The sequence below is a fragment of the Pseudomonas sp. B21-012 genome, from assembly GCF_024749305.1.
Taxonomy (GTDB): domain Bacteria; phylum Pseudomonadota; class Gammaproteobacteria; order Pseudomonadales; family Pseudomonadaceae; genus Aquipseudomonas.
This window is the reverse complement of the sequence record NZ_CP087197.1, coordinates 644,045-759,387: the sequence shown is the minus strand read 5'-3', so window position 1 is coordinate 759,387 and position 115,343 is coordinate 644,045. Positions and strand designations below refer to the sequence as shown.

General features: G+C 63.3%; 94 protein-coding genes, 2 tRNA genes, 3 rRNA genes and 2 pseudogenes (2 of these 101 running past the window's edge). 54 read left to right on the top strand and 47 right to left on the bottom strand.

From position 1 onward, the window contains the following. Together pcaG and pcaH are read right to left on the bottom strand one after the other, a co-directional pair. Nucleotides 1-181: the 5' end (the start) of a protocatechuate 3,4-dioxygenase subunit alpha gene (gene pcaG, locus LOY37_RS03350; RefSeq protein ID WP_258716302.1), read on the bottom strand. 425 nt of this gene lie to the left of the window's left edge; the window shows 181 of its 606 coding nt (coding positions 1-181); the start codon lies at nt 179-181; the stop codon falls past the left edge of the window. 11 nt (nt 182-192) lie between these two features. Next, nucleotides 193-912 carry a protocatechuate 3,4-dioxygenase subunit beta gene (gene pcaH, locus LOY37_RS03345; RefSeq protein WP_045195856.1) on the bottom strand — a complete coding sequence of 240 codons (720 nt, stop codon included), beginning with the start codon at nt 910-912 and terminating at the stop codon, nt 193-195. Nucleotides 913-1,112: 200 nt separating this feature from the next. On the opposite strand from pcaH, the gene LOY37_RS03340 reads away from it, so the two are divergent. The 3 genes and pseudogenes from LOY37_RS03340 (at nt 1,113) to LOY37_RS27480 (ending at nt 4,115) form a co-directional block, all read left to right on the top strand. Next, nucleotides 1,113-1,997, top strand: a complete 885-nt coding sequence (locus LOY37_RS03340) for a neutral zinc metallopeptidase (protein ID WP_093387823.1) — start codon at nt 1,113-1,115, stop codon at nt 1,995-1,997. Nucleotides 1,998-2,195: 198 nt separating this feature from the next. Further along, nucleotides 2,196-3,212, top strand: a pseudogene (locus LOY37_RS27485) (methyl-accepting chemotaxis protein); the annotation flags it as partial. Next, nucleotides 3,198-4,115, top strand: coding sequence for a methyl-accepting chemotaxis protein (locus LOY37_RS27480; RefSeq protein WP_408980719.1), 918 nt, complete (start codon nt 3,198-3,200; stop codon nt 4,113-4,115). The pseudogene LOY37_RS27485 and the gene LOY37_RS27480, both read left to right, overlap by 15 nt. Nucleotides 4,116-4,184: 69 nt before the next feature. On the opposite strand, the gene ggt is transcribed toward LOY37_RS27480, so the two are convergent. From ggt to LOY37_RS03320, 3 genes are all read right to left on the bottom strand, one after another. Continuing rightward, nucleotides 4,185-5,852: a gamma-glutamyltransferase gene (gene ggt, locus LOY37_RS03330; protein ID WP_258716301.1), complete on the bottom strand. Its 1,668-nt coding sequence runs from the start codon at nt 5,850-5,852 to the stop codon at nt 4,185-4,187. Nucleotides 5,853-5,969: 117 nt separating this feature from the next. Next, nucleotides 5,970-6,866 (bottom strand): LysR family transcriptional regulator, encoded by an 897-nt coding sequence (locus LOY37_RS03325; RefSeq protein WP_045195847.1) that lies wholly within the window; start codon nt 6,864-6,866, stop codon nt 5,970-5,972. A gap of 67 nt (nt 6,867-6,933) precedes the next feature. Further along, nucleotides 6,934-7,524 carry an NAD(P)H-dependent oxidoreductase gene (locus LOY37_RS03320; RefSeq protein ID WP_258716300.1) on the bottom strand — a complete coding sequence of 197 codons (591 nt, stop codon included), beginning with the start codon at nt 7,522-7,524 and terminating at the stop codon, nt 6,934-6,936. 191 nt (nt 7,525-7,715) lie between these two features. On the opposite strand from LOY37_RS03320, the gene LOY37_RS03315 reads away from it, so the two are divergent. Continuing rightward, a complete protein-coding gene (locus LOY37_RS03315; RefSeq protein ID WP_093387814.1) occupies nt 7,716-8,030 on the top strand; it encodes a putative quinol monooxygenase in 315 nt (104 codons plus the stop codon). On the opposite strand, the gene LOY37_RS03310 is transcribed toward LOY37_RS03315, so the two are convergent. Then, the gene (locus LOY37_RS03310; protein WP_258716299.1) at nt 8,020-8,784 is read right to left on the bottom strand and encodes a sulfite exporter TauE/SafE family protein; all 765 of its coding nucleotides are present in this window, start codon (nt 8,782-8,784) and stop codon (nt 8,020-8,022) included. The two genes, LOY37_RS03315 and LOY37_RS03310, sit on opposite strands and share 11 nt — an antisense overlap. Nucleotides 8,785-8,861: 77 nt before the next feature. On the opposite strand from LOY37_RS03310, the gene LOY37_RS03305 reads away from it, so the two are divergent. Genes LOY37_RS03305 through LOY37_RS03275 form a run of 7 tightly spaced genes read left to right on the top strand, consistent with a single transcriptional unit; the run spans nt 8,862 to nt 15,575 of the window. Continuing rightward, entirely contained in the window at nt 8,862-9,794 is a 933-nt protein-coding gene (locus tag LOY37_RS03305; protein WP_045195838.1) for a LysR substrate-binding domain-containing protein, read from the top strand. 47 nt (nt 9,795-9,841) lie between these two features. Further along, nucleotides 9,842-10,447 (top strand): CDP-alcohol phosphatidyltransferase family protein, encoded by a 606-nt coding sequence (locus LOY37_RS03300; RefSeq protein ID WP_045195837.1) that lies wholly within the window; start codon nt 9,842-9,844, stop codon nt 10,445-10,447. A 30-nt stretch (nt 10,448-10,477) separates the two neighbouring features. After that, a complete protein-coding gene (locus LOY37_RS03295) occupies nt 10,478-12,232 on the top strand; it encodes a bifunctional alpha/beta hydrolase/class I SAM-dependent methyltransferase (RefSeq protein ID WP_258716298.1) in 1,755 nt (584 codons plus the stop codon). Further along, nucleotides 12,232-13,551: a phosphatase PAP2/dual specificity phosphatase family protein gene (locus tag LOY37_RS03290; RefSeq protein WP_258716297.1), complete on the top strand. Its 1,320-nt coding sequence runs from the start codon at nt 12,232-12,234 to the stop codon at nt 13,549-13,551. The genes LOY37_RS03295 and LOY37_RS03290 overlap by 1 nt, the downstream gene beginning before the upstream one ends. Further along, nucleotides 13,548-14,006 carry a hypothetical protein gene (locus LOY37_RS03285; RefSeq protein WP_258716296.1) on the top strand — a complete coding sequence of 153 codons (459 nt, stop codon included), beginning with the start codon at nt 13,548-13,550 and terminating at the stop codon, nt 14,004-14,006. The genes LOY37_RS03290 and LOY37_RS03285 overlap by 4 nt, the downstream gene beginning before the upstream one ends. Nucleotides 14,007-14,017: 11 nt before the next feature. Next, nucleotides 14,018-14,641, top strand: a complete 624-nt coding sequence (locus LOY37_RS03280) for a 1-acyl-sn-glycerol-3-phosphate acyltransferase (protein ID WP_093387795.1) — start codon at nt 14,018-14,020, stop codon at nt 14,639-14,641. A 1-nt stretch (nt 14,642) separates the two neighbouring features. After that, entirely contained in the window at nt 14,643-15,575 is a 933-nt protein-coding gene (locus LOY37_RS03275; protein ID WP_045195828.1) for a phosphatidate cytidylyltransferase, read from the top strand. Between the two features lie 3 nt (nt 15,576-15,578). Here LOY37_RS03275 and LOY37_RS03270 read toward each other — a convergent pair whose 3' ends face one another. Next, the gene (locus tag LOY37_RS03270; protein ID WP_045196566.1) at nt 15,579-16,337 is read right to left on the bottom strand and encodes a TSUP family transporter; all 759 of its coding nucleotides are present in this window, start codon (nt 16,335-16,337) and stop codon (nt 15,579-15,581) included. Between the two features lie 102 nt (nt 16,338-16,439). Between LOY37_RS03270 and LOY37_RS03265 the strand changes: the two genes are divergently transcribed. Together LOY37_RS03265 and LOY37_RS03260 are read left to right on the top strand one after the other, a co-directional pair. Next, nucleotides 16,440-17,348, top strand: coding sequence for a LysR family transcriptional regulator (locus LOY37_RS03265; protein WP_258716295.1), 909 nt, complete (start codon nt 16,440-16,442; stop codon nt 17,346-17,348). A gap of 105 nt (nt 17,349-17,453) precedes the next feature. Then, on the top strand, nt 17,454-17,798 hold the full coding sequence (locus LOY37_RS03260) for a cupin domain-containing protein (protein WP_258716294.1): 345 nt from the start codon (nt 17,454-17,456) through the stop codon (nt 17,796-17,798). A gap of 101 nt (nt 17,799-17,899) precedes the next feature. Here the strand turns inward: LOY37_RS03260 and mmsB are convergent, their stop codons facing one another. Together mmsB and LOY37_RS03250 are read right to left on the bottom strand one after the other, a co-directional pair. Continuing rightward, nucleotides 17,900-18,787, bottom strand: a complete 888-nt coding sequence (gene mmsB / locus LOY37_RS03255) for a 3-hydroxyisobutyrate dehydrogenase (protein ID WP_045195822.1) — start codon at nt 18,785-18,787, stop codon at nt 17,900-17,902. Nucleotides 18,788-18,797: 10 nt separating this feature from the next. Continuing rightward, complete coding sequence (locus tag LOY37_RS03250) at nt 18,798-20,324, bottom strand: CoA-acylating methylmalonate-semialdehyde dehydrogenase (RefSeq protein WP_093387789.1); 1,527 nt, start codon at nt 20,322-20,324, stop codon at nt 18,798-18,800. Nucleotides 20,325-20,460: 136 nt separating this feature from the next. Between LOY37_RS03250 and LOY37_RS03245 the strand changes: the two genes are divergently transcribed. Beyond that, complete coding sequence (locus LOY37_RS03245; protein WP_258716293.1) at nt 20,461-21,408, top strand: LysR family transcriptional regulator; 948 nt, start codon at nt 20,461-20,463, stop codon at nt 21,406-21,408. Here the strand turns inward: LOY37_RS03245 and LOY37_RS03240 are convergent, their stop codons facing one another. From LOY37_RS03240 to LOY37_RS03180, 13 genes are all read right to left on the bottom strand, one after another. Then, nucleotides 21,409-21,900 (bottom strand): OmpA family protein, encoded by a 492-nt coding sequence (locus tag LOY37_RS03240; RefSeq protein WP_408980718.1) that lies wholly within the window; start codon nt 21,898-21,900, stop codon nt 21,409-21,411. 12 nt (nt 21,901-21,912) lie between these two features. Further along, nucleotides 21,913-23,184 carry a diguanylate cyclase domain-containing protein gene (locus LOY37_RS03235; protein WP_045195816.1) on the bottom strand — a complete coding sequence of 424 codons (1,272 nt, stop codon included), beginning with the start codon at nt 23,182-23,184 and terminating at the stop codon, nt 21,913-21,915. Beyond that, the gene (locus LOY37_RS03230) at nt 23,181-23,756 is read right to left on the bottom strand and encodes a YfiR family protein (protein ID WP_258716291.1); all 576 of its coding nucleotides are present in this window, start codon (nt 23,754-23,756) and stop codon (nt 23,181-23,183) included. The genes LOY37_RS03235 and LOY37_RS03230 overlap by 4 nt, the downstream gene beginning before the upstream one ends. Before the next feature lie 113 nt (nt 23,757-23,869). After that, the gene (gene recD / locus LOY37_RS03225; RefSeq protein ID WP_258716290.1) at nt 23,870-25,951 is read right to left on the bottom strand and encodes an exodeoxyribonuclease V subunit alpha; all 2,082 of its coding nucleotides are present in this window, start codon (nt 25,949-25,951) and stop codon (nt 23,870-23,872) included. Beyond that, nucleotides 25,948-29,637, bottom strand: coding sequence for an exodeoxyribonuclease V subunit beta (gene recB, locus LOY37_RS03220; protein ID WP_258716289.1), 3,690 nt, complete (start codon nt 29,635-29,637; stop codon nt 25,948-25,950). The genes recD and recB overlap by 4 nt, the downstream gene beginning before the upstream one ends. Next, a complete protein-coding gene (gene recC, locus LOY37_RS03215) occupies nt 29,634-33,113 on the bottom strand; it encodes an exodeoxyribonuclease V subunit gamma (protein ID WP_258716288.1) in 3,480 nt (1,159 codons plus the stop codon). Before recC ends, recB begins: the two co-directional genes overlap by 4 nt. Before the next feature lie 127 nt (nt 33,114-33,240). Further along, nucleotides 33,241-33,356: ribosomal RNA gene (rrf, locus tag LOY37_RS03210) — 5S ribosomal RNA — on the bottom strand. 136 nt (nt 33,357-33,492) lie between these two features. Then, nucleotides 33,493-36,383 (bottom strand): 23S ribosomal RNA (locus tag LOY37_RS03205). Between the two features lie 219 nt (nt 36,384-36,602). Next, nucleotides 36,603-36,678, bottom strand: a tRNA-Ala gene (locus tag LOY37_RS03200). Between the two features lie 10 nt (nt 36,679-36,688). Continuing rightward, nucleotides 36,689-36,765, bottom strand: a tRNA-Ile gene (locus LOY37_RS03195). A 124-nt stretch (nt 36,766-36,889) separates the two neighbouring features. After that, a 16S ribosomal RNA gene (locus LOY37_RS03190) occupies nt 36,890-38,426 on the bottom strand. Together the 16S, 23S and 5S rRNA genes with 2 tRNA genes alongside form the textbook arrangement of a ribosomal RNA operon. Nucleotides 38,427-39,045: 619 nt before the next feature. Beyond that, nucleotides 39,046-40,539 carry a CoA-acylating methylmalonate-semialdehyde dehydrogenase gene (locus tag LOY37_RS03185; RefSeq protein WP_045197105.1) on the bottom strand — a complete coding sequence of 498 codons (1,494 nt, stop codon included), beginning with the start codon at nt 40,537-40,539 and terminating at the stop codon, nt 39,046-39,048. 72 nt (nt 40,540-40,611) lie between these two features. Next, nucleotides 40,612-41,958 carry an aspartate aminotransferase family protein gene (locus LOY37_RS03180; RefSeq protein ID WP_093376384.1) on the bottom strand — a complete coding sequence of 449 codons (1,347 nt, stop codon included), beginning with the start codon at nt 41,956-41,958 and terminating at the stop codon, nt 40,612-40,614. 459 nt (nt 41,959-42,417) lie between these two features. Here LOY37_RS03180 and LOY37_RS03175 point away from each other — a divergent pair, with 459 nt between their 5' ends. From LOY37_RS03175 to LOY37_RS03140, 8 genes are all read left to right on the top strand, one after another. Beyond that, nucleotides 42,418-43,644, top strand: coding sequence for an acetyl-CoA carboxylase biotin carboxylase subunit family protein (locus LOY37_RS03175; protein WP_258716287.1), 1,227 nt, complete (start codon nt 42,418-42,420; stop codon nt 43,642-43,644). A gap of 178 nt (nt 43,645-43,822) precedes the next feature. Next, a complete protein-coding gene (locus LOY37_RS03170; RefSeq protein ID WP_258716286.1) occupies nt 43,823-45,187 on the top strand; it encodes an FAD/NAD(P)-binding protein in 1,365 nt (454 codons plus the stop codon). Nucleotides 45,188-45,191: 4 nt separating this feature from the next. Next, nucleotides 45,192-46,211, top strand: coding sequence for an AbrB family transcriptional regulator (locus LOY37_RS03165; RefSeq protein ID WP_258716285.1), 1,020 nt, complete (start codon nt 45,192-45,194; stop codon nt 46,209-46,211). A 48-nt stretch (nt 46,212-46,259) separates the two neighbouring features. Beyond that, entirely contained in the window at nt 46,260-47,174 is a 915-nt protein-coding gene (locus LOY37_RS03160; protein WP_093376392.1) for a LysR family transcriptional regulator, read from the top strand. Between the two features lie 62 nt (nt 47,175-47,236). After that, complete coding sequence (locus LOY37_RS03155) at nt 47,237-47,899, top strand: TetR/AcrR family transcriptional regulator (protein ID WP_093376396.1); 663 nt, start codon at nt 47,237-47,239, stop codon at nt 47,897-47,899. A gap of 9 nt (nt 47,900-47,908) precedes the next feature. Continuing rightward, complete coding sequence (locus LOY37_RS03150) at nt 47,909-48,493, top strand: YigZ family protein (protein WP_093376399.1); 585 nt, start codon at nt 47,909-47,911, stop codon at nt 48,491-48,493. Nucleotides 48,494-48,830: 337 nt separating this feature from the next. Next, entirely contained in the window at nt 48,831-49,511 is a 681-nt protein-coding gene (locus LOY37_RS03145) for an SDR family oxidoreductase (protein WP_258716284.1), read from the top strand. A gap of 115 nt (nt 49,512-49,626) precedes the next feature. Next, nucleotides 49,627-50,982 (top strand): 8-oxoguanine deaminase, encoded by a 1,356-nt coding sequence (locus tag LOY37_RS03140; protein ID WP_258716283.1) that lies wholly within the window; start codon nt 49,627-49,629, stop codon nt 50,980-50,982. A gap of 4 nt (nt 50,983-50,986) precedes the next feature. Here LOY37_RS03140 and LOY37_RS03135 read toward each other — a convergent pair whose 3' ends face one another. Then, nucleotides 50,987-52,075, bottom strand: coding sequence for a calcium:proton antiporter (locus tag LOY37_RS03135; RefSeq protein WP_258716282.1), 1,089 nt, complete (start codon nt 52,073-52,075; stop codon nt 50,987-50,989). 146 nt (nt 52,076-52,221) lie between these two features. On the opposite strand from LOY37_RS03135, the gene LOY37_RS03130 reads away from it, so the two are divergent. Continuing rightward, nucleotides 52,222-53,175: an adenosine deaminase gene (locus LOY37_RS03130; protein ID WP_195885618.1), complete on the top strand. Its 954-nt coding sequence runs from the start codon at nt 52,222-52,224 to the stop codon at nt 53,173-53,175. Nucleotides 53,176-53,384: 209 nt separating this feature from the next. Here LOY37_RS03130 and LOY37_RS03125 read toward each other — a convergent pair whose 3' ends face one another. Both LOY37_RS03125 and LOY37_RS03120 read right to left on the bottom strand, forming a co-directional pair. Next, nucleotides 53,385-54,101 (bottom strand): helix-turn-helix transcriptional regulator, encoded by a 717-nt coding sequence (locus LOY37_RS03125; RefSeq protein WP_045197087.1) that lies wholly within the window; start codon nt 54,099-54,101, stop codon nt 53,385-53,387. 432 nt (nt 54,102-54,533) lie between these two features. Next, nucleotides 54,534-55,451, bottom strand: coding sequence for a LysR family transcriptional regulator (locus tag LOY37_RS03120; RefSeq protein WP_045197085.1), 918 nt, complete (start codon nt 55,449-55,451; stop codon nt 54,534-54,536). A gap of 117 nt (nt 55,452-55,568) precedes the next feature. Between LOY37_RS03120 and LOY37_RS03115 the strand changes: the two genes are divergently transcribed. Both LOY37_RS03115 and LOY37_RS03110 read left to right on the top strand, forming a co-directional pair. Further along, nucleotides 55,569-56,582, top strand: coding sequence for a zinc-binding alcohol dehydrogenase family protein (locus LOY37_RS03115; protein WP_258716281.1), 1,014 nt, complete (start codon nt 55,569-55,571; stop codon nt 56,580-56,582). A 125-nt stretch (nt 56,583-56,707) separates the two neighbouring features. Then, nucleotides 56,708-56,872, top strand: a complete 165-nt coding sequence (locus tag LOY37_RS03110; protein ID WP_176794194.1) for a hypothetical protein — start codon at nt 56,708-56,710, stop codon at nt 56,870-56,872. Here LOY37_RS03110 and LOY37_RS03105 read toward each other — a convergent pair. Next, complete coding sequence (locus LOY37_RS03105; RefSeq protein ID WP_123565040.1) at nt 56,856-58,037, bottom strand: multidrug effflux MFS transporter; 1,182 nt, start codon at nt 58,035-58,037, stop codon at nt 56,856-56,858. The two genes, LOY37_RS03110 and LOY37_RS03105, sit on opposite strands and share 17 nt — an antisense overlap. 114 nt (nt 58,038-58,151) lie before the next feature. After that, nucleotides 58,152-58,349, bottom strand: coding sequence for a heavy-metal-associated domain-containing protein (locus LOY37_RS03100; RefSeq protein ID WP_045197079.1), 198 nt, complete (start codon nt 58,347-58,349; stop codon nt 58,152-58,154). Nucleotides 58,350-58,496: 147 nt separating this feature from the next. On the opposite strand from LOY37_RS03100, the gene LOY37_RS03095 reads away from it, so the two are divergent. From LOY37_RS03095 to cueR, 3 genes are read left to right on the top strand one after another with little or no spacing between them, the layout of a single operon-like run. Beyond that, complete coding sequence (locus LOY37_RS03095) at nt 58,497-58,883, top strand: hypothetical protein (RefSeq protein WP_258716280.1); 387 nt, start codon at nt 58,497-58,499, stop codon at nt 58,881-58,883. A gap of 54 nt (nt 58,884-58,937) precedes the next feature. Next, complete coding sequence (locus LOY37_RS03090; RefSeq protein ID WP_093376421.1) at nt 58,938-61,340, top strand: heavy metal translocating P-type ATPase; 2,403 nt, start codon at nt 58,938-58,940, stop codon at nt 61,338-61,340. Next, complete coding sequence (gene cueR / locus LOY37_RS03085) at nt 61,337-61,741, top strand: Cu(I)-responsive transcriptional regulator (RefSeq protein WP_010221738.1); 405 nt, start codon at nt 61,337-61,339, stop codon at nt 61,739-61,741. Before LOY37_RS03090 ends, cueR begins: the two co-directional genes overlap by 4 nt. Before the next feature lie 5 nt (nt 61,742-61,746). Here the strand turns inward: cueR and LOY37_RS03080 are convergent, their stop codons facing one another. Continuing rightward, on the bottom strand, nt 61,747-62,640 hold the full coding sequence (locus LOY37_RS03080; RefSeq protein WP_258716279.1) for a PA4780 family RIO1-like protein kinase: 894 nt from the start codon (nt 62,638-62,640) through the stop codon (nt 61,747-61,749). Nucleotides 62,641-62,920: 280 nt separating this feature from the next. Between LOY37_RS03080 and LOY37_RS27475 the strand changes: the two are divergent. Both LOY37_RS27475 and LOY37_RS27470 read left to right on the top strand, forming a co-directional pair. After that, nucleotides 62,921-64,009: pseudogene (locus LOY37_RS27475) on the top strand (cache domain-containing protein); the annotation flags it as partial. 90 nt (nt 64,010-64,099) lie between these two features. Beyond that, nucleotides 64,100-64,867, top strand: a complete 768-nt coding sequence (locus LOY37_RS27470; protein WP_404944413.1) for a methyl-accepting chemotaxis protein — start codon at nt 64,100-64,102, stop codon at nt 64,865-64,867. Between the two features lie 3 nt (nt 64,868-64,870). Here the strand turns inward: LOY37_RS27470 and LOY37_RS03070 are convergent, their stop codons facing one another. After that, entirely contained in the window at nt 64,871-65,659 is a 789-nt protein-coding gene (locus LOY37_RS03070; RefSeq protein ID WP_213602537.1) for a helix-turn-helix transcriptional regulator, read from the bottom strand. 87 nt (nt 65,660-65,746) lie between these two features. Here LOY37_RS03070 and LOY37_RS03065 point away from each other — a divergent pair, with 87 nt between their 5' ends. Next, nucleotides 65,747-66,775, top strand: coding sequence for a bile acid:sodium symporter family protein (locus tag LOY37_RS03065; RefSeq protein ID WP_258716278.1), 1,029 nt, complete (start codon nt 65,747-65,749; stop codon nt 66,773-66,775). Here the strand turns inward: LOY37_RS03065 and LOY37_RS03060 are convergent. Continuing rightward, complete coding sequence (locus LOY37_RS03060) at nt 66,762-68,039, bottom strand: acetyl-CoA C-acetyltransferase (protein ID WP_045197069.1); 1,278 nt, start codon at nt 68,037-68,039, stop codon at nt 66,762-66,764. The genes LOY37_RS03065 and LOY37_RS03060 overlap by 14 nt on opposite strands. A 116-nt stretch (nt 68,040-68,155) precedes the next feature. Between LOY37_RS03060 and LOY37_RS03055 the strand changes: the two genes are divergently transcribed. From LOY37_RS03055 to LOY37_RS03025, 7 genes are all read left to right on the top strand, one after another. Further along, a complete protein-coding gene (locus LOY37_RS03055; protein ID WP_093376441.1) occupies nt 68,156-69,508 on the top strand; it encodes a 3-oxoacyl-ACP reductase in 1,353 nt (450 codons plus the stop codon). A gap of 2 nt (nt 69,509-69,510) precedes the next feature. After that, entirely contained in the window at nt 69,511-70,365 is an 855-nt protein-coding gene (locus LOY37_RS03050) for a MaoC/PaaZ C-terminal domain-containing protein (protein ID WP_258716277.1), read from the top strand. 61 nt (nt 70,366-70,426) lie between these two features. After that, nucleotides 70,427-70,732 (top strand): MazG-like family protein, encoded by a 306-nt coding sequence (locus tag LOY37_RS03045; protein ID WP_045197063.1) that lies wholly within the window; start codon nt 70,427-70,429, stop codon nt 70,730-70,732. Next, entirely contained in the window at nt 70,729-71,478 is a 750-nt protein-coding gene (locus tag LOY37_RS03040; protein WP_045197061.1) for a methyltransferase domain-containing protein, read from the top strand. The genes LOY37_RS03045 and LOY37_RS03040 overlap by 4 nt, the downstream gene beginning before the upstream one ends. A gap of 23 nt (nt 71,479-71,501) precedes the next feature. After that, on the top strand, nt 71,502-72,137 hold the full coding sequence (locus LOY37_RS03035; protein WP_045197059.1) for a DUF4136 domain-containing protein: 636 nt from the start codon (nt 71,502-71,504) through the stop codon (nt 72,135-72,137). A gap of 19 nt (nt 72,138-72,156) precedes the next feature. Next, nucleotides 72,157-72,717 (top strand): DUF4136 domain-containing protein, encoded by a 561-nt coding sequence (locus LOY37_RS03030; protein ID WP_093376454.1) that lies wholly within the window; start codon nt 72,157-72,159, stop codon nt 72,715-72,717. A 103-nt stretch (nt 72,718-72,820) separates the two neighbouring features. Next, nucleotides 72,821-74,758, top strand: a complete 1,938-nt coding sequence (locus LOY37_RS03025) for a pilus assembly protein TadG-related protein (RefSeq protein WP_249744380.1) — start codon at nt 72,821-72,823, stop codon at nt 74,756-74,758. Here the strand turns inward: LOY37_RS03025 and LOY37_RS03020 are convergent. Both LOY37_RS03020 and LOY37_RS03015 read right to left on the bottom strand, forming a co-directional pair. Beyond that, nucleotides 74,743-77,442, bottom strand: coding sequence for an ATP-binding protein (locus tag LOY37_RS03020; RefSeq protein WP_258716276.1), 2,700 nt, complete (start codon nt 77,440-77,442; stop codon nt 74,743-74,745). The genes LOY37_RS03025 and LOY37_RS03020 overlap by 16 nt on opposite strands. Then, nucleotides 77,439-77,882 (bottom strand): TadE/TadG family type IV pilus assembly protein, encoded by a 444-nt coding sequence (locus LOY37_RS03015; protein WP_213602551.1) that lies wholly within the window; start codon nt 77,880-77,882, stop codon nt 77,439-77,441. Before LOY37_RS03015 ends, LOY37_RS03020 begins: the two co-directional genes overlap by 4 nt. Before the next feature lie 75 nt (nt 77,883-77,957). Here LOY37_RS03015 and LOY37_RS03010 point away from each other — a divergent pair, with 75 nt between their 5' ends. Further along, complete coding sequence (locus tag LOY37_RS03010) at nt 77,958-78,428, top strand: prepilin peptidase (protein WP_195885606.1); 471 nt, start codon at nt 77,958-77,960, stop codon at nt 78,426-78,428. 138 nt (nt 78,429-78,566) lie between these two features. After that, nucleotides 78,567-79,349 carry a response regulator transcription factor gene (locus LOY37_RS03005; protein WP_045197049.1) on the top strand — a complete coding sequence of 261 codons (783 nt, stop codon included), beginning with the start codon at nt 78,567-78,569 and terminating at the stop codon, nt 79,347-79,349. A gap of 19 nt (nt 79,350-79,368) precedes the next feature. Here the strand turns inward: LOY37_RS03005 and LOY37_RS03000 are convergent, their stop codons facing one another. Genes LOY37_RS03000 through cpaB form a run of 8 tightly spaced genes read right to left on the bottom strand, consistent with a single transcriptional unit; the run spans nt 79,369 to nt 86,790 of the window. Then, nucleotides 79,369-79,629 carry a DUF3613 domain-containing protein gene (locus tag LOY37_RS03000; protein WP_045197046.1) on the bottom strand — a complete coding sequence of 87 codons (261 nt, stop codon included), beginning with the start codon at nt 79,627-79,629 and terminating at the stop codon, nt 79,369-79,371. A 7-nt stretch (nt 79,630-79,636) separates the two neighbouring features. Beyond that, entirely contained in the window at nt 79,637-80,353 is a 717-nt protein-coding gene (locus tag LOY37_RS02995) for a tetratricopeptide repeat protein (RefSeq protein ID WP_258716275.1), read from the bottom strand. Between the two features lie 14 nt (nt 80,354-80,367). After that, nucleotides 80,368-81,255, bottom strand: a complete 888-nt coding sequence (locus LOY37_RS02990) for a type II secretion system F family protein (protein WP_213602555.1) — start codon at nt 81,253-81,255, stop codon at nt 80,368-80,370. Between the two features lies 1 nt (nt 81,256). Further along, nucleotides 81,257-82,138, bottom strand: coding sequence for a type II secretion system F family protein (locus LOY37_RS02985; RefSeq protein WP_258716274.1), 882 nt, complete (start codon nt 82,136-82,138; stop codon nt 81,257-81,259). Continuing rightward, complete coding sequence (locus LOY37_RS02980; protein ID WP_093376477.1) at nt 82,135-83,403, bottom strand: CpaF family protein; 1,269 nt, start codon at nt 83,401-83,403, stop codon at nt 82,135-82,137. Before LOY37_RS02980 ends, LOY37_RS02985 begins: the two co-directional genes overlap by 4 nt. Next, nucleotides 83,400-84,590 (bottom strand): pilus assembly protein, encoded by a 1,191-nt coding sequence (locus LOY37_RS02975; protein ID WP_045197038.1) that lies wholly within the window; start codon nt 84,588-84,590, stop codon nt 83,400-83,402. The genes LOY37_RS02980 and LOY37_RS02975 overlap by 4 nt, the downstream gene beginning before the upstream one ends. Next, on the bottom strand, nt 84,587-85,840 hold the full coding sequence (locus LOY37_RS02970; RefSeq protein ID WP_258716272.1) for a type II and III secretion system protein family protein: 1,254 nt from the start codon (nt 85,838-85,840) through the stop codon (nt 84,587-84,589). The genes LOY37_RS02975 and LOY37_RS02970 overlap by 4 nt, the downstream gene beginning before the upstream one ends. Before the next feature lie 20 nt (nt 85,841-85,860). Beyond that, nucleotides 85,861-86,790 (bottom strand): Flp pilus assembly protein CpaB, encoded by a 930-nt coding sequence (gene cpaB / locus LOY37_RS02965; RefSeq protein WP_258716271.1) that lies wholly within the window; start codon nt 86,788-86,790, stop codon nt 85,861-85,863. A 319-nt stretch (nt 86,791-87,109) separates the two neighbouring features. Between cpaB and LOY37_RS02960 the strand changes: the two genes are divergently transcribed. Together LOY37_RS02960 and LOY37_RS02955 are read left to right on the top strand one after the other, a co-directional pair. Beyond that, complete coding sequence (locus LOY37_RS02960) at nt 87,110-87,325, top strand: Flp family type IVb pilin (RefSeq protein WP_258716270.1); 216 nt, start codon at nt 87,110-87,112, stop codon at nt 87,323-87,325. 61 nt (nt 87,326-87,386) lie between these two features. Further along, a complete protein-coding gene (locus LOY37_RS02955) occupies nt 87,387-87,794 on the top strand; it encodes a response regulator (protein ID WP_045197030.1) in 408 nt (135 codons plus the stop codon). Between the two features lie 34 nt (nt 87,795-87,828). On the opposite strand, the gene LOY37_RS02950 is transcribed toward LOY37_RS02955, so the two are convergent. After that, the gene (locus tag LOY37_RS02950; protein ID WP_258716269.1) at nt 87,829-89,496 is read right to left on the bottom strand and encodes a ShlB/FhaC/HecB family hemolysin secretion/activation protein; all 1,668 of its coding nucleotides are present in this window, start codon (nt 89,494-89,496) and stop codon (nt 87,829-87,831) included. Between the two features lie 98 nt (nt 89,497-89,594). Then, nucleotides 89,595-91,949, bottom strand: coding sequence for a peptidoglycan glycosyltransferase PbpC (pbpC, locus tag LOY37_RS02945; RefSeq protein WP_408980685.1), 2,355 nt, complete (start codon nt 91,947-91,949; stop codon nt 89,595-89,597). 104 nt (nt 91,950-92,053) lie between these two features. Here pbpC and LOY37_RS02940 point away from each other — a divergent pair, with 104 nt between their 5' ends. Beyond that, nucleotides 92,054-92,347 carry a hypothetical protein gene (locus LOY37_RS02940; RefSeq protein WP_038997361.1) on the top strand — a complete coding sequence of 98 codons (294 nt, stop codon included), beginning with the start codon at nt 92,054-92,056 and terminating at the stop codon, nt 92,345-92,347. Nucleotides 92,348-92,397: 50 nt separating this feature from the next. Here LOY37_RS02940 and LOY37_RS02935 read toward each other — a convergent pair whose 3' ends face one another. After that, nucleotides 92,398-97,347, bottom strand: a complete 4,950-nt coding sequence (locus tag LOY37_RS02935; protein WP_258716268.1) for an alpha-2-macroglobulin — start codon at nt 97,345-97,347, stop codon at nt 92,398-92,400. Nucleotides 97,348-97,494: 147 nt separating this feature from the next. Here LOY37_RS02935 and LOY37_RS02930 point away from each other — a divergent pair, with 147 nt between their 5' ends. Then, nucleotides 97,495-98,838 (top strand): MATE family efflux transporter, encoded by a 1,344-nt coding sequence (locus LOY37_RS02930; protein ID WP_093376511.1) that lies wholly within the window; start codon nt 97,495-97,497, stop codon nt 98,836-98,838. A gap of 67 nt (nt 98,839-98,905) precedes the next feature. On the opposite strand, the gene speA is transcribed toward LOY37_RS02930, so the two are convergent. The 4 genes from speA to LOY37_RS02910 all read right to left on the bottom strand — a co-directional run bounded on the left by speA (nt 98,906) and on the right by LOY37_RS02910 (nt 103,152). Then, nucleotides 98,906-100,819, bottom strand: coding sequence for an arginine decarboxylase (speA, locus tag LOY37_RS02925; protein ID WP_045197019.1), 1,914 nt, complete (start codon nt 100,817-100,819; stop codon nt 98,906-98,908). A 153-nt stretch (nt 100,820-100,972) separates the two neighbouring features. Then, a complete protein-coding gene (locus LOY37_RS02920; protein ID WP_010221702.1) occupies nt 100,973-101,344 on the bottom strand; it encodes a translation initiation factor Sui1 in 372 nt (123 codons plus the stop codon). Nucleotides 101,345-101,538: 194 nt separating this feature from the next. Continuing rightward, nucleotides 101,539-102,075 (bottom strand): NUDIX hydrolase, encoded by a 537-nt coding sequence (locus LOY37_RS02915; protein WP_045197017.1) that lies wholly within the window; start codon nt 102,073-102,075, stop codon nt 101,539-101,541. A gap of 3 nt (nt 102,076-102,078) precedes the next feature. Beyond that, nucleotides 102,079-103,152 (bottom strand): DUF2333 family protein, encoded by a 1,074-nt coding sequence (locus LOY37_RS02910; RefSeq protein WP_045197016.1) that lies wholly within the window; start codon nt 103,150-103,152, stop codon nt 102,079-102,081. 283 nt (nt 103,153-103,435) lie between these two features. Here LOY37_RS02910 and LOY37_RS02905 point away from each other — a divergent pair, with 283 nt between their 5' ends. The 10 genes from LOY37_RS02905 to fis all read left to right on the top strand — a co-directional run. Next, entirely contained in the window at nt 103,436-105,052 is a 1,617-nt protein-coding gene (locus LOY37_RS02905) for a diguanylate cyclase (RefSeq protein WP_258716267.1), read from the top strand. 108 nt (nt 105,053-105,160) lie between these two features. Further along, on the top strand, nt 105,161-107,122 hold the full coding sequence (locus LOY37_RS02900) for a methyl-accepting chemotaxis protein (RefSeq protein ID WP_258716266.1): 1,962 nt from the start codon (nt 105,161-105,163) through the stop codon (nt 107,120-107,122). Between the two features lie 94 nt (nt 107,123-107,216). Beyond that, entirely contained in the window at nt 107,217-109,007 is a 1,791-nt protein-coding gene (locus tag LOY37_RS02895) for a protein-disulfide reductase DsbD (RefSeq protein WP_258717166.1), read from the top strand. A gap of 171 nt (nt 109,008-109,178) precedes the next feature. Beyond that, nucleotides 109,179-109,631 (top strand): type II 3-dehydroquinate dehydratase, encoded by a 453-nt coding sequence (gene aroQ, locus LOY37_RS02890; RefSeq protein WP_028945755.1) that lies wholly within the window; start codon nt 109,179-109,181, stop codon nt 109,629-109,631. Nucleotides 109,632-109,729: 98 nt separating this feature from the next. Then, on the top strand, nt 109,730-110,188 hold the full coding sequence (gene accB / locus LOY37_RS02885) for an acetyl-CoA carboxylase biotin carboxyl carrier protein (protein ID WP_093376528.1): 459 nt from the start codon (nt 109,730-109,732) through the stop codon (nt 110,186-110,188). A gap of 17 nt (nt 110,189-110,205) precedes the next feature. Then, nucleotides 110,206-111,561, top strand: coding sequence for an acetyl-CoA carboxylase biotin carboxylase subunit (gene accC / locus LOY37_RS02880; RefSeq protein ID WP_045197008.1), 1,356 nt, complete (start codon nt 110,206-110,208; stop codon nt 111,559-111,561). Nucleotides 111,562-111,714: 153 nt separating this feature from the next. Continuing rightward, nucleotides 111,715-112,593: a 50S ribosomal protein L11 methyltransferase gene (prmA, locus tag LOY37_RS02875; protein WP_093376532.1), complete on the top strand. Its 879-nt coding sequence runs from the start codon at nt 111,715-111,717 to the stop codon at nt 112,591-112,593. Between the two features lie 40 nt (nt 112,594-112,633). After that, entirely contained in the window at nt 112,634-113,899 is a 1,266-nt protein-coding gene (locus LOY37_RS02870; protein ID WP_093376537.1) for a DUF3426 domain-containing protein, read from the top strand. Between the two features lie 212 nt (nt 113,900-114,111). Continuing rightward, a complete protein-coding gene (gene dusB / locus LOY37_RS02865; protein WP_258716265.1) occupies nt 114,112-115,125 on the top strand; it encodes a tRNA dihydrouridine synthase DusB in 1,014 nt (337 codons plus the stop codon). After that, nucleotides 115,122-115,343, top strand: the 5' portion of a protein-coding gene (gene fis / locus LOY37_RS02860; protein ID WP_003186237.1) for a DNA-binding transcriptional regulator Fis. The gene runs 99 nt beyond the window's last position; only the first 222 of its 321 coding nucleotides appear in the window; the start codon lies at nt 115,122-115,124; its stop codon lies off the right edge, out of view. The genes dusB and fis overlap by 4 nt, the downstream gene beginning before the upstream one ends.

Genomic DNA, 115,343 nt, shown 5'->3' with positions numbered 1-115,343 from the left:
CGTTGCCGTCATAGACGTTGCCGAACACCAGGATGTGTTCGCCCGGCGCGTCGGCTTGCGCCATGCGGTTGCAGATTTCCTGGTCGCGGGTCGGGTTGCCGGCGGCCTCCAGGGCCAGGCCGATATGCACGTAGGGGCCGGCGGTCTGCGAAGGGGTTTCCGGCAGCAGTTCGATAGGCATGGGGCGCCTCCTCAGCAGTTTTCGAAGTGGGTCTTGCGCTGTCCGCGCAACACGATGTCAAAGCGATAGGCCAGGCAATCCATGGGGTTGGCATTGCTCATGTCCAGCCGCGCGATCAGGCTCTGCACCGCGTCAGGGTTGGCAATCGACTTGACGATCGGGCACATCGGGATCAACGGATCGCCTTCGAAATACAGCTGGGTGATCAGCCGCGTGGCAATCGACGGACCGCTGATCGACACATGGATATGCGCCGGGCGCCAGTCGTTGGGGCCATTGCGCCATGGGTACGGGCCCGGCTTGATGGTGCGGAAGCTGTAATAACCTTCACTGTCGGTCAGCGCACGGCCGACACCGCCGAAGTTGGGGTCCAGCGGCGCCAGGTAGCGGTCGTTCTTGTGCCGGTAGCGGCCACCGGCGTTGGCCTGCCAGATCTCTACCAGAGTGTGCGGGATTGGTTTGCCGTGCTGGTCGCAGACGCGCCCGGCAAGGACGATGCGCTCACCGATCGGCAGGCCGCCGTTATTGAAGTTGAGCAGCAGGTCATGATCGTTAGGGCCGAATTTCAGGTGGGAGAAATCCGGACCGGTGCTTTCGCTGATCGACTGCGGGATGCTCACCAGGGCCTGGCGCGGCGAGCGCGCGACGGAGGTCTTGTAATCTGGGGTCAAGGCTTTCGGGTGCCAGTTGCGATCACGGATAGCGAAGCGACTGTTGTCTTGTGCAGACATGCCGTTCTCCTGTCTTGGAATTATTGGAGGGCCTGGGCGTGGCAGGCGAGCTTGCAGTTTCCGGTATGCAGGGTCCGGCGAATACTGAAAAGAACAGCGCCATTCATAACCAAATGGTTATGTATAAATCAGGAATCTGACAGAGCCCCGCGCCGTGAACTAATCTTTGTCCTCATGTTTCCAAGCTCCGGAGAGCACTCATGCAATGGCGAAAAGGCAGGCGTAGCGACAATGTGGTCGATGCCCGTGGCGAGGGCGGTGGCGGCATGCGCTTCGGCGGTGGCAAGGGCCTGAGCATCGGCGCGATCCTGTTGATTGTCGGGATTGGCTGGATCACCGGCCAGGACCCACTGCAGATCCTCGGCCAGCTGGCCGGGCAGATGGGCCAGCAACAGACCGCGCCAGTGACCACCGGCACCGGCAAGGCACCACCGGCCAATGACGAGCAGGCGGAGTTCGTAAGGTCGGTGCTGGGCGACACCGAAGACACCTGGAAGGCCATCTTTGCCCAGGCCGGCCGCCAGTATAAAGACCCCAACCTGATCCTCTTCAGCGGCCAGATCAACTCAGCCTGCGGCTTTGCCTCTTCGGCAGTCGGGCCGTTCTACTGCCCGGCCGACCAGAAGGTCTACCTGGACATGAGCTTTTTCCGTGAAATGGAACAGCGCTTCTCGGCCGCCGGCGATTTTGCCCAGGCTTACGTGATCGCCCACGAAGTCGGCCACCATGTGCAAACCCTGCTGGGCGTTTCGGCCAAGGTCCAGGCCGCACGCCAGCGCGGTGAGCGCATGGAAGGCGACAACGGTTTGCTGGTACGCCAGGAACTGCAGGCCGACTGCCTGGCCGGGGTCTGGGCCTACCAGGCGCAAAAACGCCTGAACTGGCTGGAACCGGGCGATATCGAAGAAGCCCTGAACGCCGCCAACGCCATCGGTGACGACCGCCTGCAGCAGCAGGGCCAGGGCCGGGTAGTACCGGATTCGTTCACCCACGGCACCTCGCAACAGCGCCAGCGCTGGTTCAAGACCGGCTTCGCCAAGGGCGACATCAACCAGTGCGACACCTTCGGCGCACGCTCGCTCTGAGCCATTTTGCGGCCGCCTGAAGCCTCGGGCTGGCCGCAGAAATCCCCTGTTACCTACCGCTGATCATTTTTGCTGAAAAAGCGTTTCAGCTCCGGCGCAAGCCGCCGATAAACCCTGCTCAGAACATCGGCTGGCCATCAATAACAACAACCTTCCACCGATTCGGATCAAGAAGCACAACGTTCCTGGAGGGATTGCATGAATAGCTGGTTTGCCAACATCAGCGTCAACCTGAAACTCGGCCTGGGCTTTGGCCTGGTGCTGTTGCTGACCGGCCTGCTGGCCCTGACCGGCTGGAATAGCCTGGGCAGCCTGATCGATCGCAGCAACTGGATGAGCGACATTACCCAGCTCAACAGTGACCTGACCAACCTGCGCATCACCCGCCTGCAGTACATGCTGACCAATGGCGACGACGCCGCGGCCGGCAACGTCCAGGTCAAGCTCAATGCCTTCAGCGAGCAGCAGCAAAAACTGCTCAAGAGCTTCAAGAGCCCGGAGAACATCAAGCTGCTCCAGGAGCTGGGCCAGACCATCAGCGAATACCAGGTGTCGATCAACAAGATGCGCGCCGGTTACAAGACCAGCCTGGCCGCACGCGACTCGATGAACCAGGCCGCAGCCCGCGCTATCGAACTGATCGAAGCGATCAACCGCGACGTGCTGGCCCTGCCCGAGGGTGACGCCAGCCGCCTGGAGCAGTTCCGAACCATCACCCAGGCCAAGGAGCAACTGCTGCTGGTTCGCCTGGCCGTGCGCAGCTACATCGCCGACATCAGCAGCGAGACCGAGCAACTGGCCCTGCGTCAGCTCGATACCGCCCTGGCCGAAATCGCCGGCCTGAACCGCCAGATGCCAGGCGAAGCGACGCGCATCAAGCAGTTTGAATCCGCTGTGATGGCTTACCGTGACGCTGTACGCCAGTTCCGCGACGCCACTGCCGATATCGCCGTAGCGCGTCAGGAAATGACCGTTCAAGGCGCCGATATCGTCAAGACCAGCGACGCCCTGTACCAGATCCAGCTGGACCGCCGCGACAGCGAGAGCACCCAGGCCCGCTCCCTGCAACTGACGGCCACCTTGCTGGCACTGCTGGTCGGCATCCTGGCTGCGGTAATCATTACCCGTCAGATCACTCGCCCGTTGCGTGAAACCCTGGCCGTGGTCGAGAAGATCGCCGCCGGCGACCTGACCCATAACATGCGCGTCACCCGCCGTGACGAACTGGGCGTGTTGCAGCAAGGCATCCAGCGCATGGGCTCGACCCTGCGTGACCTGATCACCGGCATCCGCGACGGCGTCACGCAGATCGCCAGCGCTGCCGAAGAACTCTCGGCTGTTACCGAAGAGACCAGCGCCGGGGTCAACAGCCAGAAAGTTGAAACCGACCAGGTCGCCACCGCCATGCACGAAATGGCCGCCACCGTGCAGGAAGTTGCGCGCAATGCCGAGCATGCTTCCGAGGCTGCCACCGAAGCCGATGGCCAGGCCCGTGCCGGTGACCAGGTTGTCGCCGAAGCGATCAGCCAGATCGAACGCCTGGCCGAAGAGGTGCACCGCTCCACCGAGGCCATGGGCCTGCTGCAACAGGAAAGCCAGAAGATCGGCAGCGTCATGGACGTGATCAAGTCGGTGGCCGAGCAAACCAACCTGCTGGCCCTCAACGCGGCCATCGAAGCGGCCCGCGCCGGTGAAGCAGGGCGTGGTTTTGCCGTGGTCGCCGACGAAGTTCGCGGCCTGGCCCAGCGTACGCAGAAGTCCACCGAAGAGATCGAAGAGCTGGTCGCCGGCCTGCAGAGCGGTACCCAGCAGGTGGCCAATGTCATGCTTGGCAGCCGCAACCTGACCGACAGCAGCGTCGAGCTGACCCGCAAGGCCGGTGCTTCGCTGGAAAGCATCACGCGTACGGTGTCGAACATTCAGTCGATGAACCAGCAGATTGCGGCGGCGGCGGAGCAACAGAGCGCAGTGGCCGAACAAATCAGCCGCAGCATTCTCAATGTTCGCGATGTGTCCGAGCAGACCGCCGCGGCCAGTGACGAGACCGCGGCGTCGAGTGTTGAACTGGCGCGGCTGGGCAACCAGTTGCAGACCATGGTCAGCCACTTCCGCGTTTAAACGCATCGCGGGTCAAGCCCGCTCCTACAGGTTTGTAGGAGCGGGCTTGACCCGCGATCAACTCAACACCTATTTAACGATCTGCCCCACACCCCGCCCACGCGGATCGGAAGCGGTTTCCAGCGCCGTGCCATTAACCCGGATCGCCTGGATGTCGCCCATCTCCCAACCCTGATCTTCCAGGGTGTAGCCCATCTTCTTCAGCTCTTCAGCAACCTTGCCGTTAAGCGGTGCAAAAGCATCGAAATAAATCGTGTCCTTGGGCAGCAACTGGTGATGCACGCGCTGCGCAGCCACGGCTTTTTCCAGCGGCAGGTTGTAGTCATAGAGGTTGTTCAACACCTGGAAGATCGAGGTAAAAATCCGCGAACCACCGGGGGTACCCAGTACCAGGGTGACATTGCCATCGCGGGTCACCAGGCTCGGGCTCATCGACGACAGCATGCGCTTGCCCGGCTCGATCGCGTTGGCATCGCCACCGACCACCCCAAAGGCGTTGGCCACGCCCGGCTTGGAGCTGAAGTCGTCCATTTCGTCGTTGAGCAAAAAGCCTGCGCCCTTGACCACCACACCGCTGCCGTAGTCCCAGTTCAGGGTGTAGGTGTTGCTGACCGCATTACCGTCCTTGTCGACGATGGAGAAGTGCGTGGTCTGGTGCGGTTCAAGGCCCGGGCGGACTTTCTCGGTGTCCGAGATGGCCGTCGGGTTGACCTCCTGGGCGCGCTTGGCGATGTAGTCCTTGGCGATCAGTTGCTCGACCGGCACCTTGGAGAACGCCGGGTCACCGAGGTAGTCGGCGCGGTCGGCGAACACGCGTTTTTCGATCTCGGCCAGCAGGTGGATGTAGCGCGCCGAGTTCAGCTCGACGCCCTTGAAGTCGGCGGCGCGCGCTTCCTTGATGCCCAGCAGCTGGGCCAGGGCGATGCCACCCGAACTTGGCAGCGGCGCGGTATAGACCGTGTTGCCACGCCAGTCGATCTTCATTGGCTCACGCCAGACGGCTTTGTAGTCCTTGAGGTCGTCCTTGCTGATCAGGCCCTTGTCGGCCTGCATCTGCGCCACCAGCAGGTCGGCGGTCTTGCCCTGGTAAAACTCGCTGACACCCATGTCGGCAATGCGCTCCAGGGTTTGCGCCAGCTCCGGCTGCTTGAAAGTCTCGCCGACTTTCATGCTGCCGAAATAGTCGTTGAAGTTGGTGCTGTCCTTGAACAGGCCCAGGGCGTCTTCGCGGTACTGGTACTGTTTGGAGGCGACCTTGAAGCCGTTCTTGGCATAACCGACCGCTGGGGTCAGCAGTTCGGCCCACGGCAGCTTGCCGAATTTCTGATGCGCCTCCCACAGCCCCATCACCGTACCGGGCACGCCGGCAGCGCGGGAACCGACCAGGCTGAGGTTCTCGATGATCTCGCCCTTGTCGTCCAGGTACATGTTGCGGCTGGCGGCCTTCGGCGCGGTTTCGCGGTAGTCGAGGAAGTAGGCCTTGCCGTCGACATACAGGGTCATGAAACCACCACCACCGATGTTGCCCGCCTCGGGGTAGGTGACCGCCAGGGTGAAGGCGGTGGCCACGGCCGCATCCACCGCGTTGCCGCCTTTTTTCAGGATATCGGCGGCGACCTGTGCACCATATTGATCGGGTGCCGCAACTGCACCGCCCTCCAGGGTAACCGCGTAAGCCGCGTTACTGGCGAGGATCGCGGCGCCGAGGGCCAGGGATCGGAACATCACAACGCGCATGAGAGCTTCCTTAGTGTTGTTTTCGTTGAACAGCCATTAAGGCTGATGTCAGACGAGTTATCAAACACCGTAGGAGTTTTCGCCGCGCATAGGCAGAAGCTGTCGCAGATGGACGCTTCAGCAGGCGTAGATCGCCAGCTTGTTCTGAATGAAATCGAGAAAGCACTGGATGCGCAGCGCCAGCTGGGTGTTGCGGTAGTACACCGCATTGATCGGCTGGCGATAGCCGCTGTTGTGCTCGGCCAGGAGCACCTGCAGGCGCCCGCTGCGGATGTCTTCATGGGTCATGAAGTGCGACAGGCAGACGATGCCCTCACCGGCCAAGGCCAGTTCGCGCAGGGTTTCACCGCTGGAGGCCGACAGCGCCGGGCGGATCAGCAGGCGGTCGCCTTCAGCATGGCGCAGCGGCCAGTGGTTGAGGGTTTCGGTCTGGGTAAAGCCAAGCAGCGCGTGGCCTTGCAGGTCTTCAACCCGCTCGGGCGTGCCGTGGCGGGCCAGGTACTCGGGGCTGGCCAGCAGGTTCAACGGGCTGCAACCGAGGGCGCGGGCATGCAGGCTGGAGTCGGCCAGTTCGCCGATGCGAATGGCGACGTCGGTGCTCTGCTCGATCAGGTCGATGATCAGGTCGCTGGTGTTGAGCTCCAGTTGGATCTGCGGGTACAGCGCGCGAAACTCACCGACCCAGGGCACGATGGCGTGGAGCATGAACGGCAGCGCGGCGTTGATGCGCAAGCGCCCGGACGGCGTCTGGTGGTGCACCGACAGGTGCTCTTCGAGCTCGTCCATCTGCTGCAGGATCGACTTGGCCCGCTCGAAGAAAAACCGCCCTTCTTCGGTCAGGTCCATGCGCCGGGTGGTGCGGTTGATCAGGGTGGTGCCGAGTTTGGTTTCCAGGCGCGACAGGGTGCGGCTTATCGCCGACGGCGTCTGCCCGCCCTGCTCGGCGGCCGCGGAAATCGAGCCGCACTCGATCACCGAGACGAACACCTGCAATTCATCGGACCTGGCTTTCACGGCTGTACCCCGGGGTTGGCAACAGCCGTGATAGATAGCCGCTTGGCGCGGCTTGCGCAAGGCTTCATCAGGCCTGGGTCTGGAAAACCTCGGCCAGGTGCTGCTCGTAGGCGGCCACAGCGGCCTCGACGTTGGGGCGCTTCATCACATCCACCGCAAGGTAAGTCGGCAGGCCGCTCATGCCGAGGAACTGGTTGGCCTTGTGGAACGGGAAGTACACCGCGTCCACGCCCTTGCCTTCGAAGAAGTCGGCCGGGTCGTCAAACGCCTGCTGCGGTGCGTTCCAGGTCAGCGACAGCATGTACTGTTTGCCCTGGATCAGGCCACCGCTGCCGTACTTTTGCGACGCATCGGAACGGGTACGGCCGTCGTTGGCGTAGAGGCTGCCATGGCCAGCAGTGAAGACTTCGTCCAGGTACTGCTTGACGGTCCAGGGGGCGCCCATCCACCAGCCGGGCATCTGATAGATGATGACGTCGGCCCAGAGAAATTTCTGCACTTCTTCGGCGTTGTCGTAGCCGCCATCGATGTAGGTGGTTTTCACATCGAACCCTGCGCGGTCCAGGAAGGCCAGCGCGGCTTCGTGCAGGGTTTCGTTCAGGCGGCCATCGGAGTGGGCAAACTTCTTGCCACCGTTGAGCAACAGGATTTTTTTCATGGGGTGCCTCATCTATGTTCGATCAGGGGCAAAGAAGCCTGTGACCGAGTGAATTTGATGGCGGCAGATTAGAGGCAGGCCTCGCGGGGAAACAGCCGTGCCGGGGCAAAATACATTTGCCTAAAAAGCACGAATCAAACGCTTATTGTTGCCATAGAATCGTTTCACTTCTTCCATTCAGAGGCATCTCCATGAGCGAGCAGTACGGTTTCATCCTCAAAGCCAAGACCCGACCGCAAATGTCCGAAGCCTTCGAAACGCTGTTTCGCGCCTACGTCGAGCCCAGCCGCCAGGAGCCGGGCTGCATCGAATACCACATGCTGCGCGACCAGCAGGACCCAAGCCTGTTTGTGTTCTACGAGATCTGGGCCAGCAAGGCCGCACTGGATGTGCACTCGGCCCTGCCGCACATGGCGGCGTTCTTCGAAAAACGCATGGACTACCTGGAGCGCGACTTCGATATTCAGCTGATCGAGATGCTCAGCCCCTCCTCGGCTAGCCGTTGAGCAACAGGTGCGTGCCAAGCAGCGCCAGGCCGATAAAGAAGCAGCGCTTGAACAGCACCGCGCTGATGCGCTGACGCAGCCACTGCCCGCCCAGCATGCCTAGCAGCGCCGGCGCCAGCACCAGCATTGACGCGCCCAGGGCCCGGGCGCCGAGCGCATCCTGGCCGGCCAGGCCGATTGCCAGGGCCAGGGTCGAGACGCTGAATGACAGGCCCAGGGCCTGGACCATTTCCTCGCGACTCAGGCCCAGGCTTTGCAGATAAGGCACTGCGGGAATCACAAAGACTCCGGTGGCCGCCGTGATCACCCCGGTGATCAGCCCGCAAAACGGCCCGATCCAGGACTCATGCGCAGGCGCCAGGCTCAGCCCGTGGCCGAGCAGGCCGTACAACGCATACACCAGCAACGCCCCTCCCAAGGCATGTGCCGCCCAGGCGCCACTGTTGATGCCCAGCCAGGCGCTACCGAGCAAGGTGCCGATAAAGATCAGCGCCAGCATCGGCCACAGCCGTTTCAGCAAGGCGCGAAGGTGCCCGCCAAAGGCCAGTTGCCAGAGGTTGGTCAGGGTCGAAGGCACAATCAGCAAGGCCGCTGCCTGCGCCGGAGACATAGCCATGCCGAGCAGGCCCATGGCGATGGTCGGCAGGCCAAGGCCGATCACACCCTTGACCGCACCGGCCAGCACGAAGGTGACAATGACCAGCAGCGACAGCGCTGGGCCGATATCCTGATAGAAGCCAAAGAAGGTAGTCATGGCACTATCCTGCACCCTGCCACCCAGGCTGAAAATCTGCCATATACTCAGCCAGACTATTGCCCAGGAAGAGGCTGATGCATTTCGACCTGATTGACCTGCGCCTCTTCCAGCACACCCTGGAGTGCGGCAACATCACCGCCGGCGCCCAGCGCAGCCACCTGTCGCTGCCCGCCGCCAGCGCGCGCATCCGCGCCATGGAAAGTTCGCTGGGTACGCCGCTGCTTGAACGCAACCGTCGCGGGGTGCAGGCCACGCCTGCCGGGCAGGCGCTGCTGCAGCATGCGCGGCTGATCGCCCAGCAGGTCGAGCGCCTGCAGTTCGACCTCGGGCAATACGCCCAGGGCCTGCAGGGCCAGGTGCGGCTGTTGTGCAATACCGCAGCGCTGACCGAATACCTGCCGGAATTGCTCGCCGGGTTTCTCCGGCAATACCCGGCCATCGATATCGACATCCACGAACTGCCGAGCCTGCGCATCGTCCAGGCCATCACCCAGGGCGTGGCCGATATCGGCATCATCTCCAGCGCGGTGGCCAGCGAACACCTGCAAACCCTGGCGTTTCGCGACGACCCGCTGATGCTGATCATGCCGCCCGCCCACCCGCTGGCCGCCAACCCCAACCTGCGCTTTGCCGACACCCTCGGCCACGGCTACGTTGGCCTGCAAGCCGACAGCGCCCTGGCCCTGCACCTTGAAGAACAAGCCCTGCATCTGGGCCGGCGCCTGCAGGTGCGGGTGCGCGCCGAAGGGTTTGACGGGGTGATCCGCATGGTCGCCCACGGCGCTGGCCTGGGCATCGTGCCAATGGCCGCAGTGCAGCGCTGGCAGGGGCTATTGCCGTTGCACAGCCTGGCGCTGAACGAGCCCTGGGCAAAACGCCAGCTGCGCCTGTGCAGCCGGGATTTTGCCAGCCTGCCCGGGCATGCCCAGGCTTTGATCGACTGCCTGAGTGCCAGCGCTATTGCTCCGGCAGGGGCAATCCACCGACAATCGCCCCCGCGGACCTAGCTGTTGCTGCACTGATCGCCAACCGAGTCGTAAAAGGGAGTTTCACCGTGCCGTCGATCTACCAGCTCAAACCCCGCTTCCAGGCGCTGTTGCGCCCGACGGTCGAGCGCCTGTACCAACGCGGCGTCACTGCCAACCAGGTAACCCTGAGCGCCGCCGTGGTTTCCGTTCTGCTCGGCCTGTTGCTGGCCTGGCTGCCACACCTCACCTGGCTGTTCGCCCTGGTGCCGGTATGGATGCTGCTGCGCATGGCCCTCAATGCCATCGACGGCATGCTCGCCCGCGAATTCGGCCAGCAATCGAAGCTCGGCGCCTACTACAACGAACTCTGCGACCTGGTCGCCGACAGCGCCCTGTACCTGCCCTTCGCGCTGCTGCCGGGGGTGTCGTCGGCGCTGGTGGTGATCGTCGTGCTGGCGGCGCTGATCAGCGAATACGCCGGGGTCATGGGCCCGTTGGTCGGCGCTGAACGCCGCTACGACGGCCCGATGGGCAAAAGCGACCGGGCCTTTGCCTTCGGCGTGCTCGGCGCCGGCGTTGCCAGCGGCCTGTTGCCGGCCAGCTGGCTCAACGGCGTGCTGCTGGTGATCTTGCTGCTCTCGCTCTATACCCTCTACAACCGGGTCAGCCGCGGTCTGGCGCAAACCCGCTGAAGCACTTTGTGCCAGATAAGGATATTTGCCATGCGCAACGCGCAATCGCTGCACTTCACCACCCACGACGGCGTCGAACTGCATTACCGCCACTGGCCCGCCGACGTTGCTGACGACCAGCCACGGCGTGCCGTGGTGTTGTTCCACCGCGGCCACGAACACGGCGGGCGCATGGCCCATCTGGCCGATGAGCTGCAACTGCCCGACCACGACTTCTTCGCCTGGGACGCCCGTGGCCACGGCCAGTCGCCTGGCGCCCGTGGCGACAGCCCAAGCTTTGCCTGCAGCGTGCGCGACGTGCAGACCTTCATCGAGCACATCGCCCGCGAGCACGGCATCGCCGAAGAGGATATGGCGGTGCTGGCGCAAAGCGTCGGCGCCGTACTGATCGCCACCTGGGCCCACGACTACGCGCCCAAGGTACGCTGCCTGGTACTGGCCTCGCCGGCCTTCAAGGTCAAGCTCTACGTGCCTTTCGCCCGCCCGGGGCTGAAGCTGATGCGCGCCTGGCGCGGCAACTTCTTCGTCAACAGCTACGTCAAGCCGCGCCTGCTCAGCCACGACCCCGAGCGCATCGCCTCGTACGAAAGCGACCCGCTGATCAGCCGACCGATTTCGGTGACCATGCTGCTTGGCCTGTATGAAGCCGCCGACCGCGTGGTGGCCGATGCCCAGGCGATTCAGGTGCCGACCCAGCTGTTAATTTCCGGCGCCGATTTCGTGGTCAAGCGCAAACCCCAGGAGCAGTTCTTCGAACGCCTGGGCAGCGTGCACAAAGAGAAACACATCCTCCCCGGATTCTTCCACGACACCCTTGGCGAGCGTGACCGCAGCCATGCCCTGGCGCGGATCCGGCGGTTTATCGAGCACTGCTTCAGCCTGGCGCCGCAGCGCCCTTCGCTGCTCGCTGCCGACCAACTGGGCGCCAGCTGCGCCGAAGCCGAAAGCCTGGCCGCGCCGCTGCCGCGCAACTCGCCGGCCGATCTTTACTGGCGCGCCACCCGCGCCGGCCTGCGGCTGGGCAAGGGTTTGTCGGACGGGGTCAAGCTGGGCTTTGACACCGGTTTCGACTCGGGCAGCACGCTGGACTACATCTACCGCAACCAGCCCACCGGCAAGGGCGCGATCGGGCGCATGATCGACCAGAACTACCTCAACGCCATCGGCTGGCGCGGCATCCGCCAGCGCAAACTGCATGTCGAAGAGCTGCTGCGCCTGGCCATCGAACGCCTGCGCGAACAGGGCAAGCCGGTGGATATCGTCGATATCGCTGCCGGCCATGGCCGCTACATCCTCGAAGCGTTGCAGGGCCTGGAACGCAAGCCGGAGTCGATCCTGCTGCGCGACTATAGCGAGCTCAATGTCCAGCAGGGCAGCGCGCTGATCGCCGAAAAGGGCCTGGCCGACATTGCCCGCTTCGTCCGGGGTGACGCCTTCGATGCCCAGAGCCTGGCCAGCCTCGATCCACGCCCGACCCTGGCGGTGGTTTCGGGCCTGTATGAGCTGTTCGCCAGCAACCAGATGGTTGGCGACTCCCTGAGCGGCCTGGCCCAGGCGGTGGAGCCCGGTGGTTACCTGGTGTACACCGGCCAGCCCTGGCACCCGCAGCTGGAGATGATCGCCCGCGCCCTGACCAGCCACCGCGCCGGCCAGGCCTGGGTGATGCGCCGGCGCAGCCAGGTGGAAATGGACCAACTGGTCGAGGCGGCCGGCTTTCGCAAGATCTGCCAGCGTATTGATGAGTGGGGCATCTTCAGCGTCAGCCTGGCCCAGCGGGTCGTTTGATGAGCACGGCACGCGAGCCAGGCTTGATCAAGCGCGGGGTGCTCTGGCTGCTGTTGCTGGGGCCGTTGTTCTTTCTCAGCTACGGCCTGACCAACACCTACACCGCCGGGCGCAGCGACGTCGGCAGCCTGGTGTTCGCCTGGGAAGGCCATATCCCGCTGTGGCCCTGGACCATCATCCCCTACTGGTCGATCGACCTGCTTTACGGGCTGTCGTTCCTGTTGCCGCTAAGTCGCCTGGAGATGGACCGCCACGCCCTGCGCCTGCTCAGTGCGCAAGTCATCTGCATCCTCGGGTTTCTGCTCTGGCCGTTGCGTTTTACCGTCGAGCGGCCCGCGCTGGATGGCCTGTTCGGCTGGCTGTTCGATGTGCTGATGGGCTTTGACAAACCCTTCAACCAGGCGCCATCACTGCACATCGCCTTGCTGGTGATCATCTGGGCGATGTTTGCCCGGCATATCCACGCCAGGCTGCCGCGCTTGCTGGTGCATGGCTGGATGGCGTTGATCGGCGTGTCGGTGCTGACCACCTGGCAACACCACTTTATCGACCTGCCCAGCGGCGCGCTGGTGGGGGTGCTGTGTTGCTGGCTGTGGCCGGTTGCGGGTCCGCCGGTACTGCGCCCTATGCAACTTGCCCGTGATCCGCAGCGCTGGCGCCTGGCCTTGCGTTACTTCGCCGGCGCCGCCCTGCTGGGTGGTCTGGCGTTGTACCTTGCAGGCGTTGCCCTGTGGTTGTTGTGGCCGGCGGTGGCGCTGCTGGTGGTGGCACTCAACTACGCGCAACTGGGCGCCGAAGGTTTTCAGAAAGGCGCCGACGGCCAGCTGTCGTACGCCACGCGCTGGCTGCTGGCGCCCTACCTGATCGGCGCCTGGCTCAATTCGCGCTGGTGGACCCGGCGCCATCCGCAAGCGGATGAAGTTTGCGACGGCGTGTACCTGGGGCGGATTCCGGGCAAGGGGCAAGCGGCGCAGTTCGCCGCCATCGTCGACCTGTGCGCCGAACTACCCGCCTCGGTTGCCCCGGGCCAGGCTTATCGTGCGCTGCCCAGCCTCGACCTGGTGGTGCCCACGGCCGAGCGCTGCCGGGAAGCGGCGGCGGCCATCGAACAGCTGCGTGCCCAGGGCCCGGTGCTGGTCTGTTGCGCGCTCGGTTATTCGCGAAGCGCCAGCGCCGTAGCCGCCTGGCTGGTGCTCAGCGGCCGTTGCGCCGATGCCGGGCAAGCGCAACAGCGCATCAGCCAGGCTCGCCCTGGGGTGGTCCTGCACCCGCAGCACCTGCGGGTAATCGAACGCCTGCAAACGGAGCCTTGCCTGTGAGCGATGAAATCCACCTGGCTGTGGTTGCCAGCCTGCTCAAGCGCGGCCGCCAGGTCGAGCGCCTGGCCGACGGCATCAGCCTGCTGGCGGTGCTGCTTGGCCTGGCGGCGCTGCTGATCGGCTCGCCTGCCCCGGGATACTGCGCAGTACTGAGCGGCCTGTTGTTGCTGACAGGCTTGCTGCAAAAGTTCTTTGCCATGCGCGTCGCGCTGGACGCCGACCTGTTTGCGCACCTGGCCACGCGCAGCGATCAGCTTGGGCAACAGACCCAGGCGCTGGACCAGTCGTTGTTCAGCCTGGGCCTGAAAGCCAACCCGGCCGATAACCGCGACTGGCAGGCACGCGGCCTGGCGGCGCTGGGCCTGCTGCGCAAACAACTGCTGTGCTTTGCCGTACAGGCCGTGCTGGCGCTGATCGGCATTTTGCTTTTGCCCTTGCTTCATTTCGCCGGATAAGGACCTTGCCCATGCTTGCTGCCCTCACCGCCTTTGCCATCACCTCGGTCGCCCGCCTGATCACCGGCGCCCGCGCCTTGTGGCTGGGCTGCACGCCGCAACCGGTGCAACGGCTGTACTACGCCAACCACAGCAGCCACGGCGACTTCGTGCTGATCTGGGCCTCGCTGCCCCAGCCGCTGCGCCAGCACACGCGGCCGGTGGCCGGTGCCGATTACTGGCAAAAACCCGGCATTCGTCAATTCCTGATCAAGCGGGTGTTCAATGGCGTGCTGATCGATCGCCAGCACAACGACGCCCAAAGCAATCCCCTGCAACCTATCCAGGATGCGCTGGCCCAGGGCGATTCGCTGATCTTCTTCCCCGAAGGCACGCGCAACCTCAGCGACGAACCGTTGCTGGCGTTCAAGAGCGGCCTGTTTCACCTGGCCAGCGCCCACCCGCAGGTCGAGGTGATCCCGGTGTGGATCGCCAACCTCAACCGGGTCATGCCCAAGGGCCGCGCCCTGCCGCTGCCCTTGCTGTGCACCCTGAGCTTTGGTGAGCCGCTGCACCTGCAAGCGGACGAAAGCAAGCACGCGTTTCTCGACCGGGCCCGCCAGGCCCTGTTGGCCCTGGCCCCGAAGGAATCCTGAGATGGACAACAACACCCTTTCGCTGTTCGCCGGCATCGGCGGCCTGCTGCTGCTCGCCAGCCTGATCGGCCGCCTGCTCAAATGGCGCGCCGGCCCCGCCCCCCACGCGGTAATCGACAACCTCAACGCGCGGATCAACGCCTGGTGGGTGATGGTCCTGGTCATCGGCCTGGCGTTTCTGTTCGGCAAGCTGGGCGTGATCCTGCTGTTCTACTGTGTGTCGTTTTACGCCTTGCGTGAATTCCTCACCCTGACACCCACCCGGCGCAGCGACTACCCGGCACTGGTCGCGGCCTTTTACGTCGCCCTGCCGGTGCAGTACCTGCTGATCGCCATGGACTGGTACGGGCTGTTCAGCATTTTCATCCCGGTCTACCTGTTCCTGCTGCTGCCGATTCTCGCCAGCTTCGGCGGCGACACCACGCGCTTTCTCGAGCGTGCCTCGAAGGTGCAGTGGGGCTTGATGATCGCGGTCTACTGCCTGTCTTCGGTACCGGCCTTGATGACCCTGGACATCCCCGGATACGAAGGCCGCAACCTGCTGCTGATCGCCTGGCTGATCCTCGTGGTGCAGATCTCCGATGTGCTGCAGTACGTCTGCGGCAAGCTGTTCGGCAAGCACAAGGTGGCGCCGAAGCTGTCGCCGTCAAAGACCGTCGAAGGCCTGGTTGGCGGCGTGGCCCTGGCCACCCTGATTGGCGCCACCCTGTGCTGGATCACGCCGTTCAGCTTCTGGCAGGCGGCGCTGATGGCCTTGACCGTCAACCTCATGGGCTTTGCCGGCGGCCTGGTGATGTCGGCGATCAAGCGCGATCGCGGCGTCAAGGACTGGGGCCACATGATCGAAGGCCACGGCGGCATGCTCGACCGCATGGACTCGGTATGCTTCGCCGCGCCGGTGTTCTTCCACTTCGTGCGTTACTGGTGGGCGTAAGCGTTATACCAACAGATCGTAGGACAGCTTGCCGATCAGTATCAGCAGCAACACCAGGAACAGCGCGCGCACGAAGGGTACGCCCTTGCGCACTGCCAGCCAGGTGCCAGTCAGCGCGCCAAGGATGTTGAAGGCGGCCATGGGAATGGCGATCAGGTAGAGCACGTTGCCGGTGGGAATGAAGAACATCAGTGCGGCGACGTTGGTGGCGATGTTCACCAGTTTCGCCGACGCCGAGGCATGCAGGAAGTCGAAGGCGAAGCAGCGAATGAACAGGAAGATCAGAAAGCTGCCAGTGCCCGGTCCGAACAGGCCATCGTAAAAACCGATGGCGCCGCCGATGACGATCGCCAGCAATTTTTCGCGGGTGCCGATGCGCATCGGTTTGTGCAGGGCACCGAAGTCCTTTTTCCAGAAGGTGTAGATCGCCATCAGCACGATCAACACCAGTACCGCCGGGCGCATCAGCCCTTGCGGCACCAGCGATACCGTGGCGGCGCCGACGAAGGCCATGGCGAAGGCCGCACAGGCCGCCGGAACCACCAGCCCCCAGTCGATCACCACCTTGCGCACAAACGAGCGGGCGGCAAACGCCGTGCCGCAGGCCGAGGCAACCTTGTTGGTGCCCAGCAAGGCAGCCGGGGGCGATGCTGGCAGCACGTTGAACAGCGCCGGAATCTGGATCAACCCGCCACCACCGACTGCCGCATCGATCAGCCCGGCGGCAAAGGCAAACACGCAAAGCACAACGATATCGACCATGGGTTTCAGGCTCTGGCAGTCAAAGAAGGGCGCGCCAAGGTTAACCAACGGCCGGGTTTTGTGTTGCAATGCCATATTGCAAAAACTGCAACGAGGTAGTGCATGGCCCTGGATATGCTCGCGGAGCTGGAAGCCTTCGCAATGGTTGCCCGCAAGCGCAGCTTCGTCGCTGCGGCACGCGCCCTGGGGCGCTCGCCCAGTGCTGTAACCCGCGCTGTGCAGGCCCTTGAGGAAAACGCCGGGGCCAAGCTGTTCAACCGCTCGGCCAATGCCGTGAGCCTTACCGAGGCCGGCGAGCGCCTGCTGCCCTATGCCGACAAAATGCTTGATTTGCAACGCGAGGCCGATGAGGAGCTGGCCGGACTCAGCGGCCTGGCCTCCGGCTGGGTGCGGTTTTGCGCCCCCGAATCACTGGCGCCGGTGTTGCCCGGTTTGATTGCGCAATATGGCGAACGCTACCCGCAGGTGAACGTCGATGTGATCTTCAGCGACGAGCCGATCGACCCGGCCAAAAGCAAACTGGACTTCGCCATTCGTGGCGCCTTTGCCCAGGACAGCGAACTGATCGGTTATCCGCTGTGGCGCTACTCGCGCTCCTTGTATGCCAGCCCTGCCTACCTGCAAAAACACGGCATGCCCGCATCAATCGAGGCGCTGGAAACACACGCGCTGATCCTGCATACCGCGCCGCGGATCCTCAAGGAATGGCAGTTTCGCAGCGCCGGCCAGGCCGTCAGCCTGCGGGTGCATCCGAGGTTTCGCTTCAGCTCCGGGATCGCTGTATTCCAGGCCGCCCTGGCCGGCGTCGGCATCGCCCGCCTGGCCGACTGGCTGGCCGAACCCGAGGTGCAGGCCGGGCGCTTGCAGCGGGTCTGCGCCGAGTACCGGCTGACCGCCAGCAACGGCGACAGCCCGCAAATGCACGCGGTGTACCCGGCCGGCAGCTTGCCGCAGCGAGTCAAGGCGCTGCTGAAAGTGATCCGCGGCTTTGGTGACAGCCTCGAGCGCTAATCGCAGGTTTGCGCTCCCAGACAGCCAAAGGTCGAGACCAGACATCTGCCCGGCGCCGATCGCGCCTATGGTGATGGACCTTTGAGTCATCCTCTGGAGCCTGGAATGTCCGATTTCATCACCGTGCTGCGCGAGACCTGCCCTACCCCCGTGCTGGATGCGACCAAGTGGCAACGCATCGGCGGCGACCCGCACACCGTCAACCTCAACGCCTATATGTCGGCCGATGGCAGCAAGATCATGGGCACCTGGATCTGTACGCCGGGCAAGTTCCAGGTCAATTACGAGAAGTGGGAGTATTGCCACTTTCTCGACGGCTACTGCGTGATCACCCCGGAAGGTGAGCAGCCGGTACATTTGAAGGCCGGTGACGTGTTCGTCATCGAGCCGGGGATGAAAGGCACCTGGGAGGTGGTGGAGACGGTGCGCAAGTACTTCGTTTTTGCCTGACCGTTGGGGCTGCCTTGGCAGCCCATCGCTGGCAAGGCCAGCCCCCACAGAATGATGTGTGCGCAGTACCTGTGGGAGCCAGCCTTGCTGGCGATGCTCTTTTACTCGGGCTTGCGATAGCCTTCGACAATCGCCGAGAAATCCTTGCCACCCTCGCCGCGCAGGCTCATGGCCTGATACAGCTGCTGGGCCACTGCGCCGAGAATCACCGGCTGGTGTGCCTGACGCGCGGCTTCTGTCGCCAGGCCCAGGTCCTTGAGCATCAGCTCGGCACCAAAGCCACCGGTATAGCCGCGCGATGCCGGGGCCGTGTCGATGATGCCCGGCCACGGGTTGTAAGTGTCCGAACTCCAGCAACGGCCGGTCGAGCTGTTGATGATCCCGGCCAGGACTTTGGTGTCGATCCCCAACGCGTTGCCCAACGCCATGGCTTCGGAGACGCCGATCATCGAGATACCCAGTAGCAGGTTGTTGCAGATCTTGGCGATTTGCCCGGTGCCGACCTCACCGCAATGGACGATGTTGCGACCCATCTGCGCCAGCACCGGCTGCAGGGTGGCGAACAGCGTGTCGCTGGCACCGACCATGAAGGTCAGGGTGCCGGCTGCGGCACCGCCGGTACCACCGGACACCGGCGCATCGGCAAGGTCAACGCCCTGTTTGGCCGCTGCGGCCGCTACGTCACGGGCGGTCTGCGGGTCGATGGTGCTGCAGTCGACCACCGGGGTCCCGGCCTTTACCCCGGCCAGCACGCCATCTTCGTTGAGGTACACGCCGCGCACATGGGCGGCGGCCGGCAGCATGGTGATCACCAGTTCGCTCTGCTGCGCGGCATCGCGCGGCGAGCTGCTGATCTGCCCGCCGAGCTCGGCAAGCTCTGCCAGCACGGTCTTGTTCAGGTCGAACAGGTTCAGCTGATGCCCGGCCTTGATCAGGTTGCGGGCCATGGGCGCGCCCATGTTGCCAAGGCCGATGAATGCAATACGCATGATGAGCTCCTTAGCGCAGGCTGATGGTGGTGTTCACGCCATCGTTGACGCTGTCATCATCAAACCAGCGGCTGGTGACGGTCTTGGTCTGAGTGTAGAACTGCACCACTTGTTTGCCGTACGGGCCCAGATCGCCGAGCTTGGAGCCGCGCGAGCCGGTGAAGCTGAAGAACGGTACCGGCACCGGGATCGGGATGTTGATGCCGACCTGGCCGACGTCGATCTCGTTCTGGAACTTGCGCGCCGCCGCGCCGCTCTGGGTGAACAGGCCGGTGCCGTTGCCGAAGGGGTTGCGGTTGACCAGGGCGATGGCTTCGTCGAGGGTGTCGACTTCCAGCACCACCAGCACCGGGCCGAAGATTTCCTGGGTGTAGATCTGCATGTCGGTGGTCACCCCGGAGAACAGGGTCGGGCCGACGAAGTTGCCCTGCTCGTAGCCCGGCACGCTGACCTCGCGGCCGTCGAGCTCGAGCGTGGCGCCTTCCTTGATACCGCTTTCGATCAGGCCCAGCACCCGCTCCTTGGCGCGCTTGGAAATCAGCGGGCCGACATCGGTGCCCGGCTCGCTGCCAGCGTTGACCTTGAGTTTGCAAGCCAGCTCCTTGAGCTCCGGCAGCCACTCGCGGGCCTTGCCCACCAGCACCGCCACCGAGGTGGCCATGCAGCGCTGGCCAGCCGCGCCGAAACCGGCACCAACCAGGGCATTGAGGGTTTGCGTGCGATTGGCGTCCGGCAGCACCACGGCGTGGTTCTTGGCGCCCATCATCGATTGCACGCGCTTGCCGTGCTGCCCCGCCAGGTTATAGACGTGGGTGCCAACCTCGGTGGAGCCAACGAAAGAGATCGCCTTGATATCAGTATGGGTGCACAGCGCATCGACCACCTGCTTGCCACCATGGACGACGTTGAGCACGCCGGCCGGCACACCGGCTTCGACCGCCAGCTCCACCAGCAGCATGGTCGACAGCGGGTCCTGTTCGGACGGTTTGAGCACGAAGGTGTTGCCGCAGACGATGGCCATCGGGAACATCCACAGCGGGATCATCGCCGGGAAGTTGAACGGGGTAATACCGGCGCAGACGCCGATCGGCTGGCGCAGGGTGTAGGTGTCGACGCCACCGGCAACGTTTTCGGCGAACTCGCCCATCTGCAAGGTGCCGATGCTGCAGGCATGCTCGACCACTTCCAGGCCGCGGAAGATATCGCCTTCGGCGTCGGCAATGGTCTTACCCTGTTCAGCGCTGAGGACTACGGCGATGCGCTTGGAGTGTTCGCGGATCAGCGCCTGCAGCTTGAGCATGATGCGCATGCGCGCGCCGATCGGGGTGTCGCGCCAGGTCTTGAACGCACGCTGGCCGGCGGCGATGGCGGCGTCGACTTCTTCGGCGGTGGCGAAGGGGACGCGGGCCAGCACTTGCTGGGTGGCCGGGTTGACCACGTCGCGCCATTCGCTGGTTTTCGATTCGACCCATTGGCCGTCGATCAGCAGCTTGACCTGCTCGACCTTGGTCTGGCCGGGAGTAAGGGATGCGTTCATGTGCGTTCTCCTGAAATTGTTGTTAGGGAGAGATCGACGCCACCGGGTCAGCCACGGCGGGCGCTTGGGTCCAGGGCTTTTTTGGAGTATAGATGTGCAAACATCTAATAAGAACGCACATAAAAGCCGGACCAACATGCAAAAAAACATCACCTCCCTGGGGTCGCTGAACTGGGATGACCTGAAGTTTTTCCTTGAAGTGGCGCGTACCCGCAAGGCCAGTAGCGCGGCCAAACGCCTGGGCGTCGACTACACCACGGTGTCGCGGCGGATCAGTTCGCTGGAAGTGGCGCTGGGCACTCTGTTGTTCGAAAAGTCGCGGACCAACGGCTTTGTCCTCACCGCCGAAGGCCAGCGCCTGCTCAGCTATGCCGAATCCATCGAAAGCACCCTGCACATGGCTTGCGAGCAGGTTTCCGGCTCCGGCGTGGCGTTGTCGGGGCATGTACGCATGGGCTGCACCGAAGGATTTGGCAGCTTCTTCGTCACCCCGCAGCTGAGCCATTTCGTTGATGCCTACCCGGCGATCTCGGTGGACATCCTGCCGCTGCCGCACTTCATCAGCCTGTCCAAGCGCGAGGCCGACATCGTCATCGCCCTCGAGCGCCCGGAACACGGGCCCTACGTGTGCTGCAAGCTGTGCGATTACCGCCTGCGCCTGTACGCCACCCAGGAATATCTGGACAGCCACGAGCCGATCACCCGCAGCAGCGACCTGGCCCGCCATCAGTTCATCAGTTATGTCGACGACCTGGCTTTCAGTTCCGAGCTTCTGTACCTGGCCAACCTGATTCCGGCCGCCAGCGCCAACCTGCGCAGCACCAGCGTGATCGCCCAGTATGTAGCGGCGCAGCAGGGCCGTGGCCTGGCGATCCTGCCGTGTTTTCTGGCCGCACAAGACCCGCGCCTGGTGGCGATTCTGCCGCAGGAGGTAGAGATTACCCGGCAGTTCTGGATGTACTGCCGGGAGGATTTGAGGAAGTTGAAGCGGATCACCCTGTTGTGGGATTACATCCGCGATGTCACCGAGCGCAACACCCCGCTGCTGATGGGCGAGTCGCGCGCGATGAGCTTTGCCGACTGATCAGTCGGAGGCGACCACGATCGACACCCGGCGGTTTTCCAGGCGTCCGGCGCGGGTGTCGTTGCTGGCCACCGGCTCGCTGCTGCCCAGACCGCGGGTTGCGACGTTTTCCGGGCGCATGCCGACGCCAACCAGCACATTGGCCACGCTCTGCGCACGGCGCTTGGACAGTTGTTCGTTGTAGGCCGCGCGGCCCGAGGCATCGGTATGGCCGTCGACCCGCACGCGCTGGATGTTCACCGACAGCAGCGACTTGCCGATGCGCTCGACAATCGTCCGGCTCTGGGCGTTGAGGGTGTCGACATCGCTGCCGAACAGCACTTTGCTCGACAGGCCGAACTCCCAGCCTTCATCGGTGAGCTGAAAGCCCTCCTGCTTGAGCAGGGCAATCTGTTCGGCGGTCAACCCTTTGGGTGGCACGCTCTGGCAGCCGCCCAGGGCGAACAACGCCAGGGCCAGGCAGATAAAATGAAAACGTAGTCGTTGGCTCAAGTGAATCACGGTTCAGCTCCTGTTTTTTACATGATGAGCAGAGCGCTCCGGCTCTGCCATTTGCCCCTGGCCACGCAAGTTGCGCTTGGCCTGATACATCGCCGCATCAGCGGCATTGAGGAGGTCGGAAGGATTACCGCCGTCGTCGGGAAAATAGGCAATACCGATGCTCAGCGACGTGACGATGATCTGCCCTTCGCTCAGGCGAATTGGCAGTTTCATGCTGGCGGCAATCTTCTCGGCGATGCGCCGGGCGTCTTCGTGCGCGTGCAGTGGCGCCAGCAGCACGGCGAATTCGTCACCGCCCAGGCGAGCCACCAGATCATTTTCTCGAAGCTGCGCACGCACCCGGGTGGCCACGCTGATCAGCACTTCATCGCCAGCGGCGTGGCCAAAGTTGTCGTTGACCTCCTTGAAGTTGTCGCTGTCGAGAAACAGCAAGGCCAGGTGTTCATTGTGCTTTTGCGCATTGCGCAGAGTGCGGCTCAGGCGGCCTTCGAAAAACGCCCGGTTCGGCAAGCCGGTGAGGCTGTCGTGGCTGGCCTGATGGGCCAGGCTTTCGTTCTCGCTCTGCAAGTGGCTCTGCCACGACTCCAGCTCGTCAAGCAAGGCGTTGAAGTCGTTGCCCAGCTCGTTGAGCTCGGCGATCTGCGCCGGTGGCACGCGGCGGTCGAAACTGCGCTCGCGGCGCGCGGCGTGGGCGACATTGGCCAGGCTACGCAGCGGCCCGACAATGTCGCCGAACATGCGCCGCGACAGGTACAGCGCACTGAAAGCGCTAAGCGCCGTGCACAACAGGATCCCGGCCAGGCCGCTGAGCAGGAAGCGCACCAGGCTGCCGCCCTGCCCCACCAGTTCGATACGCCCGACCTGCTGGCCCTGGTGCAGCACCGGCAGAATGATCGGCTCTTCCAGCAGGCTGCGGGCGATCAGTTGCTCGGTCTGCGCCAGCAGGCCGCTGTCATTGCGCTGCCAGCGCGCCAGCAGCTCGCCATTGTCGTCGAACACCTTGACGTCGGCGACTTCTTCCGTGGTGGCAATCAACGCCAGCGCTTCGTTGGCCGCACCGGCGTCGTTGAATACCACTGCCGCTTCCACGGTGTAATTGATCGAACGGGCAATCAGGTGCAGGTTGTGATTGGCGTAAACGCGCAAGGCCAGCACGCCGAGCAGGGTCAGCGAGACCCCGGCAAGGCCGACGGCAAGCAGCGCCACGCTCAGGTGGCGGCGACCAAGCACGGCACGCAGGGTCGGGCGCTCGCGCCCCTTGCCAAAGCCGATCATGGTTGCGCCGCCCGCCGCCGCGAGAGCTGCAGCACGCTGGGGTGGATGCGCACGCCGCTGCGCGCCACCGAGTCGAGGTTGACGTCGAACGCTACCTGGCGATCGCCGACCCGCAGGCAGAACAGGCTGCCGACTGTGCACGGGTCATCGGCCTCGCTCATGCTCAGCACCGGATGACCGCTCAACGCCGTGAACAACCGGCTACGTTCGTCCTGGCTGAGCTTGCCGATATAGATCGCATCGCACTCATTGGCGATGCGCGGGTCGCTGGCCAGCAAGCGGCGCACCACCACCGGGCGACCGGTGGCCTGGGTGGTGCCTTTGACCAGATCGTCGGCATATTCGGTCGGGCCGATCAGGCACAGGCGCAGTTGTGCCGGCTCAACCGGCCAACGTGCGTAACTGAGGATACCCAGCACAACCTGGGTGACTGCCTTGGCTCGCTGCTCGGCCAGGTTCGACGTGACCTCAGCCTCGGCACCGGCCTGCGCGGCGAACAGCAACAGCATCGCGGCCAGCAGCGAACGCGTCAGGCTCGTCACACGTCCCGATGTCGGGGCGGCCACATTCATGAGGGAAATCTCTTAAAACCACGCAGGATGATGCCGCAACGATAGCACAGAGGCCGATTTTCCAGCGAGGGAGCACCTCCCGGGCGATCCGGTAATAGGCCGAATCGCCGTGCTTAAACCTGCTCCAGCATCAGCCCCGAGATACGTTTGACCTTGCGCCGCACCGCGTCTTCAAACACGCCCTGGCGCGGCTCGATCAAACTAAAACAGGTCTTGGCCCGGGTGATACCGGTGTAGATCAACTCCTTGGTCAAAACCGGGTTCAGGGCGTCTGGCAGCACCAGCGCGGTGTGGGTGAACTCCGAGCCCTGGGACTTGTGCACGGTCATGGCGAACACGGTTTCGACTTCATTGAGCCGGCTCGGCAAGACGAAACGCACGCCGCCGTGCCCGTCGTTGCGGGCAAAAGCCACGCGCAGTACCTGTTGCCCCTCATGCTGCTCATCGGGCAGGCGCAGGGCGATGCCGATATCACCGTTCATCAAACCCAGGCTGTAGTCGTTGCGGGTCATCAGTACCGGGCGGCCTTCATACCAGGGCTGCTCACTGTCGATCAGCCCCGCCGCGCCGAGCACCCGGCTGACCCGCTGGTTCAGGCCTTCGACACCCCAGGCCCCCTTGCGCACGGCACACAGCAACTGAAAGGTCTCGAAGCCCTGCAACACCTGCATGGCCCAGGTTTCCCAGCGTGGATCATCCACCGGCGTACCAGGTTGCGGGCGCTGCTGGCGAAGGGTTTGCAGGTAGCTGCGATAACCCTGGGGGCCATCACTGCCACGGCCCAGGCCTTCGAGCAGCAAGCGATCGAAGTTGCGGTCCTGCTCACCGCGCAGGGTCAGGGCAAACACATCGTCCTGTTTCTGGTTGAGCAGGGCCCGGGCCTGATCGGCCTCCTGGCGGTTGACCAGGCGTGCCAGCTGGCCAATGCCGCTGCCTTCGCCAAAGCGCCGCGAGTAGCGCAGCATCACCACTTGCTGCGCCAGCGGATACTGCCCGGCGCTGCCCGGCAGCAGTTCGCTGCCCGCCAGGGTTTCACCACTGACCTGCTCCAGCCAGGCCTGGGTCTCGGGGCTGTAGCGCCCGGCCTCGGCATCGCGGCACAGGTCGCCGAGTACCGCGCCGGCCTCCACCGAAGCAAGCTGGTCCTTGTCGCCCAGCAGCACCAGGCGCGCATGGGGCGGCAAAGCGCCAAGCAGGTTGGCCATCATCTCCAGGTCGATCATCGAGGCTTCGTCGACCACCAGCACATCCAGCGGCAGCGGGTTGCCGGCATGGTGCCGGAAATGCCGTGAGCCCGGGCGGCTGCCGAGCAGACGGTGAACAGTGGAGACGTCGGTGGGAATGTTGTCTCGGACCTCGACAGCCACCGCCAGGCGCTCGACCTGCTGGCCGATGGACTCGGTCAGACGCGCGGCGGCCTTGCCGGTGGGTGCCGCCAGGCGAATGCGCAGCGGTCGCCCCGCCTCCACCGCAGGCGCCTGCAACAGGGCCAGCAAACGCACCACCGTGGTGGTTTTACCGGTACCCGGGCCGCCGGTAATGATGCTGAAGGCGCTGCGGGTGGCCAGGGCACAGGCCAGCTTTTGCCAGTCCACCTGAGCGCCAGGAACGCCACCCTCGAACAGTTGCGCCAGCCGCGCAGAAAGGTCTGCCGGGGTTGGCTCGACCTGCTGCAGGCGCTCGCGCAAGGCGTTGTCGATACGCCGCTCGTAGGCCCAGTAACGGCGCAGGTACAGGCGCTGGCCATTGAGCACCAGCGGGCGGGCGCTGTCTTCGCTGTTGCTGCCATGGGCCACCAACCGGCTGCGGCCCAGTTGCTGCAGCCAGGTGTCGAGGGTCAGGCGCTCGAGCAGTTGCGAGGGCAACAGCAATGGCCCGGCCAGGGCGTCCCCCTCCGGCGGCAGCGACAGGGCAAAATCCGGCTCGGCCAAAGTTTCACCCAGGTCGAGGCAGACATGCCCGTGGCCCAGCTGATGACTGGCCAGGGCCGCCGCCAGCAGCACCAAGGGCTCGCCGCCAGGGTCGCGCTCACCGAGAAAACTCACAAAGGCCCGGTCCAGGGCACGCAACCAGCCACGCTCGACCCAGCGATCAAGCAAGGCCAGCAGGTCTGCGCCCTTGCTCAGCGGCTGCAGTGCCGCCAGGTGGCCGGCATCCAGCGGCGTCGGCAACAGGTCGTCGAGGCTACGGCTCATGGGGCGTCTCCGAAAAACAGGTCGTGTTGCTGCGGGGCGCTGACGCCGCGGAACAGCGCATCGAGCTGCTCGATCAGCTCACGCGGTGGCTTGACGAAATACAGGCCGCGAGAAGCCGAATCGACGCCACGCAGGAAGATGAACAGTGCCCCGCCGACATGCAGGTCGTAGTCATAACCCGGCAGCCGCGCGCGCAACTGGCGATGCAGGGCCAGCAGGTAGAGCACGTATTGCAGGTCATAGCGGTGGCTGAGGATCGCGCCTTCCATGGCCAGTTCGCTGTAGGCCAGGTCATCAGGCCCCAGCCAGTTGGATTTGTAGTCCGCCACGTAATAACGGCCGTCGTGTTCGAAGGCCAGGTCGATAAAACCCTTGAACATGCCATTGAGCAGCGCCGGTTGCGCAGCCAGGCGCGCGACGCCCTGATGGGTGTATTCGCACACCAGCTGGTCGAGCCGGCCGACATCGACCTTGTGGCTGGCGAACCAGAACTCCATTTCGATCTGGTACTGGCTTAGCTGGCTCAAGGACAACGGTGAGCTATCAGGTGCCAGGGCCATGGGCTGTGCGAGCAGTTGCTGCAACCACTGGCTGAGGGTCGGGATCCAGCCGGTCCAGTCGCGGCGGTTGCAGCGCTGGCCGACGGTGCGGGTCAATTGCTCGGGGTCGGCGCTGACCTGGGCGAACCCTTCGTGCCCGGCCCACTCAAGCAAGCCGTGGAGGAAGGTGCCGGGGTTCGGCCCGCGCGGGAAGCGGTGAATGTCGCCACTACCGGGCATCACTTCACGCAGCTGCTGCGCGTCAGGCCGCTCGTCATCGAGCAGTTGTTGCGCCTGAGAGCTGTCGGCTGCCAGGGTCATGGCCTCTTCGCCGATGCGCAAAGCACTGTAGGAGGCGATCCACCAGTTCTCCGCAGCCCGGCGCTTGGGCTGGCGTGCAGGCAGCAGTTCGGCCTGGTTGCGCGGGGCGCTGTAGGCCTGTTCATCCGGCGCTGGCAACTCGATACTGGCGATGGCCGGGCAGCCGGACTGCAAGGCCTGCAGCCAATCACCCAGTTGGGTCGAAGCCGCCAGGGGCGTGCCGCCACCCAACAGGTAACCCAGGGCCGAGCGATGCAGGGTCGAGGCCTTGCCGGTGCCGCGCTTGAGGTCGGCAACACCGAGCCAGCAAGCATGCTGGGCGCGGGTCAAGGCCACGTACAGCAGGCGCAGGTCTTCGGCCAGGCGCTCGTCGTCAGCCAGGGCGATCTGTTCGGCATCCGGGGTCAGGGTCAGGTGCGCCTGGCCTTCGCCGTCGTGCCAGGCCAGGGGCAAGCGCGAGCCATCGACCGGCTTGCTGGTGCAGATGAAGGGCAGGAACACCAGGGGGTATTCCAGGCCTTTGGATTTGTGGATGGTTACCACCTTGACCAGTTGTTCGTCGCTTTCCAGGCGCAGGATCTGCTCTTCGCCAGCCTGACCCGAGCTGGCCAGGTGCTCGCCCAGGTGGCGAATCAACGCCTGCTCGCCATCCAGCTCGGTGGCCGCCTGTTGCAGCAGTTCGGCCAGGTGCAGCAGGTTGGTCAGCACCCGCTCGCCATCACTGCGGGCCATCAACACTTGAGGCAAGTCGAAATCGTGCAGCAGGCGCCGCAGCATCGGCAGCACACCCTGGCTACGCCAGATCAGCCGGTACTGGCGAAACTGCATGACCCAGCGCTCCCACACCCGCTCATCCTGGTTCAATTGCGCCAGGGCGCTGAGCGGCAGGTTGAGGGTGATGCTGGCAAGTGCCGCCTTGAGCAGACGCTCGGCATCCGGCTCGGCGCAGGCCTTGAGCCAGGCCAGCAAGTCATGGGCCTCCTGGGCGGCGAATACCGAATCCTTGTCGGAGAGGTACACACTGCGCACATCGCGAGCCGCCAGTTCGCCGCGAATCAGCTGCGCCTCACGGCCATCGCGCACCAGGATGGCGATATCCGAAGGCAGGCAGCCACGCAGCGACTGATCGGCTTGCATGAAACCGCTGCGCCCCTGCTGTCCGCCATTGAGCAAGGCGACGATCTGGCTGGCACAGCTGGCAGCCTGCTGCTGCCGGTAAACGGCGCCGGAAACCGGTTCTTCACTGCTCAGTTGCCAGAGGTTGAGTGCTGGCACCGGCACGCCATCGACCTGCAATTGCTCGCTGCGGCCCTTGGCCTTGACCTCGAGAAACGGCACCGGGTTGTCATTGCCGTCACGGAACAAGAAGGCGCCACGGCCCGACTCACGCACTTCAGCCTGCATGAACACATGGTTGACCGCCGTGACCATGGCCTGGCTGGAGCGGTAGTTGGTATCCAGGCTGTGCAGGCGCCCGGCCGTGGCCCGGCGTGCCCCCAGGTAAGTGAAGATGTCGGCGCCGCGGAAGGCATAGATCGCCTGCTTGGGGTCGCCGATCAGGAACAGGCCGGTGTCGCGGACGTTCTCTTCAATCCGGTAGATGCGCTGGAAGATCCGGTACTGCACCGGGTCGGTGTCCTGGAATTCGTCGATCAGCGCCACCGGGAACTGCTCGCGGATCAGCCCGGCCAGGCGCTCGCCGGCATCACCGTGCAGCGCGTGGTCGAGGCGCAGGAGCATGTCGTCGAAGCCCATTTCGGCGCGGCGGCGCTTTTCCTGCTCGAAGCGGGCGCCAACCCAGGCGGCAGCATGTTCGAGCAGACAGGCATCAGGCGTGGGCAGGCCCTGAAGCTGGTCGCGCAGCGCCTCCATCGCCTGCAATGCCGGATGCACGGGCGGCTCGCCCTTCCAGGCTTCGGCCATGCCGGCGCGGGTAAAGCGACTGAAGCCGGTGCCAAGGTCCAGCTCCAGCGCCTGGTCGTCTTCGGCCCAGGCCTTGAGCTTCTCGCACCAGGGCTCGAAATAGCGTGCCTGCATCTTGCGCCCATCGACCTGCTTGGCAGCCAGACCGTCTCGACAGATCTGCAGCAACTCGCCAGACCATTGCGCCCAGGGCGCCTTGAGCGTGCGCAGCAGCTCGGTGCGCTGCTGCAGCACCGCTTCGATCAGGGCCTGGGGCTCTTCTTCATCGCTCTCGATGCGCTGCCGGCCGAACAGCGCGCGCACCCGTGGCAACAAGGCTTCGGGGCTGACCCAATGGGCTCGGACCCAGGCCAGCGCATCGCCTTGCATGCTGTAGCAGAAGCGCCGCCAGTAATCACGCATGACCTGGCCGAGCAGGTCGCTGTGGTCGGTTTCCAGGGTCTGGGTAAACAGGCTGCCGCTGTCGAAAGCGTGCTCGCGCAGCATGCGTTGGCACCAACTGTGGATGGTCGACACCGCGGCTTCGTCCATCCATTGCGCGGCCACGTCCAGGCGATTGGCGCACGCTGCCCACAGCGCCGGCTCATAGTCATCGCGCAGTTGCTCAAGCAAAGGGTCGGCTTCACTCAACTCGCCACGGAAATAGCGCGCAGCTTCTGCCAGGCGAGTACGAATGCGTTCGCGCAACTCCTTGGTGGCGGCGTCGGTAAAGGTCACGACAAGAATCTGCGGCGGCAGCAGCTCGCGGCCAAAGCCCTGCTCGCCGCCATGGCCGAGCACCAGGCGCAGGTATAGCGCCGAGATAGTGAAAGTCTTGCCGGTACCGGCGCTGGCTTCGATAAGCTGGCTGCCGTGCAGGGGAAAGGTCAGGGCCAGGGGGGCAGGGGCAACTCCAAGGCTCATCGAGCACTCTCCTCTTTGCCCAGCGTCTGCCAGGGCGCTTCGAACATGGGGCGGTACAGGGCCTCGCACCAGCCTTCGAATTCTTCACTGGCACTGAGTGCCGCAAAATCACTGAACTGCCGGGCCAGCGCGGTGCTTTCGCTGCGCTCGCCAAAGCTGTTCTGGCCATCGCCGTCGTAGGCCTTGGCCGCGGCGGCCAGGGCTTTGTCGGCATCGCTCTGGGCTAGCCAGGCAAAGGCCGTTTTCACCGCCACCGGCAGCGGTGCGTTCATGCCCGTTTGCCGGGCCAGTAACAGGTCGCCCAGCAGTTCAGCGGCACGGGCTTGTTCGAGCGGCGCCAACAATAGCGTAACGTCGGTGGCGACCACGGCGCTGTGCAGCTTCAGGCCCACCGCACAGGCGGCCAGGTGCATGACCCAGGTTGGCGTCAGCCGGTGCCACTTGAGGGTGCGGCCACTGCTGATGCCATTGGGCAAGGTGGTGATGCTTAGCAAGGACTCGTCTTCGCGCTGGTAGACCCGGCCCAACCAGCCTTCAAGCTTGAGCTGGCGATACTCGAAGCGGATCGGCACGGCGTTATCCACAGGCAACGGCCACTGCTGCAGCAGCTGTTGATAACGCTGCAGCAGGTCGGGCAACGGCTCGATCAGTTCGGCCTGCAGGCATTCACCGAAACCTGCCAGCGGCAGCAGCCCGTAGCCCTGCAGGCGCCTGGCCTGGGTGGTCAACGCCCGCTCGCTGTCTTGCGGGTCGGCCAGGGCTGCTGCCAGCAGGCTTTCACTCAGGCTGTAGCGCTGCAGGGCATCGAGCACGAATGGCTCTTCATCGGCCAGGGGCGCTTCCACCGACTCGAAGAACACCTTCAAACGCTGGCTGAAGAAGTGTCGTACCGGATGGCGGAGGAAGTCTTGCAGCAAGGTCAGGGTCAGCGGTTCATCGCTGCTGTAAGCCGGCAGCTCATCCTCAGGCTTGAGCTGTTGTTCGCCAGGCAGATGCAGGGAGCGCCACTCACGGGCATAGCTGAACAGGCTGCTGCCCTTGTGAAAGTAGCGGGCGCTGAACGGCTGCAACGGATGCTCCACGGTCAGCGCATGCAACAACTGCTCACCGGCGTTGAGCTTGCCGCCCACCTCGGCACCGGCCAGGCGCCAACCTGCCGCCAGATGATCACGCAACTGGCCGATCAGCACCGAGGCCGGGCGTTCGCTGTTGTCGCGAATGCTGCGCCCGACCCAACTGACGTACAACTGATCACGGGCCGACAGCAGCGCCTCGAGCAACAGGTAGCGATCGTCCTCGCGCCGCGAGCGATCACCTGGACGGTAGTCACTGCCCATCAGGTCAAAGTCCAGCGGCGGCTGCGCACGCGGATAGTCGCCATCGTTCATACCCAGCAGACAGACCACCTTGAACGGGATCGCGCGCATGGGCATCAAGGTGCAGAAGTTCACCGAACCTGCGAGAAAGCGCTGGGACAGCCGACCCTGGTCGAGCCCGGCCAACCAGGCTTCACGGACCACGGTGAGCGGCAGCAAGTCTTGCAGGCCGACCGACTCACAGGTCTGCAACCAGGTTTCGCGCAGGGTCTGCAGTTGCACCAGCAGGTAGTCGTCATGCTCGGTTTCGGCGAGGAAGAACACTTGCAGCAAGGCATGCAGGCGCTCGCCCCACTCGGCAGCCGTCGCCGCCTGGGAGAGCTGCTCGTGGGCAATTTCCAGGGCATCGAGCAGGGCCACCAACGGGCCGATCAAGGCGGCATCCAGGCCGCCAATCTCATCGAACGGCTCGATCCCGTCGCAGCCTTCGCCGACACCGACGGCGTAACCCAGCAGCATGCGTCGCAAGCCGAATCGCCAGCTGTTCTGTTCAAGGTCCGCCGGCAAACCGAGACCGGCGCGTTGCTCGGCGTTCAGCCCCCAGCGAATGCCCGCGCCTTCGATCCAACGGTGCAAGGTCGGCAGGTCGCTTTCCTTGATCGCGAAGCGCGCGCGCAAGGCCGGCACATCGAGCAGATCGAGGATCTCGCTGACGGCGAAACGGCTGTCGGGCAACTTCAGCAGGTGCTCCAGGGCGATCAGCAACGGGTCGCGGCCACGCTGGCCCTGGTCGGTCAGGGTGAAGGGGATGAAACGCGGGTCGTTGCGGTCGAGCTGGCCGAACACGGCGCGGATGTGCGGCGCGTAGGTGTTGATGTCCGGGAGCATGACGATGATGTCGCGGGGGCGCAGCGCCGGATCGGCGCTGAAGCGGGCGAGCAACTGGTCGTGGAGGATTTCCACTTCACGTTGCGGGCTGTGGCCGATATGAAAACGCACCGAGCGATCTTTGCCGGGGTCGACGTCAGGCCACAGCTCGCGGGTTTCGGCCAGCGGGCGCAACTCGAGAATGTCGTCCTGCAACTGGTTGAGCAGGGTCTTGGGCTCGCTTTCGCTGAACAGGTCGATACGCCCGTCGCTGAAGGCTGCGCGGTAACTGCCAGGGTCGTCGTAGCTGTCGAGCAGGTTGATGTAGTCGCGGCCCTGCTTGCCCCAGGCAGCCAGCAAGGGGTGGGCGTGCTGGTGCAGGGTTTCGGCGTCGATCAGGCTGGGCATGCCCTGCTTGCGTTGCTGGCGCTTGTACTGATGGCGCAACAGGTCCTTGTCGGCGACGATGTCGGCCCAATGGTGACGGCAGGGGTTGTGCACGCAGAGCAGCACCTGGCTGAAACGCGCCAGGCCGGCGAGGGCTTCCAGCGCCTGGGCAGGCAACGACGAAATACCAAAAACGATAACCCGGGACGGCAGGCCAGCGGGCGCCTGCTCCAGGCTGTTGATCCGTTCGATGAAGCGCTGGTGCACACCGGCGCGGCTCTGGGCCATACCCTCTTCGCCGACATCCAGCAACAAGGCGCGCCACAGCTCGGCCTGCCAGCAGTTGGCGGGCGGCAGCGGCCTGGATTCGCCACGGGCGGTATTGAGCACATGACGGCCAGCGGCCCAGTCCTTGAGCCAGTCGGCGCGATACACCTGGTACTGGTCGAACAGGTCGGCCAGGCGCTCGGCCAGCTGGTAGCGCTTGCGCAGGTCGCTGTCGTCGGTGAGAAAGCGCTGCAAGGGCTCGAAGTGCGGCTTGTCGATGACCTCTGGTAGCAGGCGCATCAAGCGCCAGGTCAGCGGCGCCTTGTCGAGCAGCGACACCTCGGGGATTTCTTCGCGGCCCAGCACCTTGCGGTACAGCTGCCACATGAAACTGCCGGGCAGCTGCACCTCGACCGCCGCAGCGATGCCGCAGCCGCCCTGGTCGTCATCCTCAGGATCTTCGGCCAGGGCCAGCTTCAACCACTGGGCGATGCCGTTGCTCTGCACCAGGGCGATTTCGTTTTCCAACGGTGCCAGCGGGTAACGCCGCATCCAGCTCACCACCAGGCTACGCAGTTCATCCAGGCGGTTGCCGTGAACCACCATGAAACCTGGTAGGAGTGGGTTTGTGTGCGGCATTGGGCATCCTTGAGGCTGTGCGGGCAGAGGGAAACCTTATCATGCTCGGCGAGCCTGACTGTGTTGTGCAACAGCCAGAAAGACAAAACCCCTACCTGCATATGCAGATAGGGGTTTCGGAATTTAATCTTGACGATGACCTACTCTCACATGGGGAAACCCCACACTACCATCGGCGATGCATCGTTTCACTGCTGAGTTCGGGATGGGATCAGGTGGTTCCAATGCTCTATGGTCGTCAAGAAATTCTGTTGCCAGAAGGTCTTGTTTAAGACACTCCAGCGAATCGGGTATGTGATGTTTGTGAGTTACAAATCTTCGGCTGTGCAGTCTTCACAACACCGCAATCTGGCTTTCGCTCAAATTGCTTGGGTGTTATATGGTCAAGCCTCACGGGCAATTAGTATTGGTTAGCTCAACGCCTCACAGCGCTTACACACCCAACCTATCAACGTCGTAGTCTTCGACGGCCCTTCAGGGAGCTCAAGGCTCCAGTGAGATCTCATCTTGAGGCAAGTTTCCCGCTTAGATGCTTTCAGCGGTTATCTCTTCCGAACATAGCTACCCGGCAATGCCACTGGCGTGACAACCGGAACACCAGAGGTTCGTCCACTCCGGTCCTCTCGTACTAGGAGCAGCCCCTCTCAAATCTCAAACGTCCACGGCAGATAGGGACCGAACTGTCTCACGACGTTCTAAACCCAGCTCGCGTACCACTTTAAATGGCGAACAGCCATACCCTTGGGACCGGCTTCAGCCCCAGGATGTGATGAGCCGACATCGAGGTGCCAAACACCGCCGTCGATATGAACTCTTGGGCGGTATCAGCCTGTTATCCCCGGAGTACCTTTTATCCGTTGAGCGATGGCCCTTCCATACAGAACCACCGGATCACTAAGACCTACTTTCGTACCTGCTCGACGTGTCTGTCTCGCAGTCAAGCGCGCTTTTGCCTTTATACTCTACGACCGATTTCCGACCGGTCTGAGCGCACCTTCGTACTCCTCCGTTACTCTTTAGGAGGAGACCGCCCCAGTCAAACTACCCACCATACACTGTCCTCGATCCGGATAACGGACCTGAGTTAGAACCTCAAAGTTGCCAGGGTGGTATTTCAAGGATGGCTCCACGCGAACTGGCGTCCACGCTTCAAAGCCTCCCACCTATCCTACACAAGCAAATTCAAAGTCCAGTGCAAAGCTATAGTAAAGGTTCACGGGGTCTTTCCGTCTAGCCGCGGATACACTGCATCTTCACAGCGATTTCAATTTCACTGAGTCTCGGGTGGAGACAGCGCCGCCATCGTTACGCCATTCGTGCAGGTCGGAACTTACCCGACAAGGAATTTCGCTACCTTAGGACCGTTATAGTTACGGCCGCCGTTTACCGGGGCTTCGATCAAGAGCTTCGCGTTAGCTAACCCCATCAATTAACCTTCCGGCACCGGGCAGGCGTCACACCCTATACGTCCACTTTCGTGTTTGCAGAGTGCTGTGTTTTTAATAAACAGTCGCAGCGGCCTGGTATCTTCGACCGGCATGGGCTTACGGAGCAAGTCCTTCACCCTCACCGGCGCACCTTCTCCCGAAGTTACGGTGCCATTTTGCCTAGTTCCTTCACCCGAGTTCTCTCAAGCGCCTTGGTATTCTCTACCCAACCACCTGTGTCGGTTTGGGGTACGGTTCCTGGTTATCTGAAGCTTAGAAGCTTTTCTTGGAAGCATGGCATCAACCACTTCGTCGCCTAATGGCAACTCGTCATCAGCTCTCGGCCTTAAGATCCCGGATTTACCTAAGATCTCAGCCTACCACCTTAAACTTGGACAACCAACGCCAAGCTGGCCTAGCCTTCTCCGTCCCTCCATCGCAATAACCAGAAGTACAGGAATATTAACCTGTTTTCCATCGACTACGCTTTTCAGCCTCGCCTTAGGGACCGACTAACCCTGCGTCGATTAACGTTGCGCAGGAAACCTTGGTCTTTCGGCGTGGGAGTTTTTCACTCCCATTGTCGTTACTCATGTCAGCATTCGCACTTCTGATACCTCCAGCAAGCTTCTCAACTCACCTTCACAGGCTTACAGAACGCTCCTCTACCGCATCACCTAAGTGATACCCGTAGCTTCGGTGTATGGTTTGAGCCCCGTTACATCTTCCGCGCAGGCCGACTCGACTAGTGAGCTATTACGCTTTCTTTAAAGGGTGGCTGCTTCTAAGCCAACCTCCTAGCTGTCTAAGCCTTCCCACATCGTTTCCCACTTAACCATAACTTTGGGACCTTAGCTGACGGTCTGGGTTGTTTCCCTTTTCACGACGGACGTTAGCACCCGCCGTGTGTCTCCCATGCTCGGCACTTGTAGGTATTCGGAGTTTGCATCGGTTTGGTAAGTCGGGATGACCCCCTAGCCGAAACAGTGCTCTACCCCCTACAGTGATACATGAGGCGCTACCTAAATAGCTTTCGAGGAGAACCAGCTATCTCCGAGCTTGATTAGCCTTTCACTCCGATCCACAGGTCATCCGCTAACTTTTCAACGGTAGTCGGTTCGGTCCTCCAGTCAGTGTTACCTAACCTTCAACCTGCCCATGGATAGATCGCCCGGTTTCGGGTCTATACCCAGCGACTAAACGCCCTATTAAGACTCGCTTTCGCTACGCCTCCCCTATTCGGTTAAGCTCGCCACTGAATATAAGTCGCTGACCCATTATACAAAAGGTACGCAGTCACCTAACAAAGTAGGCTCCCACTGCTTGTACGCATACGGTTTCAGGATCTATTTCACTCCCCTCTCCGGGGTTCTTTTCGCCTTTCCCTCACGGTACTGGTTCACTATCGGTCAGTCAGTAGTATTTAGCCTTGGAGGATGGTCCCCCCATATTCAGACAAAGTTTCTCGTGCTCCGTCCTACTCGATTTCATGACTAAGAGATTTTCGCGTACAGGGCTATCACCCACTATGGCCGCACTTTCCAGAGCGTTCCGCTAATCTCAAAGCCACTTAAGGGCTAGTCCCCGTTCGCTCGCCACTACTAAGGGAATCTCGGTTGATTTCTTTTCCTCAGGGTACTTAGATGTTTCAGTTCCCCTGGTTCGCCTCTTGCACCTATGTATTCAGTACAAGATACTCAGCTTATGCTGAGTGGGTTCCCCCATTCAGAGATCTCCGGATCAAAGTCTGTTTGCCGACTCCCCGAAGCTTATCGCAGGCTACCACGTCTTTCATCGCCTCTGACTGCCAAGGCATCCACCGTATGCGCTTCTTCACTTGACCATATAACCCCAAGCAATCTGGTTATACTGTGAAGACAACATTCGCCGAAAACTTGTAATTACTCACAAATTTTACCTTAGCCTGAACACACACCAGTGAAAGTGCTGTCCAGTCTATCTTTCTATCACATACCCAAATTTTTAAAGAACGATTCTGAAAAAGTTCAGAAATCAATATTCGACGCGAATATTCATTTCTAAGCTTTACGACGGTAGTAAGTGGTGGAGCCAAGCGGGATCGAACCGCTGACCTCCTGCGTGCAAGGCAGGCGCTCTCCCAGCTGAGCTATGGCCCCATAACAAAATTGGTGGGTCTGGGCAGATTCGAACTGCCGACCTCACCCTTATCAGGGGTGCGCTCTAACCAACTGAGCTACAGACCCAATTTCGAGCGCGTAACTGTTAGCTTGGAGCTATCAGCTTGGAGCTTAAAGCTGCTTCTATCGTCTTCTTCAATGAATCAAGCAATTCGTGTGGGAGCTCATAAGACAGCTGATGTCTGTCGATTAAGGAGGTGATCCAGCCGCAGGTTCCCCTACGGCTACCTTGTTACGACTTCACCCCAGTCATGAATCACACCGTGGTAACCGTCCTCCCGAAGGTTAGACTAGCTACTTCTGGTGCAACCCACTCCCATGGTGTGACGGGCGGTGTGTACAAGGCCCGGGAACGTATTCACCGCGACATTCTGATTCGCGATTACTAGCGATTCCGACTTCACGCAGTCGAGTTGCAGACTGCGATCCGGACTACGATCGGTTTTGTGAGATTAGCTCCACCTCGCGGCTTGGCAACCCTCTGTACCGACCATTGTAGCACGTGTGTAGCCCAGGCCGTAAGGGCCATGATGACTTGACGTCATCCCCACCTTCCTCCGGTTTGTCACCGGCAGTCTCCTTAGAGTGCCCACCATAACGTGCTGGTAACTAAGGACAAGGGTTGCGCTCGTTACGGGACTTAACCCAACATCTCACGACACGAGCTGACGACAGCCATGCAGCACCTGTGTCAGAGTTCCCGAAGGCACCAATCCATCTCTGGAAAGTTCTCTGCATGTCAAGGCCTGGTAAGGTTCTTCGCGTTGCTTCGAATTAAACCACATGCTCCACCGCTTGTGCGGGCCCCCGTCAATTCATTTGAGTTTTAACCTTGCGGCCGTACTCCCCAGGCGGTCAACTTAATGCGTTAGCTGCGCCACTAAAATCTCAAGGATTCCAACGGCTAGTTGACATCGTTTACGGCGTGGACTACCAGGGTATCTAATCCTGTTTGCTCCCCACGCTTTCGCACCTCAGTGTCAGTATGAGCCCAGGTGGTCGCCTTCGCCACTGGTGTTCCTTCCTATATCTACGCATTTCACCGCTACACAGGAAATTCCACCACCCTCTGCCCTACTCTAGCTCGCCAGTTTTGGATGCAGTTCCCAGGTTGAGCCCGGGGATTTCACATCCAACTTAACGAACCACCTACGCGCGCTTTACGCCCAGTAATTCCGATTAACGCTTGCACCCTCTGTATTACCGCGGCTGCTGGCACAGAGTTAGCCGGTGCTTATTCTGTCGGTAACGTCAAAATACTCACGTATTAGGTAAGTACCCTTCCTCCCAACTTAAAGTGCTTTACAATCCGAAGACCTTCTTCACACACGCGGCATGGCTGGATCAGGCTTTCGCCCATTGTCCAATATTCCCCACTGCTGCCTCCCGTAGGAGTCTGGACCGTGTCTCAGTTCCAGTGTGACTGATCATCCTCTCAGACCAGTTACGGATCGTCGCCTTGGTGAGCCATTACCTCACCAACTAGCTAATCCGACCTAGGCTCATCTGATAGCGCAAGGCCCGAAGGTCCCCTGCTTTCTCCCGTAGGACGTATGCGGTATTAGCGTTCCTTTCGAAACGTTGTCCCCCACTACCAGGCAGATTCCTAGGTATTACTCACCCGTCCGCCGCTGAATCGAAGAGCAAGCTCTTCTCATCCGCTCGACTTGCATGTGTTAGGCCTGCCGCCAGCGTTCAATCTGAGCCATGATCAAACTCTTCAGTTCAATACTGCTTGGGTTTTGAGAAAACCCTAAACTTGGCTCAGCAATCTCAAATGACTTACTTTCAAATCTTTCGATTTTCGTGTAGCCACTTGTGATGCTGATAATCTTTTTGACTATCAGTCTGAGCTCACAAGCACCCACACGAATTGCTTGATTCAGTTGTTAAAGAGCGGTTGGTTAAGAGCTTTTCGTCTCAACCGAGGCGCGCATTCTACGCTTTCCTCAGAGCCTGTCAAGCGTTTATTTTGAAGTTTTTCAGAATTTCTCTTTCAACTTCAACCACTTGACTCGCTGCGATCTCTCGTCAGCGGGAGGCGAATTCTACAGCGTTTCAAACCGCTGTCAACTGCCTTTTTCACCGCTGCCGATCTTTCGACCGAAGCCCTTCCGGATGACCCTGGAACCGCTAACTCTTTGAAACTCAAGGAGTTTTCAGTTCCGACTGCGCCGGAAGTGGGGCGTATTATAGACACATCCGCGGGGGCGTCAAGGACTTATTTCAACTTTGTTTCAGAAGGGGCGTTTTGGCTATAAGCCACAAGCTTCAAGCTGCAAGTAAAAGCGGCAGCACCGCTTTCAACTTGTAGCTTGCAGCTTGCAGCTAGTCGCTGCTAAAGCCTTAAAGGCTCGGGAAGGCAAACTGCGACGCTTCATGGCTGGCACGTTGCGGCCAGCGCTGGGTAATGGCTTTGCGGCGGGTGTAGAAACGAACGCCATCCGGGCCATAGGCATGCAGGTCGCCGAACAGCGAACGCTTCCAGCCGCCGAAGCTGTGGTAAGCCACCGGCACCGGCAGCGGGACGTTGACGCCGACCATGCCCACTTCGATCTCGTCGCAGAACAGGCGCGCCGCTTCACCGTCACGGGTAAAGATGCAGGTGCCGTTGCCGTATTCGTGTTCGTTGATCAGGCGCATGGCCTCTTCCAGGCTGTCGACGCGTACCACGCAGAGTACCGGCCCGAAGATCTCTTCTTTATAGATGCTCATCTCGGTCGTCACGCGGTCGAACAGGGTGCCGCCGACAAAGTAGCCGTCTTCATTACCGGCAACCCGGTAGCCACGACCGTCGACCACCAACTGCGCACCAGCGGCCACACCTTGGTCAATGTAGCCAACCACCTTGTCACGGGCGGCGGCGGTAACCAGCGGGCCCATGTCCAGGCCGCAGGAAGTACCGGCACCAATCTTCAACGCCTTGATCTGTGGTTCGAGCTTGGCGATCAGCGCATCGGCCACCTGATCGCCAACGCACACGGCCACCGAGATCGCCATGCAGCGCTCGCCGCAAGAACCGTAGGCTGCGCCCATCAGCGCGCTGACCGCGTTGTCCAGGTCGGCATCAGGCATCAGCACCGCGTGGTTCTTCGCCCCGCCCAGGGCCTGAACGCGCTTGCCGCGCTTGGTGCCTTCGGCATAGATGTACTCGGCGATCGGCGTCGAGCCAACGAAGCTCAGGGCCTTGACCTCTGGCGCCTCGATCAGCGCATCCACCGCTTCCTTGTCACCGTGCACAACGTTGAGCACGCCTTTAGGCAGGCCGGCTTCATGCAGCAGTTGGGCAATCAGCAGGGTCGAGCTCGGATCACGTTCCGATGGCTTGAGGATGAAGCAGTTACCACAGGCGATTGCCAGTGGGTACATCCACAGCGGCACCATGGCGGGGAAGTTGAACGGGGTAATACCGGCCACTACGCCCAGCGGCTGGAAGTCGGACCAGGCATCGATGTTCGGGCCAACGTTGCGGCTGTACTCGCCCTTGAGCACTTCCGGTGCGGCGCAGGCAAACTCGACGTTCTCGATACCGCGCTTGAGTTCACCGGCGGCGTCTTCCACGGTTTTGCCGTGCTCTTCGCTGATCAGCTGGGAGATACGCGCTTCATTCTGCTCCAGCAGTTGCTTGAAGCGGAACATTACCTGGGCGCGTTTGGCCGGCGGCGTGTTGCGCCAGGCCGGGAAGGCGGCCTTGGCCGAGTCGATGGCCTGCTGCACGGTTTGCTTGCTGGCCAGGGCAACCTTGTGGATGGCCTGGCCAGTGGACGGGTTGAAGACATCGGCGGTGCGCGTGTCGGCAGCAACCAGTTCGCCGTTGATCAGGTGTTGAACAGTGCTCATGCAGAACTCCAGAAAGAGGGTATGCCTGGACGCGAGATCACTCGCGCCCGCTGCTTATATATAGAGGGACAATCAATCGACCTGGTTGATGGCCTCGCCGACCGCATCGAACAGGCGGTCCAGTTCCTGCGGCTGGCTGTTGAAGGTTGGGCCGAACTGCAGGGTGTCGCCGCCGAAGCGTACATAGAAGCCGGCTTTCCACAGCTTCATGGCGATCTCGTATGGACGCACGATGGCGTCACCGTCGCGGGCGGCAATCTGGATGGCGCCGGCCAGGCCGTAGTTACGGATGTCGATGATGTTCTTCGCGCCCTTGACCCCGTGCAGCACCTTCTCGAAGTGCGGCGACAGTTCGGCGGCCGATTGCACCAGGTTTTCTTTCTCCAGCAGGTCCAGCGCGGCGAGACCGGCGGCGCAGGCGACCGGGTGCGCCGAGTAGGTGTAGCCGTGGGGGAATTCCACCGCGTATTCCGGGGTCGGCTGGTTCATGAAGGTCTGGTAGATCTCGCTGCTGGCGATCACCGCGCCCATCGGGATGGCGCCGTTGGTGACTTGCTTGGCGATGCACATCAGATCCGGGGTGACGCCGAAGGCATCAGCACCGAACATCGAGCCCATGCGGCCAAAGCCGGTGATGACTTCGTCGAAGATCAGCAGGATGTTGTGCTGGTCGCAGATTTCCCGCAGACGCTTCAGGTAGCCCTTCGGCGGAGGCAGTACACCTGCAGAACCGGCCAGCGGCTCGACAATCAGCGCGGCGATGTTCGAAGCATCGTGCAGCTCGATCAGCTTGAGCATTTCATCGGCCAGGGCGATACCGCCCTCCTCCGGCATGCCTTTGGTGAAGGCATTGCCCGGCAGCAGGGTGTGCGGAATGTGATCGACGTCGAGCAACTGGCCGAACAGCTTGCGGTTGCCGTTGACGCCACCCAGGCTGGTACCGGCGATATTCACCCCGTGATAGCCACGGGCACGGCCGATCAGCTTGGTCTTGGTGGCCTGGCCTTTCAGGCGCCAGTAGGCACGGACCATCTTCACCGCGGTGTCGGCGCACTCGGAACCGGAGTTGGTATAGAAGACGTGATTGAGGTTGCCCGGGGTCAGGTCGGTGATTTTCTCGGCCAGCTGAAACGACAGCGGGTGGCCGAACTGGAAAGCCGGGGAGTAATCGAGCACGCCCAATTGGCGCGATACTGCTTCCTGGATCTGCTTGCGGGTGTGACCGGCGCCGCAAGTCCACAAGCCGGACAGGGCGTCATAAATCTTGCGGCCCTTGTCGTCGGTCAGGTAGCTGCCTTCGGCGGCGACGATCAGCCGTGGATCGCGCTGAAAATTGCGGTTGGCGGTGTAGGGCATCCAGTGGGCGTCCAGCTTGAGCTGGCTGGCCAGACCGACAGGAGCGTTTTCAGGCAGATTCATCGGACAAGTCCTCGCAAGGCAATTGGGCAGCGACAAGTGTTGTTGTGCCTAAATTGGCATGGGCTTAAGGTTTGGAAAATCTGGCTTTCACGATCCTTAGTTTCAACTGTACTAAACATTAGACGCCTAGATTCACAATACCCGGCCTGCTGTCTGACCGACCTGAAAAATCCTCCGCCCCATCAGTAAGTTATGAAATTGCCCGCTGCCCAAATGTGGCTTTACCTACACCCGCAATAGATGCGTCTCACCTTAACCATCGCTAAACCCCTATTGTCCGAAGCCATCGCGCCTCCCAATATCTCCAAAGACTTACAGCACCCACGCCCAGGCCACTTCTGATAGCTCAACTACAGGAGCGCATGAACGCGCCCTTCTCCTGGACGCTGTAACCACAGGTGCACCAAGGCCCCCTTTGCGCATCTGCTACGACTTGAACCATCACGATAAGGAAATCCTTTGAACCCTGTAATCCTGTTCTCACCCGCAAAAATCCTCCTGCAGCACTGCGAACAAGAATGGTTGAACGTGCTGGGTAAAAATTCGCTGATTTATAGCGACTTGTCCGCCAAGGCAGCGCTGGATCAACAGTTCCCCCTCTTCCGCGAATGTTTCAGGCTTTACCCCAATTTCAATGATTCACCGCTGGTGGAACTCGACGCCCTGGCGGCAGCAAGAGTGCTAGGCACCCAAACCGTGGTTGCGCTGGCTGAGGTCGACCTGCTGCGCGTGGCCCGCATCAAGGACCGTCTAAATGGTTCGCGCACACGCTTTGAGGCCATGACGCTGCTGTACCGTGACAAGTTCCTCATGAAGCAAAAGCTCGCAGAGCACGGCATACGCATCAATCCGATGGCAAAGATCGGTTCCGCTTGCGAAATCAACGATTTCATCGAGCAGTACGGCTACCCGGTGGTGGTCAAACCTCGTGATGGTCGAGGCTCAGGAGGCGTACGGGTGCTTCGCGACGTCGACGGCTTGCGTAACTACCTGCAACAGCAGGACGGCACGACGCTACACAACCTGATGGTCGAGAAGTACCTGGATGCACCGTTGCTGAACGTCAATGGGCTCTACATAAACGGCAACCCGGTGATCATTTCCCCGGTCCGCTCGACGATTACCTGTCTGGACTTTCTTGACGGGCAAAGCCTCGGTTTCCAGATGCTGGCGCAAAGCAATCCGCTGCATGCGCAAAGCGTGGAACTGACCCGGCGCATCATCGAGCAGGCGCTGCCAAACCTCGGCACCCTGCTGTTCCATCTCGAGGTGTTTGTCGACGGCAACAACCTCATCGTCTGCGAAATCGCCTGCCGCCTTGGAGGCTGCAGCGTCAACCAGGAATTGACCGAAGCCTTCGGCTTGAATCCGCGTCTGACCCTGCTCGATGCAGAGCGTGGCGGCAAATCGGCGTCGTTAACGTCGTTGCTGCCACCGCGCCACTTGCTGGGTCAACTGAATATACCTCCGCGCACAGGCAAGCTGATCGACTTCCCGGCATCCATCGACTTGCCCTTCATTCGCCATTGCACGGTCACGGCGCAAAAGGGCACGGATTATTGCGCAATGAAAATGACCAATGGCGAAATCGTCTCGGCGATTGTCGAGGGCAACAGTGAGAAAGAGGTCAGCGATCACCTCGCGCAACTCGACAGTTGGGTCAGGGAAACCTTCGTTTGGGCGTAAGCCGACATCGCATTGCACGACGAAAACAGGCGGCGCCATCCAGCGCGTGCCTGTTATCGGACACCGGCTGAAGAACACCCCGACAGCCGGTCTTTGTCACCTGCCATGACCTGGCAGATCGGACACCAGGCAACGGGCGTTATCGAGCCCGAAGCAAAACCACATCTAAGGATTGGATATGGGCAAGGTAGCAGTCGTGGGGCTGGGCTATAGCGGTGCAATCATTCTTGAACGGTTGAAGCACCTGACACCGGCACTGAGTATCGATGTGTTCGATACAGCCGGTAGCAGCGGATCGGGCTTGGCGTATCAGCAGGATATTCTGAGCAACCTGGTCAATCGCCCCGCCAACCTGATGTATCTGCGCGAACACGGCGACTTCAAGCAGTGGCTGCAGACCCGCGGCATGGCCACGTGCAATGGCTATCAACCGCGTCCGGTGTTCGGCAAGTTCATCGAAGAGTCAGTGCAGGCGTCACTGCGCGAGCACACATCGATCAGCTTCTACCGTGAGCACATCACTGGCATGACGTCTTCCCGAGGGCGCTATGACCTGCACAGCGCATCAGGTGAGCGCCCGGGATACAAAGCCGTCGTCCTGGCAACCGGTAATCCCGAGCCAACCGACTTCTACCGGCTAAAGGGGGCCCCGGGATACATCAACAACCCCTACCCGACGACTCGCCTGGCCGAGATTCGCTCTGACAGTATCGGTGTGCTTGGCAATCAGCTGTCGGCCATCGATGTCGCCCTGACCCTGCTCGATGCCGATCCCGAAAACCATGTAACGATGTTGACCCGCAGCAGCAAGATTCCCAACTACAGCGAGAGTTATCAGCCGCGCGCACTCAAGGTTCTCAATGAACACACCATCAGGCATCGCCTGCGCTGCGGTGGCTCGGCCTTGAAAACAGTGCGCGCGCTATTCGACGAAGAACTGCAAGCGCAAGGCATCGACACCACCCTCGATAACCTCATGCGCGATCACAGTCAGGCCTCGGTGGCCCGCGAAGAGATCTACTCAGTGTTTTCTTCGACCAACTTGATCGTGCCGATGATCTGGAACCTGCTCTCCGAGCGCGAAAGGAAAGTATTCGTAGGGCGCTTCCGGGGTGCCTGGAGGCAACTGCGGGTTCCCATCCCCAAGGAAAACTGGATCAAGATTCACCAGCATATGCATTCCGGACGCCTGGTTTGCCTGACCGGACTGACCGATGTCAGCGTAACCGCGGGTGGTTTCCTGGCACGCGGGCGCAATTTCAATTGCCGCTTATCCAATGTCGTCAACGCTACCGGCGCTGGCGATGCAATGCAGGGTGCGCTGTACCAAAATCTGGCGGCTTGCGGTATCTGTAGTGAGCATCAGTACGGCGGGATCGATGTGGACTATGACGATTGTCGCGTCATCCATCGCCAGGGGCCGTCTAATATCTTTGCCATTGGCGCTCCCACCACGGGTGTGTTCTATGCCGTCAGCAATATCGACGTCCTGCAGATGCAGGCTGAAACCATCTATCGCAACCTTCGTGCATTGAGCACCTGAACCTATGAAAACCTTAGTGTGTTTACTGATTGCTGCGGTGACGGGGGCAAGCTTGCAATACGCAGGCGTTCCCCACGGCCTGTTGCTGGGCTCGATCGTAGCGACGGCAATTGTCGTCAGCAGGTTCAATGTTGCTCCCCGGCTACGCCTGGGCCTGATTTATGTGCAGATCGTCCTGGGCATTGCCACCGGCCTGATGTTCGAGGCCTGGGACAACCAGACTGTGGCTACCATGCTGCCGAGCCTCGGCTTGTTGATCCTATGCCTGGCGACGCAAATTGCCGTGGCTTCCCTGTGGCTGCAGAGAGTCTCGGCGTGGAACCGCAAGGATTCACTGCTGGCTGTCTACCCGGGCGCGTTGGCGGCAGTGTTCGATCTGCTTGAGTCGGAGCGTGCGTCGAGCAAAGTGATCGTTGTACACCTGGTGCGGCTGCTGTCGATCACATTGCTGGTGAGTCTATGCATACCGGCATCCGCCGCAGCGCCTGCAAGCGCAAACAGTCCGCTGACCTTCATGACAGTGCTTGCACTGCTTTCGCTGATCGCGCTGTGCATTGTGCTTGGCCGTCTGCTGTTGAAAGTCGGTGTGCCTGCCCCTTTCATGCTGACAGCGATCATAGCCTCCGGGATCTACGTAAAGTCGGGGCTGTTGCATGGCTTCCATATGCCGCAATGGAGCGTCGATTTTGCCGCGCTGATCCTCGGTGTGCTGATCGGCGCCAGGTTCAGGGAAATCAGCCTCAAGGAGCTGGTCCGTCACGGCGGCGCCGGGCTGATGTCGGTGGGCCTGATGCTGCTGGTCGCTGCCGTCTTTGCCGGGGTGGCCGCCAAGGTGCTGGGCAGTGATCCATTCACTTTGTGGCTGGCCTACATGCCCGGGGCCATCGAAACCATTGCCATCGTCGCCTTCAGCGGTGGGCTGAACGTGGTGCTGGTGCTGTCGCACCACCTGGTGCGCATGCTGCTGTTGCACTTTGCCCCGGCCCTGCTCGTCCAGGCGCGCCGCTGGCGCGAGAATGCCTGATCAGCGTATGTTGTCTGCCTTTCATGTTCCTCAACGCAAAGGCACCGCGTGAAACGTCCACAACCCCTGGCCCAGGTCAGCGATTTCGATATCCGCCTGCTGAAGATCTACCGCAGCGTGGTGGAGTGCGGCGGCTTTTCGGCCGCCGAGAACGTCCTGGGCATCGGCCGCTCGGCCATCAGCCAGCAGATGAGCGACCTTGAGCAGCGCCTGGGCCTGCGCCTGTGCCAGCGCGGCCGCGCCGGCTTTTCGCTGACCGAGGAAGGCCGCGAGGTGTATCAATCGGCGTTGCAATTGCTCAGCGCCCTGGAAAGCTTTCGCACCGAGGTCAACGGCCTGCACCAGCATTTGCGTGGCGAGCTGAACATCGGCCTGACCGACAACCTGGTGACCCTGCCGCACATGCGCATCACCCATGCCCTGGCCCAGCTCAAGGACCGCGGCCCGGACGTGCGTATCCAGATCCGCATGATCGCCCCCAGCCAGGTCGAGCAAGGCGTGCTCGATGGCAGCCTGCACGTTGGCGTGGTGCCGCAGACCAGCCCGCTGTCGGGCCTTGAGTACCAGCCGCTGTACAGCGAACGTTCACTGCTGTACTGCGCGGTCGGTCATCCGTTGTTTTACGCCGACGACCGGCAACTGGACGACGAGCGCCTCAACAGCCAGGACGCAATCGCCCCGACCTTCCGCCTGCCCGCCGATGTCCAGGCCCATTACCAGGCGCTCAACTGCACCGCCAGTGCCTCGGACCGCGAAGGCATGGCCTTCCTGATTTTGACCGGGCGCTACATCGGCTACCTGCCCGACCACTACGCGACCTTCTGGGTACAACAAGGCCGGCTGCGGGCACTCAAGCCCGCCGAGCGCTTTTATGACCTGAGCCTGTGCTGGGTAACGCGCAAGGGCCGGCGCCCGCACCTGGTCCTGGAAAGCTTCCTCGAAAGCCTGGCGGCTACTCGCTGAGGGCTAATGCTGGTAGGTTAGCCAGTCATAAGAGATACCCATTGCCTTGTCTGGAATCGTTCATGACCTTTGAAGTCCCTGCGCATCGCCTCCAAGCCTCGGGCAAGCCCGCCGGCCGCATTCGCCAGAAGAACGAGCAGGCCATCATCCAGGCCGCCGAGGACGAGTTCGCCCGCCACGGTTTCAAGGGCACCAGTATGAACACCATCGCCCTCAAGGCCGGGCTGCCCAAGGCCAACCTGCATTACTACTTCACCAACAAACTCGGCCTGTATGTGGCGGTGCTGAGCAACATCATCGAGTTGTGGGACAGCACCTTCAACGCCCTGACCGTCGACGACGACCCGGCCCTGGCCTTGAGCAGCTACATTCGCACCAAGATGGAATTCTCCCGGCGCAACCCGCAAGCCTCGCGGATCTTCGCCATGGAGATCATCAGCGGCGGTCAGTGCCTGAGCGACTATTTCAGCGAAGACTACCGTGCCTGGTTCAAGGGCCGTGCCGCGGTGTTCCAGGCCTGGATCGACGCCGGCAAGATGGACCCGGTCGACCCGGTGCACCTGATCTTCCTGCTCTGGGGCAGCACCCAGCACTATGCCGACTTCGCCACCCAGATCTGCCAGGTCACCGGCCGCAGCCGCCTGACCAAGCAGGACATGGAAGATGCCAGCAACAATCTTATCCAAATCATTCTTAAAGGCTGTGGCCTGACACCTCGCGACTGAACCTGCCTTATGCCTTTTACCCTGCTCGACACCTGCGAGTTTCGCGAAGAGATTCGCAAGAGCCGTTTCATCACCCTGGCTGCGCCAATCAGCAGCCCGGCCGAAGCCATGAGCTTCATCGAACGCCACAGCGACCTCGCCGCCACCCACAACTGCTGGGCCTGGAAACTGGGCGGGCAATACCGCAGCAGCGACGACGGCGAACCCGGCGGCACCGCCGGGCGGCCGATCCTGGCGGCCATCGAGGCGCAGGACTGCGACCAGGTGGTAGTCTTGGTGATCCGCTGGTACGGCGGCATTCAACTGGGCACCGGCGGCCTGGCCCGCGCTTACGGCGGCGGCGCCAACAAGTGCCTGCAGCAGGCAGAAAAGCGCTTGCTGGTCAGCCGCAGCGAACTGACCTGCAGTTGCAGCTTCAGCGAATTGGCACTGCTCAAATTGCGCGTGGCCGAGGCTGATGGCCTGGTGCTGGACGAACAGTTCACCGCCAATGGCGTCGACCTGCGCCTGGCCCTGGGCGAGGAACAGATCGAGGCGCTGCAACGCCAGCTGGCCGACCTCAGCCGTGGCCGCATCCTGCTGGAACGGGCCTGAACATTTGCCCACATTCACTGTGGGCCCGGCTGTGGATAAGCTCTGGGCATTCGCCTGCGAGCCTTTAACCACGGGGCCTGCAGAAGAACGATCATATTTTGATCAAGATTTCATGACAGCGCTTGAACTGGCGAAAAATCAGTAAGTTATCCCCAGTTATTGCGCATGCAAGCCACCACTACACGGCTTGTACCCAGCCTGCATGCTTGCACACAAATACTGTGGAGCAAGCTGTGGATAAGCCGTGCACCCCTGCGCCAACGGCTTGCCGGGCCACGGCTTGGCTAGACTGGTTATTCTTTGATCAACGTTTGATAACCCTCGAAAGGAGTTCTCCATGTCCACGAACAAAACCGCCCTGATCATCGGCGCCTCGCGCGGCCTGGGCCTTGGCCTGGTGCAACGCCTGCTGGAGGACGGCTGGAATGTGCTCGCTACCGTGCGCGACCCGGCCAGGGCCGATACCCTCAGCGCCCTGCCCGGCGTGCAGGTCGAAACCCTGGAAATGAACAGTGGCAGCCAACTGGATGCCCTCCAGCAACGTTTGCAGGGGCAGGTGTTTGACCTGCTGTTCGTCAATGCCGGGGTCATGGGCCCGGGTGACCAGAACCCTGAGCGCGCACAACTGGCCGATGTCGGCGAGCTGTTCCTGACCAATGCCGTATCGCCCATTCGCGTGGCCCAGCGCCTGGCCCCGCAACTGCGCGAAGACGGCGTGCTGGCGTTCATGAGTTCGATCCTTGGCAGCGTCGCCATTCCCGACGGCAGCGAGATGTGCCTGTACAAGGCCAGCAAGGCGGCCTTGAACTCGATGATCAACAGCTTCGTCACCTTGCAGCAACCGCAGCAAACCGTCCTGGCCATGCACCCGGGCTGGGTGAAAACCGACATGGGCGGCGAAAACGCCGAGATCGACGTGCTGACCAGCACCCGCGGCATGCTTGAGCAGATCAAGGCCAATGCCGGCAAAGGCGGCCTGCAATTCATCAACTACAAAGGCGAAAGCCTGATCTGGTGAAACCTCGCGCGGTGGGTGTAGACTCGACACCTCGCCCACCGCGGCGGACCTGGATCAGCAGACAGGGCAACACTGAGCTGGCTAACCTGAACCCACTTTCAGAGGAGCCGGCACCATGCCTGCGACCCGTATCTGGTTGAAAAACCCCCTGGCCATCTTCACTGCCAACACCCTCGACGCCCGTGGCGGCCTGGTAATCGAAGACGGCTGTATAAACGAAGTTCTCGGCCTAGGGCAAACCCCGGCCAGCCCCTGTGGACAAGTCTTCGACGCCCGCGAACACGTGGTGCTGCCGGGACTTATCAATACCCACCACCACTTCTACCAGACCCTGACCCGCGCCTGGGCGCCAGTGGTCAACCAGCCGCTGTTCCCCTGGCTGAAAACCCTGTACCCGGTCTGGGCCCGGCTGACCCCGGCCAAGCTTGAACTGGCGACCCGCGTGGCCCTGGCCGAGCTGTTACTGTCGGGCTGCACCACTGCCGCCGACCACCATTACCTGTTCCCCGATGGCCTGGAAAACGCCATCGACGTGCAAGTCGAAGCGGTGCGCAAACTGGGCATGCGCGCCATGCTCACCCGCGGCTCGATGAGCCTGGGCGAAGCCGACGGCGGCCTGCCGCCGCAACAGACAGTGCAGCAGGGCGAAGTGATCCTGGCCGACAGCCAGCGACTTATCCACAGCTACCACGAGCGTGGCGACGGTGCGCAGATCCAGATCGCCCTGGCACCCTGCTCGCCGTTCTCGGTCACCCCTGAGATCATGCGCGCCAGCGCTGACCTCGCCGCAGAGCTGGACGTGCGCCTGCACACCCACCTGGCCGAAACTCTCGACGAAGAGGACTTCTGCCTGCAGCGCTTCGGCCTGCGCACAGTCGATTACCTCGACAGCGTCGGCTGGCTCGGGCCGCGAACCTGGCTGGCCCATGGCATCCATTTCAATCCGGACGAGATCGCCCGCCTGGGCGCCGCCGGCACCGGCATCTGCCATTGCCCGAGTTCGAACATGCGCCTGGCCTCGGGCATCTGCCCGACCCTGGAACTGACCGGCGCCGGCGCGCCAGTGGGCTTGGGCGTGGACGGTTCGGCCTCCAACGACGCGTCGAACATGATTCTCGAAGCGCGCCAGGCCCTGTACCTGCAACGGCTTCGCTATGGCGCCGAAGCGATCACCCCGGAGCGGGTGCTGGGCTGGGCCACCCGCGGCTCGGCGCAGTTGCTCGGGCGTACCGACATCGGCGAACTGGCGGTGGGCAAACAGGCTGACCTGGCCTTGTTCAAACTCGATGAACTGCGCTTCTCCGGTAGCCACGATCCACTCTCGGCGCTGCTGCTGTGCGGCGCCGACCGCGCCGACCGGGTCATGGTCGGCGGCCAGTGGCGGGTGATCGATGGCCAGATCGAAGGCCTCGACGTGCAGAAACTGATCGCCGATCACCGTCAGGCCGCCGCCCAGTTGATCGCTGGCTGAAGGCTCAAAGGCCGAGCAATGCCAGCATGATGAAGGTGGCGAACAGCACGAAGTGGGTCATGCCCTCGATCGCGTTGGTTTCGCCATCGTTCAGGTTGATCGCGCTGACAATCAGGGTGATGAAGATCATCACCGTTTGCACCGGAGTCATGGCCATCTGGAACGGCTGGCCGGTGTAGAGCGCCATCGCCTCCATCAGCGGAACGGTCAATATCACCGTGGACAGCGACGCGCCCAGGGCGATATTGACCACCGACTGCATGCGGTTGGCCAATGCTGCGCGCAAGGCAGTGAGAATCTCCGGGGCGGCAGAAATGGCCGCCACCACAATTGCCATCAGCACCGGCGGCGCGCCGCTGCCTTCCAGGCCGTAGTCCAGGGTGTGCGACATGACTTCGGCAAGCAGGCCGATGATCACCACGCCGCTGACCAGGATGGCGATCGAGCGGACTTTATTCACCGGCGCCGGTGTACCGCCCTGCGGGTCGCGGCGCTTTTTCTGTGGATAGCTGTAACTGAAGAAGTAACTGTGCGGCCCGACCTGCATGCGCAGGAACAAGGCATAGAGCACCACCATCGCGGCGATGGTGAACCCCGAATAGAGCCTCCAGTCGGCCCGCGGAATGAACTCCGGCACTACCATCGACACGCCCATGGCAGTCATGATCATCACGCTGTAGGTGCGCGCCGAATCATCGTTGTACGACTGCTCGCCATGCTTGAGCCCGCCCATCAGCGCGGCCAGGCCGAGGATGCCATTGATGTCGAGCATCACCGCCGAATAGATGGTGTCCCGCACCAAGGTCGGCGACGCCTGGTTGCTCATCATGATCGCCAGGATCAGCACCTCGACCAGCACCGCCGACAGGGTCAGGATCATGGTGCCGTAAGGGTCGCCGACTTTTTCCGCAAGCAGCTCGGCGTGCTGGGCCACGCGCATCGAGGCACAGATGATCGCCGCCACCAGCACCGCGCCGGCAAACAGCGCCACGCCATGGCCATGTCCGAGCAGCTGGCCCTGCAGCGGCCAGGCCAGCGCGGCCAGCAACACTGCGAGCAGCAGCGGCTTTTCCTGATTAAGAAGTGCAAGCATCGGCGGCCCTGCGCAGGTGGGTACTGGCTAGTGACTGTAGTCACTGTAGAAGGTTTCCCCGGCCAACCGCCTGGTCAGCTTTCTCCGCGCGGGCAGCGCAAGCTCTGTAGAATGGCGGCAACCGCACCTGATGAGATTTCACCACTATGTACGACTGGCTTAACGCTCTGCCCAAGGCAGAATTGCACCTGCACCTGGAAGGATCGCTGGAGCCCGAGTTGCTGTTCGCCCTGGCCGAGCGCAACAAGATCGCCCTGCCCTGGAATGATGTCGAAGCCCTGCGCGGCGCCTACGCGTTCAACAACCTGCAAGAATTTCTCGACCTCTACTATCAGGGTGCCGATGTATTGCGCACCGAGCAGGACTTCTACGACCTGACCTGGGCCTATCTGCAGCGCTGCAAGGCGCAGAACGTGATTCACACCGAGCCGTTCTTCGACCCGCAGACCCACACCGACCGCGGTATCCCTTTCGAAGTGGTGCTCAACGGCATCAGCGGCGCACTCAAGGATGGCCAGCAACAACTGGGCATCAGCAGCGGCCTGATCCTCAGCTTCCTGCGCCACCTCAGTGAAGAAGAAGCGCACAAGACCCTCGACCAGGCCCTGCCGTTTCGCGATGCCTTCATCGCCGTCGGCCTCGACAGCTCGGAAATGGGCCATCCGCCGAGCAAGTTCCAGCGCGTGTTCGACCGTGCCCGCAGTGAAGGCTTCCTGACCGTTGCCCACGCCGGTGAAGAAGGCCCGCCCGAGTACATCTGGGAAGCGATCGACCTGCTCAAGATCCAGCGGATCGACCACGGCGTGCGCGCCATCGAGGACGAGCGGCTGATGCAGCGGATCATCGACGAGCAAATCCCGCTGACCGTCTGCCCACTGTCCAACACCAAGTTGTGCGTGTTCGACCATATGAGCCAGCACAACATCCTCGACATGCTCGAGCGTGGCGTGAAGGTCACGGTCAATTCCGATGACCCGGCGTACTTCGGTGGCTACGTCACCGAGAACTTCCAGGCCCTGCATGAACACCTGGGCATGACCCAGGAACAGGCACGGCGCCTGGCGCAGAACAGCCTGGATGCCCGCTTGGTCAAACCCTGACGGGCCGAAGGTGGGAACGGATTCGCCACGAAGGGTCGCACAGCGGCCCCAAAGACCGGACTGCGATGCAGTCCTTCGCGGCGATCCGACGTACCGGTGAATCTGCTCCCACTCCGTCCCCCGGAAGTTGTGCCAACCCCGAGTGTCACGGCATCTGCCTTCGGGCGCATTGTCAGCAGCGACCTCGCCAGACACCGTACCTCCTGGGTTCAGCCAGCAGTCTTCAACACGGCAACCTGGGCCATACGGTTGATGTGAGCCAGACCTGCGGCACTGATCTGCAGCATGCGCGAGGTTTCACTCTCGCGGATCCAGCCAGACTGCAAGAACAGCTTGAGCAGGCTGCTGCCCAGCGCGCCACCCAGATGCGGGCGGTGATCGCTCCACTCACTGCAACAGCGGCAACTGCTGAAGCTTCGACGTTGATGCTGGGCCAGCGCCTCGATGAAAATGCCGTAGGTGGCGAACTGGCTACGTCCATACTGGGTGACTTCGATGTGCTGCTCGCTGCCCTCCAGCCAGCCAGCATCGAACAGGCGCTGATAAAGGTCCGCCGCCAGCTCGCCCCCCAGGTGATCACCGCACAGCCTCGCCCGGCGCATGGACAACGGGATGCCGCCCACCTCTTGTTCGCGGCTGTCTTCGGGGGTTTTGACCTGAACACTGGCCAGCGCTTCGACAGCCGCGCCGACCTCCGGCGCGGCCAGCCTGAAATAACGTTTGCGCCCCCGCGGCTCCAGCTTCAACAAGCCACTGGCCGACAACCTGGCCAGGTGGGCACAGGCCGAAGAAGGCGTCAGCCCGGCCATGCTGGCAAGCTCATCGGAAGGACGGGCCATACCATCGATCAAGGCCCATAGCATTGCACTGCGTTTCGGGTCGGCCAACAAGCTGGCGATCTGGCTGATACTTGTTACTGGCTTCATATCTCAAACTCCCTGCGAGATCATGTCTGATATCGATTGATTAACCATGTCGGCAGCATTTACTGCGAGGTGTCCGATGCCAGAAAAGCAGGAAGTGGAAGTTATCAGAACGTCGTGTGAGAGGCGTCAGTTGCCGCCCTGGACATGGAAGTATCTCTCGCTGGAAATGACTGCTGGATCCATTATAAGCCGCGTTGCGCGAACTTAATCCGGCGGATCTCCATGGTATGGGCAACCTTGGCAGGGGCCGTCTTCAAAGGCTCTGCAGAGACGTTTGCACATCTGCAGCCCAAGCCCCACGTTACATATCTTGCCCGCAACTGGCGGATTATTCTTGACGTTATATCGCCAGATAAAACCTACAATAAATTTTACTGTAACTCACAAATGCTACCTGCTAACCACGTAGGAATGTGGGAAATTCAAATTACTTTAGCCTGTAATACCAGGCAACTTCTCAAACAATGCCTGACAACGAGCTCGAAGCATATTTCGCAACAACTGCACCGGCTTGCCCAGTTGCGCCCGGTGCGTGCACATCAGGTTCAACGGCGCGGCTTCACCATGCACGTGAGGCAACAGTAACCTCAAGCGCCCGGCCTGCACGTCATAAGCCACATCCAGCCAGGACTTGTAAGCGATGCCGACACCCGCCAGCGCCCAGCGCCGAACCACATCGGCATCGTCACAAAAGCGATCGCCGCTGACGCTCACGCCCACCTCATTGGCGCCCTCGCCAAAGCGCCAATGGTCATGCACGCGGTTGCCAAGCTGGTACAGCAGGCAATTGTGCTGGGCCAGATGCGCGACTTCCATCGGCGCGCCGTACCGGGCCAGGTAGGCGGGTGAGGCACACAGCACCCGACGGTTGTCCGCGCACACTGGCAAGGCCACCAGGCTTGAGTCTTCCGGGGCGCCATAGCGCAGGGCGATATCGGCCGGCTGGCGAAACAGGTCGGCATTGCGGTCGCCCAGCAACAGGCGCAGGTTCAGTTGCGGATGTTCGTGCTGCAGTTCATCGAGCCACGGCAACAGTACGTTGCGACCAAAATCGGACGGTGCCGACAACAGCAAGGTACCGCTGACTTGATCCTGCCCATGGGCCAGGATTCGCCGGCCCTCCTCCAGGCTCGCCAGGGCGGAACGGGCATGCTGCAAAAATCCCTCGCCCTCGGCGGTCAACCGCAGGTTGCGGGTCGAACGCGCCAGCAGGCGCACGCCCAATTGCTGCTCCAGACGCTTGAGCGAGGCGCTGGCCACCGCCGGTGACAAGTCGAGCAGGCGCGCCGCCGCCGACAGGCTGCCCAATTCGGCGGCACGAACGAACAACTGCAGATCATCGATACGCACCCAACACACCCGCCATTATCAAAATAATATTGAAAGTATCTGTAGTTTTAGCGGCTTTTAACCGCAAGTGAAAGCACCAATCATGGCCCGCATTGACTACCCCACCGAGGAATCTCCATGAAAGCCATTGCCTACTATCACTCCCTGCCCATCAGCGATGCAGCAGCCCTGCAGGACATCGAACTGCCAGCCCCGGAGCCTGGCCCACGCGACTTGCTGGTGGAGGTGCGGGCGATCTCGGTGAACCCGGTGGATACCAAGGTGCGCCAGAACGTGCAGCCAGAGGCTGGCGCCGCCAAGGTGCTGGGCTGGGACGTGGCCGGGGTGGTCAAGGCGGTGGGCAGCGAGGTCAGCCTGTTCCAGCCGGGTGACAAGGTTTACTACGCAGGCTCCATCGCCCGTGCCGGCGGCAACAGCGAGCTGCACGTGGTGGATGAGCGCATCGTCGGCCACATGCCGAAAACCCTCGGCTTTGCCGAAGCGGCGGCGCTGCCGTTGACCGCCATCACGGCCTGGGAGCTGCTGTTCGAACGCCTGCAAATCGCTGAAGGCCAGCAGGACCTGGGCCAGAGCCTGTTGATCGTCGGTGCCGCCGGCGGGGTCGGCTCGATCCTCACGCAACTGGCCAGCAAACTCACCGGCCTCAAGGTGATTGGCAGCGCCTCGCGCCCGCAAACCCAGGACTGGGTCCGTGAGCTAGGTGCCGATAACGTCGTCGATCACAGCCAGCCGCTGGCCGCCGCACTCAAGGCCCAGGGCATCGAGCAGGTCACCCACGTGGCCAGCCTGACCCAGACCGACCAGCACCTTGATCAACTGGTCGAAGCCCTGGCACCGCAAGGCAAACTGGCGCTGATCGATGATCCCAAACAGCTGGACGTGACCAAACTCAAGCGCAAGAGCCTGTCGCTGCACTGGGAGTTCATGTACACCCGCTCGCTGTTCGAAACCGCCGACATGCTCGAACAGCACAAGCTGCTCAACCGGGTGGCCGAACTGATCGACAGCGGCACGCTGAAAACCACCCTCGGCGAGCACTTCGGCACCATCAATGCCGCCAACCTGCGCCGCGCCCATGCCCTGCTGGAAAGCGGTGCGGCCAAGGGCAAGATCGTCCTCGAAGGCTTCTGAAAAGGCGCGCCCACCTCGTTTACGGGGTGGGCGCGACCGTCAGTCCGAGAACTGACCCAGGTCATTCCGCTGCCCGTGGCCGGCGCTACAATGCATCAGCCAACGCCAACCTCAGGTATGCAGATATGAATATCCAGGTCAGTGCATCAGCAAAAAAGCCCGGCTGCCCCTGGCAGGTCCAGCTCGACCAGCACGTGGTCAGCTTTCGCAGCGAGGCCGAGGCCCGCGCCTTCGTCAACACCCTGCAAACCCGCCTCCAGGCACCCCACCCACTCAAACGGAGCGGCTGAGGTTCAGCCTGCGGGTGAGCATTGCCACGCTCACCACCGCCAGGCCACAAAGGCTGATGACGATGGCCATCGGCACCGCCGTGCCGTCGTGCAGCACCCCCACCAGCGCCGCCGCCGCGGCCGCCACACTGAACTGCAGGCAACCGAGCAGGGCTGAAGCGCTGCCGGCACGGGCGCCCTGCCCGCTCATGGCGCAGGCCGAGGCATTGGGGATGATGCAGCCGAGGCTGGCGATACAAATGAACAACGGAATCAGCAATGGCCACAGCGCTGCCGGGTGCAGGGCGCTGATGCCCAGCAAGGTCAGGCCCGCCGCCAGGTAAACCCACACCGCCCGGGCCAGCAAGAAGGCCGGGCCACGCTTGGCCAGCAGCCGTGCGTTGACCTGCGCCACCAGAATGAACCCCGCTGCGTTACTGCCGAACAGCCAGCCATAGTGCTCGGCCGGCACCCCATAGAGCTTGATGAAGACGAACGGCGAGCCGGCGATGTAGGCAAACATGCCAGCGATGGCGATGCCACCGGTCAAAGCGTGGCCGAGGAAGATACGGTCCTTGAACAGCCGGCCGTACTGGCGCAGCGAACCGGACAACGGCGGGCGCGGCTGGTTGGCCGGCAGGCTTTCCGGCAGGCCCAGGGCCACGGCCAGGGTGCACAGGGCACTGAACAGGGTCAGGGCAATGAAGATCGACTGCCAGCCGTACAGGTTGACCATCAGGCCACCGAGCATGGGCGCCAGGATCGGCGCCAGGCCCATGACCAACATCAGCTGCGAGAAGACCTTGGCCGATCCCACCGCATCGCACTTGTCGCTGACGATCGCCCGCGACAGCACCATCCCGGCGCAACCGCCGAGGGCCTGGACGAAACGCGCCAGAATCAGTGCATCAAGGCTCGGGGCGAAGGCGCAGGCCAGCGACGCCAGGGTGAACAGGGTCACCCCGACCAGCAGCGGAATGCGCCGGCCAAAGCGGTCGGCCACCGGCCCATAGGCCAGCTGGCCCAGCGACAGGCCAAGGAAGTATGCCGCGAGGGTGGTCTGGATGTGCTTCTCGTCGGTGCCAAAGGCCAGTGCCATGGCCGGGAAGCCGGGCAGGTAGAAGTCGATCGCCAGGGGCCCGAACGCACTCAAGGCGCCGAGAATCAGGATGGTTCGCAGGTTCATCGGAAATCCGTAGCAGGCTAAGCAAGTCCGCTAGTCTAACCGCCCTGCCGGGGTTTCGCTGACAGAGTTACGCCTGCGCGATGAATCTTTTAGCCACCGCGCGGGCGTCGGCGGTCAGGCTGGCTCGGCGCCGTAGCCCTCGGCACGAATAGCCTTGAGAATATTGTCTGCCGGCAAATCGCTCTGCACTTTGACCTGCTTGCGCGCCAGATCGATCTCGACCACAGCCTCATCATCATGCTCGCGAACGGCACGCGTGATAGCTTTGGCGCAATGGCCGCAGGTCATTCCTTGAACAGTGAATACTTGCATTGCAACAGCCTCCTGTGGGGTTTGAGCGCAGTTTCAAGCTTGCCATCGGGGCAAGGTCAAGTGCGAGGTTTGCCTGCCGGGCTGGAAATCAGCGCGCCGCTCCGCCAAGCTGCAAGCCTGAGAATCGATTTGCAGGAGTTTGAATTCATGCACAGGGCAGCTTTGGGCCTTTTCGGCCTGCTGGGAGTAATGGGCCTGGTGCCCGCGGCCAGTGCCGAGGGCAACGCCGACTACAGCATTCTGACCATTTCCCGCGAGCGCCTGGAAGTGGCGACCTCGTGCGAGATCGGCGTGTACCTTAATGACCAGCTTTCGGCGCGGCTGTTCCAGGAGCAGTCGACCTCGTTCAACCTGCCGCCGGGCAAGGTCGCGGTGCGCCTGCGCCTGCTGCCGGCACAGATGCCGGGCTGCCAGAACGGCCTGGAGAACCAGCGCAACCAGAAGCTCACGCTCAAGGCCGGCGAGATCAATAAATACCGCATCGCCATGGACCAGAATGGCCTCAAGCTGATCAGGGCCGGCCTGGGCTATTGACCTTCCCCGCATGGCAAGGTTGATGCTTGAGGCCTGTCCAAGGAGGAGTGCCCCATGTCCGCATCTACCACGTTCGACCTGCCGATTGCCGGCATGACCTGCGCCAGCTGTGCTGGCCGGGTCGAGCGCGCCCTGCGCAAGGTCGTCGGTGCCGAACAGGTCAGTGTCAACCTGGCCACCGAGCAGGCCCGCATCCAGGCCCCGGCCGACAGCCTGCCGGCGCTGGTCGAAGCCGTCGAGCAAGCCGGCTACAGCGTGCCCGCGCAAACCCTCGAGCTGCAGATCGGCGGCATGACCTGCGCCTCCTGCGCCGGGCGCGTCGAGCGCGCCCTGGCCAAGGTCGCGGGCGTGCAGCAAGTCACCGTCAACCTGGCCAACGAACGCGCCCACCTGCAGCTGCTGGGCCAGGTCGACAGCAACGTGCTGATCGATGCCGTCAGCCAGGCCGGTTACAGCGCCAGCCTGCCGCAGAGCGCCAAGGTCAACCAGGCCGACGCCGAACGCCGCCTGCGCAAGGAGCGCTGGTCGGTGGCCCTGGCGGTGCTGCTGGCCCTGCCGCTGGTGCTGCCAATGGTCCTGCAACCCTTCGGCATCCACTGGATGCTGCCGGCCTGGGCGCAGTTCGTGCTGGCCACCCCGGTGCAGTTCATCCTCGGTGCGCGTTTTTATGTCGCGGCCTGGAAAGCCGTGCGCGCCGGAGCCGGCAATATGGACCTGCTGGTGGCCATCGGCACCAGCGCCGGTTACGGCCTGAGTCTCTACGAATGGGCCACAGCCAGCGCCGGGGTCATGCCGCACCTGTACTTTGAAGCCTCGGCGGTGGTGATTGCCCTGATTCTGCTGGGCAAGTACCTGGAAAGCCGCGCCAAGCGCCAGACCGCCAGTGCCATCCGCGCCCTGGAGGCCCTGCGCCCGGAGCGCGCGCTGTTGCTGGTCGACGGCCAGGAACGCGATGTCGCCATCAGCGAGCTGCGCCTGCATGACCTGGTGCTGGTCAAGCCCGGCGAGCGCTTTCCGGTCGATGGTGAAGTCGTCGAGGGCCAGAGCCACGCCGACGAAGCACTGATCAGCGGCGAAAGCCTGCCGGTACCGAAGCAACCGGGCGACAAGGTCACCGGTGGCGCGATCAACGGCGAAGGCCGCCTGCTGGTCCGCACCCTGGCGCTGGGCACGGAAACCGTGCTGGCACGCATCATTCGCCTGGTCGAAGACGCCCAGGCGGCCAAAGCACCGATCCAGAAACTGGTCGACCGGGTCAGCCAGGTGTTCGTCCCCGCCGTGCTGGTGCTGGCGCTGATTACTCTGGTGGGCTGGTGGCTGAGCGGCGCGCCGATTGAAACCGCGCTGATCAACGCCGTCGCCGTGCTGGTAATTGCCTGCCCGTGCGCCTTGGGCCTGGCCACACCGACGGCAATCATGGCCGGCACCGGCGTCGCGGCCCGCCACGGCATCCTGATCAAGGACGCCGAAGCTCTGGAACGCGCCCATGCAGTGAATCGCGTGGTGTTCGACAAGACCGGCACCCTGACTTCCGGCAGCCCGCGCATCGTCCACAGCCGTGCGCTGGTCGGTGACCAGGCGCAATTGCTGCAACTGGCCGGCGCCCTGCAGCGCGGCAGCGAGCACCCGCTGGCCAAGGCGGTGCTCGATGCCTGTGAAGAGCAAGGCCTGCGGGTCGCTGATATCAGCAACAGCCAGTCGCTGACCGGCCGGGGTATCGCCGGTAGCCTCGACGGTCGCGAGCTGGCCCTGGGCAACCGCCGCCTGCTGGATGAAAGCGGCTTGCAGCCTGGTGAGCTGGCCGTCGATGCCCAAGCCTGGGAAGCCGAAGGCCGGACCCTGTCGTGGCTGCTCGAACGCAGCCCGCAGCCGCGCGTGCTGGGCCTGTTCGCCTTCGGTGACAGCCTCAAGCCCGGCGCCGGTCAAGCGGTTCGCCAATTGGCCAGGCAAGGCATCAGCAGCCACCTGCTGACCGGCGACAACCGCGGCAGTGCCAAGGTGGTCGGCGAAGCCTTAGGCATCACTGACGTGTATGCCGAAGTCCTGCCTGCCGACAAGGCCGCCACGGTTGCCACGCTCAAGCAGTCCGGGGTGGTGGCCATGGTCGGCGACGGTATCAACGATGCTCCGGCCCTGGCCGCTGCGGACATCGGCATCGCCATGGGCGGCGGCACCGACGTGGCCATGCAGGCGGCAGGCATCACCCTGATGCGCGGCGACCCGCGCCTGGTACCGGCGGCCCTGGAGATCAGCCGCAAGACCTACGCCAAGATCCGCCAGAACCTGTTCTGGGCGTTCATCTACAACCTGATCGGCATTCCCCTGGCCGCCTTCGGCATGCTCAACCCGGTGCTGGCCGGCGCCGCCATGGCGCTGTCGAGCGTCAGCGTGGTGAGTAACGCGCTATTGCTGAAAACCTGGAAGCCGACCACCCCGCCTGAGGACGATGCCCAATGAATATCGGCCAAGCCGCCCGCCGCTCGGGCCTGAGCGCGAAGATGATCCGCTACTACGAGTCGATCGGCCTGCTCAAGCCGGCCCTGCGCAGCGACAGCGGCTATCGCCTGTACCAGCAGGAAGACCTGCACCAACTGGCATTCATCAAGCGCTCGCGGGACCTGGGGTTTTCATTAGAAGAAGTTGCCCGCCTGCTTACCCTGTGGCAGGACCGCCAGCGCGCCAGCGCCGACGTCAAGGCCCTGGCCAGCCAGCACATCGACGACCTCAACCGGCGCATCGAGGAACTGGTGAGCTTGCGTGACACCTTGAGCGAACTGGTTGCCCACTGCCAGGGCGACGACCGCCCGGACTGCCCGATCCTCAAGGACCTGGCAGCCGGCGGCAGTTGCTGTCACTGACGCGTTTACTGGAGCCAGGGCGGCGCCGGTTCTTCGTCCTTGACCGTACCCCGCTCGGCGTCGGCCTTGGCCGCACGCCGGCGGGCTTCATCGATGCGCGCCGCGTCGATCTCGCGCATGACACCGTCAACGTCGGCACTGTGCTCGTCATCGGCGAACACCCCGGTCAACGGGCTTTCCGGCAGCAGCTTGCCGGCCTGGTACAGGGCCCACATTTCACGGGCATAGCGCGTCTGCTTGAGCTCCGGGGCAAAACGGCCGAAGTAGGCGGCCATGTTGCCGACATCGCGCTCGAGCATGCTGAACGCGTGGTTGTTGCCAGCAGCGTCGACCGCTTGCGGCAGGTCGATGATCACCGGGCCGTCTGGCCCGAGCAGCACGTTGAACTCCGAAAGGTCACCATGGACCAGGCCGGTGCAGAGTATCAGCACGATCTGGCGAATCACGAAGGCGTGGTATTCGCGGGCCTGTTCAGGCTCCAGGTGTACGTCGTTCAGGCGTGGCGCGGCGTCGCCATGTTCATCGGCGACCAGCTCCATGAGCAGCACGCCATCGAGAAAATCATACGGCTTGGGTACCCGCACACCGGCATTGGCCAGGCGGAACAGCGCCGCCACTTCGGCGTTCTGCCAGGCGTCTTCTGCCTCTTTGCGGCCGAACTTGGAGCCCTTGGCCATGGCCCGGGCCTGGCGGCTGTTGCGTACCTTGCGGCCTTCCTGGTACTCGGCGGCCTGGCGGAAACTGCGCTTGTTGGCTTCTTTGTAGACCTTGGCGCACCGTAGCTCCCGACCGCAGCGGACCACATACACCGCAGCCTCCTTGCCACTCATCAGCGGTCGTAGTACTTCGTCGACCAGTCCATCTTCAACCAGCGGTTCAATGCGTTTTGGAGTCTTCATCGGTTTCTGTCGGGGGTCCTGTCTGGCCAAACACGGGATTGTTATAGGTCACAGGTTCTGCAACCTGCTTGTCGCTGAAGCAAGACCGCACTGCGTTGTAACGGCAATCAGCCTGACTTGCCATTCTTTTTCTGCCCGAAGGCGACCAAACGGTCACAAAATTCGGCAATTACCAATAAACACGGGGGATTTCCCCCAAGTAACACTTTATTTCCAGAGCACACGGCCGATGTAGTCTGCAGCAGCCTCGTACGTTTACAAGAAAAATTCTGGAGCGCGGATGAACATAAAACAAAAACTGACCTGGGCCTTCGCCGTAATCGCCGGCTTGCCGGTGATTCTGGTCGCCACCCTGGTGGTCCTCAACCTGCGCAGTGAAGCCCGCGAAGGCTTCGTCGACGGCAGCAGCCGCGAGATCCGCCAGGTGGCCAACGCCATGCAACTGTTCTTCGAAGGCATCAGCCAGAACGTCGACTACCTGGCCGCCCAGCCACTGGTCAGCGCTACCGGCGGCGAGGTGAAAAAGTACCTGGGCGCCGATGCCGCGCAAATCGCCCTGGGCGAGCATGACAAGAAACTCTACGACTTCTTTGCCAGCCTCGCCGCCAGTCATCCGGCCTACTCCTACGTGTCCTACGGTCTGAGCGATGGCGGTTACGCGTTCTGGCCGGGCGATGCGAAAATGGCCAACTACGACCCGCGCCAACGCCCCTGGTACCAGGCGGCCATGGCCACCCCGGGCAAGACCCTGCGCACCGACGCCTATTACTGGGCCGGCGATGACGCCGTGCTGGTGAGCACCGTGCGCGCTGTCGCCAACCAGCTCGGCAACCCCGGCGGCGTGGTCAACATCGACGTCTCGCTCAAGCAGCTGACCGAGATCGTCAAGCAGATCAAGCTCGGTGAAAGCGGCTACCTGATGCTGCTCGAAGACAACGGCAACGTGCTGGTCGACCCACGCGATCCGGGGCACAACTTCAAGCAGCTGGGCAGCCTCGGCGAGGGTTACGCGCAATTGGCCAAGGCCGGCAAGGGCCTGGTCGAAGTCGAGCTGGACGGCGAACGCTACATGGCCAACATCTGGCCTTCGGAGCAACTGGGCTGGAATTTCATCGGCCTGATCCGCCATGACGAAGTGATGCACACCGCCACCCAGCTGACCTGGCTGGTCGCCGCTATCGCCATCGTGCTGGCGGCGGTGTTCGCCCTGGTCGGTGCGACTTTTGCCAAGCTCATCGTGCGCCCGATCCACAGCGTCACCAGCGGCCTGGAAGGCATCGCCCAGGGTGAAGGCGACCTGACCCGCAGCCTGGAGGTGCGCGGGCGCGACGAAACCGCACAACTGGCCAACTGGTTCAATCAGTTCCTGGCCGCGATCCGCAACCTGATCCAGAGCATCGGCCAGGCGGCGAACAAAATCCTCGCCACCTCCAGCAGCTCGACCCAGGTTTCCCATGACATGGCCGAAGCCGCCGGGCGCCAGCGCGAGGCGGTGGACATGGTCTCGACCGCCTTCCACGAAATGGTCGCCACCGCCAACGAAGTCGCCCGCTCCTGCAGCCAGGCCGCCGATTCCGCCGACAGCGGCCAGCAGCAGGCCCGCGAAGGCCAACAGCAGATCGACGCGGCAGTGCAAAGCGTTGATCGCCTGAGTCAGGAGATCGAACAGTCGGCGCAGTCGATGCAGCAACTGGAGCGCGACAGCAATGCCATTCAGTCGATCCTCGGCACCATCCGCTCGATTGCCGAGCAAACCAACCTGCTGGCCCTTAACGCCGCCATCGAAGCTGCGCGCGCCGGTGAACAGGGCCGCGGCTTTGCCGTGGTCGCCGACGAAGTGCGGGCGCTGGCCAAGCGCACCGCCGACTCCACGGCCGAGATCGACCACCTGCTCGGCAACCTGGCCAACCGCACCAGTGAAGTGGCCCAGCAGATGCACGCCAGCCTGGAAGTGTCGCAACAGTCGGTCAGCCGTATCGGCCAGGCGCGCAACAGCTTCGGGCAGATCCGCGAGTCGGTGGACATCATCCGCGACATGAACACGCAGATCGCCACCGCCGCCGAAGAGCAGCACCAGGTGGCTGAGGACATCAACCGCCATATCAGCCAGATCCATGGTGATGCACAGCTGGTGGCGGAGCTGGCCAATTCGGCGCGCCAGGACTCGCAGAGCCTGGCCGGCTTGTCCAACGAACTGGATGCGCTGGTACGGCGCTTTCGCACCTGAGGACTACAGGCGCAGCTCGCCCGGGGTAAAGCCGAACAGGCCCTTGAAGGCGGCGATGTAGGCCGAAGTGGAGTCGTAACCGCAGCCCAGCGCGGCTTCGGTGACGCTCTGCCCAGCCTCCAGCGCAGTCAGCGATGACAACAGGCGCATGCGCTGGCGCCAGCCGCGAAAGCTCAGGCCGGTTTCGCGCTGGAACAGGCGCGTCAGGGTTTTTTCCGAGGTGTTCAGGCGCTGCGCCCACTGCGCGAGCGTCTGGCCCTGCTCGGGCTGTTCGAGCAGTTCGTTACACAGCTCGAGCAAGCGCGGGTGCTGCGGCAACGGCAGCGAAAAGCCCACCTCCGGCAGCGCCCGCAACTGGTCGAGCAACACCGCGACCAGCCGTGCCTCCGCGCTGTCGCCCTCGGCATAGTCCACCGGCAACAGGCAGAACTGCTTGATCAGCTCGCGGGCCAGCGGTGTCACCTCCAGCACCCGGCACTGCCCCGGGGCCCAGCTGGCTTCTTCGCGGCGAACATACAGGCTGCGCATCTCGGCCTGCATCGAGGTCAGCACCTCATGCTCGACTCCGGCCGGAATCCATACCCCCCACTGCGGTGGAGCAAAGTAGCTGCCATCGGCGGTATAGACCCCGAGCACGCCACTGATCGCATACGAGAACTGCACCCAGTCATGCCGGTGGCGTGGCGTCCACGAGCCGGCACCGAGGCTTTCAGCGCGGGCGTACAGGGGCCGGGGCAAGCGCTCCAATTGGGGAATCGCCCGAGCGTTGAGTTTTTGTCCGTTACTCGGCATCAGTTGGCCTTATGTCGCAAGACGGTAAGCACTTGCCGAGCGTAGCCTCTGGGCTCAATGAATACAAAATGATTCGCAGGCCCGCCTATGCAAGCGCTCAAACACCTCAAACGCGTAGTAACCGACTGGTTCCTCTGCGGCATGTTCCTCGCCACCTTCCTCGCCTGGCTGTTCCCGCAGTTCGGCCGTAGCGGCGGAGCGCTGCATGTCGAGGTGGTGATAAATGTCGGCGTGTTCCTGGTGTTCTTCCTGCACGGCATCAACCTGTCCAGTGAACAGATCCGCCACGGCCTGAAGAACTGGCGCCTGCACCTGATGGTCCAGGGCTTTACCTTCCTGGTCTTCCCGCTGCTGTGGTGGCTGGGCAATAAAGTGCTCGGCAGCCAGTTGCCGGCGCTGCTGATGCTGGGTTTCTTCTATCTGTGTGCCCTGCCCTCAACCATTTCCTCGTCGGTGGCACTGACCGGCAGTGCCGGCGGCAACGTGCCGGCGGCGATCCTCAATGCCAGCCTGTCCAGCGTACTGGGGATCTTCCTCACCCCCTGGCTGGTGAGCCTGGTGCTCGGCAGCGGCAGCGACGGCATTGATCTGGGCGCAACCCTGCTCGACCTGTGCGCACTCCTGTTGCTGCCGCTGCTGCTCGGCCAGTTGCTGCGGCCCTGGTTGGGGCGCTTTTTCGCCCGGCACAAGCGCTACACCAATGTCATGGACAAGCTGGTGATCCTGCTGCTGGTGTATGCGGCGTTCTGCAACTCGATGGTTTCGGGCATGTGGCAGCAGCAAGGCGCCTCGGTAATCGCCATGGCCCTGGTGGGCAGCGCCGTGCTGCTGGGGTTGATCCTGCTGCTGACCACCCGCACCGCGCGGGCCCTGAACTTCAGCCCGGCGGACGAGATTGCGGCGGTGTTCTGTGCCAGCAAAAAATCCCTCGCTGCTGGCGCACCGATGGCCGCGCTGATTTTCGCCGGGCACCCGGGGCTGGGGCTGGGGCTGATCCTGTTGCCGATCATGATCTACCACCCGTTGCAGCTGATCGTCTGCTCGATCATGGCCGAGCACTACGCCAGTCGCCCGGCCCGGCAAGCCAGCCCGGCGGCGCTGGTCAACGCTCGATGATCGCCGTTACCCCCTGACCGCCGGCGGCGCAGATCGAGATCAGGCCACGGCCCTTGCCGGCATTGGCCAGCAGCTTGGCCATGTTGGCCAGAATGCGCCCGCCGGTAGCGGCGAAGGGATGCCCGGCAGCCAGTGAACTGCCCTTGACGTTGAGCTTGCTGCGGTCGATTGAGCCCAGTGCGGCATCCAGGCCCAGGCGGGTCTTGCAGTACTCGGGGTCTTCCCAGGCCTTGAGGGTGCACAGCACCTGCGCGGCAAAGGCTTCGTGGATTTCGTAGTAGTCGAAATCCTGCAGGCTCAGGCCGTTGCGCGCCAGCAAGCGGGGCACGGCATAGGCCGGGGCCATCAGCAGCCCTTCATGGCCTTTGACGAAATCCACTGCGGCGGTTTCGCCATCGACCAGATAGGCCAGCACCGGCAAGCCGCGCTCGCGGGCCCAGTCTTCACTGCCCAGCAGCACCACCGAGGCGCCGTCGGTCAGCGGTGTGGCGTTGCCGGGTGTCAGCGTGCCCTTGTCGCTGCGCTCGAACACCGGCTTGAGGCTGGCGAGTTTCTCCAGGGTCAGGTCCGGGCGCAGGTTGTTGTCGCGGGTCAGGCCCAGGAACGGGGTCAGCAGGTCGTCGTGCCAGCCTTCGGCAAACGACGCGGCCAGGTTGTGGTGGCTGCGCAGGGCCAGTTCGTCCTGATCCTGGCGGGGAATGTGCCAGGTCTGCGCCATCAGCTCGCAGTGCTGGCCCATGGACAGGCCGGTGCGCGCTTCGCCATTGCGCGGTAACTCGGGCTTCAGATGTCCGGGGCGCAGTTGCAAGAAGGCCTTGAGTTTGTCGGCGGTGCTGCGCGCGCGGTTGGCTTGCAGCAGTATCTGACGCAGCCCTTCATTGACCGCAATCGGTGCATCGGAGGTGGTGTCGACGCCACCGGCAATGGCGCTGTCAATCTGCCCCAGGGCAATCTTGTTGGCCACCAGCAGCGCCGTTTCCAGCCCCGTGCCACAGGCCAGTTGCACGTCGTAGGCCGGGGTCTGCGGCGATAGCCGCGAGCCGAGCACGCTTTCGCGGCTGATGTTCATGTCACGCGAATGCTTGAGCACCGCGCCGCCCACCACCTCGCCCAAACGCAGGCCATGCAGGCTGTAGCGCTCGATCAGCCCTTCGAGGGCAGCGGTGAACATTGCCTGGTTGCTGGCCTTGGCATAAGGGCCGTTGGAGCGGGAGAACGGAATTCGATTGCCGCCAATGATCGCGACCCGGCGCAATGAGCGCATACGTAACATCCTCTTTTACGAAACGGTCCGCTACAGCGTAGGTGTTTTTTGCCCAGTCGAACGACCAATGGCCAATCATGGTCCACACTTTGAAGCTATTTCAGGGAGAACCGCACATGAGCGACCGCTATATCGACTTCGCCAACTCCGACCTTGGCCGCCGTCTGGTAGGTGCCGTCGGCCTGCCCAGCCCGGCGCGCCTGGAACGTTGGCAAGCCGGCCGCCTGCGGCCGATCGAGGGCGCCCTGCTGCTCGGTGGCGGGTCGCTGGCAAAGACCGTCGAAACCTTCGCCAAGCGCCTGACCGATGAGTTGTACAGCTTTGCCAGCCCCGACCTTGAGGCCAGCGAATGGGTGGCGGGCTTGGGGCCCAAGCTCAAGGCGGTGGTGTTCGATGCCAGCGAACTGGACGATATCGACCAGCTCAAGCAATTGCGCGAATTCTTCCAGCCGCTGCTGCGCAGCCTGGCGCCCAGCGCCCATATCGTCATTCTCGGCCGCGCCCCGGAACAACTCGATGACCCGCTGGCGCAGGTTGCCCAGCGTGCCCTCGAAGGCTTCAGCCGCTCGCTGGCCAAGGAACTGCGCGCCGGCGGCACCCTGCAACTGTTGTATGTGAACGAAGCGGCCGAAGATCAACTCGAAGGCGCCCTGCGATTCTTTCTTTCGCCCAAAAGCGCGTTCATCTCTGGCCAGGTCCTGCGCCTGGAGGCCTGCGGCACAGCGGTCCAGGACTGGAGCCGGCCGCTGGCCGGGCGCAAGGCGCTGATCACCGGCGCCGCCCGTGGCATCGGTGCGGCGATTGCCGAAACCCTGGCCCGCGATGGCGCCGAAGTGATCCTGCTCGATGTACCGCCGGCCAAGGCCGACCTCGAGGCCCTGGCCGCGCGCCTGGGCGGGCGCAGCCTGGCCCTGGACATCTGCGCGACGGACGCCCCGGCACAATTGCTTGAAGGACTGCCCGACGGCATCGACATCGTCGTGCACAACGCCGGCATTACCCGCGACAAGACCCTGGCCAACATGACCCCGGAATTCTGGGACTCAGTGCTGGCGGTCAACCTCAAGGCCCCGCAACTGCTGACCCAGGCGCTGTTCGACAGCGGCGCCCTGCACGACAACGCACGTATCGTGCTGCTCGCGTCAATCAGCGGCATCGCCGGCAACCGTGGCCAGGCCAATTACGCCGCCAGCAAGGCCGGGCTGATCGGCCTGGCCCAGGCCTGGGCACCGAAGCTGGCCGAGCGCGGCGCCAGCATCAACGCCGTGGCCCCCGGGTTTATCGAAACACGCATGACCGCGGCAATTCCCTTCGCCCTGCGCGAAGCGGGGCGACGCATGAGTTCGCTGGGCCAGGGCGGCCTGCCGGAGGATGTCGCCGAAGCGGTGGCGTGGCTGGCGCAACCGGGCAGCGGCGCGGTCAATGGCCAGGTGCTGCGGGTTTGCGGCCAAGCCGTGATGGGGGCCTGAACATGAGCCGCACATGGATCGAGTTGGGCAGCACGGCGGCGCTTTCCGGGCTGTACCTGCGCGCCGCGCGCAAGCGCAAGATCAGCGGCGACCGCCTGCCCGGCACTGGCTTGCGCTGCCACTTGAGCGTCGACCCGCAGCAGCTTGAGGCTTACCGCAAACTCTGCCATTTCAGCGACGACGGGCGCCTGCCGCCGACCTTCCCGCATGTCATGGCCTTCGCCCTGCAGATGCAGTTGCTGACCGCAAAGGACTTTCCCTTGCCGCTGCTGGGGCTGGTGCACCTGCACAACAGCATTCGTGTGCTGCGCCCGCTGGGCGGCATCAGTCGCCTGCGTTTCAGCGTGCATGTAGAGAACCTGCAGCCCCATGAAAAAGGCGCCACCTGCGACCTGATCACCGAAGCCGAAGACGGCCTCGGCCTGATCTGGTCCGAAACCAGCCGCATGCTCTGCCGGGGGCTGAAACTGAGCGGCGACGCGCCTGCGGTAGACGAGCCCGAAACCCTGCCCTTGAGCGAACTGACCCGCTGGTACGCCGACAGCGATATTGGCCGGCGTTACGCCAGGGTCTGCGGCGACTACAACCCGATCCACCTCAGTGCCGCCAGCGCCAGGCTATTCGGCTTTCCTACCGCCATTGCCCATGGCATGTGGAGCAAGGCCATGGCCCTGGCCGCCTTGCGCGGGCACCTGCCGGTCAGTGGCTATGAGATAGGGGTGGGCTTCGTTAAACCGGTGCGCCTGCCCAGCGAGGTGATCCTCAATGCCAGCCCGGCCGCGGCCGAGGGCCAGTTGCAGCTCGACGGCCATGGCGAGCTGGTGCACATGCGCGGCGCCTGGCAGCCACTGAGCTGACAGCATCCTCTTGCGTTGCGACGGCGCCCGCCTGAAGCTATGCCGCTTGAGGAGAGCCCCGATGAATTTGCAAGAACTGACCGAACGCCTGCACCGCATCCGCGACAACAACGACTGGCGCGGCTTTCACAGCCCGAAGAACCTGGCCATGGCCGCCAGCGTCGAGATGGCCGAGCTGGTGGAAATTTTCCAGTGGCTGACTGAAGACCAGTCGCGCCAGTTACCGCCCGAGCAGCTGGAACACGCCGGCCAGGAAGTCGGCGATATTGTCCTCTACCTGTTGCTGCTGTGCAGCGAGCTGGGCCTGGACATGGAGCAGGTGGTCAGAAGCAAACTGGCCGACAGCGAAAGGCGTTTTGCCAAATGAACGACCGTCACTTCGATGAGCTGGCGACCCGTTTTGCCGAAAAAATCTATGGCGGTGCCAAAGGCGCGATCCGCCTGGCAGTACTCCAGGCGGACCTCGCCGAAGCGCTCCCTGATCGCCCGCTGCGGGTACTGGATATCGGCGCGGGCCTGGGTCATATGTCGCTATGGCTGGCCCAGCGCGGGCACCAGGTGACTCTGGCCGAACCCGCCGCGCCGATGCTCGACGGCGCCCGAGAGCGCTTTGCCGAAGCCGGCCAGCAAGCCACCTTCATCCAGGCACCGTGGCAGGACCTGCTCGGCCAGTTGACCGAACCCTATGACCTGGTGCTGTGCCACGCGGTACTGGAATGGCTGGCCGAACCTGAGGCCATCCTGCCGGTGCTGCATCAATTGACCCGCACCGATGGCCTGCTGTCGTTGGCGTTCTACAACCGCGACGCGCTGGTGTACCGCAACCTGCTCAAGGGCCATTTCCGCAAGTTGCGCAGCAACGAGCTGGCCGGTGAAAAGCAGAGCCTGACCCCGCAAAAACCACTTGATCCACGCACGCTCAAGGCGCAACTTGAAGACTTGTGGCAGGTCGAAAGTGAAAGTGGCGTGCGGGTTTTCCACGACTACATGCCCCGCGATTTCCAGGCCAAGGCCGAGCTGCTCGACCTGCTGGAAATGGAGCTGGCGCATCGTCGTCACCCGGCCTTCGCCGGCCTGGGCCGCTACCTGCACTGGATCTGCCGACCGCGCTGAAGCGCACCCGCCGGGAGGGTGACATGCCGTACCGTTTGACCCTGGGCCTGCTGTGCCTGGCCCTGGCCGCCTGCCAGGGCAGCAACCCGTATGTGGCCAGCTCCCGCCCGTTGCCCCCGGCCCCCGCACAGGCCGCCACGACCTTCGATGCCAGCGCCTACCCGGCCGCGCCGCGCGACTACGCCCGCTACCGCAGCTGGGCCTGGCTCAACGGCCAGTTGCCGGCGGGCAGCACCTATGCAGAGCCTGCACAGCTGGCCGATGCGGTCAGCAACGCCCTCGACCAGCGCGGCCTGCGCCCGGCGCGCAATGGCCAGGCAGGCGACCTGCTGGTGAGCGCCGACCTGCGCCTGGAACGGCGCCTGCGCCAGGTGCGCGAAGACTACTACCCCTACGACAACTACCCCTATGGTGGTTACGGCGGCTACGGCAGTTTTGGCCGCTATCACAATGGCTACGGGGCCTACGCCAGCGTGCCGCTGGTGCGCACATACGAGGTCGAAGTGATGGTGGTGCACGTCGAGCTGTATGACGCCCGCGACGGCCAGCCAGTCTGGAGCGCCAGCGCCGAGACCGCCAGCCAGGACTCCCAGGGCAAGCGCGCGGACGCGGTGCGCGAATCGGTGCAAAAGGCCCTGGCCAGCTATCCTCCCAGTTAAAGGTAATCGGAGAACCATCATGTTGCGCCGTCTCGCTTTACTCTCGCTCGCGCTGCTGCTCGGCGCCTGCCAGAGCAACAATGTCACCCAGGATTTCGACGCCAGCCGCGACTTCGCCGCTTACCGCAGCTGGGCCTGGCAGGAGCCGGGGCTGCAATACCGCCCGGATGACCCGCGGATCAAGAGCGACCTCACCGAACAACGCATCCGCCAGGCGGTGGCCGGCCAGCTTGACCAGCGTGGCCTGCGCCCGGCCCAGGGCAACAGCCGCCCGGACCTCAAGGTGCAGTCCTACCTGATCGTCGAGAACCGCCAGCAACAAGTCACGACCAATTATGGCGGCGCCTGGGGTGGCTACTGGGGCGGCTACTGGGGTGGGCCGATGTACAACGAAACCCGCAGCGTCGACTACAAGGTGGCAACCATCCAGGTCGACCTGTTCGACGCCCGCGACGGCAAGCTGGTGTGGCGCGGCAGTGCCGAGCAGATCATGAACAACTACCCGCCAAGCCCGCAAGAGCGCAACTCGGCAATCCAGAACACCGTCGCCAAGCTGATGGGCAACTACCCGCCACGCTGAACCCCACCCGCCAGTCGCCATGCAGGCGACTGGCCATTATCTTGTCTACACTCCTTTGCACTGCTGCTGCCCCGCGCGGCCTTGGGCCGGCAAAGGAGTGCTCGTGTCTACTCGCTTTCCAGCACGGCAACGTGGCGCCATCGGCTTGATCGCCGCCCTGACCCTGGGCATGGCCTTATTGTTCGGGCTGTTGGTGGTCGACAGCGGGCGGCTGTACCTGGAGCAGCGCAAGTTGCAGCGGGTGGTCGATATGGCGGCACTGGAGGCAGCCGGGCAAAGCGCCGTGTGCAGCGGCCCCGGGCCCCAGGCCGCGGCCCTGGCCCAAACCAGCGCCAGCCGCAATGGTTTTACCCTGGCCGAAGGGCGAACCCTGGCCACCGCTTGCGGCACCCTGCAGACCGGCGTCGACAGCCTGCGCCGTTTTACCGTCAACCCCGCACGCAACGATGCGATCAGGGTTATTGCCCAGAACAGCGTGCCCACCAGCATCGCCGCCGGGGTGCAGGCGCTGGTTCGCGGCAATACCCTGCCTACCACCACCAACCTCACGGCCCAAGCCGTGGCGGCGACGCCGAAGCCACCCTTGGCCGTATTGCGCATCCGTACAACCCTGGCCGACATCGACTCACGCAAGTCGGCATTGCTCAATGCCCTGCTCGATCCGTTGGGTGGGCGGGTGCAACTGGATGCCCTGGGCTGGCAAGGCCTGGCCAACACGGATATCAACCTGCTCAAGTACCTGGACCAACTGGCAATTAACGTCAGTGTACAAGCCGGCAACTACGACGAGCTGCTGGGTAAGCAGCTGTCGGCCACGCAACTGATCCAGGCGGCAATCGACGTATTCAAACAAGGCAGCAACACCGCCATCGACGTCGCCACCAACCTGGGCAAGCTCACCGTCGCCACCGATGACAACCGCGTGCTCAAGCTCAACGAAATCCTCGATATCCAGGCCGGCACCGCCAAGGCCGGGCTGGACACCAGCCTGCAATTGCTGCAACTGGTGCAAGGGGTGATCCTGCTGGCCGACAAGTACAATGCCGCTTCGGTCGAGTTGCCCTTCAATGCCCTGGGGCTGGTCAGCGGCAAGGTACAGATCAAGGTCATCGAGCCGCCGCGAATTTCCGCCATCGGCAATCCGCAGACCGACGACATCAGCGTGCAGACTGCACAGATCCGCACCCTGGTGTCGCTGAATACGCCGGTAGTCGATACCCTCGGCGGTATCGTCACGGAGGTGCTGAAGCTGGCCGCACCGCTGACCAATATCCTTAACAACCTGCTGCACCTGAACCTGCTGGGCACCGTACAGTCCCTGACCTGCGCACTCGGCGTGCCGTGCAAGGTCAGTGACATCGAAGCCCTGAGCAAAGCTGCACGCATTGATATCAGCATCGACACGGTCAAGGCGACCAGCCGTGTCAGCGCCTACCGCTGCAGCCCCGACAAGCAATTGACTGCGTCAACCGACAGCGCGGCAGCCACGGTCACCATCGGCAAGATCGACAACCCGGCGACCTTCTTCAGCACCGGTAGCGGCACGGTCACCCCGATCCCGCTGATCGATATCGGTACCAACATCTGCACCAGTGTGCTCGGGCTGTTTCCCAAATGCGCAACCCGGGTGCCCTGGGTAGGCGGGGGCGTGGGCATCAAGCCGGATCCGCTGCAGGTACTGTCACGCCACGAGAACCTGCTGTTCAGTGGCGCCAACCTGCCGGAGATCGGCAAGCCTGCGCCTTACCTGAGCATGCAACCGATCAACGTGGTGCAAAGCCTGAGCACCACCATCGATACCCTTCCTTTGCAGGTCTACAAACCACAGAACGGTGATGTGCTGGGCGAGATCCTCAGTGTTGCCAGCAGCGTGCTGACCGGGGTGACGAATATCCTCAAACCGATGATCAAGAACCTGCTCAGCCCGCTGGTCGATCCCCTGCTCAACGCCTTGCTCAAGGTTCTCGGCATCGACCTGAACACGGTCGAGGTCAGTGCCAACCTGACCTGCTCCAGCTCCCGCGCTCAACTGGTGCTGTAGACCGGCAACTCGATACAGAACCGCGCCCCCAGCTCGGCGTTCTCGACACTCAGGCTGCCGCCCATGGTGTCGATGATGCCGTAGCTCACCGACAGCCCCAGGCCAGTGCCAACGCCCACCGGCTTGGTGGTGAAGAACGGCTCGAAGATGCGTTCGAGCAAACGCGGCTCGATGCCGCCGCCGTTGTCCTCGACCAGCAACCGCACCTGCCGGGCATCCTGCTCCAGCCTCACGGCAATCCACGGCTGCAGCTCGCGGTGCTGCTCGCGTCGGGCCAACAGGGCATCGCGGGCGTTGACCAGCAGGTTGATCAGCACCTGTTCCAGCTGATCCTGATGACCACTGACCTGCACCTGCTGCCCAGGTGCCTGCACATGCAATTCCACGCCCTTGCCGCGCAAGCCGTCGGCCAGCAACGACAGGGCGCCCTCCACCGCCTGCCAGGGCGCGAACGGTTGCTGCTCAAGCTCCGAACGCCGACCGAACACGCGCATGTGGTCGACTACTTTGGAGGCGCGCAGCACCTGGGCATCGATACGTTTTAGTTTGTCTTGCAGGTAGTCGACCTCGGCGTTGCCGTTTTCCAGACGCTTGAGCGCGTTGACCACGGCCATGCGCATGACGTTGAGCGGCTGGTTGATCTCATGGGCAAGGCCGGTGGCCATTTCGCCGAGGGTGGCCATTTTCGCGCTTTGCAGCAGTTGCTGCTGGGTGCGCCGCACTTGCGTGTTGTCGCGGCCCACCGCCTGGATTTCCTGCAACTGGCCGTGCTCGTCGAATAACCCGCGATCAGACCACAACCACCAGGCATGCTCGCGCCCTGGCAGTTGCAGGCAGATCTCGGCGCTGCTCACCGGCTGCTCCGGGGTCAAGCCCGCCAGGCGTTCGACAAAGGCCTGGCGCTGGGTCGCGGACAGCCACTGGCCGAGGTTCACGCCGGCCAGTTGCGCGGGCGGGCATTCCAGGTAATCAGCCAAAGGCTGATTGCCGAACACCAGGCTCAGGTCCGGAAGATAGCGGCAGATCATCGCCGGTGAATCCTCGACCAGCACCCGATAGCGCTCCTCGCTCTGGCGCATTTTTTCCGCAGCCTCGGTGGCCTCGCTGACGTCCAGCCAGATGCCCACCACCTCCACCGGCAAACCGAGGTCATCGCGCAGCAGGCGCGCTTCATCCAGTACCCAGTGATAACCGCCATGCTGATCACGCAGGCGATAGCGGCTGCGACTCTGGCCGTGCTGCAAGAGCATCCGCGTGCGCTCCAGCCACAGCAGCTGATCATCGGCGTGCAACCACTGCCCCGGTTGCAGGGGCTCGCCGGCCAGCGGCTGCCAGCCGAGCATCGGCGCCAGGCTGGCGCTGCAGAACTCGGTGAGCAAGGCGCCTTCGACGTAGCGCTGGATGTAGATCACCGCTGGCGAGCTGGCGATCAGGTTTTCCAGGCGCGCCTGGGCAGCGCTGGCCTGCAGCTGTTGCGCCTTGATGTCGCTGATGTCGAGCATGAAGCCCTGCACCCGGCGATTGCCGCCGCTGCCGTGCACCTGGCCGCACAAGCGATACCAGCGCGGCTGCGCCTGGGTGCTGTGATCAAGCAGGCGCAGGCTCAGTTGCAAGGCGCAGCCCTGGCGCTGCAGCTCGGCAAACGCCAGCTGGACCGCCTCGCGGTCTGCCGGGTGCACGCGGCTCAGCCATTGGTTAAGGGTAAGCGCCGCCGGAACGCCCAGGCTCTGGGCCAGTGCCGGGTCCAGATGCAACTGCGGCTCGTCCAGACGCCATTGCCACCAGCCGGCCCCCAGCTGCAGCTGCAGGCTGTCCAGGCGCTCGCTCTGCTGGTGCAACTGGTGCGCAGCCAGGCGAGCGAGCAGCGGTTCGACAAAGGCGGCGGCGACCAGCAGGGCATCCTCGGCCTGCAGCACCTCTTGCGGCTCGATGCAGATCAGCCAGGCCTGATTGACCTGGCCCTGGGCAAACGCCAACAGGTAAGTCGCCAGCCCTGGAAACAGGGCCTGTAGCGCGGGCTCACTGGCACTGCTGAGCATGCTCGCCGGCAACTGCCGATCGAGCAACGGCGCAAGCTGTTCGTCACGCAGCCAGTGCAGCGCATCGCCACTGCAGGCGTAGATCTGCCAGCCCTGCTCGGTTTGCACCAGTACCCCCGCGCCACGGGCCCGCCAGTGGCGTACCAGCCAGTTGAGCTGTTCTTCGGCCACCGCTTGCAGGCGTTCGATGCTGCAGGCGCGCAAGGCGCAGGCCAGGTGCGCAGTCAGGTGTTGCTGGCGCTCGGCAGCCAGGGCTTGCTGGCGATGCTGCAACAGATCGCCGATGTCGAACATCTGCAGCAACCAGCCGCCATCGCTCTGGGGCTGCAACCAGCCGCGGGTGTGCAAGGTGTGGCCGCCGGCCGCCTTGAAGTCCAGCTCCAGAAGCTGCCCCTGCCAGTCTGCCGGCTCGCCTTCGAGCACCAGCAGGCTGTAAGGCTGCACGTAGTCATGCAGACGCACCCCGGCCTGGGTCGGCAGCGCCAGCGCCGCGCGCAGCGGCCCGGCCAGGCGCAAGACCCTGGCCGCGCCGTCCAGCCACAGTTGCAGGCCCACCGCCGGCACCTCGGGGGCTTGCGCCACGGGCTCTTCGACTGGCGCCGCGCGCCCGCGCCAGCGCTCGAACAGGCTTTGCCCGCCACTCACAGCTGCAGGCTCGCTTCGGCCTTGAGGCTGTCGGGCAGGCGCGGCACCTCACCGATGCCCGGCAGTTTCAGTACCGGCAATACCGCGGTCAGTTTGCTCTTGGCGTAGTTGATCTTCACCGTCAGCAGCTTGCCCGGGGTAAGGACAACCGTGGCATCGCTGTTGACCTTGAAAGCCAACGGCGCTGGCATCCACGCCAGTTGCTCGCCGAGCACGCGCTTGGCCAGCGCCTCGACATCAGCGCCGTAGGTGGCGCTGGCAGGGTCCAGCGCCACACAACGGCGTACCGCTTCACTGCTGGCCTGGTTGAACGATTGCAGCATCAGCATCGGCAGCCCGTAGCTGACCACCCCGTAAAAGACCGCGAAGAAGATCACGAATACCGCGACAAACTCGAGGGCTGCCGCGCCTTTTTGCCGCTTGCACAGGCTTGCTTGCATGATCGCGTCTACCCTGACAGTGACACCTGAAAGACAGCATAGAATCATTCACCACAAAGGGATGGCCTTTCGCCAATGCAAAGCATTGTTCTGCTGCTATGGCTTGCCTTGTGCTCTGAACAAGATCTGCGCGAACGCCAGATCGCCAATACCCTGACCCTCGGCGCCGCCGCCTGCGCCCTGGGCTACCTGTTCGTTACCGGACACACCTGGATTGGCGCCGACGCCAGTGAAGGCGGCCTGGCGCTGGCCATCGTCATGCTGCTGACCCTGCCCGGCTACATGCTTGGCCGCCTCGGCGCCGGCGATGTGAAATTGCTCGGTGCCCTGGCCCTGGCCACTGATCGCATGCACCTGTTGGGCACCTTTATCGGCGCCGGCGTCGCGGTGCTGGCCTGGCTGCTCAGCCGCCGTTGGCTGTGGTCCCTTTTAAGTCAGAAGGTTAAGAACCGTCTGAAGCAATTGAGCGAAGAATCGTCAAAAAAACAGCCGTTCGCGCCATTCCTGCTAGTCGGTTTTCTACTGGCGGCGGTCTGGATCAATTAGCCGAATACCGCACGCAAAAGGATGTACAAACCTTGTACATAGTCAAAAAGTGCGACTACTTTCTAGTGTGTGCCAGGAATGGATCCAGGCTCGACCTGGCCGCGGGAACACCAAGGCGAATAGCGCAGGGAGTTGCATGTGAGCAAGCCAGTCAGTGAGTTGAAGGTGCTGGTCGTGGACGACCAGCCACTGATAGTCGAAGAGTTGTGCGAATTTCTCCAGGGCAGCGGCTACCGTTGCCTGCCCTGTCATTCCAGTACCCAGGCCATCGAGCAGTTCAGTGTCGATCAGGAGATCGCCCTGGTGGTGTGCGACCTGCACATGCCCGACTGCGATGGCCTCGAACTGATGCGCGCGCTCAAGGCCATTGCCGGGCCGCAGCGTCAGTTCGAAGCGATCATGCTCACCGGGCGCGCGGCCAAGCAGGACGTGATCAAGGCGCTGCGCGAAGGCTTTGCCGACTACTATCAAAAACCGGTCGACCTCAACGAGCTGCTTGAAGGGGTACAACGCCAGGAGGCCGCCGTGCTGGAGCGGCGCCGCAGCTACCAGCACCTGGGTGACCTGAACCAGAAACTGCAGTTTCTCGCCGAGTCGATCGACGATCTCTACCAGGACCTGGACAAGGCCCGCGGGCTCGGTGCGCACCGGCGCGCCAGCGATATCGAGCCGGAAGCTGAAAGCGACAACCTGCCAGCGCTGTTCGACAAGTTGTCACCGCGCCAGCTGGACGTGGCCAAACTGGTCAGCAAGGGCAAGACCAACTACCAGATCGCCTGCGAACTGGGCATCACCGAGAACACCGTGAAACTCTACGTGTCGCAGGTGCTGCGCCTGACCCACATGCACAACCGCACCCAGCTGGCGCTGGCGTTGTCACCCGGCTCCTCGCCCCTGCATCAGCGAGTCACGGCGCACTGAGTGCGCTTTGGCGGCTGAGTCACTTGTCGGACGCACCGGTACTTTCCCAGCGGTAGAAGTCCGGGATCACATATTTGTAGCTGTCGAGCCAGCGCTGCATGCTCTGGTCGCGCTCCTTGGGCGTGGCCGTCTGCGGGATCTTCGAGGCTTCAAGGTTGCGTGCCTGTAGCTGCAGCCAGGCTTCGGTGGTTTGCTGGGCCTTGGACGAAGGCCCGCCCTCCAGCGCCAGGGCGGCCAAGGGCAGTGCGCTGAGGGCAAGCAGGAGCAATGACCTGTTCATCACGACCTCACTGTTGGGTGACGCTTGAGGCTTCTGGGGTTACCACCGCGACCTGGTCGGTCCGCGCCGCGGGTTTCTTCAGTTGCTCGGCGCGCGCCCGGGCTTCACTGAATTGCGCCGGGGTCAGGTGCAGGCGGCTGACCAGGTCGGCGGCCTGCTGGAACTTGTCCTGGTACAACAGCAGGCTCACCAGGTTGACCGCCGCCAGGGCGTTGTTGTCTTTGAGCTCGATGGCGGTAAGGAACTCGAAACGCGCTTGCTCGACATTGCCCAGGTTCAGGTAAACCACGCCGAGGTCGTTGCGCACCTTTTCGTCGGTCGGCGCCAGGCGCACCGCGCGCAGCAAATGGCGCTGGGCCTGGAGGTTGTCACCCCGGGCCGCTGCCAGTTGCCCCAGGCCATGCTCGCCTTCTGCCGCAAGGCAACCACCAAGCAGGCTGCGGTATAACGGTTCGGCTTCGCTGCGCCCGAGCAGGCGCGACACCCGGGCCTTGCGCAAGCGCACCTGGGCCATGTCCGCCGGCAACGCCTCAAGGTGCGCCAGGCTGGCATGCGGGCGGCCCTCGGCGAGCATCTCGTCGGCCATGCTCAAGGCCAGCTCCTGGGCCGAATCCGGCTTGCTGCAACTGACCGGCATACCCGGCAAGGCCAGCCACTGCGCGCCGTCCTGAGTGGTACAGCCAGCGAGCAGCGCCAGGCTCATGATCACCATGACTGCTTTCATGCACATCCCTCCGCTCATGAACCCAAGGCCTTGGCCAACGCCGTGAAACCGGGCCCTGCCAACACAATCAGCAAGGCCGGAAACAGGAATACCATCATCACTATCGACATCTTCCCGGACATCTTTGAAATTCGCTCCTGCATGCGCGTCAGGCGCCGGTCATCGAGCAGTTGCTTGAGTGCCAGCAACGACTTCATCGCCCCGCCGCCCTGGCTCAGCAGTTGCTGGAGGATCACGCAGCTGTCGCTGAACTCATCGACGCTGAGCAATTGCGCGGTTTTTTCCAGCTCCGGGGCCAGGGCCAGGCCGGAGTCGACCCGCAGCAGAATCGCCCGCAGCTCCTCACTCAGCACCGGCAACAGTTGCCGTGATTCCTGGCTCAGCACGCGCAAGGCCTGCTCCACCGCCAGGCCCGATTCGAACAGGATCCGCAGCAGCGGAATAAAGGTCGACACCTCCCGGGCCACCTGCTGCTGACGGCGCGCCGCCGCCCAGGCCAGCAAGCGCTTGGGCAACAGGTAACCGGCGCCCATGGCGCACAGCGGCAGTACCAGCCACGGGGTCTGGCTGGTGTGGTACAGGGTTTCCTGCGCGATCACCCCCACTCCCAGCGCCAGAAGCGGCGCCCCCACTTGGCAGGCAGCGAACAGCGCCCGTTGCCGGCTACGCCGCCAGCCGATGCGATCAAGCAGCAAACGTGTCTCGCCGTCCAGACTCAACGAACGCTGGCCCAGGCGGCTGGCGCCGAGCTGCTGCAGCCAGTTGCCCAAGCGGTTGTCCGCGCCCAGCTGGCCCTGCAAGCGCTGGGCGACCAGGCGCTGACGATGCCGCTGGCGCAGGAACTGAGCCAGCAGCAAGGCAAAGGCGGCAAACAGCATCAGGGCACTGAGCAACAGGGCCATTTCAGATACTCCGCAACATGCGCCACAGCGCCAGGCAGCCCAAGGCCTGCAGGAGGAAGGCCCCGAGCAGGAGGAACTGGCCGTTGCTGTCGCGCCACATGGTCAGCAGATAGTTGGGATTGCTGATCAGGAAGTAACCGGCCATGCCCACCGGCAACAGGCCCAGGACCATAGCCGTCATGCGCGTTTCGCCGGTCATGGCGCGCAACTGCCGCGCGCCCTGCTCGCGTTCGCGAATCAGTTTGATCAGGTTCTCCAGCAGCTCGCTGGCGTTGCCGCCATAGCGATGGTTGATACGCAGGCCCAGGGCAAACAGGCGCAGTTCATCCTGGTCATACAACTCGGCCAGCTCGCCCACGGCATCGTCGAGGCTGATGCCCATCTGCACGTTGCGCCGCACCCGCTGCAAGGCGCCGTGCAACGGCTCACGGGAAGCATCGATGGCGCCGAGCACGGCATCGCTGAGGGTGCGCCCGGCCTTGAGGCTGCGCACGCTGTGATCGAGCAGCACCGGCAGTTGCTCGATCATCCGTTGCAGCCGCCGGCGATAGCGCCAGCCCAGGTACAACCAGGCCAGCAGCGGGCCGATGGGCAACAGGCCAAGGCCTGCCACCCAGCCCACGACCCGCCCGGTCAACAGCGCGGCCAGCAGCCAGAGGGCCAGCCAAAACCACAACAGCTCGTTACGCCGCTCGATACCGGCACGCTGCAGCAGGCGGTCCAGCCAGTCGTGCCCGACCGGCGCCAGCGCAGCGGCTTGCTCGACCTGACCCAGACGCCGGAGGATGCGCTCCTGGGCAGACTTGCGCATGCCGCGGTAGAACAGGTGCACCGACAAGCCGAGCAAGGCCAGGCAAATCAGCCCGAGGAGCGCGGCGATCACGGCTGCGGCTCCGAGTAATCGCGGCGCAGCTTGTCACCGGCCGGGTTCGGCGCTTCGCGCAAAAAGCCTTCGCCCGTGCGCCGATCGAGCCGGAACAGGGTATTGGTGACGTACACGTCATCACGCACCCCGACCACCTCCAGCACCTCGCTGACGCAGCGGCGGCCATCGGCCAGGCGGGTCAGCTGGATGACCACATCCAGCGCCGCGCAGATCATCTGCCGCAGGGTTTTCTCGGCCACCTGGCGACCGGTCAGGCCGACCAGGGTTTCCAGGCGCAGCAAGGCATCCTGGGCAGTGTTGGCATGCACGGTACTCATCGAACCATCGTGGCCGGTGTTCATCGCCGTCAGCACATCGAGCACTTCGACGCCGCGAATCTCGCCGAGCAGAATACGGTCGGGGCGCATCCGCAGGGCGTTGCGAATCAACTCGCTGGCCTTGATCTCGCCATGCCCTTCGGCATTCGGCGGACGGGTTTCCAGGCGCACCACGTGCGGGTGATCGAGCTGCAGTTCGGCCACGTCCTCGATGGTCACCAGGCGTTCGTGGGGGCTGATCAACTGACTGAGGATATTGAGCAGGGTGGTCTTGCCGGTGCCGGTACCGCCGCTGACCAGGATATTGCAGCGCCGCGCCACCGCCAGCTGGATGAAGTCGAGCATGCCCTGGTCGATGGTGCGGGTGGCCAGCAGGTCGGCGCTCTTGAGCATGTCCTTGCGAAACTTGCGGATCGACAGGCACGGGCCGTCGAGCGCCACCGGCGGGATGATGGCATTGACCCGGCTGCCGTCGGGCATGCGCGCATCGACCATCGGCGAGGACTCGTCCAGGCGCCGGCCCAGGGGCGCAAGAATCCGTTGCATGACCCGCTCGACATGATGGGCATCGATAAAACGCAGGTCGGTCTGTTGCAGCACCCCGGCCCGCTCGATGAACACCCGGTGCGGGCCGTTGACCAAAATCTCGGTGACGCTGGCATCGCGCAGCAGCACTTCCAGCGGGCCGAAACCGGTCAGCTCGTCGACGATTTCCTCGGCCAGGCGTTCCATCTCGTAGCGCGACAACGCCAGGTGCAGGCGGGCAATGTAATCGCCGACCTGTTCCACCACGAACTGCGCCAGGGCCGGGCGCGAACCTTCGAGCAGGTTGCGGCCGCTGTCCTCGATGGCGTCGATGATGTAACGGTGCAGGGCGCGTTTGAGCGCCTGTGGGTCGGCCCCCAGGTTATGCCGTGGGCCACCGAACAGCTCGTCGCCGCTCACTTGTGCCCCCATAGCCGATTGAGCCAGGTGGCGGCCACCGGCGGGTTGTTTTCCGAGCGCCGCGCCAGGCGTTCACCGAGGCTTTTCAGCTGTTGCGTAAGCGGCTCGCGCGGCGCCAGCTCGAACAGGGTCAGGCCCTGGTTCTTGGCGTTCAGGCGCACCTCCGGGCTATAGGGCAAGACCCGCAGAACCGGCAGGCCGTAGCGCTTGCCCAAGGCTTCGGAATCCGGCGCGACACCGCGCAGGTAGCGGTCGACCAACAGGCTTGCGTGTTCGAGCTTCATGCCCTTCTCGCGCCACTGGGTCAGCACTTCGAGGTTGCGCCGGCAATCGAGGACGTTCTGGTCGGTGTACCAGATCAGCTTGTCGCAGTGGCTGACGAAGGTGCGCAGGGCTTCGCTGTCAGCCTGGCCGGTGAGGTTCACGACGATGTGCTGAAAGTGCTGGCGCAAGGCGCTGAGCAGCATGTACAGCTCTGCCGCGCTGGTGCGCTCCAGCGGCTCGTCGGTCTCGGCATAAGCCAGCAGGCGCAGGCCCGAGCTTTCGCGGGTGAAGGCACTGTCGATCAGGGTGTTGTCGAGCCGGCGCAGGTGGCGCAGGGCATCGCCGAAATGAAACGAGGCTTCCAGGCCGAGCAGCGCCAGGCTGTCACCCCGCGGCAGGCCAAGGTCGAGCAGCAGGGTCTGCTGGCCGCTGGTCTGCACCACCCGCGCCATGTGCGTGGTCAGCAAGGCGCCGTCGGCGGCACACTGGGCCCCATAGAGCACGGTCAGCCCGCCCAGGCTGGGGTTGCTGGTCACCGGCGGCAGGCGTTTGCTCAAGCGCCGCACCAAGCCTGCGACTTCACTGGAACGCGAGCCATAGGCGACAAAATCCCGCGCCCCGGCACGCATGGCGTTGAGCACCAGTTGATTGTCCATGCCATCGCCGAGGGCAACGATCGCCAGCATCGGCTTGGCTTCCAGCACCCCCTCGATCAGCGCGCACTGGTTGACCACCTGCTCACGGTCGAGGCCGACGAACACCAGGCTGGCGAAGGTGACATCGACCAGCGCCAGCAACTCGTCAAGGCTGCCGCTGCCGGCACCGACCACCTGCCCCAGCGGCGCCAGTGCACCCTGCAACCATTGCAGGTCGCCATCGTTGCGGGTGATGGCGAGGAAGGTCTGGCTCAGGCTTTCACTCATTGGGATAACCCGCTGCGACGTTCAAAGTCGCCGTTTTCCAGAAAGAACAGCCGGCCCCAGCTCGGGTCGTAGTTGCGCAAGCCCTCACCCGGCAGCGACGGCAACTGGGCATCGGCCGCCAGCGGCTGGACCAGGTGCGGGGTAACGATCATCAGCAGTTCGGTCTCGTCGCGCTGCACCGAGGACTGGCGAAACAGCGCGCCAATGATCGGCAGGTTGCCAAGGCCTGGAAACTTGTCGACGGTCGAGCGCGACTGGCTGCTGATCAAGCCACTGATGACGAAGCTCTCGCCATCGGCCAGGGAGATGCTGGTGTCGGTACGCCTGACGGTCAGGCCGGGCACCTGGGTACCGGCGATATTCACCGCCTTGTTGTAGTCCAGTTCGCTGACTTCCGGCGCGACTTTCAGCAGGATGCGATTGCGGCTGACCACGGTGGGCGACAGGGTCAGGCGGATACCGAACTCCTTGTATTCGATCGAGACACTGTCGCTGCCGCTGCTGGGCACCGGGATAGGGATCTCGCCGCCGGCCAGAAAGCTTGCGGTCAGGCCGCTGAGCACCACCAGGCTGGGGCGCGCCAGGGTGTAGGCGAAACCGCTGGTTTCCAGGGCATTGATCGCGGCCAGGAAGCGACTGCTGCCACCGCCCCAAATGATGTTGAACACGCCGTTGTCCAGGGGAATGTTTGGCGTGCCGGGCACGGTGGGCACCTGCCCCGGGCTTACGGTGGTGTTCGGCACGGTGCTCGGTGAGCCGATCAGGGTGTTGTTGGAGCCCTTGAAGAACAGCCGCGCGCCGGCCTCCTTGTACTTGGTGCGGTTGACTTCGACAAAGCGGATATCGGCCTGCACCTGGCTGGGCAGCAGCGGATCTTCGGACGGCGGCAGCGCACTGGCAGCCATCTCGCTGCTGGCAATGCCCTTGACGAACACCATGGCCTGGCGCGGTGTCTTGGCGCAGGCAGTCCACAGCATCAGGCTGGTGGCGCCGGGGCCGACCGCCGTCAGCAGCACCGCGTCAGTGCCACTGGCATGTACGTCGGCAATCTTCGGCTCGCCAATCGCCGCGCGGGTGATTGCCACCGGCAGGCGCAACTCCTGTTGCAGGCCCTGATCGATCTCGATGACGCCCGGCACCTGCTCCAGCGCCGCGCAGCCGGACGCCGCCATCGCCGTTGGGGCGAGCGGCACGGCGCACAACAGGGCGCAGAGCATCTGCTTGATTACCCGCTCGGAACGACTGCTCATTGAAGGGCATCCTTGCTTGGTCAGGGGGTTGGCGTGCTGGCTTGATTACCGCGGATGATTTCCATGCCGCGTGGCGGCGCTGCACTGGCCACAGGTCGGGCGGCCGGTACCTGGGCGAGCTGGCTGAAGCGATAGAGTTCACGGTTGGCGTTGTCGACGGCCTTGGCGCTGGCTTGCGGGTCAGTCCAGTACTGGGCCAGGCGCTTCTCCTCGGCGCTGCGTACCGCCAGGCGCAGACTGCCGGCCTGAGCGGCCAGCAGCAGGCGGCTGGCCAATGCTTCGGGGACCGCCAGCACCACAGTGCGCACCGGGTTGCGCTGTTGTTCCTGACGGGCCTTGTCATCCATGGGCGCCTCGGCAGGCTGGCCATCGTTGGCCAGGCCCAGCTGCGCACCGACACTGAGCAGGCGCAAGGCCGGCAACACTACCTGGGCCGAGGCTTGCGGGTTGCTGTTGTCTTCACGCAGGAACACCAGCACATCGACATAGTCACCCGGGCGCAGTTGCCCGGCGGCGCCGACCACTTCGTCCACCGCCACCGCCAGCGCCCGCTCACTGGGGTGAATCATCCGTGCCAGCGGGCCACCGGCCTCGAAGCTGCCCTGCTCCAGCCAGGTGCCGGCGCTCAAGGCGCGCCAGCTGCTGCGCCCGAGCACTTGTTCAAGGGTCTGGAAACTGCCCGGCGGCGCCACCTGCAGGCGTTCGATCAGCAGGTCTTCGGCCACCAGCGGGGTATAGGGACTGACATCGCGACGCAGCACAACAACCGGCTTGCGCAGTTCGTCTGTTGCTTCAGTGACCACCCGGGTCACCGGAGCCTGCGCGGGTTCGACGGCGGCTGCCGGCGCCGGCTCGCTTGGCGGCTGGCTGAGCATCAGCCCCCAGTAGCCGGCCAGCAGCGCACCGATCAGAAAGAGGCCTGCAAGGATGATGGTAATGCGACTGCTCATGCTGGCCCTCCTTCTCCCCAAGCTGTCCTTCAGGCTCACTTTTGTGAAATGGCCCACAGCACTGCAGTCGGAAACAACTATTTCGCTATTTGACGGTAGCGCAGCTAGGACAAAATGCCATTACCCGTCAGATTTTTTTCCGTCGCAAAGCCGACACCCCCATAAAACAACAGCTTATTGGCGTCGGTATTTGGTTATAACTTTAGTATTAATACCTTCTTACATTTGCCGAGATTTGGCCCGTTGACGATGCTGTGGTGGCAAAGGGGAATCACTGAATACCCCTGCCATCTGCGCCTCCGGCGCAAGGAGAAATGCCATGCGTCTTTCCCGAGTCCTCAAGAGCTGCAAAGAATTCTTCTACCGCAAAGATGGTGCCTCGGGCATCGAGTACGCGATTGTCGCGGCCATGGTTGCGGTCGCGTTGACGGCATTCATTACGCCCATTTCTACCAATGTGACTGGCGTCATGACCAAGATTGAAAACGCGCTAAAAGCGCCGCCTGCTTCGGGCGGTGGCAGTGGTGGTAGCTGACGAGTGGATTCATCGGTTCACGCCAATGCACTGATCAACTCCCCCATCACAGGACCGCCCCATGCCGACCTCTTCCCCCCGTCAACAGCTACTCCTGGTGGATGACGAAGAGGACGCCTTGCTGGAACTTGCCGAATTGCTGGAGGGCGAGGGTTTTTGCTGCTACACCGCCACCTCGGTGAAACTCGCCCTGCAACAGCTCACCCGCCACCCGGACGTGGCCCTGGTCATCACCGACCTGCGCATGCCGGAGGAGAGCGGCATATCACTGATCAGGCGCCTGCGCGAGCACACCTCGCGCCAGCACTTGCCGGTGATCGTCACCTCCGGGCATGCCGACATGGACGACATCAGCGACCTGCTGCGCCTGCAGGTGCTGGACCTGTTCCGCAAGCCGATCTACCACAACCGCCTGCTGGAAACCCTCGACAACCTGTTCCCCAAACCGCGGATGCAACTGGTGCAGTGACCCTGCAGGGGCTACGGCCCTTGTAGGAGCCGGTTCACAGCTGCACGCTGAAACTCACACTCAGCCGTGGCTCGCGGTCAAAGCTGTCGAGGGCAACATCCGACAGCGGCTTGGCCAGCTCCAGCGCCAGGTTATAGAAGCGCCCGTCACCGATGCGCAGCCCCAAAGCCACTGAACTCAAGTGTGCATCGCGCAGGTCCACCTCGTTGAACCAGGTGCGCGCGGTGTCCAGTACGGCATAAGGTTGCAGCAACTTTACCCAGCGGCCATCGCCGTTGAAACTGTAATTGAGCTCATAGGCCAGGCCCCAGCCCTTGTCGCCCAGGGCCTGGTCGGCGGGGTAACCGCGGGCAAAGCTCTGCCCGCCGAACACCACCCGCTCGCTGTCGGGCAGGCTGTCGCGGCTCCAGTACAAGGCCGCCGACGCCACCCCCTGCCAATTGCCGAACAGGCGATCGCTCTGCAAACCGGACAAACGCAGGCGGAGGAAATCCAGGTCGAAATCGCTGTTGCTTTTCGCCCCCAGGTAATCCAGGCCCTGATAGGCGCCACCACTGACAATCCGCAGTTGGTCGGCATCGGCCTTGCGCCACTCGCCTTCAAAGCCCAGGGCACGCACATCGGTGCGATTGCTCAGCCGCAAGGGCGCGTCGACCGCGCGATACTCAACATCGTCATTGACCATGTAGAAACGCGCAGCAACGTTGAGCGACTCACCGGGCGCGGCCAGCAGCACCTGGCTGAGGCCCGCCGAAAAGCGGTCGTTCTCGCGATGGGCCTTGAGCTGGGTGCCATCGCCGAGCAGCACCTGGGCACTGGGGTCGCTGTCGTAACGCGAGGCCGACAGGTGCAACTGGCTGCCCTGATCGTCCAGGTACTGGGAGTAGTCCAGGCGAAAATAGCTTTCGTGATCTTCCCCGCGCGGCGCCAGGGCGGTGACGCTGAACTGTTCGGCCAGCGCCGTCTGCGCGTTGCTGCTCACGCTGAGCAAGGCCTGGGGGTCATCGCGGGTGCCATCGGTGACGGTCAGGTTGCCGCTGAACGGCCGGCGCCTGGCCTCGACGATCAGCCGGCTGGTACCACTGACAGGGTTGGCAGGCGCAAGGCTTGCCTGCACGCTGAAGCCGGGCAGGCGGCTCATCAGCGCGACGTAGCGCTCGAAGGTGGCGCGGGTCAGCGGCCGTTCGGCCTTGAGCCGGCCCACCAGTTGCTCAACGTAGGCCGCCGCCGGGCCCACCTCGCCGTGCAGCTCGAGTTCATCGATGTAGCCTTCGACCAGCACCACCCGCACCCGGCCATCGGCGAAGTCCTGCTCGGGCAGGTAGGCATGTGACAACAGGTAGCCGTCCTGCTGGTAGCGCTGGGTCAGGCGCTGGGTGGCGTCGATCAGCTCGCCGAGGCTGACCTCGCGGCCGGCCAGGCTCTGGTAGTTGTCGCGCAGGTCACTCAAGGGGTAGATGCTGCCGCCTTCGAAGCGCACTTTGCGCAGGAAGATCCGCGTGTCGCGCAGCAACGCCCGGGCCTGGGTTACCGGCACCGGCACCAGCACTCCCGGGTTGCTTGGCCGGTAGGCATCGGCCGGCAGATTGGGGGCCGGCAGGTTGCGTTCGATTTCGTGGCTGTCGAGAAAACGCGGCAGGGGTTCGCTGCTGGCAACGCTCACCCAGGACAACCCCACTATCGCGACGGCCAACGCACGCATCGGACACTCCATGATCCCGAACAGTACAAGGCCGCCAGGGCGGCGACCTCGTCAATCCAAGCGTAGGTGCTGGCCCTGTCATCGTCTAATAGAGAGCGTCAGTCATTGACCTGGAATTCGACCCGGGCGGTTTCGCCGCTTTCATCCAGGGCGCTCAGCTCGAAGCGCCCGGCCTGCTCGAAGCTTGCCGTGAGGTTCTCCTGACCGCTGGTTTCGCCCAGCGGCGCACCGTTGAGGAACCACCAGTGGCGTCCGTTACCGCCAAGGGCCGAGACCTTGAAACGCAATGGTTCGCTGCTGGTGGCCGGGCGGCGTAGCTGATCGCCCTGGCGCACGCCGACAATCGACAGCGGCGGCGCACTGGCCGGCACCTGCGGCGGGCATTGCGGGTCGACCTTGGGCAAGCGCGCCTCGCGGCGTTCCACCCTTGGCAGCCACGGTTCAAGTGGCGACGGCCAGAGGGCGATTTCCCGGGCCTGGGCGCCGGCGCAGGTAGCGTCGACACGCGAGCCCTGATCGTTGACCCAGACCGTCTCGCGCAAGCCGACACTCAAGGGCTGGTCCTGGGCCAGCAGGGTTGGCGGCGTGGTACCGTCCAGGGTCCAGGCAAAACGCTGGCGCCGGCAATTGGGGTCCTGGCGGGCCATGGGTTGGCCGAGCGGCCAGCAGATCGCCGCAACCCCGACGTTGGCCGGCACCGCCGCCAGGGGTGTGGCAATCCCGCGCTGGCTGTCGCGGTTGCTCAGCACATCATGCACCTGCAGCATCAACGGCGCCGCCGAGGCCAGGCCGAACTGGCCGGGCACCGGCGTGCCATCCGGGCGGCCGATCCAGATCCCGATCAGGTAACGCGGGCCGACGCCAATCGACCAGGCATCGCGAAAGCCATAGCTGGTGCCGGTCTTCCACGCCAGTTGCGGGCGCTGCACTAGCTCTGCGTGAGGGTCGCGGTCCGGGCGCGCCTGGCCGCTGAGAATCCGCCGGATAATCCAGGCACTGCCGGGCGACAGCAGGCGTCGCTCAAGCAGCGGGTCATTGGGTTGCAAGCGGATCGGCGCACTCAGGCCATCGCGGGCAAACGCGGCGTAGCCGCCCACCAGATCTTCCAGGCGGCTACCGGCGCCGCCAAGAATCAGCGACAGGTTAGGCTCGGCCAGCGGCGGCAAGATCAACGGCACGCCGCCACTGCGCATCTGCGCGGCAAAGCGTTTCGGCCCGTAGGCTTCAAGCAGTTGCACCGCCGGCAGGTTCAACGACAGGGCCAGCGCGGAACTGGCCGCCACCGGCCCGCTGAAACCCATGGAGAAATTGCCCGGGCGATAGTCGCCGTAGCGGCGCGGCACGTCCTGCAGCAAGGACTCGGAATGGATCAGGCCATCGTCCATGGCCATGCCATAGAGGAACGGCTTGAGGGTCGAGCCGGGGGAACGCAGGGCGCTGATCATGTCGACGTGGCCAAAGCGGCGCTCGTCATTCAGGTCCACCGACCCCAGGTAGGCGCGCACCGCCATGTTCTGCGCCTCGACCACCAGAATCGCCGCCGAGGTCCGCTCGGGCAGGCGCGCACGCCAGCCCAGCAGCAGGTCTTCCAGGCGCCGTTGCAACGAGGCATCGAGGGTGGTGCGAATCAACGGCGGGCTGTGCGGGCGGTTCAGCCGTCGCGCCAATAATGGCGCCAGCGCCGGCTCCTGACGTGGTGCCAGCAACAGCGGTTCCTCTTCTGCTTCGGCGACCCGCTGCTGCGGCCACACCTGGTACTCGGCCAGGCGCTGCAAGACCTTGTCGCGCGCCGCCTGGGCGCGCTCCGGGTGCCGATCCGGGCGCAGGCGGCTGGGCGCCTGGGGCAACACCGCGAGCAAGGCCGCCTCTGAAGGCGTCAGGTGCATCGGCGACTTGCCAAGATAGGCCCAGCTGGCCGCGGCGACACCCTGCAAGGTGCCGCCGAACGGCGCACGGTTGAGGTAGATTTCGAGGATCTGCGCCTTCGACAGGTGCCACTCCAGTTGCGCGGTACGCCACAGCTGGCGCAGCTTGCCGGGCAGCGTGCGCGAGTGTGGGTCGAGCAGGCGCGCGACCTGCATCGACAGGGTGCTACCACCAGACAGCACCCGGCCACCGCGCAGGTTCTGCCAGGCCGCGCGGCCCAGGGCCAGCGGGTTGACACCGGGGTGGTGGTAGAACCAGCGGTCCTCGTAGGTCAGCAACGCCTCCAGGTAATAAGGCGAAACCTGCTCGGCAGTAACCGGATAGCGCCACACCCCGTCGGCATCGGCAAAGCGCCACAGCGGTGTGCCGTCTTCGGCCAGGACCACCCGGGCGAGGTCATCGGCCGGCATCGGCAACGGCCAGATGCGGTCGGCAAGCCATAGCACGGCAATCAACAGCAAGGGGATGGCGAACAGCAAGCCCAGGGGTTTTCTGATTGCGCCACGCAGGCGAGCTAAGATGTGCATCAGGCCCTCCTGGCGTAGCAGCTACGCAGGGAACCGACCCGGCCCTGGCATGGCCAAAGGCTTGGCAACGGCGCATTCGCCGAATTGATCATCAGGAAGCAACTATGCATGTAGAAGGTTTTTTCGAGTGGCTCGGCCAGGCGCTGGGGGCGGTGATCCGGTTTATCGTCGACGGCCTGAGCGGGTTGTTCAACCTGCTGGCCAACGCCGGTGGCAATTTCATCGAGGGCCTGTCACGCACCCTGGGCATGGACACTTCGCTGGTCAGCATCCTCGCCCTGATCATCGGCCTGATGTTGCTGTACTCGGCGATCCGCGCCTTCATGCGCGCCTCGATCATACTCGGCATCATCTGGCTGGTGCTGGGTTTGTGGGTGCTGAGCTGGATCATTCACTGAGCAATTAGAACCTGTGGGAGCGGAGTCACCCGCTCCCACAAATCCCTGAGTCAGCGACCTTTGACCACCAGCTCGGCAGGCGACTCGCCCACCGCGTTGTAGTTCGGCCGGTACATCGACTCGACCTGCGGCGGCGGTACCTTGTAGGTCCCTGGGGTTACCGCGCGGGCCAGGTACAGCAGGTGGGTGGTGGAGTACTGGTCGATACTCAGCGCCGCCACGTAGCGGTCATCACGAAACTCCTGATGCACGACCGCGGCGTTCTGCATCGACTCGCGCCATTGCTTCACTGCACTGCTGGCGTTCTCAAGGCTTGCCGCGCTTTGCGCCAGGTTCTGGTTTTCCAGCTCCAGGCCCGCCGGCAGCAGGTCGACCACCAGCGCGTCCGGCACCTGGGTATTGGCCGTCACCGCCAGGTGCACCAGCACCAGGTCACCGCTCTTGAGCGCCTTGATGTCCAGGGCCTGGCCATTCATGCCAAGGAACTCGCGGCGGATGGTCATGCCGCTGCCGCGGGCAACCGGGGCCTGGCGCGGATAACCGGACAGGGTCAGTTGCTGGAACAGCGTCTCGCTGCCTTCGTTCTGGATGGTCAGCGGCGAGGCCAGCAGCGGGCCTTCGAGTTTCATCCCCGATTGCTCGTTGTTGAATTCGCGCACTTCACCGGCGCTGTCCAGGCGTGCCGACCAGTTGCCTTCAGGCTTGCGCAGCAGGCCACGACCGGCAAGGTACAGCGCGTTGCGCTCCTGGGTCGACAGCCAGCGGTTACCCGCCATCTGGTCGGAGAGCTCGAACAGCCGTGCATCGAGCTTGTCGCTGGCCAGGTTGTTCTCGGTCAGCAACGACAGGATCAGCGCCTGGTCACGCACCGGGCTGCCGTAGTCGGCCAGCCAGCTGTTCTCGCTACGGGTGACCGCCAGGCCAGCCTGCAGCGCCTGTTGCGCACGCGGCTTGTCGCCCATCTTGTCGAGGGCGATGGCCAGTTGCACCAGCGGCAAGCCGGAGCGCGCATCGCTGCGCCGCTCGAACAGGCTGCGCAGGGCGCCCAGCGGCGCTTGCTGGGTACGCGCCAGCACCAGAGCAGCATAGGACTGCACGGCAAAGCGGCTGTGCTCGGCGTTCTGGCTGTAGCTGATCTCGATCAGGTTGCGCTCCTGCAGGTAGCGCAGCAGGCGCTCGCTGGCTTTTTTCAGGGCCTCGGGCGGCACGGCATAACCTTGCTCGCGAGCACGCAGGAGGAAGTCGGTGACATAGGCGGTCAGCCAGTACTCTTCCTCGTCGTCAGCGCTCCACAGGCCAAAGCTGCCGTTGTAGCGCTGCATGCCCAGCAGGTGCTCGATGCCCATCTCGATCTTGCGCTTGCGCACGTCCGCCGGCTCACCCTTGATGCCCAGGCGCTTGAGCGTCGCGGCATCGGCGTACAGCGACGGGTACAGGCCACTGGTGGTCTGTTCCAGGCAGCCGTACGGGTAGGCTTCGAGGGCGCGGATCTGCTCGGCCAGGTTCAGCGGCGGGCGGCTCGACAATGCCAGCGAGGCCTCGAGGCCCACCGGCTCGAACAGCGCCAGGTCAGCTTCCGGCAGGGTCCAGGGCTGGTCTTTGAGGGCGACACGATAATGCTGCAGCATTGCCGGGTAGGCCGGACGAATGCCCAGGGTCCAGTCGCGGCTGAAGGCCGTGGCCGACTCGCCTGGCAGTTGCAGCCCTTGCACCTCGACCTTGACCTTGCCCTGGCCCAGGCCACCGCTGGCCTGAACCGGCACCAGCAGGGTGACACGCTTGCCTTCGGTGAGGCTCAGGGTTTGTTCGGCGGCGCCGAGCAGATTCAGCTGGCCTTCGGTGCTCAGGCGCACGGTCAGGTTCTGTGCCTTGCCCGACAGGTTGGAGAGATCCAGGGCCAGGGTCGTGCGGTCGCCGCCGGCGAGGAAGCGCGGCGCCGAAAGCTCGGCAATCAACGGCGCGGCGACCACGGTCTTGCCTTCGGCCATGCCGTAGCGCTCGTCGGTCCAGGCCTGGGCCATCAGCCGCAGCTCACCGTTGAAATCAGGGATATCGACCGTCGCTTCACCTTCACCCTTGTCATTGAGGGTTACCGGGGCGCTTTGCTTGGCAACAATGGTCACCGTGGTGTTCGGGCGCTTGCCGCCCTTGGCCATGGCCGCGTCACCACCGAAGGCCAGGCTGGCCAGACGGCCCTGCCCGGCTTCGATCAACTGGCCATAGATATCCAGTTGGTCAGCACCATAGGCCTTGCGGCCAAACATGCCGGTGAACGGGTCGGGGGTTTCGAACTCGGTGATGTTGAGGATGCCCACGTCCACCGCTGCCAGCAGTACATGCACCTGTTTGGGCACGCTGCCGTCGGCGTTGCGCGCTTGCACCTTGACGGTCAGCGGCTGCTTGGGACGCATTTTTTCCGGGGCATTGAGGGTTACCGCCAGCTTGCGCTCGTGGCGATCCAGCGGCAGGTGCAGCACACCCACGGCACGTTTCGGCGTGGCATTGACCTTGCGCTCGCCCGGGCGAATCACCAGGGCGCTGACATACAGGTCATGGCGCGCCCACTTCGGATCGAGCTTGACGGCAAAGCTCTTGCCTTCGGCCGGTACATCGATTTCTTCCCACCACAGCGGGCCTTCGCTGGACTCGACCATCAAGTAGCCGTTGCCTGCGGCAGGCGGAGTGACGGTGATATTGGCGGTGGCGCCATCGGCATACGACGGTTTGTCCAGGGCCAGTTTGACCTGGTCCGGACGTACGGCGCCGCCGTCGGCGTTGTCCTGGGCACGGTAGCCGGCCCAGAAACGCCCGCTCGACACCAGGCCGGTCTGCGGGTCTTCGACCTCGACGCGGTACGGGCCCCAATCAACCAGGAAGTTGACCCGGGCGGTGGAGCCGGCCTTGACGTTGACCGTCTCTTCGCTCTGGATGAGGAATTTCTCGTTGTAGTTGTAGCTCCAGCCGTCGCTCTGCGAGTAGTTCCAGTAGTAGTCGCGACGCTCGCGGACCAGGCGCACCTTGAGGTTGTTGACCGCCAGCTTGTTGCCTTGCGGATCGGCCACCAGCACTTCGAACTCCACCGGGCCTTCGCCATCGGTTTCTTCACCCTCGAACAGACCGCGCAAGCCAGGCAGGCGCCCGGCCGGCCAGATCGGTTGCTCAAGGCGGCGGGTGATCGGCCGGCCACCGGACTCCTGCAGGCTGGCCTGCACGGTCAGTTGCAGCGGCGAACGGGCTTCGGACCATTTGCTTTCGATGTTCAGGGTGGTCTTGCCGTTGCTGTCCAGGTTGACTTCGTCCAGCTCCAGGTCCTGGCTCAGTTCCTCTTCAGTGATCGAACCGAACTGATAGCCCGGCAGTGCCGGCACCGCTTCACGCAGCGGGCGCACATAGGCCTGGCCGCTCAGGCGATTGCCCGAAGCCGGGGCGCCGTACAGGTAGCGACCGTTGACCTTGATCTGCGCAGTCTGGTCCGGGCTCAGCGGCTTGTCACTGCCCTTGAGTTCCAGGGCCAGACGCTCGGGCAGGAAATCTTCGACAAGGAACTCGAACACCTGCTTCTTGCCGCCGCCGAGGTCGAACAGCAACTGCCAGCGCCCGGTCGGCGCTTCATCGGCCAGTTGCAGCTGATACTGATAGAAGCCATTGGCATCGGCTTCCCAGACGAACTTGCGGCTGATCTGCTCATCCGGACGGCGCACTTCCACCGTCACCGGTTGCGGCTTGAGCGGGCGGCCATCCTGGTCACGCAACAGGCCGTTGAGCAGCACGGTTTCACCCGGGCGATAAAGGTCGCGCGGGCCGAACACGAAGAACTGCAGCGGGTTGGCCTGGGGGCCGGTGATGTCGAATTCGGCCAGGTCCAGGGCAGCGCTATTGAGGCGCAGCATGGTGGTGTGCACGCCCTGGTGGGCCAGCAGGGTTTCGGCCTTGGGTGGCGTCGGCAACTGGGCATGGCCGTCGCTGTCGGTCTTGGCCTGGGCCAGCACGCGGCCTTCGCCGTCGAGCAGTTCCAACTCGACACCGCTCAGCGCCTTGCCACCTTCCAGGCCTTGGGTGAAGACATCCAGGCGGTTCTGGTAACGGTGCGCCGAGACGCCGATGTCACTGAGGGTGAACAGCGTCGCCGGTTGCGTGTAGTCGTAGGTTCCGGAGGCGCGCATTACCGCCAGGTACACGCCTGGCTCTTGCAGCGGCTTGATGCCGGCAATCGGCAGCAGCACGGTTTCGCGGGTGTTCTTCGCCGGGTTGAGGTCGAAGCGGCCGCTGTAGACCAGCTCGGTCATGTCCAGGATTTCTTTGGACGTGTAGTAGTACAGGCTGCTGTTGCGGCCCCAGGTGGCGAGGAACGGCGACAGTTTGTCCGACTTGATGCGGAAGAACTCGACATCGACCTTGTTGACGTTCAAGGCGATCACCGGCAGGCCTTCGGCCAGTCGCGTCGGCAGCAGCGAGCCACGGCTGGCGAAGCCGATGGTCGATTGCATGTCGCGGGTTTCCAGGCGGCTGATCGACTCGGCGGGCAGGCGCTTGCCATTGACCGCGAGCAGCCCGGCGTCGATGGTCAGCACCAGCTTGCGCTGGGGCTCCAGGTGGCGCAGGCGCAGCTCCATCTTGTTGGCAGAAAGCTCCCAGGCGCCGTCGACCTTGCCTTTGACGGTATCGACCAGGTGCACCTTGTCAGCGAAGTTCTGCTGGTCATCCAGCGGCACCGAGAAGGTCAGGGCCAGGGCGCTGGCGCCATCGACCTGCACTTCCGAGACATCCACCACGCTCAGCTCGCGACCGGCATAACGCTTGGCCAGGGTCGCGGCATCGTCCTTGGCTGCAGCGGGCTTGGTCGCGTCTGCGGGTGCAGCCGGGGCGGCCGGGGCCGGGGCTGCGGGTTGGTCCTGGGTCTGCGCAGGCGGGGCCGCGGGGGCCGGTTTGTCCGGGGCAGACGAATCGCAGGCACTGAGCAAGGCCAGCGCGCAGGCCAGCAACAATCCTTTGTTGAGCATGGGAGTAGTAACTCTCGGGCAGCGGAATCTTAGGGGTGCACTATATATCAACCGCGCCGCAACAGTGATGCGGCGAGCGGATGTGAGACCGCCTTCGCACGATTTGGTGCCCGCAGCGGCTACAATGCCGGCTTGCCAGGAGCTTTCATGTCCCGTTTGCTGACCGACTGGCGCGACCGCCCGACCCATATCAAGGTCTGGGCGCTGGCCGCGCCGATGATACTTTCGAACATTTCCGTACCGCTGGTGGCCCTGGTCGACAGCGCCGTGATTGGCCACCTGCCCCATGCTCATCAGCTCGGTGCGGTGGCGGTGGGCGCCAGCCTGTACACCTTCCTGGCCTGGGTGATGGGCTTTCTGCGCATGGGCTCGACCGGTTTCGCCGCCCAGGCGGCGGGTCGTGCCGACGGCGCAGCACTGCGCCAGGTGTTGCTCCAGGGCCTGTTGCTGGCGCTGTTTTTCGCCCTGCTGCTGGGTGTTCTGGCCCTGCCGTTCAGCCACCTGGCGCTGCAACTTATGCAGCCCTCGGCAGCGCTGGAGCAGTCGACCCACGACTTCTTCCAGACCCGCCTGCTTGGCCTGCCGGCGGCGCTGGCCAGCTTCGCCCTGGTCGGCTGGTTCCTCGGCACCCAGAACGCCAGGGCGCCGCTGGCGATCCTGCTGACCACCAACCTGCTCAACATCGCCCTCAACCTGTGGTTCGTGCTCGGCCTGGACTGGGGCGTGATCGGTTCGGCGCGGGCCTCGGTGATTGCCGAATGGAGCGCCGCCCTGCTCGGCCTGGCCCTGACCCGCCCGGCCCTGCGCGCTTACCCCGGGCAGATCGCCTGGGCACTGCTGGCACGCTGGCAGAGCTGGCGGCCGCTGCTGAGCGTCAACCGCGACATCTTCATCCGCAGCCTGGCGCTGCAAGCGGTGTTCTTCCTGATTACCGTGCAAGGCGCACGCCTGGGTGAAGCGACCGTGGCAGCCAATGCCTTGCTGCTCAATGGCCTGCTGCTCACCGCCTACGCCCTTGATGGCCTGGCCCATGCGGTCGAAGCGCTGTGCGGGCACGCCATCGGCGCTGGCGATCGCCAGGCGCTGCGCCGCTCACTGACCGTCGCCTGCGGCTGGTCGCTGCTGGCCAGCAGCGGCTTTGCCGTGTTGTTTTTGCTCGGTGGGCATCTGTTCATCAACATGCAGACCGACATCGCCAATGTGCGCGAAACCGCCTACCAGTACTTGCCGTACCTGGCCTTGCTGCCGTTGATCGCGGTGTGGAGCTATCTGCTCGATGGCTTGTTCATCGGCGCCACGCGGGCGCGGGAGATGCGCAACGGCATGCTGCTCAGCGTGCTCATCGCCCTGCCGGTTGCCTATCTGGCTCGCGATCTGGGCAACCACGGCCTGTGGCTGGGCTTTCTGCTGTTCATGGCCTTGCGCGGGGTAACGCTGGGGGTGATGGGCTGGCGGTTGCAGCGGCGGGATGGGTGGTTTGTGCGTCGGTAGTTGAAAGCATCGCGGGTCAAGTCGGGTCGACGCGCAGCCAGCGACTGCACGCGACCCGCACCACTGATCAGCTCGACAGGTACGACGAACGAGTCAGGCCCAGACGCAGGGCGTCGAGGAACTGGGTCTTCTCACGGGCGGTGATCTTGGCGCTGGCGCACTTGTCGCGGTAGTGAGTCATCAACTCCTCCGGCGACAGGTGCACGTAGCGCAGCATGTCTTCGATGGTGTCATGGGTCTCGATACCGGCGTGGTACACGCTGCCGTTCGGGTTCTGGTAGATGTTCACCGAGTCGGTATCACCGAACAGGTTGTGCATGTCACCGAGGATTTCCTGATAGGCACCGACCAGGAAGATACCCAGCAGGTAGTCTTCACCTTCGTTGATCGCGTGCACCGGCAGGCTGGTCTCGATGCTCTGCTCGTCGACGTACTGGTTGATCTTGCCGTCCGAGTCGCAGGTCAGGTCTTGCAGCACGGCGCGGCGCAGCGGCTCTTCGTCGAGGCGATGCAGCGGCAGGATCGGCAGGACCTGGCCAATGGCCCAGGTGTCCGGCAGGCTCTGGAACACCGAGAAGTTGCAGATGTACTTGTCGGCCAGCTTGTCGTTGAGTTCGTCGAGCACCTGGCGGTGCGAGCGTTGGCGGGCCTTGAGCGAGTTGTGCAGGCGCCGGCAGACGGCAAAGTAGCACTGCTCGGCCAGGGCTTTCTCGGCCAGGGTGATCTTGCCGTCGGCATACTGGGCGGCCACATCGCTCATGTAGTGAGTGGCGCGCCAGTAGGTTTCGGTGACCATCTCGATATCGGTCGGGCCGAGCAAGTCGGCCAGCCACTGCACGGTCTCGGGCAGGCTTTCCTTGTTCTCGATCAGCGGCACTTCGTCGTTGTGCTTCTCGACGTCGGTCACCTGCACCACCAGCACGGCGTGGTGCGCGGTCAGCGAGCGGCCGCTCTCCGAGAAGATATGCGGATGCGGCAAGCCCTGGGCATCGCAGAACTCCTTGAGCATGCCGACCACGACACCGGCGTAGTCATCCATGTCGTAGTTGATCGAACTGGCGTTGCGCGAGTGGGTGCCGTCGTAGTCCACACCCAGGCCGCCGCCGACGTCGATGTGATCGACCGGCAGGCCCAGCGCGCGCAGCTCGCCGTAGTAACGGATGGCTTCCTTGAAACCGTGCTGGTAGTCGGCCAGGTTGGCGATCTGCGAGCCCATGTGAAAGTGCAGCAGGCGGATGCCCTGGTCCAGGCCGGCATCGCGAAAACGCTGCACCACCGAGATCAGTTGCGCCGCCGACAGGCCGAACTTGGACTTCTCGCCACCGGTATCGGCCCACTTGCTCGAGGCCAGCGACGACAGGCGAACGCGCAGGCCAACTTGCGGCTTGACCTTGAGCTCGGCGGCTTCTTCGATCACCAGGGCCACTTCCGACTCTTTCTCGATGACGATAAAGACGTTGTGGCCGAGTTTCTGGCCCATCAGTGCCAGGCGGATGAACTCGCGGTCCTTGTAACCGTTGCAGACGATGGTGCCGCCTTTCGGTGCCAGCGCCAGCACGGCCAGCAGCTCAGGCTTGGAGCCGGCTTCAAGGCCAATGGAAACGTTCTGGGTGGCGATGATGTTTTCCACCACCGCTTCTTGCTGGTTAACCTTGATCGGGTACAGCGCAGTGTACTGGCTCTGGTATTCCAGGCGCGCGATGTTGGCGTCAAAAGCGCCAGTCAGCTGGCGCACGCGGTCCTGGAGGATGTCCGGGAAACGTACCAGCAGCGGCAGCGACAGGCCGCTCTTGCGCAGTTCGTCGACCTGTTCGAACAGGTCGATCGGCGCGCTGCCAGGCCCGTTCGGGCGGACTTCGACGCGCCCGGCCTCGTTGATTGCGAAGTAGCCGGCCCCCCAATGGCGAATGCCGTAAACACTGCGGCTGTCCGCAACTGTCCATTGGCTGCCATCGTCTTTGCGTGTGCGTCGTACGGACATTGAAGTCCCCTATATAGAAAGTCGAAAAACACCGGCCTGCATGGGGCGGGCGCAGTGTAAAACCTGAAAGTGACGATTATCCGTGTTCAGGGATAGACCCTTCCTACGGGAACGAGTTTAGAAAGCGAATTGCAAAAAATCGCGATGCAGTCTTCAGCCGCCGGACTTTTTCGCTTTGAAGCCCTGTTTGATCAGTTCGGCCAGCAGCAGCTCGACATGATCGCCCTGGATTTCGATGACCCCGTCTTTCAACGCGCCGCCGGTTCCGCAGCGGCGCTTGAGCGTGCTGGCCAGATCCTTGAGCTGTTCCAGGGGCAGCGGCACGCCGCTGATGGTCGTCACCGTCTTGCCGCCACGGCCCTTGCTTTCGCGACGCACGCGAGCAATGCCATCGCCTTCGGGGATGAGCGTCTGTTTGCAGATGCAGGCATCTATGGGTTTGCTGCAGTCCGGGCAATGCCGGCCTGCATCAGTGGAGAACACCAGGCCACCGAGGGCGGCGAATGATGCGGCTTTCTTGGCCACTTTTGATCCTCTACGGTGAGGATAAAAACTGGTCGACGCCCCTGGCGGGGTACCGACCGCGAAGCCCCACTCTGGCAGGGGCAGCGCAACTGCCGCATGAAGCGTGCGGCAGCCTTTAAAGGCCGCGCAGTGTAACGATAAAAGTCGCGAATGCTAAGTACAAAACTGCGCCATTTTGCATGTGTTTAGCGACGTCAGGCTCGACGGTCGAGGTAGCGCCGCAAGGCAGCCAGTGAATCGGGGCAATATGGCTGTTGCTGGCTGTCGGCCAGGGCCTGCTCGACGGCGATGAAGCGTGCCTCGCTGACCTCTTCGGGCTGCAGGCGCAAAGGCCCGTCCCAGACCGCCGAGAACACCGCGCACCAGAGCCGGTTGCCGGTCTGGTCGAAGAAAAAACATTCATGCGCGGTGAGTTCGACCCCACCGACCCCCAGCTCTTCTTCCAGTTCGCGGGCCGCCGATTCGGCATAGCTCTCATCGGCCTGGACCATGCCACCGGCGGCGACATCCCAGTACCCGGGGTAAATCGCCTTGCTCTGGGTGCGCCGGTGCACGCACAGCTGGCCAGCGGAATTAAACAAGAGAATGTAGGTGCCGCGGCCAATCAGCCCGCGCTCGCGCAGCTCGGCGCGGGCCACGGCGCCGAGCAGGCGGTCGCTTTCATCGACCCAGGCAATCAGTTCGCGGTCGGAGGCGGCGCGGTGCGCTGCCTCCTGCTCGGAGATCGACACCGATCAGCCCTGAGTCAGCAGTTGACGCAGGTCGATGACGGCAGCGTTGGCCCGCGAGATGTAGTTGGCCATGACCAGCGAGTGGTTGGCCCACATGCCAAAGCCGCTGCCATTGAGCACCATCGGGCTCCACAGCGGCTCCTGCGAGGCTTCCAGCTCACGGATGATCTGCCGTACGCTGACCGTAGCGTTCTTCTTCGCCAGCACATCGGCGAAGTCGACCTCAATGGCGCGCAGCAGATGCGACAGCGCCCAGGCCTGGCCGCGGGCTTCGTAGAACACGTTGTCGATCTGCAGCCACGGGGTTTCGACCACTTCTTCGTCAAGCTGCGGCACCTGGCCCGGCAGCACCGACTCGGTCTTCAGGGTGCTGTTGAGCTTGACCCGGCCGACACTTGCCGACAGGCGCTGCGACAGCGAACCCAGGCGGGTGGCGACGTCGCCCAGCCAGTTGTTGAGGTTGTCGGCGCGGGTGTAGAACAGCGCGCCCTGCTGATCCGGCGAGGCCAGGCGGTTCTGGTAACGGGTCAGCGAGTTGATGCCTTCCTGGAACTCCGATTCGCTCGACGGCAGGATCCAGCTCTTGTTGTCGAAGTTGAAGCGCGGCTCGGCCTTGGCCAGGTCAGCGTCTTCGGTGGACTGCGACTGCGAGCGGGCAAAGTCCTTGCGCAGGGCGCGGCTCAGGTCACGCACCTGGACCAGCACGCCGTACTCCCAGCTGGGCATGTTGTCCATCCACAGGCCAGGCGGGAAGCGGTCGTTGGAAATATAGCCGCCGGGCTTGTTGAGCAGGGTGCCGGCCACGGTCTTGAGGGTTTCGATGGTGGTATAGCCGACGACCATCTGCTTGCCGGTTTTCTCGGCGGCCGCCTGGGCGTTCTGCTGCACCGGGAACAGGTCGGGCTCGGCGCTCCAGTACCAGCCCAGGCCCACGCACACCAGCAGGTACAGGCCGATCAGCGAGCCCAGGGCGCGGCTGAAGAACAACCCGCCAAAATAACTGCGGGTGGCAGCGGTGCGCGGTTCGACCCGCTCACGCGCCTCGGCTTTGCCTGTACGGTTTTTCCAGTCCAGCATGGCGTTGTCCTTTCAGTCACGTCGGTTCAAGGGGTTCGACCGCAACCCCCGGGCTTCGTGCCAGCGCGATGGGCTTTTAATGCCGCGCGCCACCTGCCGGGGTCGGCAAGTATCGCTGCACTATAAATCAAGCACGGCGCTTCGCATAAGCGACTATTGGGTCAGCAAATGAATAAACGGACTTGTACAGTTAATTGATACAAGGCACTCGATTGCCGGGAAAGTGGTGCTAGCATAGAGCCATCACTCGAACTCAGCCTCACCCCTTATAAGTAGTCAGGACATGACCGAGCCAGAAGACCCCAATCGTGAGCGCCTCAAGCAACACTTTGCCCAGCGGGTCATTCATCAGGCCCGGCAAATCCTCGAGATCTGGCAGCGCCTGCAGCGCAGCGAGTGGTCGACTGGCGACCTGGGTGAGCTGTGCGAAGCCAACCTGCGCCTGCAACGCTATGCCGAGCGCTTCGAGCAGCCCGAGCACAGCCAGCTGGCCGAGGCCATCGGCCATGCCCTGGAGGCGGTCGAAGCCAACAGCGCGCGCCTGAGCAGCCAGCTGATCAGCGACCTCAACCGGCTGATGCAACGTTTGTCGCGCACCGGCCTGCGCCAGGGCGACCAACTTGAGCAAGTGCCGCTGCCGCCGCTGCGCAAGCCGGTGTACATCATGCTCCAGGACCACGACCGCGCCGAGCGTCTGGCCCAGCAACTGGAATTCTTCGGCCTCGGTGTACAGGCCTTGAACAGCGCCGCCGCGTTCCAGGCGACCATGAGCGAACGGCTGCCCTCGGCAATCGTCATGGACGTCGACTTCACCGGCCCCGGTGTCGGCCTGCAACTGGCCGCCCAGGCCCAGCAGGGCCTGGAGCAGCGGGTGCCGTTGCTGTTCTTCAGCCTGCACGAAACCGACACGCCGACGCGCCTGGCCGCCGTGCGCGCCGGTGGCCAGGAGTTCCTTACCGGCACCCTGGAAGCCTCGAGCCTGCTGGAAAAGGTCGAGCTGCTGACCAGCGTCACCCAGTACGAACCGTTCAAGGTGCTGATCATCGACGACTCGCGGGCCCAGGCCCTGCACACCGAGCGCCTGCTCAACAGCGCCGGGATCGTCACCCGCACCCTGATCGACCCGATTCAGACCATGGCCGAGCTTGCCGACTTCCAGCCCGACCTGATCATCCTCGACATGTACATGCCGGCCTGCACCGGCACCGAGCTTGCCAAGGTGATCCGCCACAACGACCGTTATGTCAGCGTGCCGATCATCTACCTGTCGGCCGAGGACGATCTGGACAAACAGCTCGACGCCATGAGCGAGGGCGGTGATGACTTTTTGACCAAGCCGATCCGCTCGCGGCACCTGATCACCACCGTGCGCAACCGCGCGGCCCGGGCGCGCAACCTCAAGGCGCGGATGGTGCGCGACAGCCTCACCGGGCTGTACAACCACACCCATATCCTGCAATTGCTCGAAGACTGCAGCTTCCGTGCGCGCCGCGAAGCGCAGCCACTGAGCTTCGCCATGCTCGACATCGACCACTTCAAGAAGGTCAACGACAGCCACGGCCACCCCATGGGCGACCGGGTGATCAAGAGCCTGGCGCTGTTCCTCAAGCAGCGCCTGCGCAAGACCGACTTCATTGGCCGCTACGGCGGTGAAGAATTTGCCATCGTCATGCCCAACACCGACCTGGGCTCGGCGCACAAGGTGCTCGACGAAATTCGCCGGCGCTTTGCCGAGATCCATTACCCGGCCCAGCCGCGCGACTTGTCCTGCACCTTCAGTGCCGGCGTGGTGCAACTGAGCGAAGGCCTGGACGCCCTGAGCATGGCCACCTCCGCCGACGAGGCGCTGTACCGCGCCAAGGGTGCCGGGCGCAACTGCGTGCAACGGGTCGAAGCATAAAGGCAAAGTGCCAGTTTTTTTCACCGGACCGCCCGCTTCGTCATAACCCGGTCATAAAAACGCAATAACTTCAGGCGCTTACCATTCGGCCGTTGGTAGACACCGGACATGCGCCTGAAGCTGCTCACCAATTTCAATACCCTGTTGCTGGTTACCGTGTGCATCGCCCTGGGCGCGACCCTGTGGTGGTCGCAGCGCGCCCTGGAGCGCCCCTATTTATTAATGGAGCGCTATCTGTCGCTGTCGCAGCAATTCCAGAACCAGGCGGCGCGCAATATCCAGGACTACCTGAGCAGCGGCGACGCCCTGCGCCATGCCACGGCGCTGCAGACCACCGCCGCCCTGCAGGGTGAACTGGAGCAACTGCCGGCAGAGCTTGCCGAGCGCCTGCGCCCGAGCCTGGACAATCTGCAGCGCTTCACCGCCAACGAGTTGCTGGGCGCCGGCAAGCTGGCCGGCGACCCGCAGGCCCTGTTGCTGCAGGCCGAACGCGAGCTGGGCGCGAGCCTCGAGCAACTGGCCAACTATGCGCAGAGCAGCACCAGCAGCGATGCCGGGGGTTATGCCCCGGCGCTGTTCAAGGCCTCCCTGCACCTGTCGCGGCTATCCCTGGCGCGGGACAAACTGGTCAGCAGCGGCCGCAGCGAACTGGCCGAGGAAGTCGAGCGCGAACTTGCGCAGATCGCCGCCCAGGCGCAGTTACTCGAACAATTGCCGCTGCTGGGGGTGACCGCCAGTAGCGCTTCGAGCGCCGACGACTTTGCTGCGCTGATGGGCCTGGAGACCCAGGCCAGCACAGCAACCGAAGACACCGGGGTGGCGCTCAAGCGCGAACTCAACAGCCTGATCAAGCGCTACCCCGGCGAGCTGCAGCGCACCCGCGAGCAGATCCAGCAACGCAGCGCCCTGGCCAGCAGCACCTTCGAGCGCATCGGCGCCGTGCAGCAGGCCATCGCCGAGCTCGAACCCAGTGTGCGTAGCCAGCATGCCGCCATCCAGGGCGAAGTGCGGGTGATTCAGGGCCTGATGATCGGTTTGATCCTGCTGATCGCCCTGCTTATCGACACCCTGCAGCGGCGCCTGGCGCGGGTGCTGACCAACCTCGCGCCGGCACTCTCGCGCTGGGCCGAGGGCGACTTCAGCCAGGCCATTGCCCTGGGCCGCAGCAACCGTGAAATGCATGATATCCAGGACTCGCTCAACCGCCTGCGGGTCTACCTGGTCGAGCTGGTCGGCACCCTCCGCCACAACGCCGAGCAGGTCGCTGGCAGCAGCCACGCCCTGGCCGACATGAGCAGCGCCCTGCACGACGGCGCCGAACGCCAGGCCGGCGACACCGCGCAAATCCGTGATGCCCTCGGCGAGCTGGAGGCGACCATCCTCCAGGTCGCCGGCGACGCCAGCCAGGCGGCCGACGCCAGCCACGACGCCGGGCGTGCGGTCGAGCAAGGCCAGGCAGTGATAGGCCAGAGCCTGACCGGGCTGCGGGCGCTGGTCGACGAAGTACAGGGCAACGCGCAGATGATCGAACAACTGGCCGAGGAATCGGCGACCATCGGCGGCGTGCTGACGGTGATCCGCTCGATTGCCGAGCAGACCAACCTGCTGGCCCTCAATGCCGCGATCGAAGCGGCGCGGGCCGGGGAAATGGGCCGTGGCTTTGCCGTGGTTGCCGAAGAAGTACGCTCCCTGGCCCTGCGCACTACCGGCGCTACCGGTGAGATCCAGACCTTGATCGGGCGCCTGCAGCAGGCGGCCCGCGAATCGGTTGAAGGCATGCGCGCGCAGCTCGAACATGCCGAGGCCACCGCTGACCAGGCCCAGGCGGCGGATGGCGCGCTGGATGAAATTGTCGCGGCAATCCAGACCATCTCGGCCACAGCGGTACGGATTGCCGATGTCACCGCCCAGCAGAGCGGCGCGGTGAGCGAGATTCGTGACCACAGCGAGCGGATTCATGGCTTGGGTGAAGACAACTTGCAACGTATTGGTGAAGGGCGTGAGCAGGGTGAGCAGTTGCTTCGCCTGGGTGGCGAGTTGAATACGGCGGTGCGGGCCTTTCGCCTGTGAGGATGTGTCGCGGCGATCCGACTTGACCCGCGATGAAGGCAACAGGGCTGCAAAGTCCGTTATCATGCAGGCACTTTTGTACTGCGAGACCGCCATGCGCCGCCTGCTTTGCCTCCTGTTTCTGCTCCTGGCCTTGCCCGCCGTCGGCGCCGGCCTGCTCGACAATCGCCCCAGCGCCACCCTGGGCGCCGCGTCGCTGAACAACAGCAGCGACTTTCTGCCAGTGCACGAAGCCTTCAAGCTGAGCCTGGTCGAGGATCAAGGGCAAAGCCTGAAACTGCGCTTCGTCGCCGCCGACGGTTACTACCTGTACCGCCACCGCTTCCAGTTTCGCAGCGAGCCTGCCGACATAGCCCTGGGCACGGCGCAGATCCCCCCGGGTGAAGCCAAGCACGATGAGTTCTTCGGCGACGTCGAGGTCTATCACGGCATCCTCGACATCGAAATCCCCCGCCCGGCCAACGAACAACGCCCCTTCACCTTGCTGGTGGGCTACCAGGGCTGCGCCGACAAGGGCCTGTGCTACCCGCCGGAAACCGCACGCCTGAGCATCGATGGCATCACCAGCAGTGCGCCGCCAGCTACCACCACGGTCGCCAAGGCCGGCTGGGACTGGCAAGGCCTGCTGCTGTTCTTCCTCGCCGGCGTCGGCCTGACCTTCACCCCGTGTGTGCTGCCGATGCTGCCGATCCTCTCTGGCGTGGTGTTGCGCGGCCAGGTCGGTGGCGTACGCGGTTTTGCCCTGTCGCTGGCCTATGTGCTGCCGATGGCTGCCTGCTTTGCCCTGCTCGGCGCGCTGATGGGCCTGTTCGGTGCCGGCCTCAACCTGCAGGCACGCTTGCAGTCGGCCTGGGTGCTGGTGCCGTTTGCGCTGTTCTTCGTGCTGTTTGCCCTGGCCATGTTCGGCCTGTTCGAACTCAAATTGCCGCATGCCATCAGTAGTCGCCTGGAACGTCTGGTCGGCCAGACCAAGGGCGGATCGCTGATGGGTGCGGCGATCCTCGGGGTGTTCTCCAGCCTGCTGGTATCGCCGTGCGTGTCGGCGCCACTGGCCGGCGCCCTGCTGTATATCAGCGCCAGCGGCGATGCCCTGGGGGGTGCATTGAAGCTGTTCGCCCTGGGCCTGGGCATGGGCGCGCCACTGCTGCTGATCGCTACCGGCGGTGCGGCCTGGCTGCCGAAAAGCGGGCCATGGCTGGTAACGGTGAAAAACGCCATCGGCGTGCTGTTGCTGGGCCTGGCCATTGGCCTGCTCAACCGCGTGCTGCCGGGGCAGGTCACGCTGCTGCTGGTCGGCCTGCTGGCCGCCGGTACCGCGGTGTTCCTTGGCGCCCTGGAGTTCACGGTGAAAACCACCCGGCAGCGCCTGGCGCAGCTGCTCGGCCTGGCCCTGCTGTTCTATGGGTTGACCTGCTGGTACGGCGCCTTGAGCGGGCAGACCGACCCGCTGCGCCCGCTGCCTCAAGCCAGTAACGCCAGTACTGGTGCAAGCGCCCAGGCCAGCAGCGCCAGCGCCTGGCAGACCCTCACCACCCCGGCGGCGCTGGACAGCGCCCTGGCCGCCGCCAAGGCCGCCGGCCAGCCGGTGCTGCTGGACTGGTACGCCGACTGGTGCATCAGCTGCAAAGTGATCGAGCACGAAGTACTCAATGCTCCGGCGGTGCAGCCGCAGCTCAAGGATTACAAGCTGTTGCGCTTCGATATTACCGAGAGCAACGCCGAACAGCGCGCCCTGCTCGACCGCTACCAGCTGTTCGGCCCGCCAGCGCTGTTGTTCTTTGCCGCGAACGGCAGCGAAATCACCGCCGATCGTGTGGTTGGCGAGATAAACGCCGGCGAATTTGCCGAGCATCTGACGCGCATTCGCGCCGATCTGGGTCTATAACTTCTTCGGGCCGCTAAAAAGCCGCTTTCGATGACCGAAATTAATAAATTAGTCACATATTTAGCGTGAATATCGGTCATCGTGCTGGCTATTGCTGGTAACTGGACAGTGCCCGCCGGTTTACGGCATAGTCGCCGCGCAAAGTTTCCTAACGATAAAAAGGAACCACAGATGGCAACGCTACTGGTGCTGCACGGCCCCAACCTGAACCTGCTCGGCACCCGCGAACCGGGCGTCTATGGCGCCGTGACCCTGGCCCAGATCAACCAGGACCTGGAGCAGCGCGCCCGCGCCGCCGGCCATCATCTGCAATACCTGCAAAGCAACGCCGAGTACGAATTGATCGACCGCATTCATGCCGCGCGCAGCGAAGGTGTGGACTTCATCCTGATCAATCCGGCGGCTTTCACACATACAAGTGTCGCATTACGTGACGCGTTGCTGGCGGTGAGCATCCCATTCATCGAAGTGCATCTGTCCAACGTGCACAAACGCGAACCTTTTCGCCATCACTCCTACTTCTCTGATGTCGCCGTAGGAGTGATTTGCGGCCTGGGTGCCAGCGGTTATCGCCTGGCCCTGGAGTCTGCCCTGGAACACCTGGCTGCTAACGCAAAGCCCTGATGACGAGAACCTGGCCTATGGGCCGGGGCTCACAAGAAACGTTTGCTAACACGTTTTTATATTTACGCCCCTGACCGAACCTTGGGAGTTGATGATTAATGGATATCCGTAAAGTCAAGAAACTGATCGAACTGCTGGAAGAATCTGGCATCGACGAGCTGGAGATCAAGGAAGGCGAGGAATCCGTACGGATCAGCCGCCACAGCAAGACTCCAGCCCAGCAGTACTACGCTCCGGCTCCAGTCGCCGCTCCTGTTGCCGCACCAGCCGCCGCCCCGGCCGCTGCCGCCGCTCCAGCCGAAGCTGCCGCACCAAAACTGAACGGCACCGTTGCCCGTTCGCCAATGGTCGGTACCTTCTACCGCAAAGCCTCGCCTGCCTCGCCAGCCTTCGTTGAAGTCGGCCAGACCGTGAAGAAAGGCGACACCCTGTGCATCGTCGAAGCCATGAAGATGATGAACCACATCGAAGCTGAAACCAGCGGTGTGATCGAATCCATCCTGGTAGAAGACGGTCAGCCGGTTGAGTTCGACCAGCCGCTGTTCACCATCGTTTGAACCGCGGAGAGCCAACGATGTCTGCGAAGCTGGAAAAAGTCCTGATTGCCAACCGCGGGGAAATTGCCCTGCGGATCCTGCGTGCCTGCAAAGAGCTGGGCATCAAGACCGTCGCCGTACACTCCACGGCTGACCGCGAACTGATGCACCTGGGCCTGGCAGACGAGTCGGTCTGCATCGGTCCTGCTTCGGCCAGCCAGTCCTACCTGCACATCCCGGCCATCATCGCCGCGGCTGAAGTGACCGGCGCTACCGCCATTCACCCAGGCTACGGTTTCCTCGCGGAAAACGCCGATTTCGCCGAGCAGGTCGAGAACTCCGGTTTTGCCTTCATTGGCCCCAAAGCCGACACCATTCGCCTGATGGGCGACAAGGTTTCGGCCAAGGACGCGATGATCAAGACTGGCGTTCCGACCGTGCCAGGTTCCGACGGCCCGCTGCCGGAAGACGAAGAAGAAGCCCTGCGCATCGGCCGTGAAGTCGGCTACCCGGTGATCATCAAGGCCGCCGGTGGCGGTGGTGGTCGCGGCATGCGCGTGGTGCACAAGGAAGAGGACCTGATCGCCTCGGCCAAGCTGACCCGCACCGAAGCTGGCGCAGCCTTCGGCAACCCGATGGTCTACCTCGAGAAGTTCCTGACCAACCCACGTCACGTGGAAGTCCAGGTCCTGTCCGACGGCCAGGGTAACGCCGTGCACCTGGGTGACCGCGACTGCTCGCTGCAGCGCCGCCACCAGAAGGTACTGGAAGAAGCGCCGGCACCGGGCATCGATGAAAAAGCCCGCCAGGAAGTCTACAAGCGCTGTGTCGATGCCTGCATCGAGATCGGCTACCGTGGCGCCGGCACCTTCGAGTTCCTCTACGAGAACGGTCGTTTCTACTTCATCGAAATGAACACCCGTGTTCAGGTGGAGCACCCGGTTTCGGAGATGGTCACCGGTATCGACATCGTCAAGGAGATGCTCAGCATCGCCGCTGGCAACAAGCTGTCGTTCACCCAGGATGACGTGGTGATTCGCGGTCACTCGCTGGAGTGCCGGATCAACGCCGAAGACCCGAAGAAGTTCATCCCGAGCCCAGGCACGGTCAAGCATTTCCACGCCCCGGGTGGCAACGGCGTTCGCGTCGATTCGCACCTGTACAGCGGTTACGCAGTTCCACCGAACTACGACTCGCTGATCGGCAAGCTGATCACCTACGGCAAGGACCGCGACGAAGCCATGGCACGCATGCGCAATGCCCTGGACGAGATCGTCGTCGACGGCATCAAGACCAACATCCCGCTGCACCGCGACCTGGTGCGTGATGAAGGTTTCTGCAAAGGCGGCGTCAACATTCACTACCTGGAACACAAACTGGCTAGCCAGGAGTGATTCACCAGTGATGTAAAAAAGACCCCGGTCCCGTGACCGGGGTCTTTTTTTGGGGCTCCCACAGGGTTCCCACAAACCCCTCGCACTCAAGTAAACTGGCGGGCTTCTCGCAGCCTCGGGCTGCCCCTGTAGATTTTTCCAAAGGTGCCCGCCATGCCTTGGCTGCAAGTACGTCTGGCCATCAGCCCGGAACAAGCCGAAACCTATGAAGATGCCCTGCTCGAAGTAGGCGCCGTTTCGGTCACCTTCATGGATGCCGAAGATCAGCCGATCTTCGAACCGGACCTCAACACCACCCCGCTGTGGTCGCATACCCACCTGCTGGCACTGTTCGAAGCCGATACCGACGCCAGCGCGGTGTTCGCCCACCTGCAGTTGCTGACCAGCGCCGAACTGCCGGAGCACCAGGCCGAAGTCATCGAAGACCAGGATTGGGAACGCAGCTGGATGGACAACTTCCAGCCGATGCGTTTCGGCCAGCGCCTGTGGATCGTGCCAAGCTGGCACGCGGCACCGGAGCCTGAGGCGGTCAACCTGCTGCTCGACCCGGGCCTGGCCTTCGGCACCGGCACCCACCCGACCACCGCACTGTGCCTGGAATGGCTCGACGGCCAGGACCTGAAAGACACCCAGGTGCTCGACTTCGGTTGCGGCTCGGGCATCCTCGCCATCGCCGCGCTGCTGCTCGGTGCCCGTGAAGCGGTCGGTACCGACATCGACGTGCAGGCCCTGGAAGCCTCGCGCGACAACGCCGGACGCAATGGCATCGCCGACGAGAAATTCGCCCTGTACCTGCCCGAGCACATGCCGGCCATGCAGGCCGACGTACTGGTCGCCAACATCCTCGCCGGCCCGCTGGTCTCGCTGGCCCCGCAACTGTCCGGGCTGGTACGTCCGGGTGGCCTGCTGGCGCTGTCGGGGATTCTCGCCGAGCAGGGTGATGAAGTTGCCGCGGCCTACGCCAAGGACTTCGACCTCGACCCGATCGCCGTACGCGATGGCTGGGTACGCATCAGTGGTCGCCGCCGCTAAGTGCGCCTAGAATAACCTTCTGCATAACCCGGACCGCCGCATGACCGACAGTTTCGTCACCCAGTGCCCGCATTGCCAGACCAGCTTTCGCGTCAGCCACAATCAGTTGAGCGTGGCCCGCGGCATGGTGCGTTGCGGCGCCTGCCTGCAAGTGTTCAACGCCGCCCGGCAACTGCTGGAGCAAAGCGCGGCGCAGAACCCGCCTGCAGCGCCGGTGCCGGTCGAGCCAGTGGCGGAGCCCGCAAAAGCACCGAACCAGCACGAGTGGAGCGCCGCCGAGCTGGACCTCGACCAGCTCGACCTCGATCAGGAGCTGGCGCGCCTGGAACAGCGCGAAATCCAGCCGACCACCGAGTTCAAGGCCGCTGCACCACGCGAAGAGAGCCTCAGCGCGCACCGCGACAGCCCCGAGCAAGACGACCAGCACTGGCCCGACAGCCTGTTCAGCAGCCCGGCCGCCGAGCGCGAGCAACTCAGTGCCGAGCTCGACGCGCCGCAACCGCCGCTGATCGAGCAGGAAGCCCTGGACCTCGCGCCGGCACCCGGCGAGCGTACCGAGCCGTCGCTGTCGCTGGATGCCATCGATGACGACCTCGACGCCCCGCTGGCACCTGCCGCTGCGCTACGCGCCGATGATGACGAACTGCCCGGCGAGCGTCTGTCGGCGCGCGAGCCTGAGGACCCTCTGGACAGCCCCGAACCCGAGTTCGACGAGCGCCGCGAACCGGGCCTGGGCCCGGTCAGCAACCGCCCGGCGCGCAAGGAGCCGCTGCTCGACCTGGTCGACGATCCGATCCAGCTCGACTGGCAGAAGCCCAAGGTCAACTGGGCCCGGCGCCTGCTGTGGATCCTGTTGATTTTGCTGGCCGCTGCGGCCCTGGCCGGCCAATACATCTGGTACCAGTTCGACGAACTGGCCCGCCAGGACCGCTACCGCCCGTGGTTCCAGGCGGTCTGTCCGACCGTCGGTTGCCAGGTGCCGTCGCGGGTCGATATCGCCCGGATCAAGAGCAGTAACCTGGTGGTGCGCAGCCACCCGGACTTCAACGGCGCCTTGATCGTCGATGCGATCATCTACAACCGGGCGCCCTTCGCCCAGCCGTTCCCGCTGTTGGAGCTGCGCTTTGCCGACCTCAATGGCCAGTTGATCGCCAGCCGCCGCTTCAAGCCCACCGAGTACCTCAGCGGTGAACTGGCCGGCAAGGGCGAAATGCCCAGCCAGACGCCGATCCACATCGCCCTGGACATCCTTGATCCGGGCCCCAAGGCGGTCAACTACAGCCTGTCGTTTCGGTCGCCGGAATAGTCGGCGAGCGGCAAGCCGTAAGCTTCAAGCCGCAAGTGAAAACGGATCAGCGTACGGGTCTGCTTTTTCTTGTGGCTTGAAGCTTGCAGCTTGAAGCTCAAAGCCAACTGTTCAGATTTTATCCAAATCGATCTTTATCCGGTCACCGAGAGCGGGTATCATGCCAACCCTTTTTCGAACTCTAAGATCGGCCCCCACAACAGGGAACTCCTATGTCGGCGGTACGCATCGGCCCATACACACTGCAGAACGCCCTGATCCTCGCGCCCATGGCCGGGGTCACGGACCAGCCCTTTCGTCAGTTGTGCCGACGAATGGGTGCAGGCCTGGTGGTGTCGGAGATGGTCAGCAGCGACATGAGCCTGTGGAACAGCCGCAAGTCGCGCCTGCGCATGGTTCACGAAGGTGATCCCGAGCCGCGCTCGGTACAGATCGCCGGCGGTGACGCGCAGATGCTCGCAGCGGCGGCCCGGGCCAACGTCGAGGCCGGCGCGCAGATTATCGACATCAACATGGGCTGCCCGGCAAAAAAAGTCTGCAACAAGGCCGCAGGCTCTGCTTTATTGAAAGATGAAGCCCTGGTCAGCGAAATCCTCCACGCGGTGGTTGCCGCCGTGGACGTGCCGGTCACGCTGAAGATCCGCACTGGCTGGGACAGGGCCAACAAGAACGGCCTGACTGTGGCGAGGATCGCCGAGCAGGCCGGGATCCAGGCACTGGCGGTACATGGACGCACACGCGCCGACCTCTACACCGGTGAAGCCGAATACGACACCATCGCGGCGATCAAGCAGGCGGTGTCGATCCCGGTTTTTGCCAATGGCGATATCACTTCGCCAGAAAAAGCCCGGGCGGTGCTGGATGCCACCGGTGCCGACGGTCTGCTGATTGGCCGGGCTGCCCAAGGGCGGCCATGGATCTTTCGCGAGATCGAGCATTACCTGCGTACCGGCGAAAAACTGCCGGCACCGCAGCTGGACGAAGTGGAACGAATTCTGCTGGAGCACCTGACCGCGTTGCACGCCTTCTATGGCGATGTGATGGGCGTACGTATCGCCCGCAAGCACGTTGGTTGGTACCTGGCAACGCTACCGGGCGCCAAGGAGTTTCGCGCCCAGTTCAACCGTTTGGAAGACACGCAAGCGCAGTGCGCCAACGTTCGCGGCTTCTTCAGCGAGCGTGAACAGAGCCTTGAGACAGAGGACGGACAAGGGGTGGCCGCATGACGATGATGACCGAGACTTTAGTGAGTGGAACAACGCCCGTGAGCGACAACGTCAACCTGAAACAGCACCTGAATACGCCGAGCGAAGAGGGTCAGACCCTTCGCGGCAGTGTGGAAAAGGCGCTGCACAACTATTTCGCCCATCTGGAGGGCGCGGCCGTCACGGACGTGTACAACCTGGTGCTCTCGGAAGTCGAAGCGCCGTTGCTCGAAAGCGTA

Excerpts from the sequence above, each read along its gene's own strand:
- recB (WP_258716289.1), bottom strand. The coding sequence starts at position 29,637 with ATGAGCCTTGGAGTTGCCCCTGCCCCCCTGGCCCTGACCTTTCCCCTG.
- LOY37_RS03315 (WP_093387814.1), top strand. The coding sequence starts at position 7,716 with ATGAGCGAGCAGTACGGTTTCATCCTCAAAGCCAAGACCCGACCGCAA.
- LOY37_RS03095 (WP_258716280.1), top strand. The coding sequence starts at position 58,497 with ATGCACAGGGCAGCTTTGGGCCTTTTCGGCCTGCTGGGAGTAATGGGC.
- LOY37_RS03050 (WP_258716277.1), top strand. The coding sequence starts at position 69,511 with ATGAGCCGCACATGGATCGAGTTGGGCAGCACGGCGGCGCTTTCCGGG.
- LOY37_RS02960 (WP_258716270.1), top strand. The coding sequence starts at position 87,110 with ATGCGTCTTTCCCGAGTCCTCAAGAGCTGCAAAGAATTCTTCTACCGC.
- LOY37_RS03100 (WP_045197079.1), bottom strand. The coding sequence starts at position 58,349 with ATGCAAGTATTCACTGTTCAAGGAATGACCTGCGGCCATTGCGCCAAA.
- accC (WP_045197008.1), top strand. The coding sequence starts at position 110,206 with ATGTCTGCGAAGCTGGAAAAAGTCCTGATTGCCAACCGCGGGGAAATT.
- accB (WP_093376528.1), top strand. The coding sequence starts at position 109,730 with ATGGATATCCGTAAAGTCAAGAAACTGATCGAACTGCTGGAAGAATCT.
- LOY37_RS02975 (WP_045197038.1), bottom strand. The coding sequence starts at position 84,590 with ATGAGTGAAAGCCTGAGCCAGACCTTCCTCGCCATCACCCGCAACGAT.
- LOY37_RS02955 (WP_045197030.1), top strand. The coding sequence starts at position 87,387 with ATGCCGACCTCTTCCCCCCGTCAACAGCTACTCCTGGTGGATGACGAA.
- recD (WP_258716290.1), bottom strand. The coding sequence starts at position 25,951 with ATGAGCCGTAGCCTCGACGACCTGTTGCCGACGCCGCTGGATGCCGGC.
- LOY37_RS03040 (WP_045197061.1), top strand. The coding sequence starts at position 70,729 with ATGAACGACCGTCACTTCGATGAGCTGGCGACCCGTTTTGCCGAAAAA.
- LOY37_RS03280 (WP_093387795.1), top strand. The coding sequence starts at position 14,018 with ATGCTTGCTGCCCTCACCGCCTTTGCCATCACCTCGGTCGCCCGCCTG.
- LOY37_RS03105 (WP_123565040.1), bottom strand. The coding sequence starts at position 58,037 with ATGAACCTGCGAACCATCCTGATTCTCGGCGCCTTGAGTGCGTTCGGG.
- LOY37_RS03185 (WP_045197105.1), bottom strand. The coding sequence starts at position 40,539 with ATGAGCACTGTTCAACACCTGATCAACGGCGAACTGGTTGCTGCCGAC.
- LOY37_RS03165 (WP_258716285.1), top strand. The coding sequence starts at position 45,192 with ATGAAAACCTTAGTGTGTTTACTGATTGCTGCGGTGACGGGGGCAAGC.
- LOY37_RS03110 (WP_176794194.1), top strand. The coding sequence starts at position 56,708 with ATGAATATCCAGGTCAGTGCATCAGCAAAAAAGCCCGGCTGCCCCTGG.
- cpaB (WP_258716271.1), bottom strand. The coding sequence starts at position 86,790 with ATGAGCAGTCGCATTACCATCATCCTTGCAGGCCTCTTTCTGATCGGT.
- LOY37_RS02990 (WP_213602555.1), bottom strand. The coding sequence starts at position 81,255 with ATGGCCCTGTTGCTCAGTGCCCTGATGCTGTTTGCCGCCTTTGCCTTG.
- LOY37_RS03060 (WP_045197069.1), bottom strand. The coding sequence starts at position 68,039 with ATGCGCTCATTGCGCCGGGTCGCGATCATTGGCGGCAATCGAATTCCG.
- LOY37_RS03310 (WP_258716299.1), bottom strand. The coding sequence starts at position 8,784 with ATGACTACCTTCTTTGGCTTCTATCAGGATATCGGCCCAGCGCTGTCG.
- LOY37_RS02900 (WP_258716266.1), top strand. The coding sequence starts at position 105,161 with ATGCGCCTGAAGCTGCTCACCAATTTCAATACCCTGTTGCTGGTTACC.
- LOY37_RS03000 (WP_045197046.1), bottom strand. The coding sequence starts at position 79,629 with ATGAACAGGTCATTGCTCCTGCTTGCCCTCAGCGCACTGCCCTTGGCC.
- LOY37_RS27470 (WP_404944413.1), top strand. The coding sequence starts at position 64,100 with ATGGCCGAAGCCGCCGGGCGCCAGCGCGAGGCGGTGGACATGGTCTCG.
- LOY37_RS02930 (WP_093376511.1), top strand. The coding sequence starts at position 97,495 with ATGTCCCGTTTGCTGACCGACTGGCGCGACCGCCCGACCCATATCAAG.
- LOY37_RS03145 (WP_258716284.1), top strand. The coding sequence starts at position 48,831 with ATGTCCACGAACAAAACCGCCCTGATCATCGGCGCCTCGCGCGGCCTG.
- LOY37_RS03235 (WP_045195816.1), bottom strand. The coding sequence starts at position 23,184 with ATGATCGGCTTTGGCAAGGGGCGCGAGCGCCCGACCCTGCGTGCCGTG.
- LOY37_RS03065 (WP_258716278.1), top strand. The coding sequence starts at position 65,747 with ATGCAAGCGCTCAAACACCTCAAACGCGTAGTAACCGACTGGTTCCTC.
- recC (WP_258716288.1), bottom strand. The coding sequence starts at position 33,113 with ATGCCGCACACAAACCCACTCCTACCAGGTTTCATGGTGGTTCACGGC.
- pbpC (WP_408980685.1), bottom strand. The coding sequence starts at position 91,949 with ATGCACATCTTAGCTCGCCTGCGTGGCGCAATCAGAAAACCCCTGGGC.
- LOY37_RS03010 (WP_195885606.1), top strand. The coding sequence starts at position 77,958 with ATGCAAAGCATTGTTCTGCTGCTATGGCTTGCCTTGTGCTCTGAACAA.
- LOY37_RS03140 (WP_258716283.1), top strand. The coding sequence starts at position 49,627 with ATGCCTGCGACCCGTATCTGGTTGAAAAACCCCCTGGCCATCTTCACT.
- LOY37_RS03135 (WP_258716282.1), bottom strand. The coding sequence starts at position 52,075 with ATGCTTGCACTTCTTAATCAGGAAAAGCCGCTGCTGCTCGCAGTGTTG.
- LOY37_RS02910 (WP_045197016.1), bottom strand. The coding sequence starts at position 103,152 with ATGCTGGACTGGAAAAACCGTACAGGCAAAGCCGAGGCGCGTGAGCGG.
- LOY37_RS03230 (WP_258716291.1), bottom strand. The coding sequence starts at position 23,756 with ATGAATGTGGCCGCCCCGACATCGGGACGTGTGACGAGCCTGACGCGT.
- LOY37_RS03115 (WP_258716281.1), top strand. The coding sequence starts at position 55,569 with ATGAAAGCCATTGCCTACTATCACTCCCTGCCCATCAGCGATGCAGCA.
- LOY37_RS03015 (WP_213602551.1), bottom strand. The coding sequence starts at position 77,882 with ATGCAAGCAAGCCTGTGCAAGCGGCAAAAAGGCGCGGCAGCCCTCGAG.
- LOY37_RS03155 (WP_093376396.1), top strand. The coding sequence starts at position 47,237 with ATGACCTTTGAAGTCCCTGCGCATCGCCTCCAAGCCTCGGGCAAGCCC.
- LOY37_RS03035 (WP_045197059.1), top strand. The coding sequence starts at position 71,502 with ATGCCGTACCGTTTGACCCTGGGCCTGCTGTGCCTGGCCCTGGCCGCC.
- LOY37_RS03130 (WP_195885618.1), top strand. The coding sequence starts at position 52,222 with ATGTACGACTGGCTTAACGCTCTGCCCAAGGCAGAATTGCACCTGCAC.
- ggt (WP_258716301.1), bottom strand. The coding sequence starts at position 5,852 with ATGCGCGTTGTGATGTTCCGATCCCTGGCCCTCGGCGCCGCGATCCTC.
- LOY37_RS03030 (WP_093376454.1), top strand. The coding sequence starts at position 72,157 with ATGTTGCGCCGTCTCGCTTTACTCTCGCTCGCGCTGCTGCTCGGCGCC.
- LOY37_RS02970 (WP_258716272.1), bottom strand. The coding sequence starts at position 85,840 with ATGAGCAGTCGTTCCGAGCGGGTAATCAAGCAGATGCTCTGCGCCCTG.
- LOY37_RS02995 (WP_258716275.1), bottom strand. The coding sequence starts at position 80,353 with ATGAAAGCAGTCATGGTGATCATGAGCCTGGCGCTGCTCGCTGGCTGT.
- LOY37_RS03170 (WP_258716286.1), top strand. The coding sequence starts at position 43,823 with ATGGGCAAGGTAGCAGTCGTGGGGCTGGGCTATAGCGGTGCAATCATT.
- LOY37_RS03180 (WP_093376384.1), bottom strand. The coding sequence starts at position 41,958 with ATGAATCTGCCTGAAAACGCTCCTGTCGGTCTGGCCAGCCAGCTCAAG.
- LOY37_RS03265 (WP_258716295.1), top strand. The coding sequence starts at position 16,440 with ATGGCCCTGGATATGCTCGCGGAGCTGGAAGCCTTCGCAATGGTTGCC.
- LOY37_RS02870 (WP_093376537.1), top strand. The coding sequence starts at position 112,634 with ATGACCGACAGTTTCGTCACCCAGTGCCCGCATTGCCAGACCAGCTTT.
- LOY37_RS02905 (WP_258716267.1), top strand. The coding sequence starts at position 103,436 with ATGACCGAGCCAGAAGACCCCAATCGTGAGCGCCTCAAGCAACACTTT.
- LOY37_RS02935 (WP_258716268.1), bottom strand. The coding sequence starts at position 97,347 with ATGCTCAACAAAGGATTGTTGCTGGCCTGCGCGCTGGCCTTGCTCAGT.
- LOY37_RS03125 (WP_045197087.1), bottom strand. The coding sequence starts at position 54,101 with ATGAAGCCAGTAACAAGTATCAGCCAGATCGCCAGCTTGTTGGCCGAC.
- LOY37_RS03295 (WP_258716298.1), top strand. The coding sequence starts at position 10,478 with ATGCGCAACGCGCAATCGCTGCACTTCACCACCCACGACGGCGTCGAA.
- LOY37_RS02950 (WP_258716269.1), bottom strand. The coding sequence starts at position 89,496 with ATGCGTGCGTTGGCCGTCGCGATAGTGGGGTTGTCCTGGGTGAGCGTT.
- LOY37_RS03250 (WP_093387789.1), bottom strand. The coding sequence starts at position 20,324 with ATGAACGCATCCCTTACTCCCGGCCAGACCAAGGTCGAGCAGGTCAAG.
- LOY37_RS03305 (WP_045195838.1), top strand. The coding sequence starts at position 8,862 with ATGCATTTCGACCTGATTGACCTGCGCCTCTTCCAGCACACCCTGGAG.
- LOY37_RS03275 (WP_045195828.1), top strand. The coding sequence starts at position 14,643 with ATGGACAACAACACCCTTTCGCTGTTCGCCGGCATCGGCGGCCTGCTG.
- LOY37_RS03070 (WP_213602537.1), bottom strand. The coding sequence starts at position 65,659 with ATGCCGAGTAACGGACAAAAACTCAACGCTCGGGCGATTCCCCAATTG.
- mmsB (WP_045195822.1), bottom strand. The coding sequence starts at position 18,787 with ATGCGTATTGCATTCATCGGCCTTGGCAACATGGGCGCGCCCATGGCC.
- LOY37_RS03290 (WP_258716297.1), top strand. The coding sequence starts at position 12,232 with ATGAGCACGGCACGCGAGCCAGGCTTGATCAAGCGCGGGGTGCTCTGG.
- LOY37_RS02940 (WP_038997361.1), top strand. The coding sequence starts at position 92,054 with ATGCATGTAGAAGGTTTTTTCGAGTGGCTCGGCCAGGCGCTGGGGGCG.
- LOY37_RS03055 (WP_093376441.1), top strand. The coding sequence starts at position 68,156 with ATGAGCGACCGCTATATCGACTTCGCCAACTCCGACCTTGGCCGCCGT.
- dusB (WP_258716265.1), top strand. The coding sequence starts at position 114,112 with ATGTCGGCGGTACGCATCGGCCCATACACACTGCAGAACGCCCTGATC.
- pcaH (WP_045195856.1), bottom strand. The coding sequence starts at position 912 with ATGTCTGCACAAGACAACAGTCGCTTCGCTATCCGTGATCGCAACTGG.
- LOY37_RS02895 (WP_258717166.1), top strand. The coding sequence starts at position 107,217 with ATGCGCCGCCTGCTTTGCCTCCTGTTTCTGCTCCTGGCCTTGCCCGCC.
- aroQ (WP_028945755.1), top strand. The coding sequence starts at position 109,179 with ATGGCAACGCTACTGGTGCTGCACGGCCCCAACCTGAACCTGCTCGGC.
- LOY37_RS03090 (WP_093376421.1), top strand. The coding sequence starts at position 58,938 with ATGTCCGCATCTACCACGTTCGACCTGCCGATTGCCGGCATGACCTGC.
- LOY37_RS03270 (WP_045196566.1), bottom strand. The coding sequence starts at position 16,337 with ATGGTCGATATCGTTGTGCTTTGCGTGTTTGCCTTTGCCGCCGGGCTG.
- LOY37_RS27480 (WP_408980719.1), top strand. The coding sequence starts at position 3,198 with ATGCGCGTCACCCGCCGTGACGAACTGGGCGTGTTGCAGCAAGGCATC.
- LOY37_RS03080 (WP_258716279.1), bottom strand. The coding sequence starts at position 62,640 with ATGAAGACTCCAAAACGCATTGAACCGCTGGTTGAAGATGGACTGGTC.
- prmA (WP_093376532.1), top strand. The coding sequence starts at position 111,715 with ATGCCTTGGCTGCAAGTACGTCTGGCCATCAGCCCGGAACAAGCCGAA.
- LOY37_RS03340 (WP_093387823.1), top strand. The coding sequence starts at position 1,113 with ATGCAATGGCGAAAAGGCAGGCGTAGCGACAATGTGGTCGATGCCCGT.
- LOY37_RS03245 (WP_258716293.1), top strand. The coding sequence starts at position 20,461 with ATGCAAAAAAACATCACCTCCCTGGGGTCGCTGAACTGGGATGACCTG.
- LOY37_RS03320 (WP_258716300.1), bottom strand. The coding sequence starts at position 7,524 with ATGAAAAAAATCCTGTTGCTCAACGGTGGCAAGAAGTTTGCCCACTCC.
- cueR (WP_010221738.1), top strand. The coding sequence starts at position 61,337 with ATGAATATCGGCCAAGCCGCCCGCCGCTCGGGCCTGAGCGCGAAGATG.
- LOY37_RS03260 (WP_258716294.1), top strand. The coding sequence starts at position 17,454 with ATGTCCGATTTCATCACCGTGCTGCGCGAGACCTGCCCTACCCCCGTG.
- LOY37_RS03045 (WP_045197063.1), top strand. The coding sequence starts at position 70,427 with ATGAATTTGCAAGAACTGACCGAACGCCTGCACCGCATCCGCGACAAC.
- speA (WP_045197019.1), bottom strand. The coding sequence starts at position 100,819 with ATGTCCGTACGACGCACACGCAAAGACGATGGCAGCCAATGGACAGTT.
- LOY37_RS03150 (WP_093376399.1), top strand. The coding sequence starts at position 47,909 with ATGCCTTTTACCCTGCTCGACACCTGCGAGTTTCGCGAAGAGATTCGC.